The organism is Pseudomonas sp. BNK-15, from assembly GCF_047456105.1.
Classification (GTDB): domain Bacteria; phylum Pseudomonadota; class Gammaproteobacteria; order Pseudomonadales; family Pseudomonadaceae; genus Aquipseudomonas; species Aquipseudomonas putida_E.
The window spans coordinates 461,374-572,328 of sequence record NZ_CP179898.1; the positions used below are offsets into that span (position 1 = coordinate 461,374).

The following is a 110,955-nucleotide window of genomic DNA, read 5'->3' on the forward strand; positions in this document are numbered from 1 at the left end:
CCAGAAACGTGAAGAACTGGCCGGGCTGGTGAGCCAGCTGACCGAACAGAACCCGCAGAAAGCCAAGGAAATTAACGATGAGCTCCAGGGGATGGAGCTGGGGACGGCGAGCAAGGACTTGCCCGACAAGTGTCAGCTGATCGACAAGCGGATCAAGGAGCTGAAGGAGGCGGAGAAGAAGGCGGATTGATCTATTACATCAAGACCCAATCGCCGGCAAGCCAGCTCCCACAGTGATCGCATCGCCCTTGAGGCTGATGGAGTACCTGTGGGAGCCGGCTTGCCGGCGATAGGGCCAGCATTGACTGATTACTCAGCAGCAGGCTTGCGCTTTTTCAGCGGTGCCAGGCCATCGGAGCTGGTCAGCGGTGCATTGGCCTTCGGCTTGGCGGTAGGCTTGCGCTTCACGGCCTTCTTGTCGCCAGTTTTCTTCTCGGTCTTTTTCTTCTTGGTGCCGGCAGCCTTGCCCGACGCCTTGACCTTCTTCGGCCCGTTGTAGGTGCCTTTCACTTCCTTGATCACACGGCGCTCGAACTGCTGCTTGAGGTAGCGTTCGATGCTGGACATCAGGTTCCAGTCATTGTGGGTGATCAACGAGATCGCCAGGCCTTCGCCGCCGGCACGGCCGGTACGGCCAATGCGGTGCACATACTCGTCGCCGCTGCGCGGCATGTCGAAGTTGATCACCAGGTCCAGGCCGTCGATGTCCAGGCCACGGGCCGCCACGTCGGTGGCTACCAGCACCTTGGAGCTGCCCTGCTTGAAGCGCTCGATGGCCAGCTTGCGGTCCTTCTGGTCCTTTTCACCGTGCAACACGAACGCTTTTACGTCCTTGGCGACCAAGTGGCCGTAGATACGGTCGGCAAGCACGCGGGTGTTGGTGAAGATGATCGCCTTGTCGAATTTTTCGTTGGCCAGCAGCCACTGCACGATCGCCTCTTTGTGCTGGTCGTGGTCAGCGGTGATGACCTGCTGGCGGGTACCTTCGGCCAGCTGCGAAACACTGTTGAGCATCAGGTGCTCAGGGTCTTTCAGCACTTTGCCGATGATGTCGCGCAGGGCAGCGCCGCCGGTGGTGGCCGAGAACAGCAGGGTTTGCTCGCGGTTCTCACACTCCTTGCACAGGCGCTCCATGTCTTCGGCGAAGCCCATGTCGAGCATGCGGTCGGCTTCGTCGAGGATCATCACCTGCACGTGGGACAGGTCGAGGTTGCCGGCATTGAGCTGCTCGAGCAGGCGGCCCGGGGTGCCGATCAGTACGTCCGGCACCTTGCGCAGCATGGCGGCCTGTTCCTTGAAGTCCTCACCGCCGGTGACCAGGCCCGCCTTGATGTAGGTGAACTGCGAGAACAGCTGCACTTGCTTGAGGGTCTGCTGGGCCAGCTCGCGGGTCGGCAGCAGGATCAGCGCGCGGATCTCGACGCGCGCGCCTTTCAGGTCGACCAGGCGGTTGAGCAGCGGCAGGACGAAGGCCGCGGTCTTGCCGCTGCCGGTCTGCGCGGTCACACGCAGATCACGCCCTTGCAGGGCCAAGGGGATGGCCGCGGCCTGCACCGGGGTTGGCTCGACAAATTTAAGCTCGGCCACGGCTTTAAGCAGGCGTTCATGCAGGGCGAATTGGGAGAACACGGAGGTAACCTCAGGCAAGTGCGGGAAATTCAGTTGCATAGGGTAACGTTTTCTGCAGCCGGAGCCGAATTTCTTTTGGCAACTTTGTCGCCATCCGCGCTCTAATGGCGCTTCGTTTCGCAAGCAAAGACCGTACTCAAGCTCATGGATATGCAAAAACTCTGGCGCGACAGCCTCGACCTGTGGGGCACCCTCGACCAACACCCGATGCTCCACGCCGCCATCGGCCTGGCCGTGCTGCTGCTGGTTTCCCTGGTAATCGGCCGCCTGGCGCGCTTTCTGATCCTGCACGGCACGCGCCTGCTGGCCCGCCAGCCTGCGCTCAAATGGCTCGACGACCTGCGCCACAACAAGGTGTTTCACCGCCTGGCGCAGACCACACCGTCGCTGGTCATCCAGTTCGGGCTGAAACTGGTACCGGAGCTGTCCGATACCGCCCAGCACTTCCTTGGCAATATGGCGCTGGCCTTTACCCTGCTGTTCATGACCCTGGCGCTGTCGTGCCTGCTCGATGGCCTGCTCGACATCTATGCCCGCACCGAACATGCCCGCACCCGCTCGATCAAGGGCTATGTGCAACTGGCGAAGATGATGCTGTGGATTTTCGCCTCCATCGTCATCGTCGCCACCCTGATCGACCGTTCACCCCTGTTGCTGCTGTCAGGCCTGGGTGCGATGTCGGCAGTATTGCTGTTGGTGTACAAGGACACCCTGTTGTCGTTCGTCGCCAGCGTGCAGCTCACCAGTAACGACATGCTGCACGTCGGCGACTGGATCGAAATGCCCCAGGTCGGCGCCGATGGCGATGTGGTCGATATCACCCTGCACACGGTGAAGGTGCAGAACTTCGACAAGACCATTGTCTCGATCCCCACCTGGCGGCTGATGAGCGAGTCGTTCCGCAACTACCGCGGCATGCAGCAATCGGGCGGCCGGCGGATCAAACGCAGCCTGTTCATCGATGCGGCGGGCGTGCGTTTTCTGACCCGAGAAGAAGAACAGCGCCTGAGCGGAGTGCGCCTGCTCGCTGACTACCTGGCCGGCAAGCGCCAGGAGCTCCATGAATGGAACGAAGCTCTGGGGCCGGTGGCAGAGCTGTCGGCCAACCGCCGCCAACTGACCAACATCGGCACCTTCCGCGCCTTTGCCCTGGCCTACCTGAAGAACCACCCCAACGTGCACCAGGGCATGACCTGCATGGTCCGGCAGATGCAGACCGGCGCCGAGGGGGTGCCGCTGGAGATCTACTGCTTCACCACCACGACCGTGTGGGCCGAGTACGAACGGATCCAGGGAGATATCTTCGATTACCTGCTGGCGGTGTTGCCGGAGTTTGGGCTGAGCTTGTATCAGCAGCCGAGCGGCAATGACATGCGCGTGGGGCTGGCGGGGCGCGCTTCGGTAGAGCCAGTGCCGCGTCGCCTGGAAGAAATGAGCGAGGCTTGAGATTGTTGGGGCCGCTTTGCGGCCCTTTCGCGACACAAGGCCGCTCCTACCGGGGATTTGCGTTCTCCGTAGGAGCGGCCTTGTGTCGCGAAAGGGCTGCGCAGCAGCCCCAAATCACCCCGCATAACCCAGCAGGTACAACAACCCGGTCAAGGTGACTAAAGAAGCCACCGTCGACAACAGTATCGTCCGCGATATCAGCCCGGCTTCCCGGTTGTAATACTCCGCCAGCATGAATGGCCCGGTCCCCGTCGGCAGCGCCGCCAGCAGTACCGCTGAAACAGCCCACATGTTCGGCAGGCTGAATACCTTGAACGCCAACACCCAAGTCAGCGCTGGCTGCCCTACCAGCTTCATCGCAACCAGTGGCCATGGGCTGGCCTGAGCGCCGCTGCGTTTCTCTGCCAGAAACGCCCCCAGCGAAATCAATGCACAGGGCGTGGTGGCCAAGGCCAGCATGTCGAGAAAATGCATCACCGGCTCCGCCAACCCCAACCCGGACATTGCCCAAGCGGCCCCAGCCACGGGCGAAATCACCAGGGGGTTCTTCGCCAGCGCCTTGCCCACTACCCACATGGCGCGGCCGATCCGCTTCTCTTCCTGTAGGCCAATTTCGATCAGCGTCAGCGATATCGCGAACACCAGGCAGACCACGATCAACGAAGAAATCAACGCAGGCTGCAGCCCGGGCTGACCGAAAAGCAGCAAACACAGCGGGATGCCGATATAGCCGGTGTTGGCATACCCCGCGCTGAGCCCGTCGATGCTGGCCGCGACCAGCCCGTGGCCGCTGAACAGCCGCCAGGCCAGCGTGGCCACGAACATCGCCAGCGCCCCTGCGCCAAAGGCCACGATGAACCCTGGGTGCCATACCTCGCTCCAGGTTGCGGTGGCTGTGACCTTGAACAGCAGGGCCGGCAGGCACAGCCAGACCACCATCTTGTTGATCTCGGCCGCAGCCTTGTCGCCAAGCTTGTTGGTCCGGCGGCAAAGATAACCGACCAGGATCAACGCAAAGATCGGCGCGACGATGACCAGGATGGTGTGCATGTCAGGCCCTGCGCACCAGCGGTGCATCCGTGCGGCTGCCCAGGCGGCTCAGCCACACGGAGGCCAGGATGATCGCGCCACCGATGAGCAAGCGCCCCAATGGCTCGTGCTGGTTCCAGATCAGCAGGTTGAGCAGCAGCCCCACCGGCACGTGCAGGTTGTTCATCACCGCCAGCGTAGCGCCGGACACCATGCAGGCCCCCTTGTTCCACCAATACAAGCCCAGCGCCGTCGGGCACAGCCCGAGGAACAGCAGCACCAGCCATTGCACGTCGGTACTCGGCAAATGCTGGGTGTTGCCGAACAGCAGGAAAGCCGGCAGCACGACGATCAACGCCCCCAGGTAGAAGTAGCCGAAACGCTTGTAATGCGGCAGGTCGCTGGGGTGGCGGGCAACCAGATGGCGGTATAGCACCTGGCCGGCAGCGTAGGTGAAGTTGGCCAACTGCAGCAACAAAAAGCCGATGAAGAAGTCGCCACTGATGCTGTCGAAGCGGATCACCGCCGCCCCTGCGACCGCGACCAAGGCCGCGAGCAAGGCCCAAGGGTTGAAGCGGCGGTTCAGCGCATCCTCGATCAGGGTCACGTGCAGTGGCGTGAGGATCGTGAACAGCAACACCTCAGGTACGGTCAGCACGCGGAAACTCAGGTACAGGCAGACATAGGTGATGCCGTACTGCAGCGCACCGATCAGCAGCATCGAGCGCATGAAGCGCGGCTCGACCTGGCGCCAGCGGGTCAGCGGCAGGAAAACCAGGCCCGCCAGCACCACGCGTGCGAGCACGGCAAAGTAGCTGTCGACGTGCCCGGCCAGGTACTCGCCGATCAGGCTGAAGGAAAACGCCTGGATCAGCGCGACGATTATCAGGTAGCCCATGGTTGCCTCTCGTAAATCAAGGCCGCGACCTTAGCGGGTTGCGACCGATGTGTTCAACCATGCGCAATGTGGGGGCTGCGCATTTCATGGGCGTGAGTGATTCACACACAAAAAAAACCCGGCCATCGAGGCCGGGCAGGTACACCCAAAGGAGCAAACAAGGTGTCAGGGTTGGGAATTGGTTGACGCTCAGGCCACCGCAGCCAGCTTGGCCTTGGCCTGGTTGATGCCTTTCTCGTGGAAGTCACCGCTCATGTTCAGGCCTTCGGCATGGATGAAGTTCACATCGTGAATGCCGATGAATGCCATCACCTGGCGCAGGTACGGCTCCTGATGGTCGCTGGTGGCGCCGGCGTGGATGCCGCCACGGGCAGTCAGGACAATGGCGCGCTTGCCGGTCAGCAGGCCTTGCGGGCCGGTCGGGGTGTACTTGAAGGTGATGCCGGCACGCAATACGTGGTCAAGCCAGGCCTTGAGCGTGCTGGGGATGGTGAAGTTGTACATCGGTGCAGCCATCACCAGCACGTCGGCCGCCAGCAGCTCATCGGTCAGCTCGTTGGAACGGGCCAGGGCCTCCAGTTCAGCGGCATTGCGCTGCTCTTCAGGCTTCATCCAGCCACCGAGCAGGTTGGCGTCCAGGTGCGGCACCGGGGTCACCGCCAGATCGCGAACGGTGATCTCGTCGGCCGGGTGCGCTGCTTGCCAGTGTTCGATGAAGTCACGGGTCAGTTGACGGGAAACGGAATCCTGCTGGCGGGCGCTGCTTTCGACGATCAGTACGCGGGACATGGGTGCCTCCAACGGCAAAATGGGTTGCGATTCGATGGAGGTGAGATTAAGGCTTGACCTATCGATAAAAAAGCGTAAAAAGTGGGTGCAATCTATCGATTAATCAGTTTTATTCCGCTTTGCAGTTCACTGCGATGCGCAGCTTGATGATCTGCCGGTTGAACTTGGCCGTGACGTCCACACTTTTGCCCGCCGGTACATTCACCCGGCGTACCCGTGGCGCTTCCGGGCCGTTGCGGAACGTCACCTTGCAGGCCGCCGGCACTTGCCCATAGTTGTTCAGGGTGATGGCTCCGATGTCGTACGCGGTGTCGTAGGCGGTGTAGTCCAGCTTGACTCCGGCCAGTTCCTTCTCCACGTCGATGGGGTAAGCCATGGCCCCGAGGGGCAGGCACATCAGTATTGCCGCACAACATTTCTTCATGGGGCGCTCTCCTTGAAAGAGCGCAGCTTAGGTCAACAGGAGCCAAAGATGAAAGCGCCGCGCGTAACCCTGGATCAGTGGCGAACCTTGCAGGCAGTGGTCGATCACGGTGGGTTTGCCCAGGCAGCCGAAGCCCTGCACCGCTCGCAGTCATCGGTCAGTTACACGGTGGCGCGCATGCAAGAGCAGCTCGGCGTACCACTGCTGCGCATCGATGGCCGCAAAGCCGTGCTGACCGAGGCGGGCAACGTGCTGCTGCGCCGCTCACGGCACCTGGTCAAGCAGGCCAGCCAGCTTGAAGACCTGGCCCACCACATGGAGCAAGGCTGGGAAGCCGAGGTACGTGTGGTGGTCGATGCCGCCTACCCCAGTGCCCGCCTGGTACGTGCCCTGGCCGCGTTCATGCCGCAGAGCCGCGGTTGCCGGGTGCGCCTGCGCGAGGAAGTGCTGTCCGGCGTCGAGGAGGTGATGCATGAAGGTATCGCCGACCTTGCCATCAGCAGCTACAGCATTGGCGGCTATCTGGGCACCGAGCTCAGTGCCGTGGAGTTCGTGGCTGTCGCCCACCCCGAGCACAGCCTGCACCGCCTGGGCCGGGAGATCACGTTCCAGGACCTGGAAAGCCAGTTGCAAGTGGTGATCCGCGACTCCGGCCGCGCCCAACCCCGCGATGTCGGCTGGCTCGGCGCCGAACAGCGCTGGACCGTCGGCAGCCTGGGGACCGCCACGACCTTCGTCAGCAGCGGGCTGGGCTTTGCCTGGCTGCCGCGGCACATGATCGATCGCGAACTGCGCGAAGGCGTGCTCAAGCCGCTGCCACTGGACCAGGGTGGCAGCCGTCATCCACTGTTCTACCTTTATTCGAGCAAAGAGAAGACCTTGGGCCCGGCCACGCAGATTCTCATCGACCTGCTGCGCAATTTCGACACCGCGCCACTGGACGTGCCCTTCGCAGCCCCCCCGCAAGCCTGAGAGAACCGCGCCCATGGCCTATTTCGAACATGAAGGATGCTCGCTGCATTATCAGGAATACGGCCAGGGTGAACCCCTGGTACTGCTGCACGGCCTGGGCTCCAGCAGCCAGGACTGGGAGCTGCAGGTACCCGCGCTCAGCCGCCATTACCGGGTGATCCTCATGGACATCCGGGGCCACGGCCGCTCCGACAAGCCCAATGATGGCTACCAGATCGCCACATTCAGCGAAGACCTGCTGGCCCTGCTCGAACACCTGCAGACCGGCCCGGTGCACTTCGTGGGGCTGTCGATGGGCGCCATGGTGGGCTTTCAATTCGCCGTCGACCATCCGCAATGGCTGCGCAGTCTGTGCATCGTCAACAGCGCCCCCGAGGTCAAGCGCCGTACGCGCAACGACTGGGTCTGGTGGGCCAAGCGCTGGGGCCTTGCGCGCATCCTCAGTGTCGAGACGGTCGGCAAGGGCCTGGCCCAGCGCCTGTTCCCCAAACCGGAGCAAGCCGACTTGCGCCAGAAGATGGCGCAACGCTGGGCGCGCAACGACAAACGCGCCTACCTCAAGAGTTTTGACGCCATCGTGGACTGGGGCGTGCAGGAACGCATCGGCCAGATACACTGTCCCACGCTGGTGGTCGCTGCCGACCACGATTACACCCCGGTACAACTCAAAGAGCGCTACGTTGCCCTGATGCCGCAGGCAAGGCTGGTAGTCATCGATGATTCCCGGCACGCTACACCCCTCGATCAACCCGAAGTCTTCAACCAGACTTTGCTGCAGTTCCTCGCAGCCGCTTCCACCTCTCAAGGATCTTTGAGCCCATGCTGAAAAAACTTCTGCTCACCGCCTGCTCGGTCGCCTTTGCCACCACCGTCATGGCCTCCGACAAGACCCCTCACGTAGTGCTCGACACCAGCTTCGGCCAGGTCGAAATCGAGCTCGATGCCGAGAAGGCGCCGGTCAGTACCAAGAACTTCCTCGAGTACGTCGACAGCGGTTTCTACAACAACACCATTTTTCACCGTGTGATCCCGGGCTTCATGGTCCAGGGCGGTGGGTTCACCGAGCAGATGGTGCAAAAGCCGACGCGTGACCCGATCCGCAACGAAGCCGGCAACGGTCTGCAGAACACCCGCGGCACCCTGTCGATGGCACGCACCTCCGACCCGAACTCGGCCACCAGCCAGTTCTTCATCAACGTGGCCGACAACGACTTCCTGAACCCGGGCCGTGACCGTGGTTATGCGGTGTTCGGCAAAGTGACCAAGGGCATGGAGGTGGTCGACCAGATCGTCAACTCGCGCACTACCGTCAAGAAAGGCATGCGCGATGTGCCGGCCGATCCGGTGTTCATCAAGTCCGCCAAACGCATCGACTGACTGCAGGCTTCACAAGGACGTGAAACCGCCTGAGGGTCGGGTTGAACAGGAGTGTTGTCACCCATGCTGTACCGCCGTTTCGAGCAACTGATCGACATCTTCCGCGACGCGCCCAGCGAGTCGCCGCCCACCCAGGTGTGGCCCTTCTACCTCTATTACCTGCGCCAGGTGTGGCCGAGTTTTCTCGCCCTGCTGGTGGTCGGCCTGGTTGCCTCGCTGATCGAGGTGGCGATGTTCAGCTACCTGAGCCGCATCATCGACCTGGCCCAGAGCACGCCCAATGCCAACTTCTTCAGCGAGCACAGCGGCGAGCTGATCTGGATGCTGGTGGTGGTCCTGCTGCTGCGGCCGATCTTCTTTGGCCTGCATGACCTGCTGGTGCACCAGACCATCAACCCGGGCATGACCAGCCTGATCCGCTGGCAAAACCACACCTATGTGCTCAAGCAGAGCCTCAACTTCTTCCAGAGCGATTTTGCCGGGCGTATCGCCCAGCGCATCATGCAGACTGGCAACTCGCTGCGCGACTCGGCCGTGCAGGCGGTGGATGCGTTGTGGCACGTGCTGATCTATGCGATCACCTCGCTGGTGCTGTTCGCCGAGGCCGACTGGCGCCTGATGCTGCCGTTACTGGTCTGGATTGCCAGCTATGTCGCCGCGCTGTTCTACTTCGTGCCACGGGTCAAGGAGCGCTCGGTGATCTCCTCCGACGCCCGCTCCAGGCTGATGGGGCGCATCGTCGACGGCTACACCAACATCGCCACCCTCAAGCTGTTCGCCCACACCGACCACGAGCAGCAGTACGCCCGCGAAGCGATCCGAGAGCAGACCGAAAAGACCCAGCTGGCGTCGCGGGTGATCACCAGCATGGACGTGGTCATCACCAGCCTCAACGGCTTGCTGGTAGTCGCCACCACCGGCCTGGCCCTGTGGCTGTGGAGCCAGTCGCTGATCACCGTCGGCGCCATCGCCCTGGCCACCGGGCTGGTGATCCGTATCGTCAACATGTCGGGCTGGATCATGTGGGTGGTCAACGGCATCTTCGAGAACATCGGCATGGTGCAGGACGGCCTGCAGACCATCGCCCAGCCTGTCACCGTCACCGACAAGCCCAAGGCAGCGCCGCTGGACGTGAGCCGTGGCGCGGTGCGTTTCGATAACGTCGACTTCCACTACGGCAAGGCCCGCAACGTCATCGACGGGCTGAACCTGGACATCCGCCCGGGCGAAAAGATTGGCCTGATCGGCCCCTCCGGCGCTGGCAAGTCGACCCTGGTCAACCTGCTGCTGCGCCTTTACGACGTGCAGGGCGGGCGTATCCTGATCGACGGGCAGGACATCGCCGAGGTGAGCCAGGCCAGCCTGCGGGCGCAGATCGGCATGATCACCCAGGACACCTCACTGCTGCATCGTTCGATCCGCGACAACCTGTTGTACGGCCGCCCGGATGCCAGCGAGCAAGCGCTGCACGAGGCGGTGCGCCGGGCCCGTGCCGACGAATTCATTCCTCAGTTGTCGGATGCCCAGGGCCGCACGGGCTTCGACGCGCATGTGGGCGAGCGCGGGGTCAAGCTGTCCGGTGGCCAGCGCCAGCGCATCGCTATAGCCCGGGTGCTGCTCAAGAACGCGCCCATCCTGATCATGGACGAGGCCACGTCAGCACTGGACTCGGAGGTCGAAGCGGCGATCCAGGAAAGCCTGGAAACCCTCATGCAAGGCAAGACGGTGATCGCCATCGCCCACCGCCTCTCGACCATTGCGCGGATGGACCGCCTGGTGGTGCTGGACAAGGGGCATATCGTCGAAAGTGGCAGCCACAGTGAACTACTGGCGCAACAAGGCTTGTATGCCAGGCTGTGGCATCACCAGACGGGCGGGTTCGTCGGGGTGGATTGAGGCCTGTCGGGTTTCAATCCCGGCGGTAAGGCAACATCCCCCGCGCCTCTTCGGCATAGCCCATAACCCCTGCCCGCTCCTGCTGCAGGAAATCGTCCACCGCCCGGCGCAGGCCTGGGTGAAGCAGATAATGCCAGGAGCGGGTCAGCACCGGCTCGAAGCCACGAATCAGCTTGTGCTCGCCCTGCGCGCCGGCATCGAAGCGCTGCAAGCCTTCGGCAATCGCAAAGTCCATGCCCTGGTAGAAACAGGTCTCGAAGTGCAGCCGGTCGAACTCATCCAGGCAGCCCCAGTACCTCCCAAACAGGCTGTCGCCACCCACCAGGCTCAGGGCCATGGCGACATCGCGACCGCCCTGACGCGCCATCACGACCCTTAGGGCCTCGGGCATGCGCTGCGCCAGCAGGCTAAAGAATTCGCGGGTCAGATAGGGCGTACGCCTGCGCACTGCGTAGGTATTGGCGTAGCAGAGGTAGACGAAATCCCACTGAGCCTCCTCAAGTTCATCGCCACGGTACCAACGAAAGTCGATGCCCTGCCCTGCGACCTGCTCACGTTCCTTGCGCATCTGTTTGCGCTTGCGCGAACTCAAGCTGTCGAGAAAGTCCTGAAAGTCGCGGTAGCCATGGTTGCGCCAGTGGAACTGACATCCCAGGCGCTCCATCCAGCCCGGCAGGCCGGCCATCTGTGCATCCAGGCCAGGGTCGGTGAAGTTGATGTGAGCCCCGGATAGCCCGCCTTTGCCCAGATACTCAGGCAATGCCTGGAGCATGAGCAGGCCATCGGCCGGGTCAACGCTGAGCAGGCGCGGCCCGCTGACCGGGCTGAACGGCACGGCGCCGAGCAGTTTGGGGTAATAGGCAATACCAGCACGCTCGCAGGCGTCGGCCCAGCCATGATCGAACACGTACTCGCCGTACGAATGCCACTTGCGGTACGCCGGCAACAGCGCACGCACTTGCCCGTCACGCTCCAGCACCAGGTGTTCCGCCGCCCAGCCGGTGGCTGGCGCAACACTGCCGCTGTCCTCCAGAGCGCTCAGGAACGCATGGCGCAGGAAGGGTTGGCCGGCAGGTACCAGGGCGTCCCAGGTCGCGGCAGGCAGGTCACGCAGATGGGCAAGGCTGTAGAGGCTGGTCACGATGTCGACTCGCGGAGTGAGGGCATCAGTATCAGGGAATACCGGCCTCTCACTCAAATGCCGAATGCCGGCCCGATCCTTTCATTCTCAATTACTTAACGGCAGTGCCACCAAATAGACATTATTCTGTCATTCGCCCCCGCAATACTTGCGCCTGTTTTCCGGAACCCTAGAACCTGTCTATTCAGGCCCTTTCCGAAGACATGCCAACATGGGGGTGGACGCTGAGCCTCCCCAATATTTTTCAGTAGGGAGAACCTTATGCGTCTTGTTTCTACACTTACCGGAGTGAGCCTCACCGGCATGATGCTGGCTCTGAGTACTCCGGCCAGTGCGGCTGTCGACGCCAAGCTGCTCGAAATGCTCCGCGCCAACGGCTCGATCAACCAGGCGCAGTACAACGAACTGCAAGGTGACCTGGCAAAAGAAACCAAGGAAAAGGCCGACCAGAAAGCTCAGTCAGAACGCATGAGCTCCTTCGAACAGAAAGTGGCATGGGCCGCCAAGACCCAGGTCAAAGGCGATATCCGCCTGCGCTACGAGGACGTCAACGTCGACGACCCGAACAGCAGCAGCGGCAACCAGGACCGCCAGCGCGTTCGCGCCCGCGTCGGTTTCTACAGCGAGATCAACCCGCAAGTCGACGCAGGCATCCGCATCGCCACCGGCAGCAGCGCAGACCGCCGTTCGACCAACCAGAGTTTCGATAACTACTTCGACAAGAAATCGCTGTGGGTCGACCAGGCCTACCTCGACTGGCACCCGAGCGCAGTACCGAACCTGCACCTGATCGGCGGCAAGATGGCACAGCCTTGGGTGAGCATGGGTGACATCATCTGGGACGGCGACATCAACCCGGAAGGCGTTGCCGCCACCTACAAAGCCGACCTCGGCGGCGCCGAAGTCTTCGCCAGCGCGGGCCAGTACACGCTCAAGGACAACGTGGACGGCGACGGCGTGCAGTACAAGCACGACGCCCAGGTCTACCACGGCCAGTTGGGCGCCAAGTTCGCCCCGGCCGATGTGCTCAAGCTCACCGTCGGCGCGAGCATCTATGGCTACGACAACGACAAGGAAGCGACCATCCTGCAGTCGTTCGGCAACACCACCAACGAGTTCAACCTGGTGGAAGGCTTCGGCCAGCTGGACTTCACCGGCCTCGCCATCCCGTTGTCGGCGTATGGCCAGTACGTGAAGAACACCGAAAGCACCGATGGCGAAGACCAGGCCTGGCTGGCTGGCCTGAAGACCAAAGTCGGCGCCTGGAGCCTGGATTACAACTACCGCGATGTTCAGCGCAACGCCGTGGTCAGCCTGTTCACCGACTCCGACTTCGGCAACGGTTACACCGGCTCGCGCGGCCATAAGTTCAAGGTCGGTTATGAAATCGACAAGAACTTCTCGCTGGGCGCCGCTTACTTGATGGCCAAGACCGACCTGTCGCAGTTGCCGAACAGCGATGCCGATGTCGACACGCTGCAGGTGGACCTGGAAGCCAAGTTCTAAGCTGCAACGCCTGAGCTTCACTCAAGGCGGGAAATGCCGACCCCATCCGGCATTTCCTGCCTTTTTTTGCCTGCGAGAAACGCACTGGCCCTGCGGCCGGCAAGCCGGCGCAGGGCTGACTGTCAGCGTTTACGCAGAATCACACTACCAATCGAGTAGCCCGCACCAAACGAGCTCAGCACGCCCAGCGAACCCTTGGCCAGGTCATCCTGGTACAGGTGGAAGGCAATCACCGACCCCGCCGAGCTGGTGTTGGCATAACGGTCGAGAATGACTGGTGCATCTTCCTCAGCCACTTCACGCCCCAGCAGCTTCTTGACGATCAGGTGGTTCATGCTCAGGTTGGCCTGGTGCAGCCAGAAGCGCTTGACGTCGGAGGGCTGCAGATCGTTCTCACCCAGGTGCTTGCCGATCAGCTCGGCGACCATCGGGCAGACTTCCTTGAATACCTTGCGGCCTTCCTGCACGAACAACTTGTCCCGCGTATCGATGCCCTCTTCCGCAGCACGGTTGAGGAAGCCGAAATTGTTGCGGATATTGTTGGAGAACGAGGTCTGCAACTTGGTACCGAGGATATCGAACTGGTGTGCCGAGGTGGCCTGGTCGGCACGCTCGACCAGCACGGCAGTGGCGGCGTCACCAAAAATGAAATGGCTGTCGCGGTCACGGAAATTCAGGTGCCCGGTGCAAATCTCCGGGCTTACCACCAGCAACGCACGGGCCTGGCCCAGTTGCACGCTGTTGGCTGCGGTCTGGATACCGAAAGTGGCCGAGGAGCAAGCCACGTTCATGTCGAAGGCGAAGCCCTGGATGCCCAGCGCCTGTTGCACCTCGATAGCTATCGCCGGATACGGGCGCTGCAGATTGGAGCAGGCGACGATCACCCCGTCGACATCGGCAGGTGTGCGGCCCGCGCGCTCCAGCGCCTGACGGGCAGCGGCCACGCCCATCTCGCAAAGGATCGACTGCTCGTCATTGGAACGCTCCGGCAGGCGTGGCTTCATGCGCTGCGGGTCGAGAATGCCGGCCTTGTCCATGACGAAGCGGCTCTTGATGCCCGAGGCCTTCTCGATGAAGGCGGCGTCGGAGAGCGGCGCAGCTTCGACCTCGCCGCGCTCGATGGCGGCTGCGTTGTCGCGGTTGAACTGTTGCGACCAGGTGTTGAAGGATTCCACCAGTTCTTCGTTGGAAATGCTCTGGGCCGGGGTATACAGGCCGGTGCCGCTGATCACGACGTTATGCACGATCGTTCCTCTGGTCAAAGGCCATCGCCACAGGGCGCTGGCTGGAGTAATAGCACTTTAGTACCAAGTTCATAGCGCAGGTTGAACCCGCGAGGGGCCGCAATGCGGCCCCAAATTGCCTCAATATTGCCACAACTTGCGGGGTTTAGGCTTCCACCTGAGACCACTGTTTGCTGAGACGCTTGTCAGAAATCGGTACTTTCGTGCCCAATTGCTGGGCAAACAGCGACACCCGATATTCCTCCAGCAACCAGCGGTACAAGGTCAGTTGCTCGTCGCGCTTGCCTTCCTGGGCGTGCTTGTCGGCACGGGCCTTGTACTGGGCCCAGAGGTTGGTCAGCTCGCCACTCCACACCCGGTCCCTCTGCACCTGGCTGCCAAGCTTCTCCAGGCGCAACTCCACCGCCCTGAGGTAGCGCGGCAGCTCCTTGAACCAGGCCGAAGGCGTCTCGCGCACGAAGCCCGGATACACCAGGTTGGCCAACTGCTGCTTGATGTCGTTCAGCGCCACCGCCTGGCTCAGGTCGATCTTGCCTTTGAAACGCTTCTGCAGGCCGTGCCACAGCTTGAGCACTTCCAGCGTCTGGCGGGCCAGGCGCTCGGCATGCTCGGCCCAGCTGCCGCGCTTGCGCTCGGCAAGCCCGGCCAATGCTGCGCCATCGCGCGGTAGCGTGGCCTCCCCTTCGAGGATGCAACTGTCGAGGCTGGCCAGCAGGATATCCTCCACCAGCGCCTCGACACGGCCCAGTTCGCGGTACAGCAAGCCCAGTTCGGTCAGCCCCGGGAGCTTGCCGCGCAGGAACTTGGCAGGCTCTGCCAACTGCTGCAGCAACAGGCGCTGCAAGGCACGGCGATGCTGGAACTCGGCTTCGGCCTGGGTCGAGAAACGCCCCTCGCGCACGCTGCCGCTCTCTTCCACCAATGCCGGGTACACCGTCATCGACAGCCCGGCGATCTTCTGCTGGGCGGTCTGTTTCACTTCACTGAAGGCCTTGGCCTGCACCGGCTGCGCGCCCTTGTCGTCGCGCGGCACAGCCAGCGCTGCCTGGCTGGCGGCGGCAAAGCGTGCGGTCAACTCGGCCAGGTCGCGGCCCTCGCCGAGGAACTTGCCCTGGCCATCGACCACCTCGATGTTCATACGCAGATGCCCTTCGACCAGGCCTACCGACTCTGCCCAGGCCTCATCGGACACACGGGCACCGGTCATGCGCAACAGCTCCTGGCCCAAAGCCTGAGGCAAGGCACCCTGGCCGAACGTCATGCGTGCCAGCGACGCCTTGACGAAGTCCGGTACCGGCACGAAGTTCTTGCGCAGGGCCTTGGGCAGGTTGCGCACCAGCGCCACGCACTTGGCTTCGAGCAAGCCCGGCACCAGCCACTCCAGGCGCTCGCCCGGCAGGCTTGGCAACAGCGGCGCGGGCACCCTTACCGTCACGCCGTCACGTGGGTGGCCCGGTTCGAAGTGGTAGCTCAGCGGCAGGCGCAGCTCGCCGACCTGCAGGCTGTCCGGATATTGCGCCGCAGTGACTTCGCTGGCCTCACGGGCCAACACGTCTTCCTCACGCATGATCAGCAGGCTGGCATCCTTCTGGCTGCCCATGCGATACCAGCTGTCGAAGGTCGCGGTCTGGTGGATCTCCGCTGGCAGGCGCGCTTCGTAGAAGGCGTAAAGGGTTTCTTCATCGGCAAGAATGTCGCGCCGACGCGCCTTGGCTTCCAGCTCGTCGAGCTCTTCAAGCAGGCGCTTGTTGGCGGCCAGGCACTTGGCTCGCGACTGGATTTCGCCCCCCACCAGCCCTTCGCGTATGAACAGCTCACGCGAAGTAACCGGGTCGATCGGACCGTAATGCACTGGGCGGCGGCCGACCAGGATCAGCCCGTACAGGGTGATTTGCTCGTAGGCCACCACCTGCCCGCGCTTCTTCTCCCAGTGCGGTTCGAAGTGGTTCTTCTTGACCAGGTGAGTCGCCAGCGGCTCGATCCAGTCGGGCTCGATCTTGGCCACCATGCGCGCATACAACTTGGTGGTCTCCACCAACTCGGCGGCCATGACCCACTGCGGGCGCTTGCGGCCAATGCCCGAGGACGGGTGCACCCAGAAACGCCGCTGACGCGCGCCCTGGTAGTCGCCGTCTTCGGTCTTGTGGCCGATCTGGCTGAGCAGCCCGCTGAGGATGGCTTTGTGCATCTTCTGGTAGTCGGACGGGTCCTTGTTCACCGTCAGTTGCAGGTCACGGCAGATCAGCGCCAACTGACGATGGGCGTCGCGCCATTCGCGAAGGCGCAAATAGTTGAGAAAATTCTTGCGGCACCAGTTGCGTAGCGGGTTGGCCGTCAGCGCCTGGCGCTGCTCCTCAAAGCCTCGCCACAGGTTGACCAGCGCGGCAAAATCGGAATCCACATCCTTCCACTGCGCATGCGCCTGGTCAGCCGCCTGCTGACGCTCCGGCGGGCGCTCGCGCGGGTCTTGCACCGACAATGCACTGGTGACGATCAGCACTTCCTGCAGGCTGCCCTGACGGGCGCCTTCGAGCAGCATCCGGCCCAGCCGGGGGTCGATCGGCAAGCGCGCCAGCTGACGGCCCAGGGGCGTCAGCTGGTTCTCGCGGTTGACCGCCGACAGCTCCTGCAGCAGGTTGAAGCCGTCGCTGATGGCCTTGCCATCCGGCGGCTCGATGAACGGGAAGGCATCAATGGCGCCCAGCCGCAGATGCAGCATCTGCAGGATCACTGCCGCCAGGTTGGTGCGCAGGATCTCGGGGTCGGTGAAGGCTGGCCGGCCGTTGAAGTCTTCTTCGCTGTAAAGGCGTATGCAAATGCCCGGCTCGACACGGCCGCAACGGCCTTTACGCTGGTTGGCGCTGGCCTGGGATACCGCTTCGATCGGCAAGCGCTGGACCTTGGCCCGGTAGCTGTAGCGGCTGATGCGCGCGGTACCGGTGTCGATCACATAGCGGATGCCTGGCACGGTCAGCGAGGTTTCCGCCACGTTGGTGGCCAGCACCACTCGCCGGCCAGTGTGCGACTGGAAGATACGCTGCTGCTCGGCCGGAGACAGGCGCGCATACAGCGGCAGGATCTCGGTATGACGCAACTGGGCCTTGCGCAGGATCTCGGCGGCATCGCGAATCTCGCGCTCGCCCGGCAGGAACACCAGCACGTCGCCGGGGCCCTTGCCCTCGCTGCGCTCGTGGTGGGCGATCTCATCGAGGGTGGCGAGGATCGCCTGGTCGACGGTGAGGTCGTCCTCGACCTGGTTGCCTTCTTCGTCCTGTTCACTGGTCAGCGGGCGATACCAGGTGTCCACCGGGTAGGTACGGCCGGATACCTCGATGATCGGCGCACCATCGAAATGCTTGGAGAAGCGCTCCAGGTCGATGGTCGCCGAAGTGATGATCAGCTTCAGGTCCGGGCGGCGATGCAGCAGGGTCTTGAGGTAGCCGAGCAGGAAATCGATGTTCAGGCTGCGCTCGTGCGCCTCGTCGACGATGATCGTGTCGTAGCGCTCGAGGAAGCGGTCATGCTGGGTTTCGGCCAGCAAGATGCCGTCGGTCATCAGCTTGACCAAGGTGTTGGCGTCGCTCTGGTCCTCGAACCGCACCTGGTAACCGACCAGGGCGCCCAGCGGTGTACCCAACTCTTCAGCCACACGGGCAGCAACGCTGCGCGCGGCAATCCGCCGTGGCTGGGTGTGGGCGATCAGGCCGTGGCTGCCGCGGCCCAGCTCCAGGCAGATCTTGGGTAGCTGGGTGGTCTTGCCCGAACCGGTCTCACCGGCAATCACCAGGACCTGGTTTTCGGCCAATGCCTTTTTGATCTCGTCGCGCTTGGCGGCAATCGGCAAGCTGTCGTCGTAGCGGATGCGCGGCACACTGTGCTGACGCGCGGTCACCTGGGCGCAAGACGCCTGGACCTTCTCCACCCACTGCGCGAGCTTGGCCTCGTCGGGGCGCTTGCGCAGCTCATGCAGTTGCCGGCGCAGGCGATGGCGGTCGGCGATCATGGCGTGGTCGAGGTTTTGCAGCAGTTTGTCGATGGCGTGGTCAGTCATGGGGCTTTTTAGTGATGCAGGTGAGCCTGCTTTTGCATGATCGGCATTCGAAGGATGCGCGATTGTCGCAGATTTGCCGGCTTTTTGCTGTCTGTACCGGCCCCCGCCAATGTTTAGCCGTTACCAGAGTGAAGGTTGCCATTCACTGCTTTAATCAACGTGACGTCGCATGTGAGTATCCAATGCATGATCCCCGTCCAGCCCATCGCCCCGCCGCTTTCGCGCCCTTCGCTACCGAAGGCCCGCACCTGCGCCGGTGAAAATCCGCTGGTCCATGTGATCCTGGCCTTCTGGGCCCTCTGGCATTGCCGCCACGCCCGCCCACCGGACACTTCACTCGCGCATCTGACAAAGCCCGGCCACCTTTCGGCCGATTGACTCAGCCGGACCGCCGCCAAGCGGCGGTCCTGTATGCACACGAGCGAATCCCTCATGCACTTTGCCCCCGTTGAACACGCCCGACGTTTCCTTGCCGAAAACCCCGATATCGAGCTGTTCGAACTGTTCATCCTCGACGCCAACGGCGTGCCGCGCGGCAAGCTGCTGCACCGCGACGAGCTGCTGGCGGTTTACCAGAGCGGCCGCCCGCTGCCCAGTACCATCCTGGGCCTGACCCTCAATGGCGATGACGTGGAAAACTCCGGGCTGGTCTGGGACGTCGGCGACATCGACTGCCGCGCCTACCCCTTGGAGGGCAGCCTGGTACGCCTGCCATGGCGCCGCGTGCCGACCGCCGCCGTGCAAGTCAGCATGCACCCCAGCGAAGGCCTACCGGCCAGCGTCGCCGACCCGCGCCATGTGCTGTTGCGCACCATCGAAGCGCTCAAGGCCGACGGCTACCACCCGGTGATGGCGTGCGAACTGGAGTTTTTCCTGCTCGACCAGCAGCGTGACGCCCAAGGCCGGCCGCAACCGGCCCTGGACAATGATGGCGGCCGCCCGCGCAGCACCCAGGTCTATGGCCTGCGTGAACTGGAGCAGATAGAGCCGTTTCTCGCCGACCTTTACGCGGCCTGCAAAGCCCAGGGCATCCCGGCCCGCACGGCGATTTCGGAGTACGCCCCAGGCCAGGTGGAAATCACCCTGGAGCATGGCGATGCCCTGGAAGCGATGGACCAGGCCGTGCGCTACAAGCGCCTGGTCAAAGGCGTGGCGCACGCCCACGGCATGCAGGCGTGCTTCATGGCCAAACCCTTCGCGCAACTGGCCGGCACCGGCATGCACATGCACCTGAGCCTGGCCGACAGCGCCGGCAACAACCTGTTCGCCAGCGAAGACAAGGCCGGCACTCCCCTTCTGCGCCAAGCGGTTGCCGGCATGCTACGCCACCTGCGCGACTCGCTGCTGCTGTTCTGCCCCAACGCCAACTCGTTCCGTCGCTTCCAGGCCAACAGCTATGCACCGCTGGCGCCAACCTGGGGTGTCGACAACCGCACGGTCAGCTTGCGCGTGCCCGGCGGGCCGGCCAACAGCCGCCATGTCGAACACCGCATCTGTGGCGCCGACGCCAACCCGTACCTGGCCGCTGCGGCGATTCTCGCCGCCAGCCACCGCGGCATCCGCGAACAACTCGACCCGGGCGCACCGGTCGAAGGCAACGGCTACGCCCAGGCCACCGAACACCTGCCCACCGACTGGCTGACCGCCCTCGACGCACTGGAGCGTTCGGCGTGGGCACGCGAAGCACTCGGCGCGGACTTCCTCGGGGTGTACCTGAAGGTCAAGCGCGCCGAGTATCGCCAGTTCATGGCCGAAGTCAGCGAACAGGACTGGCGCTGGTACCTGCACCAGGCCTGAGCCTCACCCTATTCAGAATAAGGAACACCCATGAACGCAGCAGTGAACAACGGCCCGGCCCAGCGCGCGCCGTCCTACTACAGTGCCTCCCTCAACGACCACACGCAGTACCCGCAGCTCAAGGGCACCGTGCAGGTCGACGTAGCCATTATCGGCGGCGGTTTCACCGGCGTAGCCACCGCCGTGGAGCTGGCCGAGCGCGGCCTGAAAGTGGCGGTGGTGGAAACCAACCGCATCGGCTGGGGCGCCAGCGGCCGCAACGGCGGCCAGGTCACCGGCAGCCTCTCGGGCGACGAAGCCATGCGCACGCAGATGCGCGACCGCCTGGGCAGTGAAGTGGATGACTTCATCTGGCACCTGCGCTGGCGCGGGCACCAGATCATCGAGCAGCGGGTCGAGCGCTATGGCATCGACTGTGACCTCAAGCGCGGCCACCTGCATGCAGCGATGAAACCGTCACACCTCAACGAGCTGCGCGCCTTCGAGGCCGAAGCGCAGCGCCGCGGCATGGGTGATCAGGTGCACATGCTCGACCGCAACTCGGTTGCCGAACACCTGCAAAGCCCGTTGTACCTGGGCGCGCTGAAAAACCTGCGCAACCTGCACCTGCACCCGCTCAACCTGTGCCTGGGCGAGGCGCGTGCCGCCCATGCACTGGGCGCGCTGATCTTCGAGAACTCCGAGGTGCTGGACATCGTGCACGGCCCGCGCCCTGCAGTGGTCACTGCCCAAGGCCGAATCGAAGCACGCCAGGTGATGCTGGCCGGCGACGTTTACCACAAACTGGAAAAGCGCCAGCTAAAGGGCAAGATCTTCCCCGCCATGGGTGGCATCGTCACCACCGCGCCGCTGGGTGAACTGGCCGAACAGATCAACCCCCAGGACCTGGCGGTGTACGACTGCCGTTTCGTGCTCGACTACTACCGCCTCACTGCCGACAAACGGCTGCTGTTCGGCGGCGGCGCCAACTATTCGGGCAAGGATTCCCGTGATATCGCAGGTGAACTGCGCCCGTGCATCGAGCGTACCTTCCCGGCCCTCAAAGGGGTGCCGATCGAGTTCCAGTGGAGCTGCGCGATGGGTATCGTGGTCAATCGCATACCGCAGCTGGGCAAGCTTTCGGACAACGTCTGGTACTGCCAGGGCTATTCGGGGCACGGTATCGCCACCAGCCACATCATGGGTGAAATCATGGCCGAGGCGCTGACCGGAACGCTAGAGAAGTTCGATACCTTTGCCGGGTGCAAGCACATCAAGGTGCCGATGGGGGACCTGCTGGGCAATCCGCTGTTGGCGGCAGGGATGTGGTACTACCAGATGCTGGAAAAACTGCGCTGATTGCGCTCCCCTGTAGGAGCGGCCTCGTGTCGCGAAAGGGCCGCAAAGCGGCCCCAGATTTTCAGCGTGATGCGGATATTGCGGGGCAATGGTCAGCGATCAGGCGATCTTCTTCAAACCCTGCTTCTTCAGCTCTTCATCACGCAACTCGCGGCGCAGGATCTTGCCCACGTTGGTCGTTGGCAGCGCATCGCGGAACTCGATGTAACGCGGCACCTTGTAGCCGGTGACGTTGGCACGCATGTGCTCCATCACCTGCTCCTTGGTGACGGTCATGCCCGGCTTGACCACAATGAACACCTTGATCAATTCGCCCGACTTTTCGTCCGGCACGCCGATCGCAGCGCACTGCAGCACACCCGGCAGGGCTGCCAGTACGTCCTCCAGCTCGTTGGGATACACGTTGAAGCCCGAGACCAGGATCATGTCCTTCTTGCGGTCAACGATGCGCATGTAGCCATCCGGCTGGATCAGGGCAATGTCCCCGGTCTTCAGCCAACCGTCACTGTCGAGGATCTCGGCGGTGGCATCTTCACGCTGCCAGTAGCCCTTCATCACCTGCGGCCCCTTGACGCACAGCTCGCCCACCTCGCCCAGCGGCAGTTCGGTGCCACTGTCATCGATGACCTTGCACAGGGTCGAGGGCACCGGGATACCGATGGTGCCGACCTGGTTGGCTTCGGCCGGATTGACCGCCGCAACCGGGCTGGTCTCGGTCATGCCATAGCCTTCGCAAATGGCGCAACCGGTGACGGCTTTCCAGCGCTCGGCCACGCTCAGTTGCAGCGCCATGCCACCGGACAGGGTGATCTTCAACGCCGAGAAGTCCAACGCACGGAACGCCTCGTTGTTGCACAGGGCAACGAACAGGGTGTTGAGGCCGACGAAGCCGCTGAATTTCCACTTGCCCAGCTCCTTGACCATTGCCGGCAAGTCACGCGGGTTGCTGATCAGCACGTTATGGTTGCCGATCAGCATCATCGCCATGCAATGGAAGGTAAAGGCATAGATGTGGTACAGCGGCAGCGGCGTGATGAGGATCTCGCAACCTTCATGCAGGTTCGAACCCATCAGCGCCCGGCACTGCAGCATGTTGGCCACCAGGTTGCGGTGCGTCAGCATTGCGCCCTTGGCCACACCTGTGGTGCCGCCGGTGTACTGCAGCACGGCAACATCATTGGCTTGCGGGTTGGCCTCGGCCACCGGCTGGCCCTTGCCCAGCGCCAGGGTATCGTTGAAGCGCACTGCGTTCGGCAGGTTATAGGCCGGCACCATCTTCTTCACGTACTTGATCACGCTGTTGATCAGCAGGCGCTTGAGCGGTGGCAACAGGTCGGCCACTTCAGTGACGATGACGTGCCTGACCTGGGTCTTGGGCACCACTTTCTCGGCCAGGTGCGCCATGTTGGCCAGGCACACCAGCGCCTTGGCACCGGAGTCGTTGAACTGATGTTCCATCTCCCGTGCGGTATACAGCGGGTTGGTGTTGACCACGATCAGGCCGGCGCGCATGGCACCGAACACCGCTACCGGGTACTGCAGGACATTCGGCAGCTGTACGGCAATGCGATCACCCGGCTTGAGGTCGGTGTGCTGCTGCAGCCAGGCCGCAAAAGCGCCCGACAGGGCATACAACTCGCCGTAGGTGATGGTCTTGCCCAGGTTGCTAAAGGCCGGTTTGTCGGCAAAGCGTTGGCAGGATTGCTTGAGTACCGCCTGGATATTGGGGAATTCGTCAGGATTGATTTCCGCCGTAATCCCGGCTGGGTATTTATCCTTCCAAAAATGGTCGATCATGGAAGCCCACTCCTTCAGCAACAGCGAAGTTCGATTTACGCGTCGATGCGTTTATTATTGATATGAGATGGCGGTTCGTTGCAAACCGAATCATCTGAAAGCGGGCCGAGAGTAACAGCTTTGCAAAGGGTCGCCTAGAGGCCAAAACGGGCCTTACGGTCACAAAAATGACTCAATGAAGGATACAAGTCATTTTTAGAGTATTTGACTTAGAGCGCCAAGTTTCAAGCGGCAAGCTGCAAGCTAGAGCGGCGCACGCCCCCTCTTGCAGCTTGAAACTTGAAGTTTGAAGCTCGCCCCCCTTACGCGATGTCGCGCAGCTCGCGACGCAGGATCTTGCCCACCGGGGTCATCGGCAACGACTCGCGCAGCACGATGTGCTTGGGCACTTTATAACCTGTGAAGTTGGCCTTGCAGTAGGCCTTGAGTTCATCGACGCTGAGCCCGCCCTCACGGGCCACCACGAACAGTTTGACGGCCTCGCCCGAACGCTCGTCAGGCACGCCGATGGCGGCGCAGTTGGCCACCTTCGGGTGGCCCATGATCACGTCTTCGATTTCGTTGGGGTACACGTTGAAGCCCGAGACGATGATCATGTCCTTCTTGCGGTCGACGATACGCGTAAAGCCGTCCGGGTCGATCACTGCAATGTCGCCGGTTTTCAGCCAGCCATCAGCATCCAGGGTCTGCGCCGTAGCCTCGGGTTGCTGCCAGTACCCCTTCATCACCTGCGGGCCCTTGATGCACAACTCGCCCCGCTCACCGAGCGGCAGTTCATTGCCCTCATCATCGATGACCTTGAATGCTGTGTCTGCCACCGGTATGCCCACGGTACCCAGGCGTGCCAGCTCGCCATAAGGGTTGGTGCTGGCCACTGGCGAAGTCTCTGTCAGGCCGTAGCCCTCGACAATGCGGCAGCCGGTCAGGCTCTCCCAACGTTCGGCGGTGGCCTTGACCAGTGCCGTACCGCCAGAGTTGGTCACCTTGAGCGCCGAGAAATCCAGCTGCCGGAAGCCCGGGTGATCCATCAGCGCCACGAACAGGGTGTTCAACCCCAACAGTGCGGTGAACCGCCACTTGCCCAGTTCCTTGATGAAGCCAGGGATATCGCGCGGGTTGGTGATCAACACGTTATGGTTGCCGGTGACCATCATGCACATGCAGTTCGCGGTAAAGGCATAGATGTGGTACAGCGGCAGCGGCGCGATCATCACCTCCTGGCCTTCCTTGATCAGCTTCTGCCCGTCCGGGCCATGCTGCGAAAAGCACGCCAGCACCTGCAGCATGTTGGCCACCAGGTTGCCGTGGGTGAGCATGGCGCCCTTGGCCAGGCCCGTGGTGCCGCCGGTGTACTGCAGCACGGCGATGTCGTCCAGGCTCAGCGTTACCGGCTTGTGGCTCAGCGCCGCGCCCTCGCGCAGTGCCTGCTTGAACGAGATGGCCTGGGGCAGATGATAGGCCGGGACCATTTTCTTGACCTTGTCGACCACGGTGTTGATCAACCACCCCTTGGCCATGGGCAACAGGTCGCCCATCTTCGCCTCGATCAGGTATTCGATGCCGGTATCGGGCAGCACCTCCTGGACCCGCTTGCCGAACATGTTCAGGTACACCAGGGCGCGGGCACCGGCGTCTTTGAACTGGTGGCGCATTTCACGCTCGGTGTACAGCGGGTTGGTGTTGACCACGATCAGCCCGGCGCGCAGGGCGCCGAACACCGCAATGGGATACTGCAGCACGTTGGGCATCTGTACGGCGATGCGGTCACCCGGCACCAGGTCGGTATGCTGCTGCAGCCAGGCAGCAAAGGCCGCCGAAAGGCGGTCGAGTTCGCCATAGGTCAGGGTCTTGCCCAGGTTGCTGAACGCCGGGCGGTCGGCGAAGCGCTTGCAGGATCGCTCGAAAACTTCGACGACCGAGGTGTACGCATGGATATCGATGGTGGAAGGCACGCCCGCCGGGCGCTTGTCATTCCAGAAGTCGGCTTGCATTTATTATTGTTCCTCTGCCTGAACCCGCTCTTAGCCTGTAATCCCTTTGCCTGATGGCAAAAAGGCGTTCAACCGACGTTAGCAGGTAAGCCTGAGGTGGCATATATGCCAAGTGCCGCCATTAACATTGTGAATCTTATTTGTGCCCTTCCTGCAATCCGGCCGCTTGCGCATACACTGTGCTCGTACCCCAGCGCAAAGGATCCGCCATGCCTTACGACGCCTTCTGGCTGCCGGCCAGCGAGCATTGCAGCCTGTACGTGCACCAATGGCTGCCGGCCACGCCGGTCAAGGCCGTGGTGCTGCTGGCGCACGGCATGGCCGAACATGCCGGGCGCTACCAGCGCCTGGGCCAGGCGCTGAGCGCTGCCGGCTATGCGCTGCTGGCTGCGGACCTGCGCGGCCACGGCCGTACCGCCGAACGGGGTAGCCTCGGCCTGTTCGCCCGGCAACATGGCTGGAATGCCGTGGTCAACGACCTGGCCCTGCTCACACAGCACATCGGCCAGCAGTTCCCCTGCACACCGCTGTTCCTGTTCGGCCACAGCATGGGCAGCTACATCGCCCAGGCTTACCTGATGCACCACAGTGGCAGCGTGCACGGGGCGATCCTCAGCGGCTCCAATTTCCAGCCGCCGGCGCTGTACCGCATGGCGCGCCTGATCGCCCGGCTGGAGGCGTTGCGCCAAGGCCCGCAAGGCAAGAGTGCGCTGATCGAGTGGCTGTCGTTCGGCTCGTTCAACAAAGCCTTTAAACCCACCCGTACCGCCTTCGACTGGCTAAGCCGCGACCCTGAAGAGGTAAACAGGTACGTCAGCGACCCGCTGTGCGGTTTTCGCTGCAGCAACCAGTTGTGGCTAGACTTGCTGCACGGCCTGGCGCAGATCAGCCAGGCGAAGAACCTCGCGCAGATCGATCCGAACCTGCCGTTGCTGGTGATTGGCGGTGAATGTGATCCGGTGAGTGCCGGCAAGCGTCTCACCCATCTGGCCGACGCCCTGCGCGCGACCGGCAATCGACATGTACAACTGCGCGTCTACCCCAAGGCGCGGCACGAAGTGCTCAATGAACTCAATCGGGACGAGGTCACCGCCGATATCCTCGCGTGGCTGGAGCAGGCGCTGGCCCTTGGCCGCCCTGCCCGCAGCGAATGATAACGGCCTTGTCCGCCCATCAAGGAAGCGCCAATGACCCAGGTCACCAACACGCCTTACGAAGCTCTAGAAGTCGGCCAGAAGGCCAGTTACGAAAAGTCTGTGGAAGAACGCGACATCCAGCTGTTCGCCGCGATGTCCGGTGACCACAACCCGGTGCACCTGGATGCCGAATTCGCCGCCAAGAGCATGTTCCGTGAGCGCATTGCCCATGGCATGTTCAGCGGCGCGCTGATCAGCGCGGCAGTAGCCTGCACCCTGCCCGGCCCCGGCACCATCTACCTGGGCCAGAAGATGAGCTTCCAGAAGCCGGTGAAAATCGGCGACACCCTGACCGTGCGCCTGGAAATCCTCGAGAAGCTGCCAAAGTTCAAAGTGCGCATCGCCACCAACGTGTACAACCAGAACGATGAGCTGGTTGTAGAGGGCGAGGCAGAGATCCTGGCGCCGCGCAAGCAGCAGACGGTAGAGCTGGTATCGCCGCCCAATTTTGTCGCCAGCTGATGGCTTCAGGCAGTACCGGCGACAGGGCCGGTGCTGCCGGGTCATTCCAACGCCTGCAGCTTTCCCTCGATATGCCGCCGTTCCGGCGCCTGATGCGTCAACTCCAGCGCCTGCCGCCAGGCCGCACGGGCCTGTTCTGCCTCACCCAACTGGTAATGCAGCTCCGCCCTTGCCGCATGCGCCAGGTGATAGTCGCGCAACTCGCCAGTCGCCAGAATTGTTTCAATCTCCGCCAACCCCACCCGCGGCCCATCCCGCTTGGCCAATGCCACCGCTCGGTTGAGCGCCACCACTGCGGACGGCCAATGCCGCTGCAGCACATCGTAAAGGCCGACAATCTGCGCCCAGTCCGTTTCACTTGCGCTCGCAGCCTCCGCATGCACCGCTGCAATCGCCGCCTGCACCGTGTAGGCACCGAACGCCCGGCTGCGCAACGCCAGCTGCACCAATTCACAGCCTTCGCTGATTTGCGCACCGTCCCACAGGCTGCGATCCTGCTGCTCGAGCAGCACCAGATTGCCTTGGGCATCGCTACGCGCGTGCTGGCGTGACGCCTGCAGCAACATCAGCGCCAGCAAACCGACCGCCTCCGGGTCCGGTAACAACTGCACCAGCAAGCGACCGAGGCGAATCGCTTCATCACTCAACGCCTGTTGCACCAACGCCTCACCCGAAGACGCCGAATAGCCTTCGTTGAACACCAGGTAAATCACCCGCAACACGCTTTCCAGGCGCTCAGGCAATTCGTGCAGCTCCGGCACCTGGTAAGGAATGCGTGCGTCGCGGATCTTGGCCTTGGCGCGCACGATGCGTTGGGCAATGGTCGCCGGGCTCTGCAGGAAGGCACGGGCGATCTGCTCAGTGGTCAGGTCACAGACTTCGCGCAACGTCAAAGGCACCTGCGCATCGGCAGCCAGAGCCGGGTGGCAGCACGTGAAGATCAGCCGCAGGCGATCGTCGGCGAGCAACGCCTCATCACTGGGGTCTTGCCCCTGGCCCTCGATGAGCATGATCAGGTCAGCCTGCGAACGGTCGAAACGCGCACGCCGCCGCACCGCGTCAATGGCCTTGAAACGGCCGGTCGACACCAGCCATGCACGTGGGTTTTTGGGGATACCATCGCGCTGCCAGCGCTCGACGGCAATGAAGAAGGCATCATGCATGGCCTCCTCTGCCAGGTCGAAATCCCCCAGCAGGCGGATCAGCGTCGCCAGGATACGCCGCGAGTCCCGGCGGTAAACCCCCTCGATCTCGGCGCGTACCTGCACCAGCGTTGCCATCAGTCCGGCATCCGCTGGGTCACCACCTCCACCAGGCGGTCCAGGCTTTCTCCCCACCCCTGGTGAAAACCCATTTCTTCATGGGCCGTGCAGTCGGCAGCGCTCCAGTGCCAGGCGCGGGCGGTATAACGGGTCTTGCCGTGTTCCTCGTCAAAGGTCACCACTGCGGTCATGAAGGCCTTGGCAGACGGCACCCAGCCTGGCCCGAACGCATCGGTGAACACCAGCCGACGTGGCGCGGCGATCTCCAGGAACACACCCTGGGTGGGGTAGTCGGTACCGTCGGGGGCGCGCATCAAGGTACGAAACAGGCCACCGACCCAGAGCTGCATTTCACATTCCGGCGTGGTCATGCCATGCGGCCCCCACCACTGCATCAGCCACTGGGGTTCGGTCCAGGCACGGAACACCTTGGCGGGCGGGGCGTCGATCAGACGGCTGATGGCCAACTCGTGTTGCGCTTGCGCAGGTTGGGCAAGGCTCATTCTTGTTGTTCTCCGTTGCGGTCAGGGTTGCAGTTCGCGCACGGGCCTTACTTCAACGCTGCCGACCCGTGCGGCCGGGATGCCTTTGGCAATGTTCAATGCCTCGTTGAGATCGCGGGCATCGACCAGGTAAAAACCCGCAAGCTGCTCTTTGGTCTCGGCGAACGGGCCATCGGTCAGGCTCATGTGGCCACCGCGCATGCGTACCGTGGTGGCGGTCTGCACCGGTTTCAGCGCCTCGGCCGCGAGCATGCGCCCACAGCGCTGCAGCGACTCGGCGTAAGCCATGCATTCGGCATCTTCGGGGCTGTCGGGCAGGCTGTGCAGCAGCCCCTCGTCACAATAGACCAGGCACAGGTATTTCATGGTGATCTCCACGGCATTGGCAAAGTGCGTTTGGCGATAGCGGGTCAGGGTTTGAGATCAAACAGCGCTTTCTGGGTTTCCACATCGAAAGGCGCCGACCAGTGCTCGTGGATGACCCGCCACTGGCCGGCGGTCTTGCGATAGCCCACGGTGACGCGCATGAAACCGCACTGGCTTTCGTCATCCGACGGGCCGCAGCGGTTGAGCCAATGGGCCAGGCCCAGCTCGCCATCGGCGTACACCGTGAGTTCGGCCAACTCGAACGTCATCGGGCCGGTGCAAAAACCCATGCACATTTCCCAATGTGCCTGGTACACGGCCTTGCCCTTGAACTGCAGTTCCTTGATCGCATCGAAGGCGACGATGTCGTCGGCATAGGGGGCGGTGATACCTGGGATGTCACGATCGCGCACCGCTTGCATCCAGCGTTCGATCAGTTCACGGATTTCGCTTTCGGCCTGGGTATTCATGAGGGGCTCTCCGAAGTGCGGGTGGCGCCGGTACTCGGCGCCTTCAACACTGGTCGAACGAGAGAGCGGGAAATCGACAACAGGGAGGAAAAAGGCTGACAGGCGCGGCGGCCCCCTGTAACTGCCTACACGCCCGGGCTGGCCAGTATGAATTCGCGATAGCCCGAAACGATCACGTACACCGCGAAATAGCAGAAAATCGCTGCCGAGAGCAGGTATGACCACGTCAGCAGACGGTCACCGAGCAAACGCCCACCATGGCTGGCGATGCCGCACAGGCTCAGGCACCAGACCAGCCCTGCAGCGAAAAAGCCGCCGAGAAACAACCCGGCCTCCAGCAGGCTACCGCCACCGGAACGGGAAATCAGCACGCCACCGACAGCGGCGAACCACAAAATGGCGGTGGGCGACGACATGGCCAGGAAGATACCGCGCATGAATTCGCGCCAGGCCGATTCCGCCACCACCTCGCTGCGCGCTTCCATATGCCCGCCGCGCCAGGCCGCCAGCAGCATCTTCAGCGCGAACCACACCAGCAGCGCCGAACCACCCAGCCACAAGGCCCAGCGCACGCTCTCGAACTGCAGCAACACGGTCATGCCGGCCAGCGCTGCGATCGCATACACCAGGTCACCGACACACGTGCCCAGGCCGAGCCAGAACCCTTGCAGGAAACCGCGCTGCATGGCCAGGGTGATCATAGCGATATTGGCCACACCGATATCAAGACACAGGGACAGGCTGAGGAGAAAACCGTTGGAGAAAGGCATTGAATACTCGATGACGGGTAAATGAGCGCCGTAGAGCCTGCCATGAGTGATTGCGGGATTGGAAGAACAAGTGTTCGATCAGGCCAGCGCCGCCTGTTCAAACACCTCGTCGGCCCACTGGTTCAGGCTTTTGCCTGCCGCACGGGCAGCAACGCTGGCAGCGGCATGGATTTCGGGCCGAATACGCAGCATGACCTTCCCCGATGCCGGCTTTTCGGGAGTGATGCCCTGTTCCGCGCAATCGGCCAGGTAGTCCTCCAACGCATGACGGAAGGCCTCATGCAGTTCCGGGACAGAACTTGCGTGGAAACTGATGATGTCGCGAATCCCCAGCACGCGGCCGACGAAAATATCATCACGCTCATCATATTCAATACGGGCGGCATAGCCCTTGTAGCGCATGCAACTCATCATTTCACTCCTGCCCGCAGCAAGAATTCGCGGGCCTCTTCAATCTCATACCGCCTGGCCTCCTTGCCTGGATGGGGACGATGGCACCTCCAGCACTGGCCGCCAAGCACCAGTTTGACCCGGGAGCCTTGCCGCTCCAGCACCTGCCCCCCGAGGTGCAGCACCAGCGTTTCAATCTCGGAAAAGGCTAGTGACGACGTGGTTGGCGTCCTCAGGATAGCGTCGAGAATTTTTCGGTATCGAGTATTCATGGAAAAATGCTATCAAAATAAGATAGCACTTATTCCAAGATATTCATTCAGGATCTTTCATTGCCCCCGAGAATCCGCGCATACCGCGCCCGGTCCACGTTCGCTCCGCTCAACACCACAGCCACGCGCTTGCCGGCCTGCTGTTCGCGCTCTTGCATCAACGCCGCCAGCGCTGCGGCACCTGCACCTTCGGCAGTGTTGTGCGTGGCCTCGTGGTAAACCCGCATGGCTTCGGCGACTTCACTGTCGGTGACCCGCACGATCCGCGCAGCGTGCTCGCGCACCAGGGCAAAGGCTTGCGGATGGGGTACCCGGCAAGCCATGCCATCGGCGAAGGTTTCGGCAGTGGCAGTGGTGACGATATGGCCCTGCTCAAAGCTCTGGGCATAGGCATCAGCGGCGCTGGACACCACACCGACGATCTGGGTTTTCAAACCCAGCAGGTTACGCGCCTGGATCAGCCCGCAAATGCCTGACCCCATGCCGATCGGCACGTAAACGCAGTCCAGGTCACGCACAGCCTCGAACAACTCCAGGGCATAAGTGGCGACGCCCCGCACCAATTCCGGGTGGAACGAAGGCACCATGGCATACCCCAACACCTCGGCCAGCCGCGCGGCTTCTTCACGGGCCACATCGAAATCCACACCGTGCTCGATCAACTCGGCCCCCAGTGCGCGCATGGCGGCGTTCTTCTCTGTGGAATTGCCCTTAGGGACTACGATGACCAACGCAATGCCTGCCTGCCGTGCCGCCAGGGCCATGCTTTGGCCGTGGTTGCCACGGGTTGCGGTGACCAGCCCGCGGGGTGGATTGCCGCCCGCCAGCAGCGAGCGCACATAGACCAGACCGCCCCGGACTTTGAAAGCCCCGGTGGGTGCGTGATTTTCGTGCTTCACCCACACCTCGCAGCCCAGCCGCTCAGCCAGCAACGGCCAGGCGTGCTGGGGCGTGGCGGGTACATGTTGGTGAACGAAAGCGGCGGCTTCGCGCAGGGCGGCAAGGTCGAACATGGCGATCATCCCTTTTCGGTAGGTGGTTGATCCGATCCTAAGCGCCGGGCATTGTATGGGTACAACCTTATATTGCATGGGTAGCAATTTCGTGTGGATCCCGCAGCTCGTCGAGGATGACCAACCCCGGTATCTGGCACTGGTCGACGCTATAGGCAACGCCATCGAGAGCGGCGTGCTCAAGGTCGGTGACCGCCTGCCGCCGCAACGGCGCCTGGCCTGGAAACTGGGCCTGAACCCCAGCACCACCCAACAGGCCTACCGTGAAGCCGCCGCTCGCCACCTGGTGGCGGGTGAAGTGGGCCGCGGTACCTATGTGCTGGCGGGGAGCAAGGAAGCGACCTTGTTTCGCCTCAAACACTGCGAAGGGCAAACGCGGCTGATCGACCTGTCGACCAATGTACCGGTTGCCGATCCGCACAATCATGATCTGCACGACAGCTTGCGCAGGCTGCTGCAAGGTCACGACCACGGCTTGCTCGACCATTACCTGGGCCCCGAACAGTTGCTGCTGGGGCGCATCCGCGGCGCCCACTGGCTGGGCAATCGCGGCCTGGCCCTGTCGGCGGACCACCTGTTGCTGTGCGGCGGAGCCCAGCAGGCGCTGGCCCTGGTGCTGCAGTCATTCTGCCAGGCGGGTGAGCCCGTCATGCTTGAAGCCCTGACCGCTCCGGGCATCAAGGCCGCCTGCCGGCAACTGCGTCTGCCCGTGCATGGCGTCGCACTGGACAACCAAGGCCTGCGGCCTGATGACCTGGACCGGGTGGCGCGCGCCAGCGGTGCCCGCGTGCTGGTGACCACACCTACCCTGCACAACCCCACGGGCGCCTGCATGGATGATGCTCGCCGCGAGGCAATCGCTGGGGTAGTCAAACGCCTGGGGTTATTGGTGATCGAAGATGATGTGTATGGCGCACTCAGCGACCGGCCGCCGCTCTACCCGCTATTGGGCGATCAAGGGATCTACATCAGCAGCCTGTCCAAGACCGTAGCTGCAGGCTTGAGGTTGGGGTGGATCGTGGCCAGCGCGAAGTTGCTGTCACAGGTCGACCCGCATGCCCAGGCCAGCCACTGGCCGGTGTCGCCATTGGGCTTGCATGTCGCTTGCCAATGGATCGATGACGGTACCGCCGCCCGGCGGCTGGCCTGGCAGAGAGCAGAAATTTGCGAGCGCTGGCGCCTGGCACGCAGGCTGCTGGCTGGTGGGCTGCACAACACAGGCCAGCCTTCACCCCACGCGTGGCTGGGCACGCCGCAGGGGGCTGAGGCGGTTGTAAAGCAATGTCGGGAACAAGGTGTGGAAGTCGTCCCGGCGAGTGTCTTCGCCATTGGCGCAAGTGAGGTGCAGGCCGTGCGCATCAGCCTGTCCGCGGCAGGCAGCCGGGCTGAACTGAAACGCGGCCTGGAGGTAATACGGCAGGTACTGTCTGCTCAATGAACCCAGGGTGACGAAAGCAGCCTCTTCGCTACTGCCCGGTGCGAAAAGGCCGCTAACGCAGGAGCATCAACCCTGCTGGCAACCTTCGCCCATGGCGCGGTACTGAATGGTGTGCACCTGGCCCTGATGGTCTTCATAGGTCATGGTCGCAGGCACCACTTCGCAGACATTGGGGATGGTCGACAGGTTGATCACCCGTTTGATGTCAAGGTTCATGGAGTAGTCGTACTGCTGGGCCACAGGCTCGGTGGAGACGGCTTTGGCCTCATCGGCAAGGGCGAACGAGGACATACCGACCAATGCAAGAATCAGTAATGGTTTCATGGATGTTTGGCCTTTAAATCAATCAAGCTGATCGATTGACTTCATATGCCGTCAATGGCGCGGAGAAGTTGTCATCAACTGCGAAGATGACACGAAGTACCGATCCCGCTTTGTCGTACTGCCAGGGGGGATACGTGAAATTCTACTCCCGGCCTGGAATAGTTGAACCCCGAACTCGGACATTCACCCTTGCAGCTTTTGCAACAATCTGCGACAAAGCGAAACGGATTGATGGCCCGAAATCATTGGGCTAGAGCTGTTTGCCAGCGGAATACCATGACGCCACTTCTCTGCACCCCACTGACCGACCTTGAACGGCGGCTGCTAGACCACTTCTATCGCCAGCAGGGCTCGCGCATGCGTGCAGCCAGCGAGGGTGAGTTGTGGGTGGCGCGCAGCGGCGTAATCGTTGCTGGTTTGAGCTTGAGCGCTGTTGCCGGTGGCCGGTGGCTCACCGGCCTGCTGGTAGCCCCAGAGTGGCGAAACCAGGGTGTGGCCGCGCGCCTGGTCAACGCAGCACTGGGCGAAGGTCGTGGCCCAACGTGGCTGTTCTGCCACCCGGACCTCGAAGCCTTTTACCAACGTCTGGGGTTCTCCCCGGCGAACATGTTGCCTGAAACGCTGGGGTCACGCCTGGCACGCTACCAACGCAGCAAACGGCTGATGGCGATGGTGCATGGTCAGTCGTCGCTGGCGTCCAGCCCAGGGAACAGTACCTCGGTGTAACCGAACTTGGCGAAATCCTGAATCCGCGAAGGATACAGCCGCCCGATCAGGTGGTCGCATTCATGCTGTACCACGCGCGCATGAAACCCGTCGGCAACCCGGTTGACCGGGTTGCCCTGCGGGTCGATGCCCTCATAGCTGATGTGCTTGTAGCGAGGCACCACCCCGCGCAGGCCAGGCACAGACAAGCAGCCTTCCCACCCCTCCTCGATCTCGGCGGACAGCGGAGTGATCACCGGGTTGAGGAGAATGGTCTGTGGCACCGCCTCGGCATCGGGATAACGCTCACTGCGCTCGAAACCGAAAATGACCAGTTGCAGGTCGATGCCGACCTGCGGTGCGGCCAGCCCCACGCCGCCGACATGGCGCATGGTTTCGAACATGTCGTCGATCAACTGCTGCAGTTCGGCGCTGCCGATCAGGTGTTCTGGCACCGGGGCTGCGACGCGCAGCAAGCGCTCGTCGCCCATCTTCAGGATGTCACGGATCATCGCGGGTTCTGCTCGGTAGGCTGGGGCTCGACGGGATGTTCATGGCCGAGCACGGTCAGGGTTTCCTTGGCTTTATCGCCCTCGAAATCCTTTTCGCCAGGGTCTTTGCCCTCAGCGGACATATGTTCGATCACAGCGTTCATCTCCGCGCCCAGCAACAATACGGCGGCAGAAATGTAGAAATACAACAGCAATACAATGATCGCACCGATACTGCCATACATGGCGTTGTAGTCGGCGAAAGTCTTCACATAGTAAGCGAATGCCAGCGAAGCGATGATCCAGACCACCACCGCCAGCACTGAGCCTGGAGTGATGAAGCGAAACTTCTGTTTCACGTCGGGCATCACGTAGTAGATCACCGCCACCGCCACCATCATCAGGATGATGATCGCCGGCCACCGCAAGATCGTCCACACCGTGACGATCACTTCCTGCATGCCGATCTGAGCCGCGATCCACTCCATCACCTGAGGCCCCAGCACCATCAACGCTGCCGCCGCCAGCAGCATACCGGCAATGCCGACGGTATAGACAATCGACAATGGTATGCGCTTCCACACCGGGCGCCCTTCGGGCACGTCATAGGCGGCATTCATGGCACTCATCATCAGCCGTACGCCTGCAGAGGCGGTCCACAGCGCGATGACGATACCCACCGACAGCAGGCCACCTTTGGACTGCTGCAACTGATCGATGACGGGGTTGACCTGTTCCAACGCCTGGGGCGGCAGTACCAGCTCCGATTGCATTCGCAGCCACGAGAAGAAATCCGGCAGGTGCAGAAAACCGATCAGTGCGATCAGGAACAGCAGGAACGGGAACAACGAAAACAGCATCTGGTAAGCAAGCGCAGAGGCGTAGGTGGACATCTCGTCGTCAAGGAATTCCTTGACGGTGCGCACCAGGATGCGGTGAAGGGGCAAGCCACCCAGGTCGGGAAAAATCATAGCGTCTCCTTTCGCCGCTTGATCAGTACATCAGGGAAGTCTAATAGACCACGCGACTGGTGTGCTGCTCCCTGCTGGACTTGAAGAAAAATTCGCCGTCTTGATCAACAGCCCCATCCCCGTCTGCTGGCGACGGGGCTGTAGTCATACCGTGATCAAGGCTTTTTCACAGCATCCTTGACGTCGCCCTTGACCTGCTGCCCTTCGCCCTTGATTTCCTGGGCCTTGCCTTCTGCGCGCAGCTTGTCATTGTCGGTGACTTTGCCAACACCTTGCTTGATGTTGCCCACTGCTTCGTTGGCCATACCTTTGACTTTGTCTTTAGTGCCGCTCATGGCAAATCTCCTGCAAATGGAGACACGTGATCCGTGTCGACAAAAGGTGGACCCAGCGGCCAGTTCAGGAGTTTCAAACATTTTTGCAATCTCAAGCCGAGCGGTAAATCTGCGGGCGAATACCGCACTGAATCGGCTACCTACGTCTGCGCAATGCCGGCCTGCTGCCCTAGAATCGCGGGCAAACGGCAGCCCTATAGAGGTTGCATGCTTATAAAAACAACAGCTTACGGAACCTGCACCCATGCGTTTGATGCCCCTGCTGGCAGCCTTGCTGCCGCTGCTGCCCCTGCCCGCGATCGCTGGCGCACCGGCCACCGAAACCCTGCGGGTCGACCGCTACACCGACGACAGCCAGCCAGGCACCCTGCGCTGGGCGATCGAAACCAGCAACCAAAAGCCCGGCCACTACCGCATCGACATCGCCGCAGTCGGCCAAGCCCCGTTTGTCATCCGGCCGACCCGCGCCCTGCCTGAAATCAAAGGCCCGGTGCAGATCACCGGCCTGCCTTGGGCGCGCGACGGCCAATACGTCGCCATTGACGGCGCCGGCTATATCAAGGACCAGGGAGTACACACCTGCCCCGGCGCCCTGCCCGGCCAGTTCGGCACCAACGTGCGCACCACGACCAACCCCGGGCTGGTGCTGCGCGACACCCAGGGCGTACACCTCAGTGGCCTGGAAGTGCGCAACTTCTGCATCGGCATCCTGGTCAACCGCGCCAGCCACAACGTTATCGAAGACAACCGCATCGTCGCCAACAAGGGCGGTGCCGGTATCATGCTGACCGGCGATGACGGTGCCGGTAACCCCACGGCCACCACCACGGTCAACAACAAGGTGCTGCGCAACCAGCTGATCGACAATGGCGATGGCCTGGAGCTGACCCGCGGCGCGGCGTTCAACCTGGTGGCCGACAACCTGTTCCGTTCGACTGCAGCCAACCCGGAGCCGTCCCAAGGCATCGAGATTCTGCTGGGCAACGACAACAGCGTGGTACGCAACCGCTTCGAGAACTACTCCGACGGCCTGCAGATCAACTGGGGCAAGCGCAACTACCTGGGCGCCAATACCTTCAGCGGCAACTCGATCGGCGTCAGCGTCACCGGCCAAGGCAATATCCTCGACGGCAACCTGATCCACGGCAACCGCATCGGCGTGGCGCTGCGCCCGGAGCCGGAAGTCACCACCACGCGCCTGACCGGTAACCGGATCTGGGGCAACAGCCTGGATATCCGCCGCTGCGAAGCTGGCGGCTCTTGCGTACCGGATCAGCGCACGGGCGCCATCGTTTTTGGCGTGCCAGCCCAGGCCCATGCACTGTACGTAGGCTCTCGCGGGGTCGGTGCCGACCTGCCGAAAAAGGACCAGGCCGTGATCTGCGATGCCAAGGGCCAGCCCAAGCCCTGCCAGCCGCTGCCCAACCATAACCAGCAGGCACCACGGCTGTTGGCCCTGAACGACAATGTGCTGCGCGGCGAAGTGCAGGGGCCGGCATCGAGCCTGCTGCGGGTCGAGCTGTTCGGCAATGCCCAGGCACAAGGCACGGAGGCTGAGCAGTACCTAGGGGAAGTACTGGTGAACAGCGATGCCAAGGGGCAGGCGCAGTTTGCCCAGGTGCTGGAGAATGCAGATGGGGTGCGCAGCTTTACCGCCACAGTGACTACGGCCGACGGCGCGACCTCCGAGTTGAGCCAGCCGCTTCGCCGCTAGGGTAGCTGGCCTCATCGCCGGCACGCCGACGATGAGGCCATCAAACCTTGCTCCGCTACCCGCCACCCCTCACAATGCAGCCCTTTATAGCGTCACACCGCAGGAACCTGCATGAAACTCGACAAACCCGCCGCCATCGCCCGGCGCAACGAAGCATTGGCCAAGCCGGTGCTCACCAGTGCCAACACGCTGTTCGCCATCCTCGACCCCAAACGCAACCTGTGGTGGTTCGAAGTACCGGTGGCGCTGCTGCGCAAGGGCCAGCCCGACTGGGTCAACCTGCTGCTGCACACCCCTGAAAGCGACGAACTGCAGCACCTGAAGGTCCCAACCAACTTCCTCAAGGCGCATCAGGAACAGATGGAAGTGCGCAATGCCGGCAAGCGCCGCTCGACCATCAGCCTGGCGCTGAGCGCCGACCGTGATTCGCTGCTGCGCGACACCCGCCCGGGCGGCGAGCAGCTCGACTTCAGCACATTCGTGCAGGCCTGACCTCAGGCCCGCTCGATGCGATCGTCATGGATGACGATCCGGCCCTGTTTGAACAACGCGCCGATAGCCTTCTTGAAGTTGCCCTTGCTGACGTTGAACATGCGGCTGATCACCTCTGGGTCGCTCTTGTCGCACACCGGCAACACGCCCCCTTCGGCCTCCAGGCGCTGCATGATCTGCTCATGCAAGCCGTCCGCCAGCGCCTGGCCAACCGGTTGCAGGCTCAACGCGATCTTGCCGTCATGGCGCACTTCCTTGATGAAACCCTTCTCATGCATGCCCGAACGCATGAACTTGAAGATCTCATTCTTGTGGATCAGGCCCCAATGACGGTTGTTGATGATGGCCTTGAAGCCCATCGGCGTTTCGCCCGCCACCAGCAGCTCGACCGGCTGACCGACCTGGTAATCGGCCGGGGTGCGGTCCAGATAGCGGTCCAGCCGTGAAGTGGCGGTGATGCGCCGGGTGCGCTTGTCGAGATAGACATGCACCACGCAGTAGTCGCCGATCTTCAGCGGCCGCGCCTCTTCCGAGTACGGCATCAGCAGGTCCTTGGACAGGCCCCAGTCGAGGAAGATGCCCGCACCGTTGATGTCCTTGACCTTGAGGCTGGCGAATTCGCCAACCTGCACCTTGGGCTTCTCGGTGGTGGCGATCAGCTGGTCTTCGCTGTCCAGATAGAGGAACACGTTGAGCCAGTCATCGACCTCGGTTTCGGCGTTCTTCGGGATGTAGCGCCCGGGCAGCAGGATCTCGCCGTCGGGGCCGCCGTCCAGGTAGAGGCCGAAGTCCACGTGTTTCACGATTTGCAAACTGTTGTAACGCCCAAGCAGAGCCATTTCCGATGTTCCTCAAGACAAGGCGGCTATTCTACACCTGAAGCCAGCGCGCCGCCCGACCGCTGATTCGGCGGAACCGTCGTGGAGTACTCGCGTCTACCGTGTGGCCAGCCATCTGCAAGGGATCAGCACATGTTTCTACGCCTGTCCAAAGCCCTGATCATCGCCACGGCATTTGCGCTGGCACTGGTGGCCTGCAGCCGTATAGACCTGGCCTACCGCAACCTCGACCGGCTGGTCCCGTGGTCGCTGGACGACTACCTGGCCATGAACCGTGACCAGAGGTCGTTGCTCGACGAACGGCTCAAGCAGCACCTGGCATGGCATTGCACGACCGAACTGCCCGGGTACCTCGACTGGCTCGACCGCGTACGCAGCATGGTCGCCGATGGGCAAGTGACCGACCAGGCGCTGCAACAGCGCATGAACGAAGCCCGGCAGGCGATCGGTCGCGTTGCAGAAGCCATCACCCCGTCGGCCGCCGAGCTGCTGCGCGGCATGAGCGATGCCCAGGTCGCGCAGCTGGGCGAAGCTTTGCGTGAAGACATCAGTGAACGGCAAGAGAAATACGTCGATACACCCCTATCCAAACAGGTCGCCCGCCGCGCCGAGCGCATGGAAAAACGCCTGACACCCTGGTTCGGCGAACTCACCGCAGCACAACGCCAGCGCGTGCAAACCTGGGCACAGGCGCTGGGCGACCAGAACCGCCAGTGGATCGCCAACCGTGCGCACTGGCAACAACAGCTGATGATGGCCATGAACCAGCGCAGCGACGAAAGCTTCGAACCGCGCCTGGCGCAATTGCTGCAGCGCAAGGAAAGCCTGTGGACTGCGCAATACCGCGCTGCCTTCGAGAACAGCGAGCAACAGACACGCAGCCTGTTGATCGACCTGCTGCAACAGAGCAGCCCGGCCCAGCGGCAGTATCTTCAGGGGCGGCTGGCCAAGGTGCGTACCGACTTCAGTGAGCTCAAGTGCCTTAAGGGATAGGCAGGTCAATCGGTGTCCGCCCAATAACCCGCCTCAGCGCCCTTTGCGCCGATACGGGAACACATCGATCACCTTGCCTTCGCGGATAGATGCCTGCAGCCCCTTCCAGTAATCCGCGTCATACAGCTCCCCATGCAACCTGCTGAATAAACGCCGCTGGCCCATATCGGCAAACAGAAACGGCGGGAACTCCTCCGGGAATACATCGTGCGGCCCGATCGAATACCACGGCTCCCCCGACATCTCGTCCTCCGGGTAGCGCGGCGGTGGGATATGGCGGAAATTCACCTCGGTCAGGTAGCTGATCTCGTCATAGTCGTAGAACACCACACGACCATGGCGGGTAACCCCGAAGTTCTTCAGCAGCATGTCGCCTGGAAAGATGTTCGCTGCGGCCAACTGCTTGATGGCCAGGCCATAATCCTCCAGCGCTTCGAGCACCTGGCCTTCGCTGGCCTGCTCCAGGTACAGATTGAGCGGGATCATGCGCCGTTCGGTCCAGCAATGGCGGACCAGCACCGTATCGCCTTCCACAGCCACGGTGGACGGCGCCACCTCCAGCAGCTCGGCCAGGCACTCAGGCTCGAACTTGCTCCGGGGGAAACGAAAGTCGGCGAACTCCTGGGTATCGGCCATTCGCCCAACCCGGTCGACACTCTTCACCAGGCGATACTTGTCGATCACCGTGGCACGGTCGACCGTCTTGGACGGCGAAAAGCGGTCCTTGATGATCTTGAATACGGTATTGAAGCCCGGCAAGGTGAACACACTCATCACCATACCGCGCACACCGGGTGCCATGATGAAGCGGTCTTCGGTACTGGCCAAGTGGTTGATCAGCGCGCGATAGAACTCCGACTTGCCGTGCTTGTAGAAGCCGATCGAGGTGTACAACTCGGCAATGTGCTTGCCCGGCAGTATGCGCTTTAAGAAATTGACGAACTCCGCCGGTACTGGCACGTCGACCATGAAATACGAACGGGTGAAGGAGAAGATGATCGAGACCTCGGCCTCGTCGGTGATCAGCGCATCCGCCTCGATGCCATGGCCTTCGCGGTGCAGCAGCGGGATCACCAGGGGCCACTGTTCATCGCTGTTGTACAGCCGGCCCACCAGGTAGGCGCCCTTGTTGCGGTACAGCACCGGCACGAACAGTTCAACGGCCAGGGCCGGGTCCTTGCACACCCAGTCCGGCAGGCAGTCGCGCAGTCGCTCTTCAAGGCGCGACAGGTCGCTCTCAAGGTCACCGTAATCGAACGCATAGTCGCAGAAGATAGCCCGCAACAGGCCCTTGAGGCTGCCATCGGGCATATAGGTGCGGGTCTGTGCAGCACGCTCATGGTTGCGTATCGACGGCCGGGTGGTGTGGATGAACATGCAGCCATCGCTGATCTGATCATGGCTGAACAGGCTGCAGAACAAGGAGTTGTACCAAGTCTCCGACAGCTCATCGTCCAGCCGCGGGTCGATCAGGCGTATATAGGCACTTTTCACCAAGGGCCACTGTTCGACCTCCAGCAGCACTTCTTCATCAAACCCGTCACGCAGCCAGCCGTTGACCTCACCGACCTTCTGCTCATAGAGGTTGATCCGCGCCGCCGCTGCCCGCTGGATGTCCTGCCAGCGCGCCTGCTCGAAGCGCTCGCGGGCGCCCAGGGTGATGCGGCGAAAGTGTTCGCGGTAGTCGTCGAAGCCATCGAGGATCATCCGGGCGATTTCGCCGGCCGGCCAGTGCTGGGTCATGCAGGACACCTCGGTGCGGGGTGAGATAGACAGCTTAGTCGCCTGTGCAACTTTGCGGAGCCTCGACCGGCTTACACCGCAAGAAAGGACAAGAACCGCCCGTGCACCATCGCGTACACTCGCGCCCTGCCCTGTACCCGGAGACCACCGTGAGCCCCATCGCCCTGACCCGCCTGCTGACCCTTGCCGCCGTCTGGGGGGCGAGCTTTCTGTTCATGCGCATCATCGCCCCCGAACTGGGCACCGTGCCTACCGCCTTCTTTCGCGTGTCCATCGCCTGCCTCGGCCTGATCGCCATACTCGCCGCAGCCCGCGTACGCTGGAACTTCGAGGGCAAACTCGGCGCTTGCCTGGTCCTGGGCATGATCAACTCAGGCATCCCCGCCACCTTCTATTCGGTGGCAGCCCAGGTACTGCCGGCGGGGTATTCGGCGATCTTCAACGCCACCACGCCACTGATGGGGGTGCTGATCGGCGCACTGTTCTTCCGCGAGGCCATGACCCTGCCCAAATTGTGCGGCATCTTCCTTGGCCTGTTCGGTGTCGGCATTCTCAGTGGCGCGGGCCCGGTGGCACTGGACATGGCACTGCTGCAAGGCGCCCTGGCCTGCCTGGCGGCAACCACCTGCTATGGCTTCGCAGGCTTTCTGGCGCGGCGCTGGATCAGCGGCCTGGACAGCCGCCTCTCGGCGCTGGGCAGCATGCTCGGCGCCACGCTGATGATGACGCCACTGTTCGCCTGGAGTGCGCTGACCCAGCCGCCTGCCAGCTGGGGCGGCTGGCAGGTGTGGCTGTCGCTGCTGGGCCTGGGCCTTGTGTGCACGGCCTTCGCCTACATCCTGTACTTCCGCCTGCTGGCCGAGATTGGCCCGGTCAAGGCCAGTACCGTGACCTTCTTGATTCCGGTCTTCGGTGTGCTGTGGGGCGCGTGGCTGCTGGACGAATCGCTGTCGATGGGCCACCTGTATGGCGGCCTGCTGATCGCTGCCGCGCTGTGGCTCGTGCTCAAGCCCGCGCGCCGCGCTCAGGCCTGATACAGCAACCCTGTAGGCGCCGGCTTGTCGGCGATCAATCCAACACCGTTTCACCAGTAAAACCACACACTTTGACGTTACCCCAAATGCCCGGCAACTACGCACGAAGCCAAATTCATGCGCGGTTGCTGGGCATTTTTGTGCCACATAGAAAACTACGTTTCATATATAAAACAAAGCAAAACAGGTCATAACTTCGCAAACACTTAATAACTAAGCACTTTCATATTTAATTCTGGAAATTACCCACCTGGCATTGTTCATGCACTAAACGGCGTATCACCTATAAAACAGACCAGAGACCGCGCCCATGGCTGTGAAAGAGATGTACGCAATCGCCCCGCAATGGCATGTACCGCAGCGCAACGAAGACCCGGCCCCCACGGAAATCGAATTCCGTAATGTCGGCAAGGCCTTCCCCGCCAAGGGCAAGACGGATGCCCCATTCGCCATCCGAGGCGTGAACTTCCAGATCCGTCGCGGCGAAGTGGTGTCGATCATCGGTCCTTCCGGTTGTGGCAAAAGCACCATCCTCAACATGGGCTCAGGCCTGTACCGGCCCACGGAAGGCGAAGTGCTGGTCGGCGGTGAAGCCGTCAACGGCCCCGTCCCCAAAGTTGCCTTCATGCTGCAGAAAGACCTGCTGATGCCATGGCGCAGCATCCGCCGCAACGTCGAGCTGGGCCTGGAAATCCAGGGAATGCCTGCCAGCCAGCGCAAGGTCATCGCCGAGGATCTGCTCATGCGCTGCCACCTGCAAGGCTTCGCCGACCACTACCCGTTCCAGCTGTCCGGCGGCATGCGCCAGCGCGCTGCGCTCGCCCGCACCCTGGCGATCGACCCGCAGGTGCTGTTTCTCGACGAACCGTTCTCGGCCCTTGATGCGCAGACCAAGATGATCCTGCAACAGGACCTGGCGCAGATGCTGTTCGAGGAAAAGAAGACCGCCTTGTTCATCACCCACGACTTGGTCGAGGCCATTGCGCTGTCCGACCGCCTGCTGGTGATGAGCGCCCGCCCTGGCACGATCATCGAAGAAATCGAGATCGACCTGCCCTATCGCAACAACCCGCTGGAACGCCGAAAGCTGCCGGAAATCGGCCCGCTGGCCGGCCGCCTGATGGATCTGCTGAAGGTCGGCGAAGACCTCGACCTGCACTGACCGACGCCCCACTCACCACTCGGGAGTTAGCATGTTCACCACACACCTCAAGCGCATGGCTCATACCGCCCTGGCAACCCTGGCCCTGAGCCTGGCAGCCCATGCCCAGGCCGAGCCCACCAAGGTCACCTACCTGCTGCCTGCTCCACCCAGCCTGCCAGCGTTCGCGCCCTGGATCATCGCCAAGGAAAAAGGCTACTACCAGGCCCAGGACCTGGACCTGACCTTCATCGCCGCCAAAGGCGGAGTCGACGTGGCCAAGCAGATCGGCGCGGGCAACGCCCTGGTTGGCGGCGCCATCGGTGACACGCCGATCATCGTGCGCCCCAACGGCATCCCGGTACGTGCAGTGGCGGTGCTCGGTGGCGGCGGGGTCACCATGATCGCTACCAACGCCAGCGAAAACATCCACTCGGTCAGCCAGCTCAAGGGCAAGACCCTGACAGTGATGTCCTACTCCGACACCACCTACTACGCCCTGCTCGCTTCGCTGCGCAAGGCTGGCCTGAGCAAGGACGATGTGGATATCCAGGCAGCCGGCCCCTCGGGCGTGTGGCAACTGTTCTCGGCCAGCAAGGCCCAGGCCATGGCCGGGGTGCCGGACTGGGTGGTCAACGCCGAAGACGCCGGGCTCAAGTACGCGCTGATCCCGCGCGAGCAGGTATTTGAAAGCATGGCCCAGGCGATCCTCGCTTCAGACGACGCTATCGAACAACACCCGCAAATCGTCCGCGGTGTGGTTCAGGCCACCCTGCGCGGCCTGCAGGACATCATCGATGACCCCAAGGCGGCCGCCGCCACCTTCGCCCGTGCAGTCCCGGCTTACGCCGGCAAAGAGGCCTCGCTGGAAAAGACCCTGCGCCTGTACGTGGAATACGTCTACGCCGGCCAGCCGGTACTCGGCCGCATCGACCCTGAGCGCCTGGACACCGTGCGCAAGTTCTACGTCAGCGAGGGCATCGTCAACCGCGAACCCAAGCTCGACGAGCTCTACAGCAACCAGTTCATCGAAACCCGTACCGCGGCCCAGTGACGGCCCGGCAATGACAAGGTAAGCACCCGATGAGAAATATCAATCCTTCTGTGGCCGGCAGCATCGCCCTGCTGGTCTTGTTCCTGGCGCTCTGGCAATGGGGCCCGGGACTGGTCGGCATGCCCGAGTTCGTGATGCCGCAACTGAGCCGGGTGGCTCAGGAAAGCGTGCTGATGTGGCACTCCGGCGGCCTGCTGGAACACACCCTGATCACCGCCTTCGAAATCATCGTCGGCTTCGCCCTTGGTGCTCTGCTGGGGGTGGCCATCGGCGTCTCGCTGGGGCTGTCGCCCTCGGCCGAAGCGATGCTTTCGCCTTACATCCTGGCGCTGCAGATCGCGCCCAAGGTGGCCTTCGCCCCGCTGTTCGTGATGTGGCTGGGCTACACCATCTATCCGAAGATCCTCATCGCCATCCTGATCGTGTTCTTCCCGGTGATGATCAACGTGCTCTCGGCCATCCGCACCGTAGACCCGGACATGATCAACCTGGTGCGCACCATGAATGCCAGCCGCTGGCAGATCTTCCGCCTGGTGGAGTTCCCTTCGGCCATGGCCGCGCTGTTTTCCGGCCTGCGTATCGCCTCGACCCTGGCCGTCATCGGCGTCACCGTCGGCGAGCTGGTGGGCGGTAATCAGGGCCTGGGCTTTCTGCTGGTGGATGCCGAAGGCCAGGGCAACACCGCGGGCGTGTTCGTCGCCATCGTCATGCTCACGCTGATCGGCGTGCTCGCCTACGGCGCCGTGGTGTGGGCCGAAAAGCGCGTCCTGCACTACCTCCCCAAAGCCATGTTGAGTAGCCAATGATGAGCAGCTTCCACAACCTTCTCCAGGGCCGCCGCGTGCTAGTCACCGGTGGTGCCCGCGGGCTGGGCTATGCCTTTGCCCAGGCCATTGCCCAGGCCGGCGCCCGGGTGGTCATCGCCGATGTGCTCGCCGGGCGCGTGCAACAGGCTGCCTGTGAGCTGAGCGGTATGGGCCTGGATGTCAGCGGCGTCAGCCTGGACCTTGCCAGCCCCGAGTCCATCGAGGCCTGCATCGAGCGCACGGTCAAGCGCCTGGGCGGCCTGGACGGCCTGGTCAACAACGCCTCGATCACCAACTCCGGCGGCAAGAGCTGCGAGGAACTGGACATCGAGACCTGGGACCAGGTAATGCAGGTGAATGTGCGCGGCACCTGGCTGATGACCCGCGCCGCCCTGCCGGCGCTGCGCGAAAGCGGCCGTGGCGCGGTCATCAACCTGGCCTCCGACACCCCGCTGTGGGGGGCGCCGAACCTGCTGGCCTATGTCGCCAGCAAAGGCGCGGTGATCGCCATGACCCGCAGCCTGGCCCGCGAGCTGGGCAACGCCAACATCACCGTCAACGCCATCGCCCCCGGCCTGGTGCTGGTCGAAGCCACCGCCTATGTGCCCGAGGCCCGCCACCGGCTGTACACCGAACAACGGGCCATCCAGCGCCCGCAACTGCCCGACGACGTCAGTGGCGCGGTGCTGTTCGCCCTGTCCGACCTGTCGCGCTTCATCACTGGACAAACCCTGCCGGTCAACGGCGGGTTCGTCATGCCCTGAGCAAAGGAGACCTCCATGACTGACCTCTCTGTGCAACACGACGCCCCGAAATCCTGGGACCGCCCCGCCGACGCCGACCTGGCCAGCTGGATGCAGACGCGCATAGCGCGCTACCAGACGCGCCGCTACGACTGGGATGCGCTGAAGTTCCAGGCCGACTACGACCCCAAGTACCGCCGCGCGCAGATGCGCTACGTGGGCACCGGCGGCACGGGGGTTGGCAGTGACATGAACACCATCGCGTCCGAGCACTTCACCTTTTCCACCATGGTCATCCCGGCCGGCCACGAAGGGCCGCCCCACCTGCACACCGACGTCGAGGAAGTGTTCTTCGTGCTGCGCGGCAAGCTCAAGGTGGTCATCGAAAAAGACGGCGAGCGCTTCGAAACCATCCTCACCGACCGCGACCTGATCTCGGTGCCGCCAGGGGTGTACCGCGAAGAGATCAATGTGGGTGACGAGGACGCACTGATGTGCGTGATGCTCGGTGCCAAGAAGCCGGTGACCCCGACCTACCCACCAGCGCACCCGCTGGCATCGATCAAGCGCGGGTAAGTCGATGATGCCGATCACCCTCATCGCCCCCTTGCTAAGCCAGCTCGACCAGCGCTTTGCCGAACGCCTGCTGCGCCTTGACCAAGGGCTGCAGGCGGTACGTGAGGCCGGTAGCGGCGAGGCCATCGTGCTGCTGCATGGCATCGGCTCGGGCGCGGCGAGCTGGTTGCAAGTGGCCTTGGGCTTGAGCGAGCGGGCACGGGTGATCGCCTGGGATGCCCCCGGCTACGGCCAGTCCACGCCACTGCCGAGGGCTGTGCCAGGCGCCCGCGACTATGCCGGGCGCTTGCTGCAGACACTCGACGCATTAGGCATCGAGCGCTGTGTGCTGGTGGGCCATTCCCTGGGGGCGCTGACTGCCGCCGCGTTCGCCCAGGCCCACCCGCAGCGGGTCAACCGCCTGGTACTGCTCAGCCCGGCACGCGGTTACGGGGCGCAACCCAAGCAAGGTCTTGCCGTGCGCAGCAAACGCCTGCACAGCCTGGCCCACATGGGCATCGGGCAAATGGCCCGCGAGCGCAGTGCACATTTGCTGTCGCCAGGCGCCGGTGCCCAGGCGCTGGCCTGGGTGCAGTGGAACATGGCGCGGCTACAGCCGCACGGCTACCGCCAAGCCATCGAGCTGCTGTGCGGCGACCACCTGTTGCGCCACGCGCCGCAGGCAGTGCCCTGCGAAGTGCACTGCGGCAGCGCCGACGGCATCACCCGCGCGGACGACTGCCAGGCCTTGGCCGATGCTCTGGGCGCCCCTTTCAAACTGATACCCGGCGCTGGCCATGCCTGCGCCATCGAACAACCTGACACGGTGACGGGCCTGCTGGCCCGCGCCCTGGACGCCTCTCTCACAGGTAGCGCGCTATGAACGAAATGGATCCGTTGAAGGAAAACCAGGACAAGTACATTGTCCCGGGCCTGGAACGCGGCCTGCTGCTGCTGTGCGAATTCAGCCGGCAGAACCGTACCCTGACCGCCCCCGAACTGGCCCGGCGCCTGTCACTGCCCCGCTCGACCATCTTCCGCCTGCTGACCACCCTGGAAACCATGGGCTTCGTCACCCGCAGCGGCAACGAATACCGCCTGGGCATGTCGGTACTGCGCCTGGGCTTCGAATACCTGGCCTCGCTGGAGCTGACCGAACTGGGCCAGCCACTGCTGGCACGGCTGTGCGATCGCCTGAACTACCCGAGCAACCTGGTGGTACGCGACGGTCGCTCGATCGTCTACGTGGCCAAGGTTTCACCACCCTCGGTGTTCTCCAGCGCAGTTACCGTCGGCACGCGCCTGCCGGCCCACGCCACGGTGCTGGGGCGCATCCTGCTGGCCGACCTGAGCCTGAGCGAGTTGCGCGAGCTGTATCCCGAAGAGCATCTGGAGCAGTTTTCGCCGTGCACGCCCAAGACCGTGCTGGAGCTGTTCGACCTGGTCCAGGCCGATCGCCTGCGCGGCTATGTCAGCGGCGAAGGCTTCTTCGAGTCGACCATCTCCACGGTGGCTGCACCCGTGCGTGATGACAGCGGCCAAGTAGTCGCAGCGCTCGGCCTGACCATCCCGACCGTGCAGATCGGCCACGTCAATTTCGACAACCTGCTGGGCCAGGTGCGGGGCAGTGCCGATGAGTTGTCGCGCTTGCTCAACTACACGCCCAACACCGGTCACGGCCGCGTCACCGCGCTGATGAGGGACTGAGATGAACCCCTACCAACTTCAAGACAGCACGGTGATCGTCACCGGCGGCTCGTCCGGCATCGGCTACGCCTGTGTCGAACTGCTGCTCGAAGCCGGCGCCCGCGTAGCCTTCTGCGGGCGCGACGAAGACCGCCTGCGCAGTGCCGAAACCCGGCTGCGCGAACGCTTCCCAGAGGCGGGCCTGCTGGCCCAGGTGTGCGACGTGCTCGACGCCGAGTCCGTGCGGGCCTTTGCCGCCGCCAGCCTGGCCGCACTGGGCCCGGCCCAGGCGCTGGTCAACAATGCGGGCCAGGGCCGCGTGTCGACGTTTGCCGACACCACCGACCAGGCCTGGAACGAAGAACTGCAGCTCAAATTCTTCTCGGTCATCCACCCGGTACGCGCGTTCATGGCACAACTGCAGGGCCAGCCTAACGCCTCGATCGTGTGCGTCAACTCGCTGCTGGCCAGCCAGCCCGAACCGCATATGGTCGCCACCTCGGCCGCCCGTGCCGGGCTGAAGAACCTGGTGCGCTCAATGGCCTTCGAATTCGCCGAACACGGCATCCGGGTCAACGGCATCCTCATCGGCCTGGTCGAGTCGGGGCAATGGCGCCGCCGCTTCGAGGCCCGCGAAGAGCGCGAGCTGGACTGGTCGCAATGGACCGCACAGCTGGCGCAACGCAAACACATTCCCTTGGGCCGCCTTGGCCTGCCGAAGGAAGCGGCGCAGGCGATCCTGTTCCTGGCTTCGCCTCTGTCGGCCTACACCACTGGCAGTCATATCGATGTATCCGGAGGCCTGTCCCGCCATGCGTAACGAAAACACTGTCACCGTCGGTGCCGTCATCACCGCGTTCCTCGAGCAATGCGACGTCAGGGCGGCGTTCGGCGTGATCTCGATCCACAACATGCCGATCCTCGATGCCTTCGCTGTGCGCGGCAACATCCGCTTCGTCATGGCCCGCGGTGAAGCCGGGGCCACCAACATGGCCGATGCCTATGCCCGCAGCATCGGTGGCCTGGGCGTATGCCTGACCTCCACCGGTACTGCCGCCGGCAACGCCGCCGGGGCCATGGTCGAAGCGCTGACCGCCGGCACCCCCCTGCTGCACATCACCGGGCAGATCGAAACCCCGTACCTGGACCAGGAGCTGGCCTACATTCACGAGGCACGCGACCAGCTGACCATGCTCAAGGCCGTGTCCAAGGCAGCGTTTCGCGTGCGCAGCGTCGAAACCGCGCTGAGCACCTTGAAGCTGGCCGTGCAGACCGCCCTCACCGCCCCCACCGGCCCGGTCAGCGTGGAGATCCCGATCGATATCCAGTCGGCCTTCATCGCCATGCCGACCGACCTGTCGCCACTGCCTATCCCGGTCGCCGCACCGGCCGCCGAAGCCCTCGACCTGGTTGCCGAACGCCTGGCCAGCGCCACCCGCCCACTGCTATGGCTGGGCGGCGGCGCCCGGCATGCCGGCGCGCAGGTCAAGCGCCTGCTGGACATGGGCGTCGGGGTGATCACCTCGACCCAAGGCCGCGGCGTGGTCAACGAAGACGATGAGCGCTGCCTGGGGGCCTTCTCGCAGAACAAGCTGGTCGAAGGCTTCATGCAGACCTGCGATGCGCTGGTGGTGGCCGGTTCCCGCCTGCGCAGCAACGAGACCTTCAAGTACGCCCTGAAGCTGCCGCGCACTACCCTGCGCATCGACGTCAACCCGGCCATCGAAGGCCGCAGTTACCCCAGCGACCTGTTCATCTGTGGCGATGCGGCACTGGCCCTGGAGGGCCTGGCCGACCGCCTGCAGGGCCGCCTGAACATCGACCCGAACTTTCTGCCCGAACTCAAGAATGTGCGCGAGCAGGCACGCAAACAGCTGGTCGCCGACCTGGGCCCGTATGCGTCGCTGGTCGAGCAGTTGCAAACGCAGACCGGGCGCAACTTCACCTGGGTGCGCGACGTGACGCTGTCCAACAGCATCTGGGGCAACCGCCTGCTCAACCTCTATCACCCCCTGTCCGGCGTGCACGCACTCGGCGGTGGCATCGGCCAGGGCCTGGCGATGGGCATCGGCGCTGCCGTGGCAGCGGCGCAGACAGCGCCGGAGCGCAAAGTGTTCGCCCTGGCAGGCGATGGTGGCTTCATTCTCAACCTGGGTGAGCTGGCGACCCTGGTGCAGGAGAACGCCAACGTGGTCATCCTGCTGATGAACGACCAGCGCTATGGCGTTATCCGCAACATCCAGGACGCCATCTACGGCGCCCGCCACGCTTACGTCGAACTGCACACGCCGAACTACAGCAAGCTGGCCGAATCGCTCGGCCTGCGCCATGGCCTGGTCAGCGATCTGAAACACTTCGGCGAGGTGCTCGAAGGCGCCCTGGGCGCGCAAGGCCCGTTCCTGCTGGAAGTGGACATGCTCAGCGTTGGCGGCTTCGCTACCCAGTTCGCCGGCCCGCCCAACAGCGAAACCAAGGCGCAGAAGGCCACGGCCTGAGGACCACGCCATGTTGCATATCACCATGATCGGCTGCGGTGCCATTGGCGTCGGCGTGCTCGAGCTGCTGGAGAAAGACCCGCTGCTGTGCGTCGATGCGGTGATTGCCTCGGCCGGCTCTGAAGCGCTGGTACGTCAGCGCCTGGCGAGCTTGCGCCGGCCGCCGCAGGTACTCACCGCCCTGCCGGCCGACGCGCGCCCCGACCTGCTGGTCGAATGCGCCGGCCACAAGGCAATCGAAGAGCACGTGCTGCCAGCGCTGGAGCGCGGGGTTGCCTGCCTGATCGTCTCGGTTGGTGCGCTGTCCGAGCCTGGCCTGGTCGAGCGCCTGGAAGCGGCAGCGGCACACGGCAACACGCGTATCGAACTGCTGCCCGGCGCCATTGGCGGCATCGACGCACTGTCAGCAGCCAAGGTCGGCGGCCTCGACGCGGTCAGCTACACCGGCCGCAAACCGGCGCGCGCCTGGCAAAGCACCCCCGCCGAGCAGGTGTGTACGCTGGACGCCCTTACAGAAGCGACCGTGATCTTCGACGGCAGCGCCCGTGAGGCAGCGCGGCTGTACCCGAAAAACGCCAACGTCGCGGCCACGCTGTCACTGGCCGGGCTGGGCCTTGACCGCACCCGCGTGACCCTGATCGCTGACCCGCTCAGCGAAGAAAACGTGCACCAGGTCGAGGCCCGCGGCGCCTTCGGCCGCTTCGAAATGAGCCTGCGCGGCAAACCGCTGCCGGCCAACCCGAAGACCTCGGCACTGACCGTCTACAGCGTGGTTCGCGCCCTTGGCAACCACGCCCATGCCATTTCCATCTAGGGGACTGCCAATGACTCTGGAACAGACCTTACCGCTGTGCATCGCCGGCACTTGGCGCCTGGGCGGCGGCGAGCGTTACGCCTCGTGCTACCCGGCGACCGGTGAGCCGGTCGCCTGGCTCAATGCGGCCAGCCTTGAAGATGTCGAAGCCGCCGTGCAGGGGGCCCATCAGGCCTTCCTGCACAGCGGCTGGGCCCAGCGCAAACCGCACGAACGTGCCGCTGTGCTGTACCGCATCGCCGGGCTGATCCGCGAGCGCGCTGAAGAGCTGGCGCAACTGCAACGCCAGGACAACGGCAAGCCGATCAACGAAACCCGCGCCCTGGTCGCCAGCGCGGCAGGGACTTTCCAGTTTTTCGCCGCTGCCTGCGAAACGCTGGAGGAAACCATCACCCCGTCGCGCGGCGATTTCGTCAGCATGAGCGTGTACGAGCCGATGGGTGTGGTCGCGGCGATCACGCCATGGAACTCGCCCATCGCCAGCGAGGCGCAGAAGCTAGCCCCGGCCCTGGCCGGTGGCAATGCGGTGGTGATCAAACCGGCGGAAATCACCCCGCTGCTGGCCCTGCAACTGGCCCGCATCTGTGAGGACGCCGGGCTGCCCAAAGGCCTGGTCAGCGTGCTGCCAGGCAAGGGTTCACTGCTGGGTGACGCCTTGACCCGCCACCCGCTGGTCAAACGTGTGTCGTTCACCGGCGGCACCCGTACCGGCAAACACATCGCCCATATCGCCGCCGACAAGATGATGCCGGTGTCGCTGGAGCTGGGCGGCAAGTCGCCGACCATCGTCCTTGACGACGCCGACCTCGACCACGCCGTGGCCGGTGTGCTGTACGGCATCTTCAGCTCCTCGGGTGAGGCATGCATCGCCGGCTCCCGGCTGTTCGTCGCCCGTGCCCTGTACGAGCCGTTCATGGCCCGGCTGACCGCTGCCGCCGCGCAACTGCGCCTGGGTGACCCGGCCGACGAGCGCACGCAGATGGGCCCGCTGATCAGTGCTGGCCACCGCGCGTCGGTGGAGCGCTACGTGGCCCTGGGCCTGGCCGAAGGTGGCCGCCTGCGCCTGGGCGGTGAGCGCCCGAGCGGCGGCCTGTACGAGCAGGGTTACTTTTACCCGCCGACCATCCTCGAAGGGCTGGGCAACCACCAGCAGGTTTGTCAGGAAGAGATCTTTGGCCCGGTGCTGGTGGCCCTACCGTTCGACAACGAAGAAGACCTGCTGGCCCAGGCCAACGACAGCCTGTACGCCCTTGCCGCCGGTATCTGGAGCCGTGACTACAAGCGTGCCTGGGCGCTTGGCCGCAAGCTTCAGGCCGGTACGGTGTGGATCAACACCTACAAGCAGTTCTCCATCTCGACGCCGTTCGGCGGCTGGCGTGACAGCGGCCTGGGCCGTGAAAAAGGCCGCCTGGGGATCCTGCAGTACATGGAGCAGAAAAGCCTCTACTGGGGCATGAACCAACAGCCGCTGGCCTGGGCCGGCGTGGAGGCAGGGCAATGAGCGTACTGGGCATCGACGAAGTCACCTATGGCGTGGAAGACCTCGCCACCTGCGTCCGCTTCTTCACCGACTGGGGCTTGAGCAAAGTCAGCGAACAGCCTGACGAGGTGATCTTCGAAACCCTCAATGGCTGCCGCGTGGTGCTGGCCGCCCTCGACAAACCCGGCCTGCCGCCGGCCATCGAGCCCGGTTCGACCGTGCGTGAAGTGGTGTGGGGTGTCGCAAGCCAGGCGGACCTTGCCCTGTGCAGCCAGCGCATCGCCAACGACCCGGGCTTTGTCGAAGGCAATGGCCGCATCGGTTGCACCGACCCTAACGGCCTGGCGATCCGCTTGCAGGTCACCCGCAAACGCACGCTGGACATCGAGTGCAGCGGCCACAACACCTGGCAGACCAAGGGCCGGATCAACAAGCCGGCGCCGATCTACGACCGTGCCACGCCCATCGAAGTGGGCCACGTGGTGTTCTTCGTCAAGGACGTGAACGCCTGCGAGGCCTTCTACCACGAACGTTTCGGCTTCCAGGCATCGGACCGTTACCCCAACCGCGGCGCCTTCCTGCGCACCGCCGAGGAAGGCGGCCACCACGACCTGTTCATGCTCCAGCTGCCGGCCCCGCGCGCCGGCCTCAACCACGTGGCGTTCACCGTACGTGACCTGCACGAGGTGTTCGGCGGCGGCATGCATATCTCCCGCTGCGGCTGGGCCACCGAAATCGGCCCGGGCCGCCACCCGGTGTCATCGGCGTTCTTCTGGTACTTCAAGAACCCGGCCGGCGCGCTGGTCGAGTACTACGCCGACGAGGACCAACTGACCGCCGAATGGCAGCCACGCGCGTTCGAACCCGGCCCGACCGTATTCGCCGAATGGGCGATTGCCGGCGGCATCGATGGCAACACCCGGCGCCAGCAGCACGCAGAAGCACCCCAAGGCAAATTCCTCACCGACAAGCCCAAGCACAACTGAGGTCGATCCCATGAACACACCCGAGGTTTACCTGCAGCCGCACCAGGCACGCAAACGCCCCAACACACCGTTCGAGGACCTGCTCGGCGATTCCATCGAACGCGCCTACGGCAACGGCGTGAGCGAATTGGGGGAATTGCTCGCCCACCTCAACCTGGCCGGCCCGCCCTGCCCGCTGACCAGCGGAGCGTGGACTGAAGACGCCTTTGTAACCCTGATGGCACGGCTGGGCGAATGACCCTGCGGAGAAGAACAAGATGAACATGCATGTAACCGTCGACCCTGTTGAACAACACCTGGCCAATGGCCTGAAAGACCTCTGGTTCCCGGTTCTGCCGTCGGAACTGTTGAGCGACAAACCGGTTTCCATCCGTCGCCTGGGCTACAAGATCGCCCTGTGGCGCGACAACGATGGCAGCGTGCACGCGCTTGAGGACCACTGCCCGCACCGCGGCGCGCCGCTGTCCCAAGGGCCGGTGCTGGGTGACCGCCTGCAGTGCCCGTACCACGGCGTTGAAGTACGCTGCGACGGCACTGTCACCAAAGTGCCCGGCAGCCCTGGCTGCAAGCTCGAAGGCAGCCGCCCGACGCGGATGTTCCATACCCGCGAGGCTGCGGGGGCGATCTTTCTGTTCAACGCCACCGACCCGCACCTGGACACACCACCGGAGCTGGTACTGCCCGAGCAGCTGACCTCGCCCCAGTGGAGCAGCTTCCTTTGCTACACCGAATGGAAAGGCGACTACCGCTACGTGCTCGACAACGTCATGGACCCGATGCACGGCACCTACCTGCACAAGATGTCGCATTCCATGAGCGAGGGCGAAGCCACCGCCAGGTTCGTCACCCGCGATACCGAACAAGGCTTCTTCTTCGAGAAAGAAGGCCAGCGCGGGGTCAACTTCGACTGGACCGAATTCCTCGACAACGGCTGCCACTGGCTGCGCCTGGAGATTCCCTACCCCAAGACCGGTGGCCCGGGCGGCAACTTCACCATCATCGGCAGCTACACGCCCAGCAGCCGAGCGTTGTCGGCCGTGTTCCACTGGCGCGCCCGGCCGCTGACCGGCTGGCAACGCGACACCTGGCGCTTCCTCTACAAGAACCGCCTGGAGGCGCGCCACTGGGCGGTACTGGAGCAGGACCGGGTGCTGCTGGAATTCATGGAGTTCGACGCCAACCAACGTGAAAACCTCTACCAGCACGACCTGGGCGTGGTGCGCCTGCGCCGCTACCTCAAGGGCAAGGCCAAGGAACAGCTGGCCCTGATCGAAACCAAGCAACTGGCCTGAGGTGACCGATGTCCAACTCCTCCACCATCAGTGCACGGGTGCACACCCTGCGCCATGAAGCCGAAGGCATCATCAGCGTCGAGCTGCGCCCCTGGGGTGACACTGTGTTCGCGCCCTTCGACGCCGGTTCGCACATCGACCTGCACCTGCCCAATGGCCTGGTGCGCAGCTATTCGCTGCTGAACGCGCCAAGCGACCAGGGCCGTTATGTGGTCGGCATCCTGCGTGACCGAGCCAGCCGCGGGGGGTCGCGCTATGTGCACGAGCAACTGCGCGTGGGCACACAACTGCAGATCTCCCAGCCACGCAACAACTTTGCCCTCGACACCCGTGCCAGCCATAGCGTACTGGTAGCGGGCGGCATCGGCATTACGCCGATCTACTGCATGTTCCGCCAGTTGCTGGCGCTGGGGCGCTCGGCCGAGCTGATCTACTGTGCACGCTCGCGTGCCGAAGCCGCACTGCTGGAGGAGATCAGCGGGCTTGGGGCAAAGGTGGTCTACCACTTCAACGACGAGAAAGGCGGCCTGCCGGACCTGGCCGGCTATCTGGCCGGGCGGCCTGCGGACACGCACTTCTACTGCTGCGGGCCGACGCCGATGCTCGATGCCTTCGAGCAGACCTGCGAACGCCTGGGTTACCCCCATGCGCATATCGAGCGGTTTACCGCAGCCGAAGTGGCGGCATCGGACGATGCCCAAGCCAACTACAGCGTCGAGCTGAGCCGGTCAGGCAGGACGGTCAGCGTCGAACCCGGGTTGAACCTGCTGGATGTGCTGCTCGAAGCCGGCTGCGATATCGAGTACAGCTGCCGTGAGGGTGTGTGTGGCTCTTGCGAGACCCGAGTGCTGGAGGGGGATGTGGACCACCGCGACGGGGTACTGACCAAGGCTGAGCGGGCGGCGAACAAATCGATGATGGTCTGTGTGTCCGGGTGCAAGAGCCGGCGGTTGGTGCTTGATCTGTGAATTGAACATTCGCTCACGCGTAAATTTGACCGGCCCTCATGGGCCGGTTTTTTTGACCTGGTTTTGTGCTGTTCATTCCTGCCTTATCGCCCACTTGCCAGCGATAAGGCATGTACTGATACAACCCAAGACAAAGTAGTGCATCGACGCACAATGCCTGGGCATAACAGTAACCAAACTTTCAACCTGTTCCAGATACGGTACAAACCAAGCCGTTTCAAATATAAATAATTGTTTTAAATCAGTTTTTATTTAACAAAAGAACCTGGCACAAAACCTGCTCCATTTCCTTTGTAAAACAACATCTCACCCATAAAACAAAAAACCCGCAGTACGGGCGACGCTCCCCCTTTGCCTGCGGAAAACCTCCCAACCTTGCAGGGCATGGCATGAAAAGATATGTGATAAGCCTCGGTCTGATTCTCGGCAGTTGCGCAAGTTTCGCTTCCGAACCCGGCCCCGCCGCCCCCGACCAGCCACCCACCGCGAAAAAGCCCTTCCCGCATATTGCCTGGCGCAGCGACGACGGCCAGAGCAGCCTGGATATCGGCGGCGCCCTGCGCGTCAATTACCGCGACGAACACTGGGACACCACCGAAAACAACGGCCGCTTCCTCTTCGATACCTTCCGCCTCGACGTGCAGGCCAACCATCGCCAGCTGTTCAGCGATGTCGGCTACTGGTTCCAGGACGACGGCAAGCGCTCGATCGACCGTGGCTACATTGGCTACCGCTTCAGCCCCCAAGCCAACCTGCAAATCGGGGCGCCGTTCAAACCGTTCGGCCTGGAGCCGTATCCACAGTTTGGCTGGAGCTATCACATACCGTTCTTCATGGGCTACGGCGTCAGCGCAGGCAAAGGCCTCAAATACAGCTACAAGGATGCGCAGTGGGACCTGCAATTGGGTTACTTCCCGCGCATGCTGCCTTCAAGCCTGCGCTACTCACCGGAAGTCGGGCGTTATGCCGACCTCGACGACAACGCCGTGCCGTTTACCCAATCGCGCCAAGACAACGAGAAACACAACCAGGTCAACGCCCGTGTCGCCCGTACCTTCAGCGGCGATGGCTGGAAGACCGAGCTGGGTGCCTCGCTGGCGGCTGCCGAGCTGTACAACGCCACCACCCATGACGACGGCGATTACTGGGCAGGCGGAGTCCACGCGCTGCTCAACAGAGGCCCCTGGACGGTGACGGGCCAGGCGATCCGCTATGAGTACGATCCGAAGAACCCGGCGGGCGTCAGCAACGACGCAGTGCTGATGGGCGGCAACGGCCTGACCCCTGCATACCTGATCGCCTCCAAGGCCACCATCGCAGCGGTCAACGTCGGCTATGACGTGCTGACCCCGAAGCTTGGGCAACTGAAAAAGATCAAGCTCTATACCGACTACAGCCGGATGATGAAAGATGAACATGGCTGGGACGATTCGCAGATGTTCACCGTTGGCGCGCAGTTCCTGGCCATGCCGATCATGGCCTGGGTCGACCTGACCTGGGCGCGCAATGCCAACCCGTTTGGTGGGGCGGAAAATGGCACAGGCTGGACCAGCACCAGCTCGGTGGGCAGCAATGACTGGTATTACCGGACCAATATAAACATTGGGTATTACTTCTAGCAGCCTGGGTGGCCTGCACCGGCCCTATCGCCGGCAAGCCGGCTCCTACAGGAGCTGCGCAGCGCACTACCGATGGGAGCCGGCTTGCCGGCGATAGGGCCAGTACAGACAACAACGCCAAAGGGCATTACGATAAGCAGCCCTCACGACACGTAACGCCCCATGCCCCCCGAGCAAACCCCAGCCTACAAGATCGTGCTCTGGCGCCTGGAGCAGGATGCCCAAGGCTGCCCACCCGCATCGGTCGAAGGCCTCTGGGCAAAACGTACCGCGGCTGGCTACCAGGTCGACAGCATCCCCTTCTATGCCTACGGCATCGCACCTGGCGACACCATCAGCATCAGCGAAGAGGGCGAGCAATCCTGGTTCGAAGGCTTGCTGCACAGTGGCGGCGCTTCGGTATTTCGCGTTCTTGTGAAGGCAGGCGGTGATCTGGAGCAGGTTCGTGCGGCACTCGAAGATTTCGGCTGCCCCAGCGAAGTCGAAAAAGCGGTCAGGATGCTGGCCGTCGAAGTCCCGCCTTCGCGCTCACTCGACACCCTGCTCTACTACCTGCTGACGCAGCGCGAAGCCGGCACCCTGGACTTCGAGGAAGGCGTGCTGCGCCACGCCATCCCCGAAGAGTTTCGCTGACGGCCTATGCTTGGGCCATGCGACTGGCAGGCTTGCTGAACACGAACAGCAAACCGACCACAATCAGCCCCATTCCCAGCAGGCTGAGCGGTGCCAGGCGATTACCGAAGATCAGGAAGTCCATCACCGCAGTCACCGCCGGCACCAGGTAGAACAGGCTGGTGACGTTGACCAGATTACCTTTGGCGATCAGGCGGTACAGCAGCATGGTCGCCAGCAGCGAAACCACCAGCCCCATCCACAGCAGCGCACCAATGAAACTGCCGCTCCACGCGACGTGCAGTGGCTGCAGCGGCGCGAACACAGCGCACATGGCAAACCCCGCCAGATACTGCAGGCCCAGCGTGCCCATGGGGTTGTCGGTGATGCGTTTTTGCAGGATCGAGCCAAAGGTCATGCTGCCCAGCGCCAGCAAGGCAAACAGCATCCCGGCCAGCGACACTCCGCCGAGGTTGATACCCTGATAGACCACCATCACCAGCCCGCCGAGCCCCAGGCCCAGACCGAACAGCCGGCGCCAGGAGCGCTGGCGCTCCATCAGCACCACAGTGAGGATCGGTTGTACTCCCATCACCGTGGCCATCACGCCGGGGGTCACGTGGGTATTGAGCGCCAGCAGGTAGAAGATCTGGTAGGCACCGAGCAACACGCAGCCGGTGCCAAGGGCTCGCAACATCGCCCCACGTGTGCGCGGCCAGCGCAGGCCCAGCAACGGGCCGATCAGCAGCAACCCGGCGAGTGCCAGCGCTGAGCGCAGCAGCAGGAAAGCAAACGGGCTGGCATGGGCCAGGCCAAGTTTGGAGACGATGGCGCCACTGCTCCACAGCAGGACGAACAGGCTGGTAGTGGCCGCCGAGGCCACGGATGCTTTGGAAAAGACAGACATGCATGCACCTGTATTCGGGCAGATAAGCCGAACGGTGGGCGTGAACTTCAGTTAGGGAAGCCACCGACCGTGTTCAGTAGGTTGCGCGTGTGACGGGATGCGGCCAAAGGCCGGTCAGCCCGGCACAACCACGCAGCGAGGCGGAGCTACGCCGCCTACAACGCCACTGACAGGTGGTGGGTAATGACTGATCATGGCCGGCTGCTGACTGCCACGCACGGCCCCGCCCGCGACTGGCGCGATGGCAAAGCTTGCGGTGGACAGGATGGCAGGCATGAGCAGGTCTTCGGGGAGGTGAATGCGCTGGAATATAGCGGTGAATCAGGGCCAGGACAATAGCTGGCTTCTTTGATGCCTGCAGGGCCCTGCAGGCACCGAAACTTCAGAACAACCAGCGATACAGCAGGTACGCCACAACCACCGCCAGTACCGGCCGCAGGATGCGGTAGGCCTTGGGGTTGGCACGCTTGAACTGCTTCACGCGGGTGCTGATCCTGTTGCTGAAGCGCTTGCTCCACGCATAAGCCTGGTTGATCCCGCCCACGCGCTCGTCATCGGTGTTCTGCGGTGCAGTGGCGCGGCCCAGGAAGGCGCTGACCTTGCGGTTGATGCGGGCCATCAGCGGGTTGCTGAGCGGGCGCTCGATGTCACAGAACAGGATCACTCGGGTGACGTCGGTTTCGTTCTTGACCCAGTGCACGTAGGTCTCGTCGAACATCACGTCCTCGCCATCACGCCAGGCGTAGGCCTGGCCGTCGACGTAGATGCGGCAATGGTCGGAGTTCGGCGTGGACAAGCCCAAGTGATAGCGCAGCGAGCCGGCGAAGGGGTCGCGGTGCGGGTTGAGGTGGCTGCCGCCGGGCAGCAGGGCAAACATCGCGCCCTTGACGTTGGGGATGGCGCTGACCAGCTCGACGGTCTTCGGACACAACGCCTCGGCCGACGGCAGCGGTTTGTCGTACCACTTCAGGTAGAAACGCTTCCAGCCCTTCTTGAAGAACGACCCGAAGCCTGCGTCGTTGTCTTTCTCGGCGGCGCGGATGTAACCCTCGTCGAACAGGCGCATGGCCTCCTCACGGATCTGCTGCCAGTTGTCCTTGAGCACGTCCAGCTCAGGGAAACGCTGGCGGTCCAGGTACGGCTTGGACGGCACCCCGGAGAAAAAGTACATCAGGCTGTTATAGGGTGCGAACAGCGCAGAATGGTTGACGAACTGGCGCAGGACTGGCAATCGCGCCTTGCCGCGCAGGTGGACGAACAGCACGCTGCCAAAAAAAACCAGCAGGACACCTGCCTTGGCGACGAAGGAAAAGGTCATGCAACACTCCTTGGAAAGGGAGCAGGCCAGCGCTGCCTGCCCCCATCAAAAATCATCCTGCCATCATAAACCCATCACGCCCAGGTAAAAACAACCCGGGCGGGAACTCACTCATGAAGATTTTGCAATAAACCCGAGCGCAGGGGCAGCTTGGCGCTTACTGCTGGTTCTCCTGCTCGCTGAACATGTCGGCGAACAGCATGCTCGACAGGTAGCGCTCGCCGGAGTCGGGCAGGATTACGACGATGGTCTTGCCCTGCATCTCCGGCTTTTCCGCCAGCCGCACCGCAGCAGCCATCGCCGCGCCGCAGGAAATGCCGCAAAGGATGCCCTCCTCCTGCATCAGGCGGATGGCCATCGCCTTGGCCTCTTCATCGGTCACGGTCTCGACCTGGTCGACGATCGACAGGTCAAGGTTCTTCGGCACAAAGCCGGCGCCGATACCCTGGATCTTGTGCGGGCTGGGCTTGAGCTCCTCACCGGCCAGGGTCTGGCTGATCAGCGGCGAGGCCACAGGCTCGACCGCCACCGAGAGGATCGACTTGCCCTGGGTGTGCTTGATATAGCGCGACACGCCGGTAATGGTGCCACCGGTGCCGACACCGGCCACCAGCACGTCGACTGCACCGTCGGTGTCGTTCCAGATCTCCGGGCCGGTGGTCTTTTCATGAATGGCCGGGTTGGCCGGATTGTCGAACTGGCCTGGCAGGAAGTACTGCGCCGGGTCCGAGGCAACGATCTCGTTGGCCTTCTCGATCGCGCCTTTCATGCCCTTGGCCGGCTCGGTCAACACCAGCTCGGCGCCCAGGGCCTTCAGTACCTTGCGACGCTCCAGGCTCATCGAGGCCGGCATGGTCAGGATCAGTTTGTAGCCACGGGCGGCGGCGACGAAGGCCAGGCCAATGCCGGTGTTGCCCGAGGTCGGCTCGACGATGGTCATGCCGGGCTTGAGCTTGCCGCTGCCCTCGGCGTCCCAGACCATGCTCGCGCCGATACGGCACTTGACCGAGTACCCAGGGTTGCGCCCTTCGATCTTGGCCAGGATGGTCACACCGCGCGGGGCGATGCGGTTGATCTGCACCAGCGGCGTATTGCCGATGGAATGGGCGTTGTCTGCGTAGATACGGCTCATGGCAGGGTCCTTGGCATGAAGTGGCGGGGAAAGGCTTAAAGGGTAAGCCTGCCCCGTTGGCCCGTAAAGCCCGTTCGAACTCGCCCGGGCGGCCTGCGGTCAACCGCACAACCCGCCTTGGAGATCACTGCGATGAAAGCCCGTTATCGCTGGCCACTGGTCGGCCTGGCCAGCCTGGTCGTGCTGTTGGTGGCCCTGCACCTGGCGCTGCCTTACCTGGTGCGCGACTACCTCAACGACAAGCTGGCGGACATGGGGGAGTACCGTGGCCAGGTCACGGACGTGGAACTGGCCTGGTGGCGCGGGGCCTACCAGATCGATGGGCTGAAGATCGTCAAGACCAGCGGCAAGGTTCCGGTGCCGCTGCTCGATGCGCCACTGATCGACCTCTCGGTGAGCTGGCAAGCGCTGTGGTATGACCATGCTGTGGTGGCCGAAGTCACCTTTTTACGACCGGTGCTCAACTTCGTCGACGGCGGCAACAAACAGGCCTCGCAGACCGGTCAGGGTACAGACTGGCGCCAGCAGCTGGAAAAACTGCTGCCGATCACCCTCAACGATGTGCGCATCGATGACGGCACGCTGACCTTCCACAACTTCAACTCCAAGCCGCCGGTCGACCTCAAGGCCACCCGGCTCGACGCCAATATCCGCAACCTGACCAACGTACGGGACGACAAAGGCCGGCGCGACGCCAGCTTCGAGGCTAAAGCCCTGCTGTTGGGCGATGCCAGGGTGCAGAGCCGCGCGACCTTCGACCCGTTCAGCGACTTCGATGATTTCGAGTTCCGGCTGCGCGCAACCGGCATGGAGCTGCGCAGGCTGAACGACTTCGCCAGTGCCTATGGCAAGTTCGATTTCAATGCCGGGCACGGCGATGTGGTGATCGAGGCCCAGGCGGAAAACGGCCGGCTCAATGGCTACATCAAGCCGTTGCTGCGCGACGTGGACGTGTTCAACTGGCAGCAGGACATCGAGGACAAGAACAAGGGCTTTTTCCGCTCGGTGTGGGAAGCGCTGGTCGGGGCCAGCGAAACGGTGCTGAAGAACCAGCCGAAAAACCAGTTCGCCACCCGTGTGGAACTCAGCGGCAGTGTGCACCAACAGAACATCAGCGCCTTCGAGGCGTTTTTGCAGATTTTGCGCAACGGGTTTGTCCAGGCGTTCAATGCACGCTATGAGCAACCTGCGCCCGATTCCGACTGAACAGGCGTGACGAGCCATTCAGGGACTGAATACCCGGTCTGCGTTTGCAGCCGCCTGGGGCCGGGGTATAGTCGCTGACAACAAATGAAGACATGCCGTACCTGTACTGGCCCCCGCAGAGGACACTCCCGATGAAGTTCGAAGGCACCCGCGACTACGTCGCCACAGACGACCTGAAACTGGCGGTCAACGCGGCCATCACCCTCGAACGCCCACTGCTGGTCAAGGGCGAGCCAGGCACCGGCAAGACCATGCTTGCCGAACAGCTGGCCGCCTCCTTCGGCGCCCGACTGATCACCTGGCACATCAAATCCACCACCAAGGCCCACCAGGGCCTCTACGAGTACGACGCGGTCAGCCGCCTGCGCGACTCCCAGCTGGGCACTGAAAAAGTCCACGATGTGCGCAACTACCTGAAAAAGGGCAAGCTCTGGGAAGCCTTCGAGGCCGAGGAGCGGGTGATCCTGCTGATCGACGAAATCGACAAGGCCGACATCGAGTTCCCCAACGACCTGTTGCAGGAACTCGACAAGATGGAGTTCTACGTCTACGAAATCGACGAGACCATCAAGGCCAAGCAACGCCCGATCATCATCATTACCTCGAACAATGAAAAAGAACTGCCCGACGCGTTCCTGCGCCGTTGCTTCTTCCACTACATCGCCTTCCCGGACCGCGACACCCTGCAGCAGATCGTCGATGTGCACTACCCCAACATCAAGCAATCGCTGGTCAGCGAAGCGCTTGACGTGTTCTTCGACGTGCGCAAGGTGCCGGGTCTGAAGAAAAAGCCCTCCACCAGCGAGCTGGTCGACTGGCTCAAGCTGTTGATGGCCGACAACATCGGCGAAGCGGTATTGCGCGAACGCGACCCGACCAAGGCCATTCCGCCGCTGGCCGGCGCCCTGGTGAAGAATGAGCAGGACGTTCAACTGCTCGAACGCCTGGCCTTCATGAGCCGGCGCGGCAACCGCTGACAGGAGCCGGCCATGCTGCTCAACCTGTTCAACGAAATGCGTGCGGCCAAGGTGCCGGTATCGGTTCGCGAACTGCTCGACCTGCTCAACGCCTTGCAACAGCGCGTGGTGTTCGCCGACATGGACGAGTTCTACTACCTGGCACGGGCCATCCTGGTGAAGGACGAGCGCCATTTCGACAAGTTCGACCGGGCTTTCTCGGCCTACTTCAAAGGCCTGGAAAACCTCGACCGGCACCTCGAAGCACTGATCCCTGAAGACTGGCTGCGCAAGGAGTTCGAGCGCTCGCTGACGGATGAGGAACGTGCACAGATCCAGTCACTGGGCGGCCTGGACAAACTGATCGAGGAGTTCAAGAAACGCCTGGAAGAGCAGAAGGAACGCCACGCCGGTGGCAACAAGTGGATCGGCACCGGCGGCACCAGCCCGTTCGGCTCTGGCGGTTTCAACCCTGAAGGCATCCGCGTGGGCGACGCCGGCAAACGTCAGGGCAAGGCGGTGAAGGTCTGGGACCAGCGCGAGTACAAGAACCTCGACGACCAGGTCGAGCTGGGCACGCGCAACATCAAGCTGGCCCTGCGCCGGCTGCGCAAGTTCGCCCGCGAAGGCGCCGCCGAAGAGCTGGACATCGACGGCACCATCGACCATACCGCACGTGACGCCGGGCTGCTGAACATCCAGATGCGCCCCGAACGGCGCAACACGGTCAAGCTGCTGTTGCTGTTCGACATCGGCGGCTCGATGGATGCCCACGTCAAAGTCTGCGAAGAGCTGTTCTCGGCCTGCAAGACCGAGTTCAAGCACCTGGAGTACTACTACTTCCACAACTTCGTTTATGAATCGGTGTGGAAGAACAACCTGCGGCGTACTTCGGAGCGCTTCTCCACCTTCGATCTGCTGCACAAATACGGCGATGACTTCAAGGTGGTGTTCGTCGGCGACGCGGCCATGGCGCCCTACGAGATCACCCAGCCCGGTGGCAGTGTGGAGCACTGGAACGAAGAGGCCGGGTATGTGTGGATGCAGCGCTTCATGGAGAAATTCAAGAAGATCATCTGGATCAACCCGTATCCGAAACAGGCCTGGGATTACACCGCATCGACACACCTGGTGCGTGACCTGATCGAGGACAAGATGTATCCGCTGACCTTGCAAGGGTTGGAGGATGGCATGCGGTATCTGTCCAAGTAGTTTCGCCTGTACCGGCCCTATCGCCGGCGGGCCCCACAGATACACCTCAGCATTTGAGCCTTGTGGGGTACCCGCTGGAGCCGGCTTGCCGGCGGTAGCGCCGGTAGCGTCACCGCCAACCGTTCAGGCAAGCCTGCTGCTCCCGCCAGGCCTCTTCCTGCACCACCGCCCTGAACCGCACCGCCGCCCCCGGCATGCACTGGGCCAACTGCGCCAACGCCAACGGCGTCAACGCCCCCAGCCGCGGATAGCCACCGATGGTCTGCCGGTCATTGAGCAGCACGATCGGCTGCCCGTCCGGGGGCACCTGCACCGCCCCTAACGCAATACCCTCCGAAATCATCGGCGCGCCCTGATAAACAAGCTGCGGCCCGAGCAAACGAATGCCCATGCGGTCGCCACGGCTGTCCAGCGTCCAGTCACAGTTGAACGCCTCGAACAGGCTCATACCGCTGAAATCACCGATCTGCGCGCCCATGACCAGATCGAGCACGGGCTTTTGCCGATAATGGGGGCGCAGCACCTCTGGCACTTCGCGCAGGGCCGGCTGCGTGCCGGCAAACGCCAACAATTGCCCTTTGCCTAGCGCGGCCCCTCGCCCATCGGTGCCACCCAGTGCTTCACGCACAACAGTGGCGCAGCTACCCAGCACGGCTTCACCTTCAAACCCGCCCGGCGCCGCAAGATAAGCACGCACGCCCTGCTTCGGTTGCTTCAAGGTCAGCCGTTGGCCCTTGGCCAAGGCAAAGCTGCGCCAGGGGGCCAGCGGCTGGTCATCGACACGAGCATCCAGGTCGGCACCGGCCAGGGCGAGTATGCAATCCTGCTCGGCCACTACCGTGAAGCCGCCCAGCGCCACCTCGACCACCGGCGCGCCCAACGGGTTGCCCAGCAGCCAGTTGGCCCAATTCATCGCCACCCAATCCAGCGCACCGCCCTGGGTCACCCCCAGGTGCCGCACACCAAAGCGCCCGGCATCCTGCAACTGGCACAAGGCGGTGCTGGCTTCGATCTTCAATTGCGTCATGCCTGTGCCTCCAACGGGCTGTCGTCACCACCCAATGCCAGGAACTCGGCATGGGACACCGCCACGAAGCGCACCCGATCGCCCGGCTGCAGCAGGCTGTAGCCTTCACGCTCGCGGTCGAACAGGCGAACCGGGGTACGCCCTATGAGGTTCCAGCCGCCAGGTGACACGGCGGGATAGGCGGCTGTCTGGCGCTCGGCAATGCCGACACTGCCGGCCGCCACGCGCTTGCGCGGAGTGCTCAGCCGCGGGGATGCCAGGCGTTCGTCCACCAGCCCCATGAAACCGAACCCCGGAGCGAAGCCAAGGGCGAACACCGGGTACTCGCGCTCGCTGTGCAGGCGGATCACCTCTTGCTCGCTCAAGCCGCTGCGTGCGGCCAGCAGCGGCAGCTCAGGGCCGACACTGGCGTCGTACCACACAGCAATCTCGTGCCGGCGACCGCTGGTGCCCGCGTCTGGCTGCAGCCCCTCCAGCGCCTGGTCGATCAACGCACTCGCCTGCCTTGGCGGCATATCGAACTGCACCATCAGCGTGGTGTAGGACGGCACCAGGTCCACCAGGTGCTCACCGAAGGCGGCACTCAAACGGTGGCTCGCGGCGAGCAGCCACGGCATGTTGGCCTCGTCGATCCGGTCGAACAGGCGCACCATCAGGCTGTCGATCGCAACCACTTCGATTCGCAGCTTCATGCCGGCCCCAGCGCATCGAGGGCCTGGCGGATCTGCCGCACCGCCGCCACCGAGCTGTCATTGTCACCGTGCACGCACAGGGTACTGGCGTGCAGGCGCAAGGCGCTGCCATCGTCGGCCACCAGCGTTTCACCACGGGCCAGGCGCAAGGCCTGCTCGACCACCACGGCCGAATCGTGATGAACCGCACCCGGCAGGCGCCGCGACAGCAAATGGCCGCTGGCGGTATAGGCGCGGTCGGCGAACGCTTCGAACCACAGCGGCACGCCAACCTCGTCACCCAAGGCTTGTGCGCCGCTGTCGTCGGCAGTGGCCATGAGCATCAAGGGCAAGCCAGCGTCATACGCCGCCACGGCTTCGAGCACGGCTCGCAGCTTGAGCGGGTCGGCCATCATGTCGTTGTACAGCGCGCCGTGGGGCTTGATGTAGGCCACCCGGCCACCCTGGACCTTGCAGATACCGTCAAGAGCGCCGATCTGGTAGTGCAGCAGATCGCGAATTTCCTCGGCACTGCAGGCCATGGAGCGGCGGCCGAAGCCGACCAGGTCCGGGTAGGCCGGGTGGGCGCCGATGGTCACGCCATGCTGCAGGGCCAGGGCCACGGTACGGCGCATGGTGCCGGGGTCGCCGGCATGGTAGCCGCAGGCGATGTTGGCGCAGTCGATGTAGGGCATTACCTCGGCGTCCAGGCCCATGCGCCAGCTGCCAAAGCTTTCACCCATGTCGCAATTGAGTAGCAGGCGTTTCACCTGGCGTGCTCCCGTGTCGATGTTCATGTGCCTACCTTAACGCGCCTGGAGGTGTTTGCCGCGGGTTTCCGGCAGGCTCAAGGCCGCCAGAATCACCACACCGTACGACACCGCGGCGAACCCGCCAATGCCCAGCCCGAGCGGCACCTTCTGGCCAAGCAGGCCGATCAGCAAGGGGAACATCGCGGCGATGACCTTGCCGATGTTGTAGCAGAAGCCCTGCCCCGAGCCACGGATACGGGTGGGGAACAGCTCGGTGAGGAAGGCCCCCATGCCGCTGAAGATGCCCGAGGCAAAAAAGCCCAGCGGGAAACCCAGCCACAGCATCACGCCATCGCTGACCGGCATCTGGGTGTACAGCAGCACGATGATGAACGAGCCCACGGCGAACAGGATGAAGTTCTTCTTGCGCCCCAGAATGTCAGACAGGTAAGCGCTGACCACATAGCCGATGTAGGAGCCGACGATCACCATGGCCAGGTAGCCACCGGTACCCAGCACGCTCAAGCCGCGCTCGTTCTTGAGGAAGGTCGGCAGCCACGAGGTGATGGCGTAGTAGCCCCCCAGCGCACCGGTGGTCAGCAGCGACGCACGTATTGTGGTCCAGAGCATGCCGGGGGCGAAGATCTCGTAGAACTGCGAGGGCGCCTCGGCGCTCTCCACTGCCTTGGCCTGGCGATACACCTCAGGGTCTTTGACCAGGCGCCGGACGAAAATCACGAAAATGGCCGGTACCAGCCCCAGCAGGAACAGCGCGCGCCACGCCTGCTCCGCCGGTAGCCAGGAGAACAGCAGCGCATAAAGGATCGCCGTCAGGCCCCAGCCGATGGCCCAGCCGGACTGCACCATGCCCACCGCCTTGCCACGGTCCTGGGCGCGGATCACCTCACCGATCAGCACCGCGCCGGCGGTCCATTCGCCGCCAAAGCCAAAGCCCATAAGAGTCCGGGCGATCAGCAACTGTTCGTAGTTCTGGGCGAAGCCGCAGAGGAAGGTGAAAAAGGCGAACCACAGCACCGTCAGTTGCAGGGTGCGCACGCGGCCGATGCGGTCGGAGAGGATGCCGGCGACCCAGCCGCCGATAGCCGAGGCAATCAGGGTGCTGGTGTGGATCAGCCCGGCTTCGGTCGTGGTGATGCCCCACAGCATGATCAGCGTAGGGATGACGAAGCTGAGCATTTGGGTGTCCATGCCATCCAGGCCATAGCCGATCTTGCAGCTCCAGAACGTGCGCCGTTGCTGGGAGTCGATGTCGCGGTACCAGGCGAACGGCCCGGTCGAAGGTGGGGATTGCACCTGTTGCTGCACGCCGCTTGGGTTCATGCTTGCCTCGGCTTGTTGGTATTGTTTTATGGGCGACGTCTGGCGTCGCGGCCTGTGCGTCATGTTCAGAGCCCGCAGCGCCCGAGTCCAACGAGAAAAACCGCCGGTCTGGAACAAGAAAAACTGATCATGAACCTACGCTTCCTCGAAACTTTCGTCTGGGTCGCCCGGCTCAAGAGCTTCCGCCTCACCGCCGAGAAACTTTTCACCACCCAGGCGTCGGTCTCCAGCCGCATTGCGGCACTGGAAGCCGACCTGGGCGTCAAGCTGCTGCTGCGCGATTCACGCGGCGTCAGCCTGACCCCGGAGGGCAGCAAGGTGCTGGAGTATGCCGAGCGCATGCTCGACACCGCCAAGGCCATGAAACAGTCGCTGGACAGCGACCGGGCCAAGGTCGGGCGCATCCGGCTTGGCGTGATGGACACCGTGATCCACACCTGGATGAGCGCGCTGGTGGCCGAGTTGAGCGAACGCTACCCCCAGGTGGAAATCGAGCTGGTGGCCGATACTGCACTGAACTTGCGCGAACAGCTGCAAAAAGGCTTTCTCGACGTGATCCTGCAAACCGACCTGCTGCGCGAACAGTCGATCCGCAGCCTGGACCTGGCGCGCTACCCGATGGGCTGGGTGGTGGCGGCCGGCTCAGCCCAACACCGCGACTACGCCTCGCTGGCCGAGCTTGGGCGTGAGCGGATCGTCACGTTCTCGAAGAACTCACGGCCGCACCAGGAAGTGCTCAGCCTGTTGCAGGCCGCAGGGGCCGAAACCCCACGGCTCAACTGCGTGAACTCGGTGGCGGCGATCACACGGCTGTTGCGCGACGGCTTCGGCATTGGTGCGCTGCCGCCCGCGCTGGTGGACGCCGAACTGAGCCGGGGCGAACTGGTGCTGCTCGAAGGCTTGCAGCCGCCGCCGAGCCTGGAACTGGTGGTGGCCTGGCAGACCGGGGTGGCGCTGGTGGTTGAGGTGGTTGGGGTGTGCCGGCAGGTGCTGGAGCGCTATGCGCGGGATGTGGGAGGGCAGCGGATTGTGTTGGTTTGACAAACGCTAGTATCTGTACCGGCTCTCACAGCTCTCACGGACAGTGATTTATTTGTGGCAGCCGGCTTGCCGGCGGTAGAGCCGGGCCTGACCCAGCAGGGATCAACGCCAGCTCTCTTTCACCGCCTTGCGCCGCCCACCGAGAATGACCCAGGCAATTCCCAGCAACAGGCTTTCGACGACAAACGCCAGCACAAACCCTGCACCGACGCCCCAGCCAATCGCCTCCGGCACCAGCAGAATCTGATAGCTGTACCCCTTGAGCGTCTCTTCACGCATTTGCGGGTCGGGCTGCACCAGCACATGCCAGGTGCGGCTGACCCACGAGCCTTGCAGCGCCTGCCACTCGTTCTCGAGCAGCTGGTTGCGGATCAGCAGGCTTTCTATGCTGTTGGCATCGCTGTTGAACACCACATCGTCACTGCTGCGGTAATGCCGCACCAGCGCCTGCAAATCGCCCTTGAAGAAGCGTTCGGCGGTCTGTTTGAAGCCATCGAGTGCCTGGCGCGATTCGAACAGGTGCGCCTCGACCCGCTGGCTGTAATCCTTGACCAGCCCAGGCACCTGGATACCGGCCAGCAGGCCGAAGGTGAACAGCAGCAACCGCAGGTAACTTCTGAACATGCAGCGTCCTTAGCTCTGGCCTTGCGAAACGCACTCTCCGTGCCGCCACAGGCCCCATTGGCCGGGTTCGTAGCGCCGCCAGGTCTCGTTCTCGGTCAAGGCCTCGGTGGCAATCACCGTGACCACGTCATTGGGGGTGGTTTGGGTGTGAAAGTCGACGATCAGGTCGACATCCTTCAAACGCGCCGCGCCAAAGGGGGCGCGACGGGTAATGTGTACCAGCTTGGTCGAACAGAAGCAGAACAGCCAGTCACCATTGCTGAGCAGGCAGTTGAACACGCCCTTGCCGCGATACTCGGCACAGGCTTCGACCAGCACCGGCAGCAGCTGTTCCACTGCGACCGGCTCAGGGAAAGCCGCGCGGATGCGGTTGAGCAAGTCGCAAAAGGCTGCTTCGCTGTCGGTGTCGCCCACCGGCCGGTAAAAGGTCGCCTCGCCCTTGAACGCCCCCAGCTGGCCGTTGTGGGCGAAGCACCAGTTACGGCCCCACATTTCGCGCACGAACGGGTGCGTATTGGACAGGCACACCTGGCCGACATTGGCCTGGCGGATGTGGCCAATGACCACTTCGCTCTTGATCGGATAACGCTGCACCAGGTTGGCGACTTCCGACTCGCTGCTCGCTGCCGGGTCCTGGAACAGCCGCAGGCCGCGGCCCTCGTAGAAACCGATGCCCCAGCCGTCACGGTGCGGGCCGGTACGGCCGCCGCGCTGCATCAGGCCGGTGAAGCTGAAGACGATGTCGGTGGGGACGTTGGCGCTCATGCCCAGCAGTTCGCACATGGTGATGCCTCCGCTTACAGACGTGGCTCGACCCGGCCACCAGAAGGTGCGGCAGGCGGTGGGTCATTGCGGTAACGGTCACCGCGTTCGGCGGCCAGCGGCGCCCCGACGCCCACTTGGTCATCCTCGGCAGCCAGGCGTTTGGCGGCGGCCTCCTGCTGCTCGCGACGCTCGCGGGCACGCTTTTCCAGCGGCCAGCGCAGCAGCACGAAGGCCAGGTACAGGCCAAAGGCGATAAGGCCGTACATGGCAAAGTCCGATACCGCGCGCCAGGCGTTGTTGCCCACCTTGAAGGCAACGTCCAGGGCAGTGATGGCGATGGCCGGGGCCATGGCATCCTTGCCCGGGTCGACGACGGTCGGCGTCAACAACAGGACCGCGAGGATCACCCGCAGCGGCTCACGCAGCCAGCGCCACATCCAGCCAGTGAGTTTGAAACCCACCCAGAGACAACCCAGGGCAGCAACAGCGTAAAGGCCCCAGGCGAGGGTATAGTCGTTCTCGGTCATGGTGATCGTGCAAGCCAGGCAAAGAGTTGCCTATGATAAACACTTTTCCGGGCGCAGGCGCCCCCCAGCCAAGAGATCCCCGATGCCCAACGCGCTCCAGCCCCCCATCGCCCGCCAAGACCAGGCCACCGACCCTTACGCCTGGTTGCAACAGCGCGACACCCCTGAGGTGCTCGAGTACCTGCAGGCCGAAAACGCCTACCAGCAAGCCTGCCTGGCCGACCAGGCGCCCCTGCGCGAACAGCTGTTCGAAGAGATCAAGGGCCGTATCCTGGAAACCGACCTGTCGCTGCCCTCCCCCTGGGGCCCGTACCTCTATTACACCCGCACCACGGCAGGCGATGAATACCCGCGCCACTATCGCTGCCCACGGCCTGCGGATGACGCCAACACGGTGGACGAAAGCCAGGAACAGCTGCTGCTCGACCCCAACGCCTTGGCCAACGGCGGCTTTCTGGCCCTTGGCGGCTTCAGCGTCAGCCCCGATCACCGCCTGCTGGCCTACAGCCTCGACACCAGCGGCGACGAGGTCTACACCCTGTACGTCAAGGACCTGGCCAGCGGCAACCTGACCGCCCTGCCCTTCGACGACTGCGACGGCAGCCTGACCTGGGCCAACGACAGCCAGACGCTGTTCTTTGCCGAACTGGACGACACCCACCGCCCGTGGCGGCTGCGCCGTCACACGTTGGGCGAAACCGGCGCGCAGACCGTATTCGAAGAGCCGGACGGGCGTTTTTTCCTGCATTGCTACCGCGCCAGCTCCGAGCGCCAGCTGGTCCTGCTGCTCAACAGCAAGACCACCAGCGAAGCCTGGGTGCTGGACGCTGAAACGCCACGGGCGGCATTTACCTGCCTGGCACCGCGCGCCGAGGGCCACGAGTATTTCCCCGACCACGGCCAGCTCGATGGCCAGTGGCGCTGGTTCATCCGCAGCAACCAGGACGGCATCAATTTCGCCCTGTACCAGGCAGCGGCAGACCAGGTGCCCACCCGCGAGCAATGGCAGGTGCTGGTGCCGCACCGCGACGACATCATGCTCGAAGGCCTGAGCCTCAACGCCAGCGCCCTCACCTTGAGCCTGCGTGAAGGCGGCCTGCCGATCATCGAAGTGCGCCCACAAGGCACGCCGGCCTACCGCGTCGAGTTGCCTGACGCGGCCTATAGCCTGTACGTACAGGACAGCCTGGAGTTCGCCAGCCCGCGCATCCGCCTGCGCTACGAGGCACTCAACCGCCCGGCCCAGGTGCGTCAGCTGGACCTGGCCACGGGCGCGCAGACAGTGCTCAAGCAAACCCCGGTGCTGGGCGAGTTCGATGCCGACGACTACGTCAGCGAACGCCTGTGGGCCACCGCCGCCGACGGCACCCAGGTGCCGATCAGCCTGGTGCGCCGCAAACAAGACCAGGGCAAGACGGTCCCTCTCTACCTGTACGGTTACGGTGCCTACGGTGAGAGCCTCGACCCGTGGTTCTCGCACGCCCGCCTGAGCCTGCTGCAACGCGGTGTGGCCTTTGCCATCGCCCATGTGCGCGGTGGCGGCGAGCTGGGTGAAGCCTGGTACCGCGCCGGCAAGCAGGAGCACAAGCACAACAGCTTCAGCGACTTCATCGCCTGCGCCGAGCACCTGATCGCTAAAGGCGTGACAGCCTCCGACCGCTTGGCCATCAGTGGTGGCAGCGCCGGTGGCCTGCTGATGGGCGCGGTGCTCAACCTGCGCCCGGATCTGTTCCGCTGCGCCATCGCCGAAGTGCCGTTCGTCGATGTGCTCAACACCATGCTCGACCCCGAGCTGCCATTGACCGTCACCGAGTACGACGAATGGGGCAACCCGCAAGAGCCGCAGGTGTATGAGCGGATCAAGGCCTACGCCCCCTACGAGAACGTCAGCGCCCAGGCCTACCCGGCCATGCTGGTGGTCGCTGGCTACAACGACAGCCGCGTGCAGTACTGGGAGGCGGCCAAGTGGGTGGCGCGCCTGCGTACGCGCAAGACCGACAGCAACCTGCTGCTGCTCAAGACCGAAATGGGGGCCGGCCACGGCGGTATGAGTGGGCGCTACCAGGGGTTGCGAGACGTGGCACTTGAATATGCGTTCGTCTTCAATGAGCTGGGCGTGGTGTAAAACGCGCTTTTCGTTGTCATAGGTTCGCAGGGCCAATGGCCCTGATTGCCGGCAAGCCGACGATCGGGGCCGCCCAGAAACTTTCGGACAACACCCGCCAAGAAGAACGACACATGCCCGACCAGACCCATCTCAGCGCCGAAATCCGCGACATGCTCATGGACTGCGACCTGTTCGATACCTTGCAGCCCGGTGACTTCCATACCGCCGCAGGCTACTTCAGCCTCGCCACCCTGGTCGAAGGCGAAACCATCTTCAACGAAGGCGACGCCGGCACCTTCATGTGCATCCTGCACCACGGTGTGGTTTCAGTGCGCAAGACCGACGCCCACGGCGCCCAGGTAGAAATCGCCACGCTGCGCAGTGGCCGCGCCTTCGGCGAAATGGCCGTGCTCGACGGCGAGCGCCGCTCGGCCAGCTGCCTGGCCGCCAGCGACTGCCTACTGCTGACCTTGGGCAAGGATTCGCTGGAAAAGATGCTCAACGAAGCCCCACGCATCGCCGCGCGGATCATCCGCGCACTGGCCGTAGCCTTGTCGAAACGCCTGCGGATGCAGGACGGGCAGCGCCTGGCGCTTTAGTCATCATTCGCCGGCGGCTTGGGCGGTTCCGTACGCAAACCAGGCAATGGCTGATCCTTCGGCGGCCCGGGCACCGGCATGGGCGGCAGCAGCGGCGCGCCGGGCTGGCTGTCGTAGGCCTTGGGTGCAGTGCTCGGGGTAATCTGAGGGTACGGCGTGGGCGTTGCCGTGCCAGGTGCCCCGGGCACCGGTGTAGTGATACGCGGCGGCGTGCCGGCAGCATGCGCCAAGGGCAGGCCGGCTAACAGCAGCACGGCGAGGATCGCATGAAACATCAGCAACCTCCTGTCTGAACATTCCTACAGGCTACGCCTTAATACACGTTTTCGCCTGTCCGCTTGCCCTGCAAGCGCGCTAGACTCGTTGGCATAACCGTTACCTGCCTGATCAGAACAAAGGAAACACCATGAGTTCGGCATCCACGTCCGCCGCCACCGCCCGCCTCGACCGCATCCTCGCCGACGCCAAGCGCGACAAAGAGATGGGCTACCGCGACAAAGCCCTGAGAATGTACCCGCACGTGTGCGGCCGTTGCGCCCGTGAGTTCGCCGGCAAGCGCCTGAGCGAGCTGACCGTGCATCACCGTGACCACAACCACGACAACAACCCCCAGGACGGCTCCAACTGGGAGCTGCTGTGCCTGTACTGCCACGACAACGAGCACTCGCGCTATACCGACCAGCAGTACTTCAGCGAAGGCTCCACCAGCACCCCGAGCATCGCCAAGGCCACGCACAACCCGTTCGCCGGGCTGGCTGGCTTGCTGAAGAAAGACTGACTGTCGACACAGCCCCCCGCTGCTGCCGGCGAGCCCGTATAATCGCGCTTTTTTTGCGAAGGGCCCCGGCACGTGGCAAACAAACGGTACAGCTGCATCGGCCTGTTCAACCCAAAATCTGCAGAGAACGTAGGTTCGGTGATGCGCGCAGCGGGTTGCTACGGCGTCAACTCGGTGTTCTACACCGGCAAGCGCTACGAGCGCGCCCGCGACTTCGTCACTGACACCAAGCGCGTGCACTACGATATTCCGCTGATCGGCATCGACGACCTGCAGCGCATCATCCCGCTGGGTTGCACACCCGTTGCAGTGGAGTTGGTGGAAGGTGCACGGCCCCTGCCTGAATACACCCACCCTGATCGCGCCATCTATATCTTCGGGCCGGAAGACGGCAGTCTCGATGCCAGCGTGCGCGCATGGTGTGAAGAAACCATCTACATCCCTACCGAAGGCTGCATGAACCTCGCCGCGACGGTGAATGTGGTGCTATACGACCGTTTGGCCAAGGGGCTCAATACCCGCTCGGGCCCCAAGTTCAAGTAGCCGGGCAACGCGCAGCGCCCTCCCAACATTGGCAAATTGCGACCGCTTGGCAACCCGACTGAACGTGTGCAGCAAGCATCTGGTCAGCTGCTTACACTTCAGATGGAGGGCTTGCCATGCTCGATATTCATTCCACTACGGCGTCACAGGACCATAACGTACAGGGCCTGGAACGGGTCGGTTCACTGGCCGGGGGTGCGCTGATGTTCACCAAGGGTATGCGCCACGGCGGGCTGGTCGGGCTGCTGCAGATGGCGGTCGGTGGCCTTGCGGTGGCTCGCGGAATCAGCGGCCATTGCTCGACCAAGGCCTGGTGGCAGAAGCATCGACAGGAATATCACCGTTTGCGCTCGGACATTGAACGCAGTGCGACGGAGCTGGAGGCGCTCAAACGCAGTGCCGAGGCGGCGACGCGCGGGGTGACGGTAACGGGGAAAGACCCGCTCACGGGTAGTTGATCAGTTGTTTTTAATGGCCCTGTCGCCGGCAGGGCCAGCCTGCAAGCTAACGCAACGCCTTGCTCTGCAAGACCTCGGATCGCCGCCCCAGCACGTTCTCACTGATCTGCACGAACTCCTCGGTGCTCACCTTCGGCAAGCGCATCAGCGCCTGGGTCACATCATCCAGTGAGCGCTTGGCCTGGGTGTGGATGCGGATCTCCTTGTCCAGCGCCTGCAACAGCAAAACCCCGCGGGCAACCTGGGCCGGGCTTGCCCGCTCGCCGCGCAACTGGGTGACCTTGGCACCCTGCTTCTGCAAACGCGCCTGCCACACCTGGTAGCGGTCATCGCTCACACCCCCGGCCCGGCGCAGCAACTCGTTGGCGTAATAATCGGTGAGGCTCTGGCCAAGCCAGTCGCTGTCAGCACTCACATGAACCTGCGCAAACAGCTGCACCAGTTCACGCAGCAAAGGGCTGTTACCGCTCTCGCTGACCATGGGCCGGGCGCTGTGCAGGTACATCGAGCCCCGCGCTGCCATTGCTCCGCGCCACATGCCATCACGTGCCCCCACCAACAGCAGCTTTGCCGGATTGCGTGGGAATACCGCCTGCAGGTGCGGCCAGACGAAGGTCAGCAGGGTGAGATTGTCCATGCGGCGCATGCCCTGCCCCACCGGGGCCGCCACCGTCACGTCGGTCTCGCCCAGACGCGCACGTCGGCTGCCAAGGTCGCCGGCCAGCATCCAGCCCGTCGGGCGATCGAACAGGCGCGATACATTGTCGATACGGAACTTGTCCTTGCCGATGCGCGGCCAGGAGGTTTCGATGCTTTTCCAGCCCTCAGGCAGGTCGACCGACAAGCGCGCCACCAGTTCGGTGCCGTCTTGCTGGTCAAGGCGTGCCGGTGGCACCAGCTGGTCACCCAGGAACAACGCCCAGTGAGGGGTAATGCGCGAGGAATAGGCACCGCTGCGTACTTTCTCGTCCAGCTTGACCCGGTAGCTGAGGCTGGTCTTGCCCGCCGCCGGGTGCCACACACCGCGCTCCCCCTGCACCTGCCACTGGCCGTCAGCCTGGAAACCGCTATAAGCCCCCTGCTTGCCCAGGTCAAAGTCGAGGCTACGCACCGCATTGCCGTCTGCCAGGGTCAGGCGGACTTCGGCCTGGCCATTGGCAGGCAACAGCCGCACCTGGTAGTCGAGGTCGACCTTCTTCGCCCAGGCAGGCGAGCTGGCCACAAGGCCCAGCAGGAGCAACAGCTGGCAACGCATACAGAAACTCCTTGTTTCCCAGAGGCGACGGAGGATGCCGCTCAGCTGGCGCGAAAAATCAGGTGGTCTTCCCAGTCGTCTTCGTCCACATCCTGCTCCCTGAGCATACGCCCCGACTGGGAAATGCGCTGTTCATGCACCTGGCTGCGGTCGCCGCAGACCAGGTGGTGCCATGCCGGCAGGTCCTTGCCCTCGCTGACCAGACGATACCCGCAGGTGCTCGGCAGCCACTTGAACTGGTCCGCCTTGCCAGGGGTGAGCTGGATGCAATCGGGCACCTGGGCGAAACGGTTGGGGTAGTCGCTGCACTGGCAGGTGTTCATGTCCAGCAGCTTGCAGGCAATACGGGTGTAATAGACGCTGTTGTCGTCCTCGTCCTCGAGCTTTTGCAGGCAGCACAGGCCACAGCCGTCACACAGCGATTCCCACTCTTGCGGGTCGAGTTGTTCGAGGGTCTTGCGCCGCCAGAACGGCGCGCTTTCAGCGATCATCACACGGGTTTCCTGCATTGGGCCTGCGCCAGGCTTCATGCTGGAAGCTCCAGGCAATTGCGGCGCGTATGGCTTTTTTCTGGTGGCTTGCAGCTTGAGTGTTTGTAGCTGGGCGCCATGGCGGCGCCAGTCTAGAGCCTGGCCTTCGGCAATGCCAGACCGCTTGTCAGTAGCGACCGGCTGCAGCTCAATAGCCCCGCGCGAAATCCACTTCGCCACGCAACCCTTGCCCTGCCTGGTATTGCCGCACGTTCTCGACAAACAGCCGTACCATCGCCGCCGGCGAAGTCGGTGCCGAGCTGTGCCCGGTCAGCAACAACCCCCACGCCGTCCAGAACGGGTGACGCTGCGGCAACGGCTCCTGCCGGCACACATCGATCACCGCGCCCGCCAGATCCCCCTGCTTCAGCGCCTCGACCAGGTCAGCATCGACCACCGCCACCCCACGCCCGGCATTGATGAACAGCGCACTGGGCTGGAAGCACTTGAACAGCGCGGCATCATAAAGGTCATGGGTTGCCGGGGTATCCGGCAACAGGTTGAGCACGTAATCGGCCTGCCCGACCATCCGTGGCAAATCAGCCAACCCGGCGACCTCGACGAACGGCGCCTGCTCGCGGGGCGTGCTGGCGATGCCATAGAGGGTCACGCCAAACGGCAAGAGAAATTCGGCCACGCGTTGGCCGATATCGCCGGTACCCACGATCAGCACCTTGCGCCCTTCAAGCGTACGCCCCGGGCGGTCGTCCCAACGGCGCTCCACCTGGCTCACCAGCCGAGACAGCACTTCGCGCTCGTGCCCCAGCATATAGGTGAGCATGTACTCGGCCATCACCTGGCCAAAGATGCCGACCGCACGGGTCAGGCGGTAATCACGCGGCAAGCCATCGGCCAGCAAGGGCGTGATGCCGGCCCAGGTCGATTGCATCCAGGCCGGCTTGTGGCCCTGGCGCAGCAGACTGGCAAGCAGGTCTGGCTGGCCCAGCCAGACCGGGCACTGGGGTGCCTGCAAGGCCAGTTCGGCGGAATCGCCGCTGGTCAGGATTTCCAGGTCCGGGGCCGCTTCAGCCAGCAGGCGGGCGTAGTTGGCATGATCCTGCTCAGCGATCAGAACGCGCATCAAAGTGACAACCTTGGCAGACAACGAAGGCGGCCCGGCATGCGGGCCACCTTGGGGTGTGAAGGGAGAGTGGCCGGGTCAGACCGGGTCGTTTCGGCGCAGAAGTTCTTCCGGCAAATGCTCGATGTACTCGTCCTCGGCCGGCGGCATTTGCAGGTGGTAACCCTGGTTTTCGAGGTTGTCCAGCACCTTGACGATGTCCTCGCGGGCCAGCTTGCGCTCGGGGCTCAGCACCAGGTCGAAGGCATGCACGGGCGTGCCGAAGAACGGCAGCAGCGCCTCGGGCACGCGCTCCAGGCCCTCGGCCTTGAGTACGTAGAGGTACATTTCGTTCTTGCGGGGGCTCTTGTAGATCGAGCAGATACGTTTCATCGGGTTTCTCCGGCGCCCGCCAGGTCGTCCAGCAGGGCCTGGCCCATCCGCTCACGGCGCCAGCCGCGCAGCGAATCGGGCAGTTGATAGGGGCCATTGGGGTAGCCGCTCTTGAGCAGGGCTTCCAGGGCCTTTTTGCGCAGCATCAGCTCCGGGGCAATGCCCAAGCGCTCGCCTTCGGCCTGGCCGATGGCGCGCAGGCGCTTGAGGATGCCGGCCGCTTCGATCGGCAGCGGTTCGGGCAACGTGGCCGGCCATTGCTCAGGCGGCAGGCTGGCGGCGCGCTTGATCAGCTCGATCAGGAAGGCGCCATCCTGGCGGATGGTGCGTGGGTGCATTTCATCGATCTTGGCCAGGGCCGACAAGTTGTCCGGCTGGTTCTTGGCCATTGGCCACAGCGAGTGTTCCTTGAGGATACGGTTGCGCGGCACATCGCGGCTGCGTGCTTCACGCTCGCGCCAGGCGCACAGCTCGCGGAGCACCGCCAGTTGCTGGCGGCCCAGCTTCCAGGCCAGCTTGACATCGCGGTACAGGGTCTCGGGCTCGACCTCACGGCGCAACGCCGCCACCAGTTCGGCACCGTCTTCCAGCACCCACGCGTACTTGTCGTCGGACAGCCGGGGGCGCAGGGCCGCAAACAGTTCGGCCAGGTGCACGGCATCCTCGGCGGCGTAGCTGACCTGGGTGTCCGACAGCGGGCGCTGCAGCCAGTCCGAGCGGGTTTCACCCTTGGGCAGCTCAAGGCCCAGCACTTCTTGGACCAGGCGCGAATAGCCCATGGAGAAGCCCAGGTTCAGGTAGCCCGCGGCCAACTGCGTGTCGAACAGCGGCTGGGGCAGCTTGCCGGTCAGGCGCAGCAGCACTTCGAGGTCTTCGCTGCAGGCGTGCAGCACCTTGACCACGCCGGCATCCTCTAGCAGTTCGCCCAGCGGCTGCCAGTCGCCGATCAGCAACGGGTCGATGAGATAAGCCCGCTCGCCGTCACCGATCTGGATCAGGCCGGCTTTCGGGTAAAAGGTGTCGACCCGCATGAATTCGGTGTCGAGCGCCACAAAGGGCAATGTGCGCCACCTCTGGCAGAGTTCGGCCAGGGTCTGGTCGTCACGGATCCAGTGTATTTCGATGGCCACGAGGCTCTCCCACAAACATTGGCGCGCAGTATATACGGCGCGGGCCCTGCGGGTGAAACCTGACGAACATCTGCGCCGACGGCGGTCAGCCTGGCAAGCGAAGCTTGGCGTAAGGCTCGCGGTCGATATCCAGCACTTCCACGCACAATTGCAGGTCTACGCCCGCCTGCTCAGGTATGGCCTCACGCAGTACCTCCAGCAAGCTGGCGGACAATTGCTTCTTTACCTCCGCCGGGCGCCCGCTGAGGATGGCCAGGCGCACATGGGCAAATGCCCGCTCGGCCGGTGCTGTGCCCACCCGGTAATGGGCGAACGCCTGGGCGCGGCTTTTGATGTCCGCCTCATCGGCAAACTGGCCGCTGCCGACCAGGGCGTGATTCAGGCGCAACAGCAGTACCTCGACATTCAGCTCGCGCAAGTTGTCGCTGTATTCCAGGTTCAGGTGAGGCATGGCACAGGTTCCAGGCGTTGGGGGAAGCGACAGCCTACCCCAGTCCCCTACCCGCGCAAAGGCGGCTATCCTCAAAGGTCAGGACCTTACTGACAACCCTGACAGAGGTGAAGAAATGCCAGTTCCGCATGATCTGCTCGCTGACTTGCACGTTACCGCCGATGCATTCCAGGCACTGATAGACAAGGACCAGACGCTGCATGCCCTGCACAAGGAATACAACGCCAAAGACAAGGAGGTGGTGGCCGCCGAAGGCAATGGGACCAACGACGATACCGTCAACCGCCTGCGCAAGGAGCGCCTGCTGATCAAGGACAAGATCGAGCGAATCATTCATCCGCCGAAATCCTGATGGCTCTCTGCTGAATCAATCGGCCTGTCGCCGGCAAGCCCGCTTGCCGGCGACAGGCCCAACACCCGTTACACAGCAGCCGATGCGTTCAAAGCCCCGTCCAGGTCTTCGATCAGGTCCCGGTAATCCTCGATCCCGATCGACAGCCGCAACAGGCTTTCACTGATGCCCATCACCCCCTTCTGCTCGGGGCTCAGTGAGTTGTGCGACATGCTCCAGGAGTGGTTGATCATGCTCTCCACGCCGCCCAGCGAATCGGCCAGAACAAAGATCTGCAATGCCTCCACCAGGCGGTTGAGCGCCGCCCGGTCACCGTTCTTGACCTTCATTGCCACCACCGCCCCGCCAGCGCGCATCTGGCGTTTGCACAGCGCGTGCTGCGGGTGGCTCTCCAGGCCCGGGTAATACACCTGCTCGATCTGCGGATGGCTTTCCAGAAAGCGTGCCACCTGCAGGGCATTGGCACACTGGCGCTCCATGCGCACGTCGAGGGTCTTCAGGCCACGCAGGGCCAGGTAACAGTCGAACGGGCCCTGGATTGCCCCCACGGCCATGCTGATCTTGCGCAGGCGCCCCAGCAAGGCGTCATTGGCAGCCACCACCACGCCGCCGGTCAGGTCGGAGTGGCCGCCAATGTATTTGCTGGCCGAATGCATCACCAGGTCCACACCGAGGGTGATCGGCCGCTGGTTCCACGGCGAGCAGAAGGTGTTGTCGATGCAGGTGAGGATGCCACGCGCCCGTGCCAGGTCGCAGACCGCCTTGATGTCGACCAGGTGCAGCAACGGGTTGGTCGGCGACTCGATCCAGATCAACTGGGTTTCGGGTTTGATCGCCGCCGCTACGGCCGCGACATCGTTGAGGTCGACATAGGTGGTGGTAAGGCCCGACGTGCGTGCGCGGTAGTCTTCAAGAATGCGGAAGGTGCCGCCGTAGACACCGTTCATCACCACCACATGAGCGTCCTTGGGGAGCAGCTCCAGCACCGTGGCGGTGGCGTTTACACCGGAGGCACAGGCCACCGCGCCAACACCCTCTTCAAGCGCCGCGACACAGCTTTCATAGGCATGCCGGGTCGGGTTGCCGACGCGGCTGTAGGCGTACTCGGGGTTGTCATCGAGGCTGCGCTTGATATACGAGCTGGCGGTGTAGATAGGCGGGAAGATCGCGTTGTCGGCGACACTGAACTGCTCACCGGCGTGGATGGTACGGGTGGCGAAATTGCGCGGCTTGTCGGACATGGTCGGGCCCATTGGCAGATGTAAGTGCGCAACTATCGCACAATCACCTGCCGCCACAACGCCGGCGGTTGCGGGAATTTTTTCTATCGTTGGGGTAATCTGGGGAATATTTTCCTGACCGCCAGCGGATCCTCATGGACAGTTTCGACCAGCACATCCTCACCCTGCTCCAGCGCGACGCCTCGCTCTCGCTCAAGGACCTGGCCGAAGCCGTCAACCTGTCCACCACCCCCTGCTGGAAGCGGGTCAAACGCCTGGAAGAGGATGGCTACATCCTCGGCCGCGTCGCCCTGCTCGACCCCGAACGCCTGGGCCTGGGCCTGACGGTATTCGTCCAGCTCAAGACCCAGCGCCACGACAGCGCCTGGCTTGAGCAGTTTGCCGAGACGGTGAAAGGCTTCGAGGAGGTGATGGAGTTCTATCGCATGTCAGGGGACTGGGATTACATGCTGCGGGTGGTGGTGGGGGATATCGCCGCCTACGACCGGTTCTACAAAAAGCTGATTACCAGCACCGATGGGCTCTCCAACATCACGTCCAGCTTTGCCATGGAGCAGATGAAATACACCACGGCTTTCCCGGTACACAGGCCCTGATCGGTGCCTGCCTTAGCGCCCCATCACTGCGCCGCCACCGCTTCGATCCGGTTCCCGGCCTTGGCCTTCTCAAGCCGAATCGCCACGAATTTCGACGTCGGCGTATAGGTGCCCTCGCCGTAACTTTCCAACGGCACCAGCGGGTTGGTTTCCGGGTAGTAGGCCGCTGCCTGCCCATCGGGAATGTCGTAGGGCACCAGGCGGAAGCCCGATACCCGGCGCTCCACACCGTCCTCCCACAGTGACACCAGGTCTACGTGCTCACCCGGCTCGAAGCCCAGGCGGCGGATGTCCGCCTCGCTGACGAACACCACTTCTCGCAGGCCAAACACGCCCCGATAACGATCATCTAGCCCATAAAGCGTGGTGTTGTACTGGTCATGCGAGCGCATCGTCTGCAGGATCAGGTCAGGCTTGTCGCCACGGGCGAGCACCTGGGCATTGACCAGATGCTCTGGCAACGGGCTGGCACTGAAACGCGCCTTGCCGGTCGCCGTGCGCCAGCTGCGCTGGGCGGCACTGTTGCCCAGGTGGAAACCGCCTGGCTGCTGCAGGCGCTGGTTGAAGTTGGCAAAGCCGGGGATGACATCGGCGATCATGCTGCGAATACGGCCATAGTCGGCAACGGCGTATTCCCAATCGATGGGCTTGTTGCCCAGCGTGGCCTTGGCCATGCCGGCAATGATCCAGGGTTCCGACCGCATGTGCGGGGAACGCGGGCGCAGTTGGCCATGGGAGATATGCACCATGCTGAAGGTGTCTTCCACGGTCACGCCCTGCGGCCCGCCGGCTTGCAGGTCGATCTCGGTGCGCCCCAGGCAGGGCAGGATCAGCGCATCGCGGCCAGTGACCAGGTGCGAACGGTTGAGCTTGGTGGAGATCTGCACCGTCAGCGCACAGTTGCGCAGGGCCGCGTGGGTGCGGGGGGTGTCCGGCGTCGCCTGGGCGAAGTTGCCACCCAGCGCGATGAACACCTTGGCACGCTGTTGCTCCATGGCCTGGATCGCCAGCACCGCGTTGTGCCCATGGGCGCGAGGTACGCGGAACTGGAAGCGTTTTTCCAAGGCATCGAGCAACGCCGCCCTGGGTTTCTCGTCGATGCCCATGGTGCGGTCGCCTTGCACGTTGCTGTGGCCACGCACCGGCGACAGGCCCGCCCCGGGCTTGCCGACGTTGCCGCGCAACAGTTGCAGGTTGACAATCTCCTGCACGGTCGGCACCGAGTGACGGTGCTGGGTGATGCCCATCGCCCAGCACATGATCACCCGCTCGGCCTTGCGGTACATGCGCGCGGCCAGCTCGATCTCGGCCAGGGTCAGGCCGGACTGCTCGACGATATGGTCCCACGAGGTGGCATCCACTGCCGCCAGGTAGGCGTCCACACCGCTGGTGTGCGCGGCGATGAAGTCATGGTCCAATACCGCTGGTTCACCCTTGGCCTGGGCTTCGCGCTCCCACTGCAGCAGGTACTTGGCAATGCCGCGCATGGCCGCCATGTCGCCGCCCAGGGCTGGGCGGAAGTAGGCGGTGTTGGTCGGCTCGGAGCCGTTGCTGAGCATTTCGAACGGGTGCTGCGGGTGCTGGAAGCGCTCCAGGCCACGCTCTTTGAGCGGGTTGAAGCACACCACCTGGGCGCCGCGCTTGACCGCTTCACGCAGCGGCTCGAGCATGCGCGGGTGATTGGTGCCGGGGTTCTGGCCGATGACGAAGATCGCGTCGGCCAGCTCCAGGTCGTGAAACACCACGGTGCCCTTGCCTACGCCGAGGGTTTCCGACATGCCCACGCCGCTGGCCTCGTGGCACATGTTCGAGCAGTCAGGGAAGTTGTTGGTGCCATAGGCGCGGACGAACAGCTGATACAGGAATGCCGCCTCGTTGCTGGCCCGGCCGGAGGTGTAGAACTCGGCCTCATCGGGCGAATCGAGCGCATGCAAGTGCCGGGCAATCAGAGCAAAGGCCTCTTCCCAGGAGGTTTCGACGTAATGGTCGGTAGCCGCATCGTAGCGCATCGGGTGGGTCAGACGGCCCTGGTATTCGAGCCAGTAGTCGGTCTGCTCGGCCAGCGCGCTGACGCTGTACCTGGCAAAAAACGCGGGGTCGACCGAACGGCCGGTGGCCTCCCAGTTGACCGCCTTGGCGCCGTTCTCGCAGAACTTGACCATGTCGCTTTCCGGCGACTCGCCCCAGGCGCAGCCGGGGCAGTCGAAACCGCCGTTCTGGTTGGTCTTGAGCATGGCCCGCAGGTTCTTGAAGGCGTTGTCACTGCCCAGCCAGCTCTTGGTCACGCTCTTGAGCGCGCCCCAGCCGGCGGCCGGCCCCTTGTAGTCCCTGATATGGTCGTCCTGGCTCATGCGGTCAATCCTCACGCGGGCATCGAAAAGTGCAGCGGATCGTGTCGTCCGGTGCTTGTTTCCCAGCCTATGGAGGCCGACAGGGGGCCGTCCAATCGAAATGTCTTACGGGGTGATAGGCCGTTTCGATGATGGGCTGGTGTTGGCAGCGTTCCCTTCGCGGGTAATCACGCAAACGCGACAATCCGATCAAGGCCTTGGAGTACTGGCCCTGCAGCCGTGATAGATGAGATTGATCAAGCAGTCGGGCAAAGCAATTTGACGGCGAACACCGCAGGTTATAGCGTGGAACCAGTACTCCTCCCCTGCCGAGCGCGAACGTGGAACAGAACAGCCGGGCCCTGATCGACGGCTTCAACCGGAAAATCGACTACCTGCGGATGTCGGTCACGGACCGCTGCGACTTCCGTTGCGTCTACTGCATGGCTGAAGACATGCAGTTCCTGCCGCGCCAGCAGATCCTCAGCCTTGAGGAATTGTTCCAGGTGGCTGAACGCTTCGTCGCCTTAGGCACTCGCAAGATTCGCCTCACCGGCGGCGAGCCTCTGGTCCGCCAGGGCATCGTCGACCTGTGCGGGCGCATTGCCGCCCTGCCCGGCCTGCGTGAACTGTGCATGACCAGCAACGGCTCGCAGCTCCCCCGCCTGTCTCAGCCGCTGTTCGACGCCGGCCTGTCACGCCTGAACATCAGCCTCGACAGCCTCGATGCAGAACGTTTCAAGCAACTGACCCGCACCGGCGACCTGGCCCAGGTGATCGCCGGCATCGACGCGGCCCGCCGCGCGGGTTTTCAGCGCATCAAACTCAACTGCGTGGTGCTCAAGGGGCGCAACGACCATGAGCTGGTCGACCTGGTGCGCTTTGCCATCGACCGCGAACTGGACATCACCTTCATCGAAGAAATGCCGCTGGGCGTGATCAACGAGCATGAACGCGGCGAGTCGTTCTGCTCCAGCGACGAAGTGCGCGCGCGCCTGGCCGAGCAATTCACCCTGATCGAGTCGACCGAGTCGTCCCAGGGCCCGGCGCGTTACTGGCGCCTGGCAGAAGCGGCGAGCACCCGTGTCGGGTTCATCTCGCCGCACAGCCACAACTTCTGCGCCACCTGCAACCGTGTGCGCCTGACCGTCGAAGGCCGGCTGCTGCTGTGCCTGGGCAATGAACATTCGATGGACCTCAAACAGGTGCTGCGTGCCCACCCGGGTGATGCCGAGCGGCTGGAAAAAGCCATCCGCGATTCGCTGCACCTCAAGCCCTACCGCCATCATTTCGAGGTCGGTGGCGATGTGCAGATCCTGCGCTTCATGAACATGACCGGCGGCTGACCGGCCGTCTCTGGACTTCCATGATCGTTCACTCTCGCCCCGATGTGTTGCGCGTGCTGTTCACCCTCAAGGGTTCGATCGTCAAACGCATTGCCTTGCGCTGCCTGATGGTCACCTTGCTCGCCGCCCTGATCGTGCTGGTCGAACGCCACTTCCCGGCGTTTTTCTACCCCGTCAGCGCTACCCCCTTCACGCTGCTTGGCCTGTCGCTGTCGATCTTCATGAGTTTTCGCAACAATGCCTGTTATGACCGTTGGTGGGAGGGGCGCAAGGCCTGGGGGAAGATGATCATCGAGACCCGCTCGTTCATACGTGAGAGCGTGGTGATCGCCGATGAAAAGCTGCGCGCCGAGGTGCTGCGCAGCCTGTGCGGCTTTGCCCATGCGCTCAATGCCCGGTTGCGCAATGAGGATGATGTGGCCGCCGCCCGGCCGTGGCTGGCCAACCCCGCTGCGATCCGCCCGCACAATGTCTGCGACGGTATCTTGCAGGAAGTTGGCGCCCGCTGCTCACGCCTGGCCGAGCAGCAGCAGATCAGCGACTGGCGCTATAGCCTATTGGAGCAACGCCTGGTCGGGTTGTCAGAGGTACAGGCCACCTGCGAGCGGATCAAGGGCACACCGCTGCCCTTCCCCTATACCCTGCTGCTGCACCGGACCATCTACATCTTCTGCCTGTTGCTGCCGTTCGCGCTGGCCGAGCCGCTGGGCTGGCTGGCACCGCTGTTTACCACCATTGTGGGGTACACCTTCTTTGGGCTGGATGCGATCGGCAATGAACTGGAAGACCCGTTCGGGCGAGACGAGAACGACCTGCCGACCGATGCCATGGTGCGCACGGTCGAGCGGGATGTGCTGGGGGCCTTGGGCGTGGAGCCGCTGCCACCGGCGCTGCAGCCGGTGGAGCATGTGTTGAGCTGACTGGCCCTATCGCCGGCAAGCTGGCGATAGGGCCGGAACTGATCAACCGCGTGTGTCGCAGGGCGCGATGGGCTTAAGGTGCTTCACAAAATTACAAGGCTGGTGCCGCGCATCCAGCTGCTCCACCAGGATGCCTTCCCACGCCGTGCGGCAGGCACCGGTAGAACCTGGCAGGCAGCACACCAGAGTGCCATTGGCCATGCCGGCCAACGCCCGGCTCTGCACGGTCGAGGTACCGACATCAAGAATGGACAACGCCCGGAACAGCTCGCCGAAACCGTCGATACGCCGATCGAACAGGCACTCCACCGCTTCCGGTGTGCTATCCCGCCCGGTGAAACCGGTGCCGCCGGTGATCAGCACCACCTGCACCTGCTCATCGGCAATCCAGGTGGCCACCTGGGCGCGGATCTTGTACAGGTCGTCCTTGAGCAGCGCACGCGAGACCAGGCGATGGCCGATCTGCACCGGGCGGCTGGCGAGCAGCTCACCCGAAGTGTCGTTGTCGTAGGTGCGGGTGTCGCTGACCGTCAGTACGGCGATATTGAGCGGTACGAAGACCGCGTCGGATTGAACGCGCACAGTGAAGCTCCTTGTATGGCATGGTCGTTACGCTAGAGACATGACCAGAGCGCGTCCAATCGATATGCCGTACCGCCCGATCAATGACATCTATCGCTGACTTGGTTAAGGTCAGCACAACCAGACCCCAGGCACTCCCATGGACATCAAGCAGCTCAAGTTCCTCATCGCCCTCGACCAGACCCGCCACTTCGGCCAGGCTGCGGCGCTGTGCCATATCACCCAGCCGACCCTGTCCATGCGCCTGCGCAACCTGGAAGACGAACTGGAACTGGTGCTGGTCAAACGCGGCCAGCGCTTCGAGGGCTTCACCGAAGCCGGCGAGCGCATCCTGGCCTGGGCCCGCACCCTGCTCGCCGCCCATGATGGCCTGCAGGCCGAGGCAGCCAGCTGCCGCGGCCAAGTGGTTGGTAGCTTGCGCCTGGGCACCGTGCCGCTGGCCAGCTTCAACCCCATGCAGCTGCTGCTGCCGCTGCGCGAAAAATACCCCGAGCTGCAGTTTCAGCTCAGCTCGCTGAGCTCGGAGCAAGTCATCGACGGGCTCAGCCGCAACCAACTCGACCTGGGTATCTGCTACATGGACCAGGTCAACACCAGCTTTTTCGAAGTGATCGAACTGGGCACGACCACCATGGGCCTGCTGCACGACACCCGGCACTTCCAGTTTGCCGGCGACCCGCTGCGCTGGGATTCACTCAGCGATATACCGCTGGGCTTGCTAAGCAAAGGCATGCACTACCGCCAATCGTTGGACCTGAGCTTCCGCAGCCGTGGCCTGGAGCAGCATGCGGTGCTGGAAAGCGACTCAACCTTCCAGCTGATCCAGGCCATCAACACCGGCATGTGCTGCGCGATCATGCCGCTGGACTGTGGCTTGGAAGACCTCAGCGAGCACCTGCGCATCGTACCGGTGGCCGACGCCGCCATCCACAGCCCGGTCGGCCTGCTGCTGCGCCGCAGCGAGCCGCGCTCGTCAATAGCCGAACAGTGCTTCGCAGAGGCCCGAATAGTTATGCATAATCCATAGCTAAAACCGATTTGTTTATCATTAAGTTAGCCGAGACTCGCCAATACTCTGATCCTTTCTACCTCAACCCCCATGCCAGTCAGCTTGAACTCCACAGGGAAGAGTGTAGAGAAGTTGGGATGGTAATGCCCTGAATCATTCCAAAGCATAACGTGACCACTCTTTGGGGCTGCAATCATACCTGCTGCAATCACGCCGCCCCCTTTGGAACCGTACGTTGCCAGTATGGCATGATTCATACCATGTCGGTTCAAATCAGCCGATCCATCGACCAGAAGCTCCCCTCGATCTGTTAATACAAATCGCCTTGAGTGATAGCCCGACACATATTTAAGATCGCTTTTACTGTTAATAACAATCGGCTTAAAACCTTGATCTGCAGAGGCTTCTTGAAATTGCTCGAACTCCGTTCCAAACTTGGATAATTTCCGATTACTCAATTTGGGATACTGACTAAAAACACTGACCTTCGTTTTTTGCTGACTCTTGAAATTAAGACGTTCACTAGCTGCTATTCGCGGGATGGCCTTGACTCCATGCTGGAGACGCTTCAGGGGTTTTATCATGGACAGGGCGAAGCGCCCACTCGGGTCTGTATTATTTATAGGATCTCCGGAACAAAAACTATAAGCATTGATGCCTCCTCGTCCGAAAGGGCTTAGCAAGTCTGGGCTGCCAAACCTCATTATCTGCGTATTCAGCAATCGATGACCATTACCGAGCAAGTATCCGCCCGCAACAAGACCACACCATTCACCATTAAACGCCACAAACCCAGTGCTAGGCTGCGCAACTCTGAGATAACCGTACGGACAATAAGATCGCGCGAAACTCACAAACAGCGCGTCTCGTTTGGTATTGTGCACCCGACTGCTAGACACTCTATTATTGACCATCAGTTATCCTCCGCACCGTCGCTTCCAACAATAAAATACTTGAGAATAATACCTACCTTCCTACCCAACGTAGTTTAGCGCCGGCATCTCTTCCCTGTGTTTCATTACACCGAACCAACCGATATTGGCGCGGCGTAAAGCCGGTCAGTTGCTTGAACTGGCGGCTGAAGGCGCTGTGGTCAGTGTAGCCGCAGCACATCGCCACGTCGGTGATGGGCAGCTCCGAATGCAACAGACGACGGGCGTGCTCCAGGCGTGCCTTGTGGATCATCTGCCGGGGCGTGAGGTGGAACACCCGCTTGCAGTAGCGCTCCAGCTGGGCCACGGAAATACCGGCGATGCGGGTGAGCTCGCCCATGCTGATCGGCTGGTGAAAGTGCTTGCGAATGTGCTCATCCACCGCGGCCAGGCGTTGATAGGCGGGGTGGCTGTCGGCGGCTGATTGCAGGTCGACCGAAATGCCGACCAAGCCGAGGATCTCGCCCGCCTGGTTGTACAGCGGGCGCTTGTGCGTCAGGCACCAGCCCGGTTCACGGCTGCCGTACAGGTGCAGCTCGAGCTGGTCTTCCAGCACCAGGCCATCCTTGAGCACACGACGGTCCTGCTCGGTATAACCGGGGCCCAGTTGCGCCGGGAAGACTTCGGCGCTGGTCTTGCCCAACAGTGGTTGCAGGCGCTTGAGGCCGCAGCGCTGAACCAGGGTGTTGTTGGCCAGCACATAGCGGGCATCCGGATCCTTGATGAAGATCGCGGCGTTGGGGATGGCATCGAGGATCGGCAACAGCAGGGATACCCCGGCGAGCAGTGCCTGAAGGCTGGCGGGGCGGTGCTGGTCCAAGTTCTGGTACAGGGCTGCCAGGGTGGCGTCGGCCATCAGTCAATTCTCTAGTGTCTGCACCGGCGCCATCGCCGGCAAAACTCTCAAACCCTTGTACAGCAGGGCCTCCAGCCTATCCAGCCTGGCGACCGGCGCGCCAGTCTTTTCTGCAATTGTGCCGATTTCGTCATCTGCCCTGCAGAAAACCATCAAGAACCGTGGCCCCGTTCGGTCCACTCTAGTTCCCACGCAAGCCGCCCAAGACCTACAAGAGCGCGGCCCCAAAAGCCGCACCTGGTGACATCAGACCTGCCTATCCAAAACCTACAAAAAGGCGACCCCATGTCAGGCAAATTCAAGAAACAGCTGTCATTGCTGGACCTCACCTTCATCGGCCTCGGCGCCATCTTCGGCTCCGGCTGGCTGTTCGCCGCCAGCCACGTCTCGGCCATTGCCGGGCCGGCCGGCATCCTCTCCTGGTTTCTCGGCGGCTTCGCCGTACTGCTACTGGGCATCGTTTACTGCGAGCTCGGCGCCGCGCTGCCACGCGCCGGGGGTGTGGTGCGCTACCCGGTGTACTCGCACGGCCCACTGCTCGGCTACCTGATGGGCTTCATCACCCTGATCGCCTTCTCCAGCCTGATCGCCATCGAAGTGGTCGCATCACGCCAGTACGCCGCGGCCTGGTTCCCTGGCCTGACCAAGGCCGGCTCCAGCGACCCCACCGTGCTCGGCTGGTTAGTGCAGTTTGCGCTGCTGGGGCTGTTCTTCCTGCTCAACTACCGCAGCGTCAAGACCTTCGCCAAGGCCAACAACCTGGTCAGCGTGTTCAAGTTCATCGTGCCGCTGCTGGTGATCGGTGTGCTGTTCACCTTCTTCAAGCCAGAGAACTTCGAGGTCCAGGGCTTCGCCCCCTTCGGCATGTCCGGTGTGGAAATGGCCGTCTCGGCTGGCGGCATCATCTTCGCTTACCTGGGCCTGACACCAATCATCTCGGTGGCAAGCGAAGTCAAGAACCCACAGCGCACCATACCCATCGCGCTGATCCTCTCCGTACTGCTGTCCACCGCGATCTATGCCCTGCTGCAACTGGCCTTCCTTGGCAGCGTGCCGACCGAAATGCTGACCAACGGCTGGGCTTCGGTGACAAAGGAACTGGCCCTGCCCTACCGTGACATCGCCTTGGCCCTGGGCGTAGGCTGGCTGGCCTACCTGGTGGTGGCCGATGCGGTGATCTCGCCCAGCGGCTGCGGCAACATCTACATGAACGCCACCCCGCGGGTGATCTATGGCTGGGCCCAGACCGGCACCTTCTTCAAGTATTTCACCCGCATCGACGAGCAATCGGGCATCCCACGCCCGGCGCTGTGGCTGACCTTCGGCCTGTCAGTGTTCTGGACCCTGCCCTTTCCGTCCTGGGAAGCGCTGATCAACGTGGTGTCTGCAGCCCTGGTGCTGAGCTATGCGGTAGCGCCGGTCACCGTCGCTGCCCTGCGCCGCAATGCGCCAGATATGCCACGCCCGTTCCGGGTCAAGGGCATGGGCGTGCTGGGCCCGCTGTCGTTCATCATCGCCGCGCTGATCGTCTACTGGTCCGGCTGGAACACCGTGTCGTGGCTACTGGCCCTGCAGATCGTGATGTTCGTGCTGTACCTGCTGTGCGGCCGCTTCGTGCCGACCCAGCACCTGTCGCTGGCCCAGCAGGTGCGCTCCAGCGCCTGGCTGATCGGCTTTTACGCGGTGACCATCCTGCTTTCCTGGCTGGGCAGTTTCGGCGGCCTAGGCGTGATCGGCCACCCGTTCGATACCGTGGTCGTCGCGGCCTGCGCGCTGGGCATCTACTACTGGGGTGCTGCCACCGGCGTGCCGGCCCACCTGATGCGCCTGGAAGGCGAAGACGAAAGCGAAACAAGCCACGAGGCCCAGGCCGCCACTCGCCCGGCTGCACTGGCCTCCTGAAGGCTACTGGCCCTGTCGCCGGCACAACCAGCACAAAAGCAGGCTCACTAGAGAATGGACATGCCCATGAAACACGTTCACGTCATCGACTCGCACACCGGCGGCGAACCGACCCGCCTGGTAATGAATGGCTTCCCGCAACTCAATGGCCGCAGCATGGCCGAGCAGCGCGATGAGTTGCGCGAGCTGCACGACCACTGGCGCCGCGCCTGCCTGCTGGAGCCACGCGGCAACGATGTGCTGGTCGGTGCGCTGTACTGCGCCCCGGTGTCGGAAGACGCCACTTGTGGGGTGATCTTTTTCAACAATGCCGGGTACCTGAACATGTGTGGCCACGGCACCATCGGGCTGGTCGCCTCGCTACGGCACCTGGGGCTGATCCAGCCGGGCGTGCACAAAATCGACACGCCGGTCGGCCAGGTCAGCGCCACCCTGCACGAGGACGGCGCGGTCACCGTCGGCAACGTGCCGTCCTATCGCTACCGCCGGCAGGTGTCGGTGGACGTGCCAGGCCATGGCGTGGTGCACGGCGACATCGCCTGGGGCGGCAACTGGTTCTTCCTGGTTTCAGAGCACGGCCAGCGCATCGAGCTGGACAACCGCGAAGCTCTCACCGCGTTCACCTGGGCGATGCTCAAGGCCTTGGAGGCCCAAGGCATCACCGGCGAGCACAGCGCCCCCATCGACCATATCGAGCTGTTTGCCGCCGACCCTGATGCCGACAGCCGCAACTTCGTCATGTGCCCCGGCAAGGCCTATGACCGCTCGCCCTGCGGCACCGGCACCAGCGCCAAGCTGGCCTGCCTGGCCGCCGACGGCAAGCTCGCCGAAGGCCAGACCTGGGTCCAGGCCAGCATTACCGGCAGCCAGTTCCACGGCCGCTACGAGCGCGAAGGTGAGCATATTCGCCCGTTCATCACCGGCCGCGCCTACATGACCGCCGACAGTACCCTGCTGATCGACGAACAAGACCCTTTCGCCTGGGGCATCTGACTGCCCAGGCCATTTTCTTCGCAACCCAGACTGAATACTGCAAGGAGTGATACCCATGAGCGACAATATTTTCACCGGCTGCATGCCTGCCCTGATGACACCCTGCACCGCCGAGCGCAAACCAGACTTCGACGCCCTTGTGCGCAAAGGGCGCGAGCTGATCGAGGCCGGCATGAGCGCCGTGGTCTACTGCGGCTCGATGGGCGACTGGCCGCTGCTGACCGAAGCCGAGCGCCAGGAGGGCGTGGCGCGCCTGGTTGCCGCCGGCATCCCGACCATCGTCGGCACCGGCGCGGTGAACACCCGTGAAGCCGTGGCCCATGCAGCCCATGCCGCCAAGGTCGGCGCCGCCGGCCTGATGGTCATCCCCCGCGTGCTGTCGCGTGGCGCCTCCCTGATCGCCCAAAAGCACCACTTCGCCGCGATCCTGCAAGCGGCGCCGAAGCTGCCTGCAGTCATCTACAACAGCCCCTACTACGGCTTTGCCACCCGTGCCGACCTGTTCTTCGAACTGCGCCGCGACTACCCGAACCTGATCGGTTTCAAGGAGTTCGGTGGTGGTGCCGACCTGCGCTACGCCGCCGAGCACATCACCTCCAAAGACGACGATGTGACCCTGATGGTCGGCGTGGATACCCAGGTAGTCCATGGTTTCGTCAACTGCAACGCCACCGGCGCCATTACCGGCATCGGCAATGCCCTGCCGCGTGAAGTGCTGCAACTGGTGAGCCTGAGCAAGCAAGCGGCCAAGGGTGACGCCAGGGCCCGCCGCCTGGCACGCGAGCTGGAGTCGGCATTGGCGGTGCTGTCGTCGTTCGATGAGGGCTGCGACCTGGTGCTGTATTACAAACACCTGATGGTGCTCAACGGCGACCGCGAATACAGCCTGCACTTCAACGAAACCGATGCGCTCACCGACGCCCAGCGCAACTACGCCGAACAGCAGTACGCGCTGTTCCGCACGTGGTACTCCAGCTGGTCGGCCGAGCAGAACCTGGCCTGAACCCTGGGGCTGCTTGGCAGCCCCGACCCAGAACCCGACTATGAAGGAGGCTCCATGCCCCTGACAGGCAAACTGCTGATCGGCCAACGCCCCGTACCCGGCAGCCGCGAAGCGATCCGCGCCATCGACCCGGCTACCAACCAGCCCCTGGAACCCGCCTATGCCGGCGGTACCGGGGAACACGTGGCCCACGCCTGCGAACTGGCCTGGGCTGCGTTCGACGCCTACCGCGAAACCTCACTGGAGCAACGCGCAATCTTTCTCGAAACCATCGCCCAGCAGATAGAAGCGCTGGGCGATGCCTTGATCGGCCGTGCCGTGGCCGAAAGTGGCCTGCCCAAGGCACGTATCCTGGGCGAACGGGGCCGTACCTGTGGCCAACTGCGCACCTTCGCCCGCGTGGTGCGCAGTGGTGAATGGCTGGATGTGCGCGTCGATGCCGCCCAACCACAGCGCCAGCCCCTGCCGCGCGCCGACCTGCGCCAGCGCCAGGTGGCCTTGGGGCCGGTAGCGGTGTTTGGCGCCAGCAACTTCCCCCTGGCCTTCTCGGTGGCCGGTGGCGACACCGCCTCGGCCCTGGCCGCCGGCTGCCCGGTGGTGGTCAAGGCACACGGCGCGCACCCGGGCACCAGTGAGCTGGTCGGCCAGGCCGTCGCTCGCGCCGTCCAACTGTGTGGCCTGCCAGAGGGCGTCTTCTCGCTGTTGTATGGTGCTGGGCGTGAAGTGGGCATCGCCCTAGTCAGCGACCCGCGGATCAAGGCCGTTGGCTTCACCGGTTCGCGCAGCGGCGGTTTGGCCCTGTGCCACGCGGCTCAGGCGCGCCCGGAACCGATCCCGGTGTATGCCGAGATGAGCTCGATCAACCCGGTGTTCCTGTTCGACGCAGCCTTGCAGGCGCGTGGTGAGGTACTGGCCCAAGGTTTCGTTGCCTCGTTGACCCAGGGCGCCGGGCAGTTCTGCACCAACCCCGGCCTGATAGTCGCCCGCCAAGGCCCGGCACTGCAGCGTTTTATCGCCGCCGCCAGCGAGCAAGTACGCCATGCAGCGGCGCAGACCATGCTGACCCCGGGCATTTTCAATGCCTACGCAGCGGGTGTGGGCGCCATGACCGAAAACAGCAATGCCAAGGTCGCGGCCTGCGGCCAACCCCCGCAAGGCCCGAACCAGTGCCAGGCTCAGCTGTTCGTCACCCAGGCCAGCGCGTTTCTCGCCGACCCGGGCTTGCAGGCCGAGGTGTTTGGCGCCGCTTCGTTGGTGGTGGCCTGCGACAGCGATGAACAAGTGCGCCAGGTGGCCGAGCACCTGGAGGGCCAACTGACCGCGACCCTGCACCTGGACGATGCCGACCTCGACAGCGCCCGCAGCCTGCTGCCGACCCTCGAACGCAAGGCCGGGCGCCTGCTGGTCAATGGCTGGCCGACCGGGGTTGAGGTATGCGATGCGATGGTCCACGGCGGGCCGTTCCCGGCAACGTCCGATGCGCGCAGCACCTCGGTGGGCACTGCTGCGATCCTGCGTTTTCTGCGGCCGGTGTGCTATCAGGACTTCCCCGATGCCTTGCTGCCGCAGGCGCTGAAGCACGCAAACCCGCTGCAGGTGCGGCGCTTGCTCGACGGCAAGCGGGAACACTGAATCATGGCCCACGCCCCCTCCCAGACCGATATCGCTGTGGTCGGCGCCGGCATTGTCGGTGTCGCCTGCGCCCTGCAACTGGCCCGCCAGGGCCGTCGCGTGCTGCTGATCGACCGCCAACCGCCGGGCCACGGCGCCTCCTACGGCAATGCCGGACACCTGGCTACCGAGCAGGTGTTCCCGATTGCCGACCTGTCGATCCTCAAGCGCCTGCCGCGCATGCTGCTGGACCCGATGGGGCCCCTGCGGCTGGACTGGAAGTACCTGCCCAAGGCGTTGCCCTGGTTCACCCGGCTGCTGCTCAACCTGCGCCCGGAGCCGTTCCAGCGCAGCGTGGCCGGCATCCGTGCACTGAACGAAGGCAGCCTGGGCGCCTGGCAGCGTTTGCTCGGCTCCATCGGGCGCAGCGAGCTGTTCAAGGAGGACGGCTCGTTGCTGGTGTTCGAGCGCGCCGAGTCGCGCCCGGCACTGGAGGCGTTGCAGGCACGCATGCAACAGCAGGCGGTGCCGGCTGAATTCTGGTCGGCCGACACGGTGCGCGCCGCTGCGCCAGAGTTGACCTCGTCGATCTTGGGCGGCTTGTTTTTCCCCCGTACCGGGCATTTCATCGACCCTTACCGCGTGGTCATCGAGTTGTTCGAAGCAGCCAAGGCCTGTGGCGTGCGCTTCGTCCAGGCGCAGGTCGATGGCGGACAACTGAATGGCAATGGCGTGCAGCTCAACACCGGCCAAGGTACGTTCCATGCGCGCCAGGTGCTAATCAGTTGCGGCGCGCACTCAGCGCAACTGACCACGGCTCTGACCGGCAAACGAGTCCCTCTGGACACCGAGCGTGGCTATCACCTGATGCTGCCTGGCGAGCAGCAGCGCTTGCCATTCGCCGTCACATCGCTGGAGCGCAAGTTCATCATGACGCCAATGGCCGAGGGCTTGCGCCTGGCTGGCACGGTGGAGTTCGCCGGTCTCGATGCACCGCCAAGCATGCAGCGGGCGTGGCAGTTGCACCGGTTGAGCAAGGGTTTGTTCCAGCGTGAACTGAATGCCGAAGGGGCGACGCCGTGGATGGGCTTGCGGCCTTCGCTGCCGGACTCGCTGCCGGTGATCGACCGGGTGTGTGATGGGCGCGTGCTGCTAGCGTTTGGGCATCAGCACCTGGGGTTGACCCAGGCGGCGGTGACAGCGGAATGGGTGGCGGGGTTGGCTGAACGGGAGCTTCGTGCCGAGTTGAAGGGTTACCGGTTGGATCGGTTTTGAGCCGGGGCCGCTGTGCGGCCCCTCCAGGAATCAGCGATAACGCTCAAGCCAGTGCGCGTAAGGCGCAGGCAAAGTCCACGAGGCTTTATCGACGCCCAGTTCCTTGGCCGCAAAATACGCCCAGTGCGGGTCGGCCAGGTGCGCACGCCCCACCGACACCAGGTCGAGCTGATTGGCCTTCAACGCCCCTTCCGCCAACTGCGGGGTACCGAAGCCCCACGCTGAAGTCACTGGCAAACCTGCCTCACGACGCACACGCTCAGCGATCGGCCCCATGAAGGCAGGGCCCCATGGAATGTTGGTGTCCGGGATGGTGAAGCCGACGCTGACACTGAGCAGGTCCAGGCCACCCGCCTTGAACAGGCGGGCCAACTCGATGGACTCTTCCAGCGTCTGCTCATCACGGCCATCGTATTCCAGCACGCCAAAGCGGGCGGTCAGCGGCAGGTTTTCCGGCCACACCTCGCGCACGGCTGCCAGGGTTTCCAGCAGGAAGCGGCTGCGGTTCTCGAAGCTGCCACCGTAGGCATCGGTGCGCTGGTTGGAGTGCTCGGAGAAGAAGCTCTGCCCCAGGTAGCCGTGAGCGAAGTGCAGTTCGATCCATTCAAAGCCCGCATCACGCGCTCGACGTGCGGCATCGACGAAGTCCTGCTTGACCCGGGCAATGTCGTCCAGGGTCATTTCACGCGGCACTTTCGGCAAGTGGGCGCCGAAGGCGATGGCCGACGGGGCGATGGTGTCCCAGCCTCGCGCGTCATCCGCGGCGATATGGTCGTCACCTTCCCACGGGCGGTTGGCACTGGCCTTGCGCCCCGCGTGGGCGATCTGGATGCCCGGCACCGAGCCTGCAGCCTTGATCGCCTGCACCACCGGCACAAAGGCCTGGGCATGGGCGTCGCTCCAGATACCGGCGCAACCGGGGGTGATACGCCCTTGCGGCGCCACCGCAGTGGCTTCGACCACCAGCAGGCCGGCGCCACCACGGGCCAGGCCGGCGTAATGCACCTGGTGCCAATCGTTGATCATGCCGTCCTCGGCCATGTACTGGCACATCGGCGGAATGGCGATGCGGTTGCGCAAGGTGACGTCTTTGAGGGTATAGGGTTCGAACAGTGCGGACATGGAGAACTCCGGGTTCATCTGAATACGATAGTTCGATCATAATCGAACTATGGCAATTAATGAAACCCCCGTTATCATGACGCCCATGCGAGCCTACAAACATCCCACCCCTGAAGACCTGATCCTCGAGCGCCTGCTGTATGCGCTGAGCGACCCTGTACGCATGGAAATCGTGCGCCACCTGGCAGGCGTGGCGGAAGCCAGCTGCGGCGAGCTGGACGGCGGCCGGCCGAAGTCCAGCATGTCCCATCATTTTCGCGTGTTGCGCGATGCGGGGCTGGTGCAAACGCGCAATGTGGGCACTACCCATATGAACTCACTGCGCAGCGAAATGCTCGATGCACGCTTCCCCGGTTTGCTGGAGTGCATTTTGCGTCAGCGGTGAGCCAGAGTTGGCTGTGGGTGCCGGGACAAGCAAAAAAAAACCACGAGGTCACCCCCGTGGCTTTCGATCACAACGCTGACGCTTACAGCGCCATGTCGTTCTCTGGCTTGCTCTCAACCGGCTGGCTAGCACCCGTGCTGGTACCGACGCTCTGGTCGATGACCGGCGGCTTCTCCAGCTGCAGGACTTCAGCGGTGTAGTTCCACTCTTTCTGCGTGGCCGCTGCCGAATCGTTGAGCTTGGTGCCGTAGCTAGGCACGATCTCTTTGATCTTGGCTTGCCATTGCGGGGTGGCGACCTTGTCCTTGAACACGGTTTCCAGCACGTTCAGCATGATCGGCGCGGCGGTCGAGGCGCCTGGCGATGCGCCCAGCAGGCCGGCGATGGTGCGGTCTTGCGAGGCCACCACTTCGGTACCCAGCTTCAGCACGCCGCCCTTGTCTGCGTCACGCTTGATGATCTGCACGCGCTGACCGGCCTGCCACAGCTTCCAGTCTTCCTTCTTGGCGTTCGGGAAGTAGGTGCGCAGCGCTTCGAAGCGGTCGTCGTCCGACAGCATCAGCTGGCCAGCGAGGTACTCGACCAGCGGGTACTGCTCGATGCCGACCTTGGTCATTGGCCACACGTTGTGCATGGTGGTGCTGCTGAGCAGGTCCAGGTACGAACCGTTCTTCAGGAACTTGGTCGAGAAGGTGGCGAATGGCCCGAACAGGATCACGCGCTTGCCGTCCAGCACACGGGTGTCCAGGTGCGGTACCGACATGGGTGGCGCGCCGGTCGAGGCGATGCCATAGGCCTTGGCCATGTGCTGCATGGCGATGGTCGGGTTCTCTGTCACCAGGAACGAACCGCCGACCGGGAAGCCTGCGTATTCCTTGGCTTCAGGAATGCCCGACTTCTGCAGCAGCTTCAGCGCGCCGCCGCCGGCACCGATGAACAGGAACTTGGCGTCGGTGGCCGACTCGGTACCGTCCTTCAGGTTCTTGTACTCGACGTGCCAGGAGCCGTCCTCGTTGCGGGTGATGTCCTGGACTTCGCTGGACAGCTTCAGGGTGAAGTTGTCCTGGGTCTTCAGGTGGCCGACGAACTGGCGGGTGATTTCACCGAAGTTCACGTCGGTGCCCAGTGGCGTCCAGGTCACCGCCAGCTTCTGGTTCGGGTCGCGGCCTTCCATCATCAGCGGGACCCACTTGGCGATCTGCGCGTGGTCCTCGGAGTACTGCATCGAGCGGAACAGCGGGCTTGCCTGCAGCGCGTCATAACGCTTCTTGAGGAACTTGATGTTGTCATCGCCCCACACGAAGCTCATGTGCGGGGTGGTGTTGATGAACGAATGCGGGTTCTTCAGCACGCCCTGACGGACCTGCCACGACCAGAACTGGCGGGAGATCTGGAAGGCTTCGTTGATTTCGATGGCCTTGGTGATGTTGACGTTGCCGTCTTTATCTTCCGGGGTGTAGTTCAGCTCAGCCAGCGCGGAGTGGCCGGTGCCGGCGTTGTTCCAGCCGTTGGAGCTTTCTTCGGCGACGCCATCCAGGCGCTCGACCATCTCCATCGACCAGCTTGGCTCCAGCTCGTGCAGCCACACGGCCAGGGTGGAGCTCATGATGCCGCCGCCGACCAGCAGCACATCGACTTTCTTGGTTTCTGCGGCGTGCGCTTGCATGAAGCTCGCAGCGACAGCCAGACCCAGCAAGGTCTTGCCAGCTTTCTTGAACATTGATCAATTCCAGTCTGTAGAACGGAGGACGGGCCTGTGGCTGGCCCAGGTGCTTCGTGTTCTTGTGCGCAGGCTTTTTGTGATCATTGTTCAGCGGCTTAAAGAACCAGAAAACGACCCAGGCTTTTGTCGTATTGACCGACAGGGCTGAATCGTTTCGCTGATTGTATCTGAAATGCCAGCACAAACAAATTGCGGGCGTACAAGCAAGGCGGCAGGTTGTCCCAGCGGCAGGTTGTCACGCCAGACAAACAAAAGCCCCCAGCCATATGCATGACTGGGGGCTTTGGATCAGGTCACAGGTGACGCGATCAGGGTATCGCCAAGCTTACTGCGGCTGAGGCAGTTTATCGATCGGGCCGCAGCCACCGATGACCTTGGAGATGGAAACCGATGGGTGGAACAGGTAGTCGTACGAGCAGTTTTTCTGCTGGTTGTAAACTTGGCCAGTGCAACCGGACAGCAGGGCAACGCCCGAAACGACAGCAACGGCTACGGTGGCCTTGAACAGCTTTTTCATTACTTCAGTCCTTTAAATAATCATCGGCCATCATTCTGATGGCGGCCGGATGATACAGAACCGGAGTATTGGATCCAAGTCGCATTCGAAGATAGGCCGCCATCCAATCCAGCAGCGGGTTTCGGTAGTGCTTTGAAATAAGACACACCGCAGACCAACTTACGCTGCAGGCTGCCTCGACAAGATCACGCCTGCAGCGGTTGATGTTGAGTGCAACCGTTACATATCAAATGCCGAAGGCAGCACGATCATGTCCCGAATCGTCACGTTACGCGGGCGCGTGAGCATGTACATGACCGCATCGGCTATGTCGGATGGTTCGATCAGGCTACCGCTAGCCTTGGCCTTTTTCAGGTTTTCTTCCGGCCAATCGGCCAGCAGTGCACTGCTGACCGGGCCAGGCGACACGGCGCCGACACGGATACCGTGAGCCTTGACCTGGCGGCGCACCGTCTGCACGAAGCAGTTGACCGCCCACTTGGAGGCCGAGTACACCGGCTCCCAGGGAACCGGAAAATGCCCGGCCACCGAGCCTGTGACCAGAATGTCGCCCGTCCCCCTCTCGATCATGTGCGGCAACACATCATGCACATTCTTGATCACGGCATTGACGTTGAGGTTCAGCATGCGGTCGATGGCCGCCACATCCGCATCAACCAGATCACCGCCCACGTAGCAACCGGCGTTGGCATACAGAATGTCGAGCTGGCCGGCCTTCGCCAGCACACCCGGCAGCAGCGTTGCACAGCGCTCAGGCACCAGCAGGTCGATCACCAACGGCATGGCCGCCTCCCCCAGGCGTTCACACGCGCTGGCCAAGGCGGCTTCATCCCGGTCGATCATGACCACCCTGGCACCCGCTGCCACCATCGCCTCGGCCGATGCCAGGCCTATTCCCGACGCAGCGCCTGTGACCGCTGCCACTTTACCTTCGAGTTGCGTTGCCATTCGCCACCTCCCTGGCCCCCTGACGAACAAAGGGCACTTTGATTATTTTTATGTAGACGTTTACATACCACTCGAATCGCTTGCGGGCTCAATCTGACGCCAGCTCAGCGCCAAATGTCAACGTCTACATTTTTAACCAGATATGTACCCGCCAGTGGTTGGCAGGTCAGAGCAGTAGCTGCCCTTCAATGACTTGGTCGCGCAGCGGTTGCGAAGGATCGTCGATCTGGCCAAGCAACAGGTTGATCGCGCCTACACCCAACTCGACGCTGCTATGGCTGATGCAAGGGATGGGCTGGCCATAGATCTCGGCATAGTGCACCTGGTCGATGCTGAACAGCGCTATGTCATTGCGGCTCAAGCCAACCTCGCGCATGGCCTGCAGCGCGCCCAAGGTCATGAGCGCATTGAGGCCAAAGATGACATCGGGCCACTTGCCACTTTGCAGGTAACTACGCACCACATCACGTGCCGGCGCCTGGGTGTAGTCCCCATGCACGACCTCCAGCACGGTAGGCTCTGGCCACTGCTCCAATGCGCGTCGAATGCCTGCCAGCCGCGCCAGGGAAATCTTCGAGCGTTGCGGCCCGGCGACGACCAGCAGCCGGCGCCGCCCCTGTGCCAACAACGCGCGCGCGCCCTGATAGCCGCTCTGCTCGTTGTCCAGGTAGACGCCGGCAAACGGCGCACCTGTGAGCTGGCGGTCGATCTGGACGACCGGGATGGCGGCCATCTCCAGCTTGGCCAGATAGCTCGGCTGGTATTGGTCGTCGTCGCTGATCACCGAGAGGATCACCCCTGCGACCTGATAGCTGAGCAGCGTATCGATCGCCCGCGCCTCCAGCTCTGGCGAGCCATCGGTATCGAACAGCATCAAGGTGTAGTCGCGCTTCTTCGCCTCGCGCGTTATCGCCTTGATGATCTCGCCGTAGAACGGGTTTTCCAGGCTTGCCGTGACCAGGCCCAGCAGCCGGCTCTCGCGATTCTTGAGGTTGCGGGCAAAGGCATTGGGCACGTAGTTGAGCTCTTTGGCCACCTTGAGGATGAGCTCCAGCGTCTGCTTCTTGACCTTCTCTGGCTGGTTGAGCGCCCGCGACACCGTGACGGTAGTCATGTTCACGCGTTTGGCGATGTCGGTGATGGTGGCTTTGCCTGGTCTGGTCATGAACGCTCGATGGTGGCTGGCTGCGGGCGCCGTGATTTTCAGCGATTGTACGCCAGGCCACAACCGTGCATGCGTATTGTGGTGACAATCGTGTTGTGCTAGCGTCCCGAAATGTTGACGTTAACATTTGCAACCATGGATTGATCAGCCGCGACTTGAAACTGCCGTCGGATAAAATCGCCAAAAAAATGTTCACGTCTACATAAACCACCACGCCAATAATAAAAGGGACAACAATGGACTACGTGATTGGTGTCGACATCGGCACGCAAAGTACCAAGGCTCTCTTGATGTCAACCGAGGGTGGAATGCTGGCCCAGGCCTGCGTCAGCTACCAGGTCGAGCAACCTCGACCGTTGTGGGCGCAGCAATGGCCGCAGGTGTGGCTGGACGCTGTCTACGAAACTGTCGCGACCAGCATCCGCCGCAGCCAAGTACCAGCCGCCCAGATCAAAGCCATCTGCATCAGCAGCCTCTACGGGGGCTCGGGCATCCCGGTGGACGCCGACATCAACCCCCTTCACCCCTGCCTCATCTGGATGGACCGCCGGGCCATCGCCGAGGCCGAATGGGTGCGCGAAAATGTGGATGTGGAACAGTTGCAGCGCATAACGGGCAACGGTGTCGACAGCTACTACGGCTATACCAAGATGCTGTGGATCAAGCGCAACCAGCCAGAGGTCTGGGCCAAGGCGCGCTACCTGCTGCCGCCCAACAGCTTTGTGCAGTACCACCTGACCGGCGAGCTGGCCGTGGACCACAGTTCAGCGGGCAATATCGGCGGCATCTACGACCTCGCAACGCGTGGCTGGTCGCCTCTGATGCTCGATGCCCTGGGCATCGACGCCCACCTGATGCCGCAACGCCTGGTTGCGCCCGGGCAGGTCATTGGCAGCCTGCTACCGGCTGCGGCGCAGCGGCTAGGGCTACAGCCAGGCACCAAGGTAGTTGCCGGCGGAGTCGATGCAGCGATGGCCACACTGGCCGCAGGGGTCATTGCGCCAGGCAACCATGTCGCGATGCTGGGCACCAGCATGTGCTGGGGCTTCATCAAGCAGCGCAGCGCTGCCTGCAAAGGGCTGATCAACATGCCTTACGTCTACGATGCTGGCGCCAACACCTACAGTTTCGGCGGCGCCATTACCGCCGGTGCCGCAATCAGCTGGTTCCGTGAGCAGTTCTGTGCACAGGAAAAGCAGGCCGCTGCCCTGTCGCCTGGCGCCGAGGTGCACCAACTGATGGAGCAGGACGCTGCCAAGACGCCCGCCGGTGCAGAAGGCCTGTTGTTCCTGCCCTACCTGATGGGCGAGCGCAGCCCCATCTGGGATGCCAAGGCATCGGGGGCCTATATAGGGCTGTCGCTGTTCCACCACAAGGCTCATCTGTACCGCGCAGTACTGGAGGGGCTGGCGTTTGCCTTGCGTCACAACATGCAAATGGGCAACCAGGCAGGGCTGCAGCTTGATCCGCACTTGATCGTGGTAGGGGGTGGCACGGCGTCGAACCTGTGGATGCAGATCATCGCCGATATCACCGGCCATGCCGTGTTCACCATCGAGCAGCAGGTCGAAGCGCCGCTGGGTGGCGCCATGCTCGCGGCACTGGCAATCGGCGCCATCGAGGACGTCGAAGCTATCCGCAACTGGCGCACCCTGCGCCGACGGGCCGACCCCAACCCCGCGAACAAAGCCCTGTATGACCAGATGTTCGTTCATTACTGCGCGGCCTACCACGCCCTGAAACCCATCATGCATGGGCTGGCAGACCAGGCCACGCCCCTGCCCGAGCCATCGCACCCCGCACAGCCCATGGCCGTCTGACATCAACCACCAAAGGGTTCCAGCATGCCAACTTTGCTCAGCCAGTTGGAGCAGTACAGCACAGTGGTCGCCGACACCGGCGACCTTCAGGCCGTTCGCCGCTTCACCCCTCATGATGCAACCACCAACCCCTCACTGGTGCTCAAGGCCGTGGTGTCGGGCCACTACGACACATTGCTCGATGACCTCTGCGCCCTGACGAAAGCTGCCGGCCTGCCGCATGCGCAGGCAATCGATCAACTGTCCGACCAACTGATCGTTGCTTTGGGCTGCGACCTGTTGCAGCACGTGCCCGGCAGGGTATCGAGCGAGGTCGATGCGCGGCTGTCCTTCGATAAGCAGGCAAGCCTGGCCAAGGCCAGGCGCCTGGTCGCACTGTACGAGGCGGCGGGCGTTCCACGTGAGCGCTTCCTCATCAAGCTCGCCGCCACCTGGGAGGGCATTCGCGCGGCCAGCGAACTGGAGCGTGAGGGCATCCAGTGCAACTTGACGTTGATCTTCAACCTCGCCCAGGCACGCGCCTGCGCCGAAGCCGGCGCATTCCTGATCTCGCCTTTTGTTGGCCGGGTGCTGGACTGGCATCGCCGCGCTTATCCGGACAAGGAGTACGCGCCGGCGTCGGAGCCTGGGGTTCAATTGGTGGCGGCCAGTTACCGCTTCATGCGACGCCACGGTTACGCGACTTCGGTGATGGGGGCTAGCTTTCGCAACGTCGGTGAAATCGTTGCTTTGGCAGGTTGCGATCGGCTGACGATCAGCCCCGCACTGCTGGAAGAGCTGGCAGTGACCGAGGGCAGCCTGCAGGCCGCGCTCGCCGCCCCCGCCGACCATCAGGCGCCGCCACCACCACTGAGCGAGGCCGATTTTCGCTGGCAGATGAACGAGGACGCAATGGCAACCGCGCAGCTGGCCGAAGGGATTCGAGGGTTTGCCGCGGACCAGAGCAAACTGGAGGCGCTTATTGCACAACGCTTGTGCGCTTGAGTACGCCCCATCGGGAGGGGAAACGCATAAAGATAAGGCCTCTGACAGCTCATCGCTTTCAGGGGCTTTATTGCATGCCACGGAAGAATATTCACGCCTGGCACGCCTCCGGTCCTACACATTTAACTCCGATTTTTCCCATTCCCTGTAGTCCATTTCCGAATTATATTGCCGGCGCTGCCAACCCATTGCGAGCGCTCGGATTGCGGCCTAGTCTCGGTTCGTCGTTGACACCTCAGCGACCGGCTTTGACAGGCTGATAACTTATCCCGCGCGCATTTACAGCCTATGGCGGCTGTACATGGGGCACATTCGTGTGCGCCGAGTTGCTCCGGGATCCTCGGTCTGTCAACCCATGTACAGCTGCCACCCTCTTGTTTGACAGCAAGCTTGCGGCAGCCCCACTGATCCTGGAGATGTGTATGCGCAAGATAGTCCCCGATCCACCCTCCCCCCTCGATCCCTCGTACATGCTGCAGGACACCCTGGTTCAGACCTCGGAATACGTGATCTGCGCCTTGTCCGTAGCCCGCCAGTCCGTGCGACTGACACCGACCTCGCACAACTCGATCGTGATGCGGGCGGTCATCCATGAAATGGAAGTTGCGCATGCGCTGCTGGAATCGGCGCTGATGCAACTGCACAGGCAAGCGGATTCGCCCACGGAGCCACAGACATTGCACTAGGGCCGAGCTACGAAAAATCCGGGAGTGCCGCAAAGGTCGGCCTGGCGCTCTGATCCGATCCGGCAGGCCCCGTCGCTAGCGGCGACAGGGCCCGGCCATGCGCCCGGCGATGCTTTGAGATTTAACTCGGGCACAACGAAAAAGCCCCTGAAAACTTATCGTTTTCAGGGGCTTTATCTACCACATGCATGGCGGAGAGATAGGGAAGCTCAACCCCAGGTCAAAAACCCCATAAACCCCTGCATTTGCTGGCTTTGATAAAGATTTTACGTACAATAAATACGTACAATCGGAAACAGGAATGCAATAATGGCAAACAACCTAGGATCGTGTCCCAGGAAGTGGTGTAACTCATCATGGCTCTGGCCATTGAGTTCGCCGTTTAGTTGATCACAGCTGACAGCTTGGCTTGTGGATTATCGCTGACCGCTTCGAAGGCCTCCAACTGCATGTAACGTCTTTGCAGGCACCACTCGTCGTTCTGCTCCAGCAGCATCGCGCCTACCAGCCGTGTGATGGCCGGATCGTTGGGGAAAATCCCCACGACATCGGTGCGGCGTTTGATTTCAGCGTTGAGCCGTTCAAGCGGGTTGGTGCTGTGTAACTGCTGCCGGTGTGCCTTGGGAAACGCCATGTGAGCCAGCACTTCATCCTCACAGCCGTCCATGAGCGTCGCGATCTTCGGGTACTTTTCGCGCAGTTGATCGGCGACCAACCGCCATTGCTGATGGCATTCGGCACGGCTGTCCTGGGCGAAGACCGTGCGCAGCAGCGCCGCTACCATGGTGCGCTGACCTTTGCCGACGTGGGCCATGGCATTGCGCATGAAATGCACACGGCAGCACTGCCAGGTCGCGTTGAATACCTTGGAAACAGCCGCCTTGAGCCCTTCGTGGGCGTCGGAGATGACAAGCTTCACGCCCCGCAAGCCACGTCGCATGAGGCTGCGCAGGAAGTCTGTCCAGAACGGCTCAGCCTCTGACGGCCCAACCCGCATGCCCAGGACTTCGCGGCCACCGTCGGTGTTCACGGCCACGGCGATTATTACGGCGACCGAGACGATGCGCCCGGCCTCCCGCACCTTGACGTAGGTGGCATCGATCCAGAGATAGGGCCAGTCGCCTTCAAGCGGGCGATCAAGGAAAGCGTGAACGCGCTCATCGATCTCACCAGCTAGCCGTGAAACCTGGCTTTTGGAGATACCGGTCATGCCCATGGCCTTGACCAGCTCGTCCACCGAACGCGTTGAAACGCCTTGGATGTAGGCTTCCTGGATCACCGCCGCCATGGCCTTCTCGGCGGTACGTCGGGGTTCGAGGAAGCCAGGAAAGTAGCTGCCTTGGCGCAGCTTCGGGATCTTCAGGTCAACGTCGCCGGCGCGGGTTTGCCAAAGGCGATCACGGTAGCCATTACGGCTATTTGTCCGGTCTGGGCTTTTGACATCGAAGCCCGCGCCGCACAGGCCTTCGACATCGAACTCCATCATGCGCTGGGCAACGAACTGGATCATTTGCTTGAGCAGATCAGCGTCTGCCCCTTTCTCAACCAACTCGGTCAATGCGATAGTGGGCTTGGTCATCGTGGTTTCTCTGGTGAGTGTTTGGTCTTCGCAAACTCAACGTTAGCCAAGAACCACGATGACCATCCTCTTTCGCCCGCAGGGCGCCTTCGGCTGGTTCAGTTACACCACTTCCCGGGACACGATCAGGATCTGTTCAAGGAGGCCCTAATCCCTGTAGCGGAGAGCGTTGGCTACAAGTGCGAAGGCTGGCAAGGATTGCCTCCGACTCGGGTAGTAAAAGTGATACCCCGGAAACGTCGGCGCCCAATCCTCAAGAACACGGACCAATCGGCCACTCTTGACGTACGGCTGGACAACATCCTCCGGCGCATAAGCCAAACCGTACCCTTCCAATGCGGCGGCCATTGTCTGGGAGGAGGTATTGAAGATCATCTGCCCTGGCACCTGAACATTCAGCGCTTTACCAGCCTTTGAAAACTCCCAGGCATACAGGCCACCGTGGGTGGGTAAACGCAGGTTCGCGCAGTTATGGGTGGTCAGATCCTGGGGGACTTGTGGCTTTTTGCGTTGGTCGAAGTACCCGGGCGCGCCCACCACAGCCATGCGAAAGTCAGGGGAAATCCTCACAGCGATCATATCCTTTGCCACCTGATCGCCTATCCGTACCCCCGCGTCATAACGTTCAGCGACGATATCGATCAACCCGTAGCCGATGTTGATCTCCAAGGTGAGGTCGGGATAATCCGGCAGCAACCTAGATAGTTTCGGCCAGAGAATGGTGGATGCGGCATGGTCGTGGGACGTTATCCGAATAGTCCCTGATGGCTTGTCGCGCAGCTCTCCCAACGCGGCGACTTCGGCTTCTATTCCCTCGTAGTAAGGCACGAGGCTGCCGAGCAAACGCTCGCCAGCTTCGGTCGGCGACGCACCGCGTGTTGTGCGGGTAAGCAAGCGAATCCCGAGACGCTCTTCAAGACTGCGGATGCTATGACT

Annotated in this window: 109 protein-coding genes (2 of these 109 cut by a window edge); 57 read left to right on the top strand and 52 right to left on the bottom strand. The window is 62.9% G+C overall.

The window, feature by feature from the left end:
- Nucleotides 1-190, top strand: the 3' portion of a protein-coding gene (locus ACMGF5_RS01985) for a hypothetical protein (protein ID WP_046788065.1). The gene continues 83 nt to the left of window position 1, outside the view; 190 of the gene's 273 nt are visible here — the last part of the coding sequence; the start codon falls outside the window, past its left edge; the stop codon is at nt 188-190.
- A 119-nt stretch (nt 191-309) separates the two neighbouring features.
- On the opposite strand, the gene ACMGF5_RS01990 is transcribed toward ACMGF5_RS01985, so the two are convergent.
- Nucleotides 310-1,668 (bottom strand): DEAD/DEAH box helicase, encoded by a 1,359-nt coding sequence (locus tag ACMGF5_RS01990; protein ID WP_012315652.1) that lies wholly within the window; start codon nt 1,666-1,668, stop codon nt 310-312.
- A gap of 105 nt (nt 1,669-1,773) precedes the next feature.
- Between ACMGF5_RS01990 and ACMGF5_RS01995 the strand changes: the two genes are divergently transcribed.
- The gene (locus ACMGF5_RS01995; protein ID WP_046788064.1) at nt 1,774-3,075 is read left to right on the top strand and encodes a mechanosensitive ion channel family protein; all 1,302 of its coding nucleotides are present in this window, start codon (nt 1,774-1,776) and stop codon (nt 3,073-3,075) included.
- A 114-nt stretch (nt 3,076-3,189) separates the two neighbouring features.
- Here ACMGF5_RS01995 and ACMGF5_RS02000 read toward each other — a convergent pair whose 3' ends face one another.
- From ACMGF5_RS02000 to ACMGF5_RS02015, 4 genes are all read right to left on the bottom strand, one after another.
- A complete protein-coding gene (locus ACMGF5_RS02000) occupies nt 3,190-4,125 on the bottom strand; it encodes an AEC family transporter (RefSeq protein WP_174142430.1) in 936 nt (311 codons plus the stop codon).
- Nucleotide 4,126: 1 nt separating this feature from the next.
- Complete coding sequence (locus ACMGF5_RS02005; RefSeq protein WP_039603958.1) at nt 4,127-5,002, bottom strand: carboxylate/amino acid/amine transporter; 876 nt, start codon at nt 5,000-5,002, stop codon at nt 4,127-4,129.
- Nucleotides 5,003-5,191: 189 nt separating this feature from the next.
- Entirely contained in the window at nt 5,192-5,791 is a 600-nt protein-coding gene (locus tag ACMGF5_RS02010) for an FMN-dependent NADH-azoreductase (RefSeq protein ID WP_046788059.1), read from the bottom strand.
- Nucleotides 5,792-5,900: 109 nt separating this feature from the next.
- Entirely contained in the window at nt 5,901-6,215 is a 315-nt protein-coding gene (locus tag ACMGF5_RS02015; protein ID WP_012315657.1) for a hypothetical protein, read from the bottom strand.
- A gap of 48 nt (nt 6,216-6,263) precedes the next feature.
- Here ACMGF5_RS02015 and ACMGF5_RS02020 point away from each other — a divergent pair, with 48 nt between their 5' ends.
- The 4 genes from ACMGF5_RS02020 (at nt 6,264) to ACMGF5_RS02035 (ending at nt 10,460) form a co-directional block, all read left to right on the top strand.
- Nucleotides 6,264-7,187: a LysR family transcriptional regulator gene (locus ACMGF5_RS02020; protein ID WP_012315658.1), complete on the top strand. Its 924-nt coding sequence runs from the start codon at nt 6,264-6,266 to the stop codon at nt 7,185-7,187.
- Nucleotides 7,188-7,200: 13 nt separating this feature from the next.
- A complete protein-coding gene (locus tag ACMGF5_RS02025) occupies nt 7,201-8,013 on the top strand; it encodes an alpha/beta fold hydrolase (RefSeq protein WP_367903960.1) in 813 nt (270 codons plus the stop codon).
- Nucleotides 8,007-8,564 carry a peptidylprolyl isomerase gene (locus ACMGF5_RS02030; protein ID WP_046788057.1) on the top strand — a complete coding sequence of 186 codons (558 nt, stop codon included), beginning with the start codon at nt 8,007-8,009 and terminating at the stop codon, nt 8,562-8,564. The genes ACMGF5_RS02025 and ACMGF5_RS02030 overlap by 7 nt, the downstream gene beginning before the upstream one ends.
- A 63-nt stretch (nt 8,565-8,627) precedes the next feature.
- On the top strand, nt 8,628-10,460 hold the full coding sequence (locus ACMGF5_RS02035) for an ABC transporter ATP-binding protein (protein ID WP_414157535.1): 1,833 nt from the start codon (nt 8,628-8,630) through the stop codon (nt 10,458-10,460).
- Between the two features lie 13 nt (nt 10,461-10,473).
- Here the strand turns inward: ACMGF5_RS02035 and ACMGF5_RS02040 are convergent, their stop codons facing one another.
- Nucleotides 10,474-11,601 (bottom strand): GNAT family N-acetyltransferase, encoded by a 1,128-nt coding sequence (locus ACMGF5_RS02040; protein ID WP_046788090.1) that lies wholly within the window; start codon nt 11,599-11,601, stop codon nt 10,474-10,476.
- A gap of 261 nt (nt 11,602-11,862) precedes the next feature.
- On the opposite strand from ACMGF5_RS02040, the gene ACMGF5_RS02045 reads away from it, so the two are divergent.
- On the top strand, nt 11,863-13,107 hold the full coding sequence (locus ACMGF5_RS02045) for a putative porin (protein ID WP_119687597.1): 1,245 nt from the start codon (nt 11,863-11,865) through the stop codon (nt 13,105-13,107).
- A 122-nt stretch (nt 13,108-13,229) separates the two neighbouring features.
- Here the strand turns inward: ACMGF5_RS02045 and ACMGF5_RS02050 are convergent, their stop codons facing one another.
- Together ACMGF5_RS02050 and hrpA are read right to left on the bottom strand one after the other, a co-directional pair.
- Nucleotides 13,230-14,351, bottom strand: coding sequence for a beta-ketoacyl-ACP synthase III (locus tag ACMGF5_RS02050; RefSeq protein WP_119687598.1), 1,122 nt, complete (start codon nt 14,349-14,351; stop codon nt 13,230-13,232).
- Between the two features lie 145 nt (nt 14,352-14,496).
- A complete protein-coding gene (gene hrpA / locus ACMGF5_RS02055) occupies nt 14,497-18,402 on the bottom strand; it encodes an ATP-dependent RNA helicase HrpA (RefSeq protein WP_414157536.1) in 3,906 nt (1,301 codons plus the stop codon).
- A gap of 432 nt (nt 18,403-18,834) precedes the next feature.
- Here hrpA and ACMGF5_RS02060 point away from each other — a divergent pair, with 432 nt between their 5' ends.
- Both ACMGF5_RS02060 and ACMGF5_RS02065 read left to right on the top strand, forming a co-directional pair.
- Entirely contained in the window at nt 18,835-20,199 is a 1,365-nt protein-coding gene (locus tag ACMGF5_RS02060; RefSeq protein WP_046788051.1) for a glutamine synthetase family protein, read from the top strand.
- A 30-nt stretch (nt 20,200-20,229) separates the two neighbouring features.
- Nucleotides 20,230-21,537: an NAD(P)/FAD-dependent oxidoreductase gene (locus ACMGF5_RS02065; protein WP_046788050.1), complete on the top strand. Its 1,308-nt coding sequence runs from the start codon at nt 20,230-20,232 to the stop codon at nt 21,535-21,537.
- A 99-nt stretch (nt 21,538-21,636) separates the two neighbouring features.
- Here ACMGF5_RS02065 and fadD1 read toward each other — a convergent pair whose 3' ends face one another.
- The gene (gene fadD1 / locus ACMGF5_RS02070) at nt 21,637-23,334 is read right to left on the bottom strand and encodes a long-chain-fatty-acid--CoA ligase FadD1 (protein ID WP_046788049.1); all 1,698 of its coding nucleotides are present in this window, start codon (nt 23,332-23,334) and stop codon (nt 21,637-21,639) included.
- Between the two features lie 302 nt (nt 23,335-23,636).
- A complete protein-coding gene (gene fadD2 / locus ACMGF5_RS02075) occupies nt 23,637-25,325 on the bottom strand; it encodes a long-chain-fatty-acid--CoA ligase FadD2 (RefSeq protein ID WP_046788048.1) in 1,689 nt (562 codons plus the stop codon).
- Nucleotides 25,326-25,534: 209 nt separating this feature from the next.
- Here fadD2 and ACMGF5_RS02080 point away from each other — a divergent pair, with 209 nt between their 5' ends.
- Together ACMGF5_RS02080 and ACMGF5_RS02085 are read left to right on the top strand one after the other, a co-directional pair.
- Nucleotides 25,535-26,479 (top strand): alpha/beta hydrolase, encoded by a 945-nt coding sequence (locus ACMGF5_RS02080; RefSeq protein WP_115274125.1) that lies wholly within the window; start codon nt 25,535-25,537, stop codon nt 26,477-26,479.
- A gap of 33 nt (nt 26,480-26,512) precedes the next feature.
- Entirely contained in the window at nt 26,513-26,983 is a 471-nt protein-coding gene (locus ACMGF5_RS02085; protein WP_012315672.1) for a MaoC family dehydratase, read from the top strand.
- Between the two features lie 41 nt (nt 26,984-27,024).
- On the opposite strand, the gene ACMGF5_RS02090 is transcribed toward ACMGF5_RS02085, so the two are convergent.
- From ACMGF5_RS02090 to ACMGF5_RS02120, 7 genes are all read right to left on the bottom strand, one after another.
- The gene (locus ACMGF5_RS02090) at nt 27,025-28,263 is read right to left on the bottom strand and encodes an RNA polymerase sigma factor (protein ID WP_115274124.1); all 1,239 of its coding nucleotides are present in this window, start codon (nt 28,261-28,263) and stop codon (nt 27,025-27,027) included.
- Nucleotides 28,263-28,748, bottom strand: coding sequence for an SRPBCC family protein (locus ACMGF5_RS02095; RefSeq protein ID WP_115274123.1), 486 nt, complete (start codon nt 28,746-28,748; stop codon nt 28,263-28,265). Before ACMGF5_RS02095 ends, ACMGF5_RS02090 begins: the two co-directional genes overlap by 1 nt.
- 21 nt (nt 28,749-28,769) lie before the next feature.
- Nucleotides 28,770-29,114 carry a YciI family protein gene (locus tag ACMGF5_RS02100; RefSeq protein ID WP_039603659.1) on the bottom strand — a complete coding sequence of 115 codons (345 nt, stop codon included), beginning with the start codon at nt 29,112-29,114 and terminating at the stop codon, nt 28,770-28,772.
- Between the two features lie 44 nt (nt 29,115-29,158).
- Nucleotides 29,159-29,584, bottom strand: coding sequence for a YybH family protein (locus ACMGF5_RS02105; protein ID WP_039603658.1), 426 nt, complete (start codon nt 29,582-29,584; stop codon nt 29,159-29,161).
- Between the two features lie 125 nt (nt 29,585-29,709).
- A complete protein-coding gene (locus ACMGF5_RS02110) occupies nt 29,710-30,354 on the bottom strand; it encodes a LysE family translocator (RefSeq protein ID WP_046788043.1) in 645 nt (214 codons plus the stop codon).
- Between the two features lie 78 nt (nt 30,355-30,432).
- Nucleotides 30,433-30,765: a type II toxin-antitoxin system HicB family antitoxin gene (locus ACMGF5_RS02115; protein ID WP_039603657.1), complete on the bottom strand. Its 333-nt coding sequence runs from the start codon at nt 30,763-30,765 to the stop codon at nt 30,433-30,435.
- Between the two features lie 298 nt (nt 30,766-31,063).
- Nucleotides 31,064-32,029 carry a threonine dehydratase gene (locus ACMGF5_RS02120; protein ID WP_346640951.1) on the bottom strand — a complete coding sequence of 322 codons (966 nt, stop codon included), beginning with the start codon at nt 32,027-32,029 and terminating at the stop codon, nt 31,064-31,066.
- Nucleotides 32,030-32,105: 76 nt separating this feature from the next.
- On the opposite strand from ACMGF5_RS02120, the gene ACMGF5_RS02125 reads away from it, so the two are divergent.
- Nucleotides 32,106-33,467, top strand: a complete 1,362-nt coding sequence (locus ACMGF5_RS02125) for a PLP-dependent aminotransferase family protein (protein WP_323614611.1) — start codon at nt 32,106-32,108, stop codon at nt 33,465-33,467.
- A gap of 66 nt (nt 33,468-33,533) precedes the next feature.
- Here the strand turns inward: ACMGF5_RS02125 and ACMGF5_RS02130 are convergent, their stop codons facing one another.
- Nucleotides 33,534-33,791 (bottom strand): DUF2790 domain-containing protein, encoded by a 258-nt coding sequence (locus ACMGF5_RS02130; protein ID WP_046788041.1) that lies wholly within the window; start codon nt 33,789-33,791, stop codon nt 33,534-33,536.
- Nucleotides 33,792-34,067: 276 nt separating this feature from the next.
- On the opposite strand from ACMGF5_RS02130, the gene ACMGF5_RS02135 reads away from it, so the two are divergent.
- The gene (locus ACMGF5_RS02135) at nt 34,068-34,517 is read left to right on the top strand and encodes a GNAT family N-acetyltransferase (RefSeq protein ID WP_414157537.1); all 450 of its coding nucleotides are present in this window, start codon (nt 34,068-34,070) and stop codon (nt 34,515-34,517) included.
- On the opposite strand, the gene def is transcribed toward ACMGF5_RS02135, so the two are convergent.
- The 3 genes from def to ACMGF5_RS02150 all read right to left on the bottom strand — a co-directional run bounded on the left by def (nt 34,472) and on the right by ACMGF5_RS02150 (nt 36,293).
- Complete coding sequence (gene def, locus ACMGF5_RS02140; RefSeq protein ID WP_414157538.1) at nt 34,472-35,008, bottom strand: peptide deformylase; 537 nt, start codon at nt 35,006-35,008, stop codon at nt 34,472-34,474. The genes ACMGF5_RS02135 and def overlap by 46 nt on opposite strands.
- A complete protein-coding gene (locus tag ACMGF5_RS02145; protein WP_046788040.1) occupies nt 35,005-35,958 on the bottom strand; it encodes a YihY/virulence factor BrkB family protein in 954 nt (317 codons plus the stop codon). The genes def and ACMGF5_RS02145 overlap by 4 nt, the downstream gene beginning before the upstream one ends.
- Nucleotides 35,959-36,113: 155 nt before the next feature.
- Nucleotides 36,114-36,293, bottom strand: a complete 180-nt coding sequence (locus tag ACMGF5_RS02150) for a CsbD family protein (protein ID WP_046788039.1) — start codon at nt 36,291-36,293, stop codon at nt 36,114-36,116.
- A 244-nt stretch (nt 36,294-36,537) separates the two neighbouring features.
- Between ACMGF5_RS02150 and ACMGF5_RS02155 the strand changes: the two genes are divergently transcribed.
- Both ACMGF5_RS02155 and ACMGF5_RS02160 read left to right on the top strand, forming a co-directional pair.
- Nucleotides 36,538-38,007, top strand: a complete 1,470-nt coding sequence (locus tag ACMGF5_RS02155) for a nitrous oxide reductase family maturation protein NosD (RefSeq protein WP_414157539.1) — start codon at nt 36,538-36,540, stop codon at nt 38,005-38,007.
- A 111-nt stretch (nt 38,008-38,118) separates the two neighbouring features.
- Nucleotides 38,119-38,499: a hypothetical protein gene (locus ACMGF5_RS02160; RefSeq protein WP_012315687.1), complete on the top strand. Its 381-nt coding sequence runs from the start codon at nt 38,119-38,121 to the stop codon at nt 38,497-38,499.
- Between the two features lie 2 nt (nt 38,500-38,501).
- On the opposite strand, the gene ACMGF5_RS02165 is transcribed toward ACMGF5_RS02160, so the two are convergent.
- Nucleotides 38,502-39,338, bottom strand: a complete 837-nt coding sequence (locus ACMGF5_RS02165) for a S1 RNA-binding domain-containing protein (RefSeq protein ID WP_012315688.1) — start codon at nt 39,336-39,338, stop codon at nt 38,502-38,504.
- Nucleotides 39,339-39,470: 132 nt separating this feature from the next.
- Here ACMGF5_RS02165 and ACMGF5_RS02170 point away from each other — a divergent pair, with 132 nt between their 5' ends.
- Nucleotides 39,471-40,331 (top strand): DUF6279 family lipoprotein, encoded by an 861-nt coding sequence (locus tag ACMGF5_RS02170; RefSeq protein ID WP_115274118.1) that lies wholly within the window; start codon nt 39,471-39,473, stop codon nt 40,329-40,331.
- A 33-nt stretch (nt 40,332-40,364) separates the two neighbouring features.
- Here the strand turns inward: ACMGF5_RS02170 and aceK are convergent, their stop codons facing one another.
- Nucleotides 40,365-42,074, bottom strand: coding sequence for a bifunctional isocitrate dehydrogenase kinase/phosphatase (gene aceK / locus ACMGF5_RS02175; RefSeq protein ID WP_414157540.1), 1,710 nt, complete (start codon nt 42,072-42,074; stop codon nt 40,365-40,367).
- 149 nt (nt 42,075-42,223) lie between these two features.
- On the opposite strand from aceK, the gene ACMGF5_RS02180 reads away from it, so the two are divergent.
- The 18 genes from ACMGF5_RS02180 (at nt 42,224) to ACMGF5_RS02265 (ending at nt 59,380) form a co-directional block, all read left to right on the top strand.
- The gene (locus tag ACMGF5_RS02180; protein WP_046788086.1) at nt 42,224-43,108 is read left to right on the top strand and encodes a DMT family transporter; all 885 of its coding nucleotides are present in this window, start codon (nt 42,224-42,226) and stop codon (nt 43,106-43,108) included.
- 325 nt (nt 43,109-43,433) lie between these two features.
- On the top strand, nt 43,434-44,270 hold the full coding sequence (locus ACMGF5_RS02185; RefSeq protein WP_187306342.1) for an ABC transporter ATP-binding protein: 837 nt from the start codon (nt 43,434-43,436) through the stop codon (nt 44,268-44,270).
- A 55-nt stretch (nt 44,271-44,325) separates the two neighbouring features.
- Complete coding sequence (locus ACMGF5_RS02190) at nt 44,326-45,303, top strand: ABC transporter substrate-binding protein (RefSeq protein WP_414157841.1); 978 nt, start codon at nt 44,326-44,328, stop codon at nt 45,301-45,303.
- Between the two features lie 29 nt (nt 45,304-45,332).
- On the top strand, nt 45,333-46,109 hold the full coding sequence (locus ACMGF5_RS02195) for an ABC transporter permease (protein ID WP_115274114.1): 777 nt from the start codon (nt 45,333-45,335) through the stop codon (nt 46,107-46,109).
- Entirely contained in the window at nt 46,109-46,873 is a 765-nt protein-coding gene (locus tag ACMGF5_RS02200) for an SDR family oxidoreductase (RefSeq protein ID WP_371316844.1), read from the top strand. Before ACMGF5_RS02195 ends, ACMGF5_RS02200 begins: the two co-directional genes overlap by 1 nt.
- Nucleotides 46,874-46,888: 15 nt before the next feature.
- The gene (locus tag ACMGF5_RS02205; RefSeq protein WP_115274112.1) at nt 46,889-47,428 is read left to right on the top strand and encodes a cupin domain-containing protein; all 540 of its coding nucleotides are present in this window, start codon (nt 46,889-46,891) and stop codon (nt 47,426-47,428) included.
- 4 nt (nt 47,429-47,432) lie between these two features.
- Nucleotides 47,433-48,290 (top strand): alpha/beta fold hydrolase, encoded by an 858-nt coding sequence (locus ACMGF5_RS02210; RefSeq protein ID WP_414157541.1) that lies wholly within the window; start codon nt 47,433-47,435, stop codon nt 48,288-48,290.
- 5 nt (nt 48,291-48,295) lie between these two features.
- Complete coding sequence (locus ACMGF5_RS02215) at nt 48,296-49,114, top strand: IclR family transcriptional regulator (protein WP_115275499.1); 819 nt, start codon at nt 48,296-48,298, stop codon at nt 49,112-49,114.
- Nucleotide 49,115: 1 nt separating this feature from the next.
- The gene (locus ACMGF5_RS02220; RefSeq protein WP_115274110.1) at nt 49,116-49,913 is read left to right on the top strand and encodes an SDR family oxidoreductase; all 798 of its coding nucleotides are present in this window, start codon (nt 49,116-49,118) and stop codon (nt 49,911-49,913) included.
- Nucleotides 49,906-51,588: a thiamine pyrophosphate-binding protein gene (locus ACMGF5_RS02225; protein ID WP_115274109.1), complete on the top strand. Its 1,683-nt coding sequence runs from the start codon at nt 49,906-49,908 to the stop codon at nt 51,586-51,588. Before ACMGF5_RS02220 ends, ACMGF5_RS02225 begins: the two co-directional genes overlap by 8 nt.
- A gap of 10 nt (nt 51,589-51,598) precedes the next feature.
- Entirely contained in the window at nt 51,599-52,402 is an 804-nt protein-coding gene (locus tag ACMGF5_RS02230; protein WP_115274108.1) for an aspartate dehydrogenase, read from the top strand.
- A 10-nt stretch (nt 52,403-52,412) separates the two neighbouring features.
- Nucleotides 52,413-53,903 (top strand): aldehyde dehydrogenase, encoded by a 1,491-nt coding sequence (locus ACMGF5_RS02235; protein WP_115274107.1) that lies wholly within the window; start codon nt 52,413-52,415, stop codon nt 53,901-53,903.
- Nucleotides 53,900-54,868 carry a VOC family protein gene (locus ACMGF5_RS02240; protein ID WP_414157542.1) on the top strand — a complete coding sequence of 323 codons (969 nt, stop codon included), beginning with the start codon at nt 53,900-53,902 and terminating at the stop codon, nt 54,866-54,868. Before ACMGF5_RS02235 ends, ACMGF5_RS02240 begins: the two co-directional genes overlap by 4 nt.
- Nucleotides 54,869-54,878: 10 nt before the next feature.
- On the top strand, nt 54,879-55,106 hold the full coding sequence (locus ACMGF5_RS02245) for a recombinase-like helix-turn-helix domain-containing protein (RefSeq protein ID WP_161872257.1): 228 nt from the start codon (nt 54,879-54,881) through the stop codon (nt 55,104-55,106).
- A gap of 19 nt (nt 55,107-55,125) precedes the next feature.
- A complete protein-coding gene (locus ACMGF5_RS02250; RefSeq protein WP_115274104.1) occupies nt 55,126-56,160 on the top strand; it encodes an aromatic ring-hydroxylating oxygenase subunit alpha in 1,035 nt (344 codons plus the stop codon).
- An 8-nt stretch (nt 56,161-56,168) separates the two neighbouring features.
- The gene (locus ACMGF5_RS02255) at nt 56,169-57,128 is read left to right on the top strand and encodes a PDR/VanB family oxidoreductase (protein WP_414157543.1); all 960 of its coding nucleotides are present in this window, start codon (nt 56,169-56,171) and stop codon (nt 57,126-57,128) included.
- Between the two features lie 389 nt (nt 57,129-57,517).
- The gene (locus ACMGF5_RS02260; RefSeq protein WP_281869084.1) at nt 57,518-58,747 is read left to right on the top strand and encodes a hypothetical protein; all 1,230 of its coding nucleotides are present in this window, start codon (nt 57,518-57,520) and stop codon (nt 58,745-58,747) included.
- 162 nt (nt 58,748-58,909) lie between these two features.
- Nucleotides 58,910-59,380, top strand: a complete 471-nt coding sequence (locus ACMGF5_RS02265) for a DUF4265 domain-containing protein (protein WP_115274101.1) — start codon at nt 58,910-58,912, stop codon at nt 59,378-59,380.
- 4 nt (nt 59,381-59,384) lie between these two features.
- Here ACMGF5_RS02265 and ACMGF5_RS02270 read toward each other — a convergent pair whose 3' ends face one another.
- The 3 genes from ACMGF5_RS02270 to cysK all read right to left on the bottom strand — a co-directional run bounded on the left by ACMGF5_RS02270 (nt 59,385) and on the right by cysK (nt 62,716).
- A complete protein-coding gene (locus tag ACMGF5_RS02270) occupies nt 59,385-60,266 on the bottom strand; it encodes a DMT family transporter (RefSeq protein ID WP_115274100.1) in 882 nt (293 codons plus the stop codon).
- Nucleotides 60,267-60,648: 382 nt separating this feature from the next.
- A complete protein-coding gene (locus ACMGF5_RS02275; protein WP_414157544.1) occupies nt 60,649-61,584 on the bottom strand; it encodes an aspartyl/asparaginyl beta-hydroxylase domain-containing protein in 936 nt (311 codons plus the stop codon).
- A gap of 157 nt (nt 61,585-61,741) precedes the next feature.
- Complete coding sequence (gene cysK / locus ACMGF5_RS02280) at nt 61,742-62,716, bottom strand: cysteine synthase A (protein WP_115274099.1); 975 nt, start codon at nt 62,714-62,716, stop codon at nt 61,742-61,744.
- Nucleotides 62,717-62,848: 132 nt separating this feature from the next.
- Here cysK and ACMGF5_RS02285 point away from each other — a divergent pair, with 132 nt between their 5' ends.
- The 3 genes from ACMGF5_RS02285 to ACMGF5_RS02295 all read left to right on the top strand — a co-directional run bounded on the left by ACMGF5_RS02285 (nt 62,849) and on the right by ACMGF5_RS02295 (nt 66,090).
- The gene (locus ACMGF5_RS02285; RefSeq protein ID WP_115274098.1) at nt 62,849-63,922 is read left to right on the top strand and encodes a DUF748 domain-containing protein; all 1,074 of its coding nucleotides are present in this window, start codon (nt 62,849-62,851) and stop codon (nt 63,920-63,922) included.
- Nucleotides 63,923-64,053: 131 nt separating this feature from the next.
- Nucleotides 64,054-64,899, top strand: coding sequence for an AAA family ATPase (locus ACMGF5_RS02290; RefSeq protein WP_012315697.1), 846 nt, complete (start codon nt 64,054-64,056; stop codon nt 64,897-64,899).
- 12 nt (nt 64,900-64,911) lie between these two features.
- Nucleotides 64,912-66,090: a vWA domain-containing protein gene (locus ACMGF5_RS02295; RefSeq protein WP_115274097.1), complete on the top strand. Its 1,179-nt coding sequence runs from the start codon at nt 64,912-64,914 to the stop codon at nt 66,088-66,090.
- A gap of 109 nt (nt 66,091-66,199) precedes the next feature.
- Here the strand turns inward: ACMGF5_RS02295 and ACMGF5_RS02300 are convergent, their stop codons facing one another.
- Genes ACMGF5_RS02300 through ACMGF5_RS02315 form a run of 4 tightly spaced genes read right to left on the bottom strand, consistent with a single transcriptional unit; the run spans nt 66,200 to nt 69,881 of the window.
- Nucleotides 66,200-67,117 carry a biotin-dependent carboxyltransferase family protein gene (locus ACMGF5_RS02300; protein ID WP_414157545.1) on the bottom strand — a complete coding sequence of 306 codons (918 nt, stop codon included), beginning with the start codon at nt 67,115-67,117 and terminating at the stop codon, nt 66,200-66,202.
- The gene (pxpB, locus tag ACMGF5_RS02305) at nt 67,114-67,809 is read right to left on the bottom strand and encodes a 5-oxoprolinase subunit PxpB (protein WP_115274095.1); all 696 of its coding nucleotides are present in this window, start codon (nt 67,807-67,809) and stop codon (nt 67,114-67,116) included. Before pxpB ends, ACMGF5_RS02300 begins: the two co-directional genes overlap by 4 nt.
- The gene (locus tag ACMGF5_RS02310; RefSeq protein ID WP_115274094.1) at nt 67,806-68,585 is read right to left on the bottom strand and encodes a 5-oxoprolinase subunit PxpA; all 780 of its coding nucleotides are present in this window, start codon (nt 68,583-68,585) and stop codon (nt 67,806-67,808) included. The genes pxpB and ACMGF5_RS02310 overlap by 4 nt, the downstream gene beginning before the upstream one ends.
- A 9-nt stretch (nt 68,586-68,594) precedes the next feature.
- Nucleotides 68,595-69,881: an MFS transporter gene (locus ACMGF5_RS02315; RefSeq protein ID WP_039603254.1), complete on the bottom strand. Its 1,287-nt coding sequence runs from the start codon at nt 69,879-69,881 to the stop codon at nt 68,595-68,597.
- Nucleotides 69,882-70,010: 129 nt separating this feature from the next.
- Here ACMGF5_RS02315 and ACMGF5_RS02320 point away from each other — a divergent pair, with 129 nt between their 5' ends.
- On the top strand, nt 70,011-70,922 hold the full coding sequence (locus tag ACMGF5_RS02320; protein ID WP_119687618.1) for a LysR family transcriptional regulator: 912 nt from the start codon (nt 70,011-70,013) through the stop codon (nt 70,920-70,922).
- Between the two features lie 102 nt (nt 70,923-71,024).
- On the opposite strand, the gene ACMGF5_RS02325 is transcribed toward ACMGF5_RS02320, so the two are convergent.
- The 3 genes from ACMGF5_RS02325 to ACMGF5_RS02335 are packed head-to-tail and all read right to left on the bottom strand — an operon-like array spanning nt 71,025 to nt 72,838.
- A complete protein-coding gene (locus ACMGF5_RS02325; protein ID WP_012315710.1) occupies nt 71,025-71,546 on the bottom strand; it encodes a DUF2937 family protein in 522 nt (173 codons plus the stop codon).
- Nucleotides 71,547-71,555: 9 nt separating this feature from the next.
- The gene (locus ACMGF5_RS02330; protein ID WP_012315711.1) at nt 71,556-72,329 is read right to left on the bottom strand and encodes a class II glutamine amidotransferase; all 774 of its coding nucleotides are present in this window, start codon (nt 72,327-72,329) and stop codon (nt 71,556-71,558) included.
- A 14-nt stretch (nt 72,330-72,343) separates the two neighbouring features.
- The gene (locus tag ACMGF5_RS02335; RefSeq protein ID WP_012315712.1) at nt 72,344-72,838 is read right to left on the bottom strand and encodes a hypothetical protein; all 495 of its coding nucleotides are present in this window, start codon (nt 72,836-72,838) and stop codon (nt 72,344-72,346) included.
- 82 nt (nt 72,839-72,920) lie between these two features.
- Between ACMGF5_RS02335 and ACMGF5_RS02340 the strand changes: the two genes are divergently transcribed.
- Complete coding sequence (locus tag ACMGF5_RS02340; RefSeq protein ID WP_414157546.1) at nt 72,921-74,963, top strand: S9 family peptidase; 2,043 nt, start codon at nt 72,921-72,923, stop codon at nt 74,961-74,963.
- A gap of 113 nt (nt 74,964-75,076) precedes the next feature.
- Nucleotides 75,077-75,544, top strand: coding sequence for a Crp/Fnr family transcriptional regulator (locus tag ACMGF5_RS02345; protein WP_119689081.1), 468 nt, complete (start codon nt 75,077-75,079; stop codon nt 75,542-75,544).
- On the opposite strand, the gene ACMGF5_RS02350 is transcribed toward ACMGF5_RS02345, so the two are convergent.
- Nucleotides 75,541-75,819 carry a hypothetical protein gene (locus ACMGF5_RS02350; protein ID WP_119687621.1) on the bottom strand — a complete coding sequence of 93 codons (279 nt, stop codon included), beginning with the start codon at nt 75,817-75,819 and terminating at the stop codon, nt 75,541-75,543. The two genes, ACMGF5_RS02345 and ACMGF5_RS02350, sit on opposite strands and share 4 nt — an antisense overlap.
- A gap of 131 nt (nt 75,820-75,950) precedes the next feature.
- Between ACMGF5_RS02350 and ACMGF5_RS02355 the strand changes: the two genes are divergently transcribed.
- The 3 genes from ACMGF5_RS02355 to ACMGF5_RS02365 all read left to right on the top strand — a co-directional run bounded on the left by ACMGF5_RS02355 (nt 75,951) and on the right by ACMGF5_RS02365 (nt 77,323).
- On the top strand, nt 75,951-76,322 hold the full coding sequence (locus tag ACMGF5_RS02355; protein ID WP_012315716.1) for a YajD family HNH nuclease: 372 nt from the start codon (nt 75,951-75,953) through the stop codon (nt 76,320-76,322).
- A 72-nt stretch (nt 76,323-76,394) separates the two neighbouring features.
- Nucleotides 76,395-76,865: an RNA methyltransferase gene (locus tag ACMGF5_RS02360; RefSeq protein WP_033699757.1), complete on the top strand. Its 471-nt coding sequence runs from the start codon at nt 76,395-76,397 to the stop codon at nt 76,863-76,865.
- Between the two features lie 116 nt (nt 76,866-76,981).
- Complete coding sequence (locus tag ACMGF5_RS02365; RefSeq protein WP_046788018.1) at nt 76,982-77,323, top strand: DUF2892 domain-containing protein; 342 nt, start codon at nt 76,982-76,984, stop codon at nt 77,321-77,323.
- 46 nt (nt 77,324-77,369) lie between these two features.
- Here ACMGF5_RS02365 and ACMGF5_RS02370 read toward each other — a convergent pair whose 3' ends face one another.
- From ACMGF5_RS02370 to ACMGF5_RS02395, 6 genes are all read right to left on the bottom strand, one after another.
- Entirely contained in the window at nt 77,370-78,578 is a 1,209-nt protein-coding gene (locus ACMGF5_RS02370) for a hypothetical protein (RefSeq protein WP_414157547.1), read from the bottom strand.
- A 41-nt stretch (nt 78,579-78,619) separates the two neighbouring features.
- Nucleotides 78,620-79,069 carry a YcgN family cysteine cluster protein gene (locus ACMGF5_RS02375; RefSeq protein WP_042112095.1) on the bottom strand — a complete coding sequence of 150 codons (450 nt, stop codon included), beginning with the start codon at nt 79,067-79,069 and terminating at the stop codon, nt 78,620-78,622.
- Between the two features lie 187 nt (nt 79,070-79,256).
- Nucleotides 79,257-80,189 carry a D-2-hydroxyacid dehydrogenase gene (locus ACMGF5_RS02380; protein WP_237860618.1) on the bottom strand — a complete coding sequence of 311 codons (933 nt, stop codon included), beginning with the start codon at nt 80,187-80,189 and terminating at the stop codon, nt 79,257-79,259.
- 78 nt (nt 80,190-80,267) lie between these two features.
- Nucleotides 80,268-80,561 carry a YcgL domain-containing protein gene (locus tag ACMGF5_RS02385; protein ID WP_012315722.1) on the bottom strand — a complete coding sequence of 98 codons (294 nt, stop codon included), beginning with the start codon at nt 80,559-80,561 and terminating at the stop codon, nt 80,268-80,270.
- A complete protein-coding gene (gene rnd / locus ACMGF5_RS02390) occupies nt 80,558-81,691 on the bottom strand; it encodes a ribonuclease D (protein ID WP_115274087.1) in 1,134 nt (377 codons plus the stop codon). The genes ACMGF5_RS02385 and rnd overlap by 4 nt, the downstream gene beginning before the upstream one ends.
- A gap of 85 nt (nt 81,692-81,776) precedes the next feature.
- Nucleotides 81,777-82,142: a 5-carboxymethyl-2-hydroxymuconate Delta-isomerase gene (locus tag ACMGF5_RS02395; RefSeq protein WP_046788014.1), complete on the bottom strand. Its 366-nt coding sequence runs from the start codon at nt 82,140-82,142 to the stop codon at nt 81,777-81,779.
- 115 nt (nt 82,143-82,257) lie between these two features.
- Between ACMGF5_RS02395 and ACMGF5_RS02400 the strand changes: the two genes are divergently transcribed.
- Nucleotides 82,258-82,494 (top strand): YdcH family protein, encoded by a 237-nt coding sequence (locus ACMGF5_RS02400; RefSeq protein ID WP_012315725.1) that lies wholly within the window; start codon nt 82,258-82,260, stop codon nt 82,492-82,494.
- Nucleotides 82,495-82,562: 68 nt separating this feature from the next.
- Here ACMGF5_RS02400 and ACMGF5_RS02405 read toward each other — a convergent pair whose 3' ends face one another.
- Nucleotides 82,563-83,747 carry a trans-sulfuration enzyme family protein gene (locus ACMGF5_RS02405; protein ID WP_115274086.1) on the bottom strand — a complete coding sequence of 395 codons (1,185 nt, stop codon included), beginning with the start codon at nt 83,745-83,747 and terminating at the stop codon, nt 82,563-82,565.
- A gap of 122 nt (nt 83,748-83,869) precedes the next feature.
- On the opposite strand from ACMGF5_RS02405, the gene ACMGF5_RS02410 reads away from it, so the two are divergent.
- Nucleotides 83,870-84,331, top strand: a complete 462-nt coding sequence (locus ACMGF5_RS02410) for an Lrp/AsnC family transcriptional regulator (RefSeq protein WP_012315727.1) — start codon at nt 83,870-83,872, stop codon at nt 84,329-84,331.
- A 23-nt stretch (nt 84,332-84,354) separates the two neighbouring features.
- Here ACMGF5_RS02410 and ACMGF5_RS02415 read toward each other — a convergent pair whose 3' ends face one another.
- Nucleotides 84,355-86,682, bottom strand: a complete 2,328-nt coding sequence (locus tag ACMGF5_RS02415; RefSeq protein WP_196996883.1) for an FdhF/YdeP family oxidoreductase — start codon at nt 86,680-86,682, stop codon at nt 84,355-84,357.
- A 320-nt stretch (nt 86,683-87,002) separates the two neighbouring features.
- Here ACMGF5_RS02415 and moaA point away from each other — a divergent pair, with 320 nt between their 5' ends.
- Together moaA and ACMGF5_RS02425 are read left to right on the top strand one after the other, a co-directional pair.
- Nucleotides 87,003-88,007: a GTP 3',8-cyclase MoaA gene (gene moaA, locus ACMGF5_RS02420; RefSeq protein WP_115274084.1), complete on the top strand. Its 1,005-nt coding sequence runs from the start codon at nt 87,003-87,005 to the stop codon at nt 88,005-88,007.
- A gap of 20 nt (nt 88,008-88,027) precedes the next feature.
- Nucleotides 88,028-88,927, top strand: coding sequence for a bestrophin family protein (locus tag ACMGF5_RS02425; protein ID WP_414157548.1), 900 nt, complete (start codon nt 88,028-88,030; stop codon nt 88,925-88,927).
- Between the two features lie 42 nt (nt 88,928-88,969).
- On the opposite strand, the gene moaB is transcribed toward ACMGF5_RS02425, so the two are convergent.
- Nucleotides 88,970-89,509, bottom strand: a complete 540-nt coding sequence (gene moaB, locus ACMGF5_RS02430; RefSeq protein WP_115274082.1) for a molybdenum cofactor biosynthesis protein B — start codon at nt 89,507-89,509, stop codon at nt 88,970-88,972.
- Nucleotides 89,510-89,648: 139 nt separating this feature from the next.
- Here moaB and ACMGF5_RS02435 point away from each other — a divergent pair, with 139 nt between their 5' ends.
- Nucleotides 89,649-90,536 (top strand): LysR family transcriptional regulator, encoded by an 888-nt coding sequence (locus tag ACMGF5_RS02435; RefSeq protein WP_125925093.1) that lies wholly within the window; start codon nt 89,649-89,651, stop codon nt 90,534-90,536.
- A gap of 26 nt (nt 90,537-90,562) precedes the next feature.
- Here the strand turns inward: ACMGF5_RS02435 and ACMGF5_RS02440 are convergent, their stop codons facing one another.
- On the bottom strand, nt 90,563-91,432 hold the full coding sequence (locus ACMGF5_RS02440; protein ID WP_281869089.1) for an RHS repeat-associated core domain-containing protein: 870 nt from the start codon (nt 91,430-91,432) through the stop codon (nt 90,563-90,565).
- 52 nt (nt 91,433-91,484) lie between these two features.
- Nucleotides 91,485-92,306, bottom strand: a complete 822-nt coding sequence (locus ACMGF5_RS02445; protein WP_414157549.1) for a helix-turn-helix domain-containing protein — start codon at nt 92,304-92,306, stop codon at nt 91,485-91,487.
- A 285-nt stretch (nt 92,307-92,591) separates the two neighbouring features.
- Here ACMGF5_RS02445 and ACMGF5_RS02450 point away from each other — a divergent pair, with 285 nt between their 5' ends.
- From ACMGF5_RS02450 to ACMGF5_RS02470, 5 genes are all read left to right on the top strand, one after another.
- Nucleotides 92,592-94,208, top strand: a complete 1,617-nt coding sequence (locus tag ACMGF5_RS02450) for an APC family permease (RefSeq protein WP_414157550.1) — start codon at nt 92,592-92,594, stop codon at nt 94,206-94,208.
- Nucleotides 94,209-94,274: 66 nt separating this feature from the next.
- On the top strand, nt 94,275-95,201 hold the full coding sequence (locus tag ACMGF5_RS02455; protein ID WP_414157551.1) for a 4-hydroxyproline epimerase: 927 nt from the start codon (nt 94,275-94,277) through the stop codon (nt 95,199-95,201).
- Between the two features lie 55 nt (nt 95,202-95,256).
- Nucleotides 95,257-96,204 (top strand): dihydrodipicolinate synthase family protein, encoded by a 948-nt coding sequence (locus tag ACMGF5_RS02460; RefSeq protein ID WP_174142322.1) that lies wholly within the window; start codon nt 95,257-95,259, stop codon nt 96,202-96,204.
- 54 nt (nt 96,205-96,258) lie between these two features.
- On the top strand, nt 96,259-97,836 hold the full coding sequence (locus ACMGF5_RS02465; protein WP_174142323.1) for an aldehyde dehydrogenase (NADP(+)): 1,578 nt from the start codon (nt 96,259-96,261) through the stop codon (nt 97,834-97,836).
- A gap of 3 nt (nt 97,837-97,839) precedes the next feature.
- Complete coding sequence (locus tag ACMGF5_RS02470) at nt 97,840-99,090, top strand: NAD(P)/FAD-dependent oxidoreductase (protein WP_115274076.1); 1,251 nt, start codon at nt 97,840-97,842, stop codon at nt 99,088-99,090.
- 30 nt (nt 99,091-99,120) lie between these two features.
- On the opposite strand, the gene xenA is transcribed toward ACMGF5_RS02470, so the two are convergent.
- Complete coding sequence (gene xenA / locus ACMGF5_RS02475; RefSeq protein WP_046788002.1) at nt 99,121-100,212, bottom strand: xenobiotic reductase XenA; 1,092 nt, start codon at nt 100,210-100,212, stop codon at nt 99,121-99,123.
- A gap of 49 nt (nt 100,213-100,261) precedes the next feature.
- Here xenA and ACMGF5_RS02480 point away from each other — a divergent pair, with 49 nt between their 5' ends.
- Nucleotides 100,262-100,597 (top strand): ArsR/SmtB family transcription factor, encoded by a 336-nt coding sequence (locus ACMGF5_RS02480; RefSeq protein WP_012315737.1) that lies wholly within the window; start codon nt 100,262-100,264, stop codon nt 100,595-100,597.
- A gap of 82 nt (nt 100,598-100,679) precedes the next feature.
- Here ACMGF5_RS02480 and mqo read toward each other — a convergent pair whose 3' ends face one another.
- The 4 genes from mqo to ACMGF5_RS02500 form a co-directional block, all read right to left on the bottom strand.
- The gene (mqo, locus tag ACMGF5_RS02485; RefSeq protein ID WP_046788001.1) at nt 100,680-102,317 is read right to left on the bottom strand and encodes a malate dehydrogenase (quinone); all 1,638 of its coding nucleotides are present in this window, start codon (nt 102,315-102,317) and stop codon (nt 100,680-100,682) included.
- Nucleotides 102,318-102,645: 328 nt separating this feature from the next.
- Nucleotides 102,646-102,837: a DUF4223 family protein gene (locus tag ACMGF5_RS02490; RefSeq protein ID WP_008097338.1), complete on the bottom strand. Its 192-nt coding sequence runs from the start codon at nt 102,835-102,837 to the stop codon at nt 102,646-102,648.
- 219 nt (nt 102,838-103,056) lie between these two features.
- On the bottom strand, nt 103,057-103,785 hold the full coding sequence (locus tag ACMGF5_RS02495; RefSeq protein ID WP_046788000.1) for an SDR family oxidoreductase: 729 nt from the start codon (nt 103,783-103,785) through the stop codon (nt 103,057-103,059).
- Nucleotides 103,786-103,951: 166 nt separating this feature from the next.
- Nucleotides 103,952-104,950, bottom strand: a complete 999-nt coding sequence (locus ACMGF5_RS02500) for a LacI family DNA-binding transcriptional regulator (protein WP_046787999.1) — start codon at nt 104,948-104,950, stop codon at nt 103,952-103,954.
- A 236-nt stretch (nt 104,951-105,186) separates the two neighbouring features.
- Between ACMGF5_RS02500 and ACMGF5_RS02505 the strand changes: the two genes are divergently transcribed.
- The 3 genes from ACMGF5_RS02505 (at nt 105,187) to ACMGF5_RS02515 (ending at nt 108,440) form a co-directional block, all read left to right on the top strand.
- Nucleotides 105,187-106,770: an FGGY-family carbohydrate kinase gene (locus ACMGF5_RS02505; protein ID WP_204918672.1), complete on the top strand. Its 1,584-nt coding sequence runs from the start codon at nt 105,187-105,189 to the stop codon at nt 106,768-106,770.
- A 24-nt stretch (nt 106,771-106,794) separates the two neighbouring features.
- On the top strand, nt 106,795-107,754 hold the full coding sequence (tal, locus tag ACMGF5_RS02510; RefSeq protein ID WP_414157552.1) for a transaldolase: 960 nt from the start codon (nt 106,795-106,797) through the stop codon (nt 107,752-107,754).
- Nucleotides 107,755-108,176: 422 nt separating this feature from the next.
- Nucleotides 108,177-108,440 carry a hypothetical protein gene (locus tag ACMGF5_RS02515; protein ID WP_012315739.1) on the top strand — a complete coding sequence of 88 codons (264 nt, stop codon included), beginning with the start codon at nt 108,177-108,179 and terminating at the stop codon, nt 108,438-108,440.
- Nucleotides 108,441-108,822: 382 nt separating this feature from the next.
- Here the strand turns inward: ACMGF5_RS02515 and ACMGF5_RS02520 are convergent, their stop codons facing one another.
- Nucleotides 108,823-110,019: an IS256 family transposase gene (locus ACMGF5_RS02520; RefSeq protein WP_414157553.1), complete on the bottom strand. Its 1,197-nt coding sequence runs from the start codon at nt 110,017-110,019 to the stop codon at nt 108,823-108,825.
- A 147-nt stretch (nt 110,020-110,166) separates the two neighbouring features.
- A protein-coding gene (locus ACMGF5_RS02525; protein WP_115274237.1) for a LysR family transcriptional regulator crosses the window boundary here: on the bottom strand, nt 110,167-110,955 show its 3' portion. Its footprint extends 105 nt past the window's final position; 789 of the gene's 894 nt are visible here — the last part of the coding sequence; its start codon lies beyond the right edge, outside the window; it ends in the stop codon at nt 110,167-110,169.

Coding starts and splice junctions, on each gene's coding strand:
- ACMGF5_RS02205 (WP_115274112.1), top strand. CDS start 46,889: ATGACTGACCTCTCTGTGCAACACGACGCCCCGAAATCCTGGGACCGC.
- ACMGF5_RS02165 (WP_012315688.1), bottom strand. CDS start 39,338: ATGGCTCTGCTTGGGCGTTACAACAGTTTGCAAATCGTGAAACACGTG.
- ACMGF5_RS02495 (WP_046788000.1), bottom strand. CDS start 103,785: ATGGCAACGCAACTCGAAGGTAAAGTGGCAGCGGTCACAGGCGCTGCG.
- ACMGF5_RS02405 (WP_115274086.1), bottom strand. CDS start 83,747: ATGGGCCCGACCATGTCCGACAAGCCGCGCAATTTCGCCACCCGTACC.
- ACMGF5_RS02020 (WP_012315658.1), top strand. CDS start 6,264: ATGAAAGCGCCGCGCGTAACCCTGGATCAGTGGCGAACCTTGCAGGCA.
- ACMGF5_RS02285 (WP_115274098.1), top strand. CDS start 62,849: ATGAAAGCCCGTTATCGCTGGCCACTGGTCGGCCTGGCCAGCCTGGTC.
- ACMGF5_RS01990 (WP_012315652.1), bottom strand. CDS start 1,668: ATGCAACTGAATTTCCCGCACTTGCCTGAGGTTACCTCCGTGTTCTCC.
- ACMGF5_RS02035 (WP_414157535.1), top strand. CDS start 8,628: ATGCTGTACCGCCGTTTCGAGCAACTGATCGACATCTTCCGCGACGCG.
- ACMGF5_RS02185 (WP_187306342.1), top strand. CDS start 43,434: ATGTACGCAATCGCCCCGCAATGGCATGTACCGCAGCGCAACGAAGAC.
- ACMGF5_RS02025 (WP_367903960.1), top strand. CDS start 7,201: ATGGCCTATTTCGAACATGAAGGATGCTCGCTGCATTATCAGGAATAC.
- ACMGF5_RS02150 (WP_046788039.1), bottom strand. CDS start 36,293: ATGAGCGGCACTAAAGACAAAGTCAAAGGTATGGCCAACGAAGCAGTG.
- ACMGF5_RS02315 (WP_039603254.1), bottom strand. CDS start 69,881: ATGAACCCAAGCGGCGTGCAGCAACAGGTGCAATCCCCACCTTCGACC.
- ACMGF5_RS02380 (WP_237860618.1), bottom strand. CDS start 80,189: ATGCGCGTTCTGATCGCTGAGCAGGATCATGCCAACTACGCCCGCCTG.
- ACMGF5_RS02290 (WP_012315697.1), top strand. CDS start 64,054: ATGAAGTTCGAAGGCACCCGCGACTACGTCGCCACAGACGACCTGAAA.
- ACMGF5_RS02265 (WP_115274101.1), top strand. CDS start 58,910: ATGCCCCCCGAGCAAACCCCAGCCTACAAGATCGTGCTCTGGCGCCTG.
- ACMGF5_RS02345 (WP_119689081.1), top strand. CDS start 75,077: ATGCCCGACCAGACCCATCTCAGCGCCGAAATCCGCGACATGCTCATG.
- ACMGF5_RS02310 (WP_115274094.1), bottom strand. CDS start 68,585: ATGAACATCGACACGGGAGCACGCCAGGTGAAACGCCTGCTACTCAAT.
- ACMGF5_RS02220 (WP_115274110.1), top strand. CDS start 49,116: ATGAACCCCTACCAACTTCAAGACAGCACGGTGATCGTCACCGGCGGC.
- ACMGF5_RS02080 (WP_115274125.1), top strand. CDS start 25,535: ATGCCTTACGACGCCTTCTGGCTGCCGGCCAGCGAGCATTGCAGCCTG.
- ACMGF5_RS02425 (WP_414157548.1), top strand. CDS start 88,028: ATGATCGTTCACTCTCGCCCCGATGTGTTGCGCGTGCTGTTCACCCTC.
- aceK (WP_414157540.1), bottom strand. CDS start 42,074: ATGACCCAGCACTGGCCGGCCGGCGAAATCGCCCGGATGATCCTCGAT.
- ACMGF5_RS02125 (WP_323614611.1), top strand. CDS start 32,106: ATGGGTAGCAATTTCGTGTGGATCCCGCAGCTCGTCGAGGATGACCAA.
- ACMGF5_RS02255 (WP_414157543.1), top strand. CDS start 56,169: ATGTCCAACTCCTCCACCATCAGTGCACGGGTGCACACCCTGCGCCAT.
- ACMGF5_RS02130 (WP_046788041.1), bottom strand. CDS start 33,791: ATGAAACCATTACTGATTCTTGCATTGGTCGGTATGTCCTCGTTCGCC.
- ACMGF5_RS02385 (WP_012315722.1), bottom strand. CDS start 80,561: ATGAAACGTATCTGCTCGATCTACAAGAGCCCCCGCAAGAACGAAATG.
- ACMGF5_RS02230 (WP_115274108.1), top strand. CDS start 51,599: ATGTTGCATATCACCATGATCGGCTGCGGTGCCATTGGCGTCGGCGTG.
- ACMGF5_RS02330 (WP_012315711.1), bottom strand. CDS start 72,329: ATGTGCGAACTGCTGGGCATGAGCGCCAACGTCCCCACCGACATCGTC.
- ACMGF5_RS02060 (WP_046788051.1), top strand. CDS start 18,835: ATGCACTTTGCCCCCGTTGAACACGCCCGACGTTTCCTTGCCGAAAAC.
- pxpB (WP_115274095.1), bottom strand. CDS start 67,809: ATGAAGCTGCGAATCGAAGTGGTTGCGATCGACAGCCTGATGGTGCGC.
- ACMGF5_RS02515 (WP_012315739.1), top strand. CDS start 108,177: ATGCGCAAGATAGTCCCCGATCCACCCTCCCCCCTCGATCCCTCGTAC.
- ACMGF5_RS02155 (WP_414157539.1), top strand. CDS start 36,538: ATGCGTTTGATGCCCCTGCTGGCAGCCTTGCTGCCGCTGCTGCCCCTG.
- ACMGF5_RS02260 (WP_281869084.1), top strand. CDS start 57,518: ATGAAAAGATATGTGATAAGCCTCGGTCTGATTCTCGGCAGTTGCGCA.
- ACMGF5_RS02275 (WP_414157544.1), bottom strand. CDS start 61,584: ATGACCTTTTCCTTCGTCGCCAAGGCAGGTGTCCTGCTGGTTTTTTTT.
- ACMGF5_RS02065 (WP_046788050.1), top strand. CDS start 20,230: ATGAACGCAGCAGTGAACAACGGCCCGGCCCAGCGCGCGCCGTCCTAC.
- ACMGF5_RS02410 (WP_012315727.1), top strand. CDS start 83,870: ATGGACAGTTTCGACCAGCACATCCTCACCCTGCTCCAGCGCGACGCC.
- def (WP_414157538.1), bottom strand. CDS start 35,008: ATGATCCGTGACATCCTGAAGATGGGCGACGAGCGCTTGCTGCGCGTC.
- ACMGF5_RS02160 (WP_012315687.1), top strand. CDS start 38,119: ATGAAACTCGACAAACCCGCCGCCATCGCCCGGCGCAACGAAGCATTG.
- ACMGF5_RS02325 (WP_012315710.1), bottom strand. CDS start 71,546: ATGTTCAGAAGTTACCTGCGGTTGCTGCTGTTCACCTTCGGCCTGCTG.
- ACMGF5_RS02240 (WP_414157542.1), top strand. CDS start 53,900: ATGAGCGTACTGGGCATCGACGAAGTCACCTATGGCGTGGAAGACCTC.
- hrpA (WP_414157536.1), bottom strand. CDS start 18,402: ATGACTGACCACGCCATCGACAAACTGCTGCAAAACCTCGACCACGCC.
- ACMGF5_RS02170 (WP_115274118.1), top strand. CDS start 39,471: ATGTTTCTACGCCTGTCCAAAGCCCTGATCATCGCCACGGCATTTGCG.
- ACMGF5_RS02225 (WP_115274109.1), top strand. CDS start 49,906: ATGCGTAACGAAAACACTGTCACCGTCGGTGCCGTCATCACCGCGTTC.
- ACMGF5_RS02460 (WP_174142322.1), top strand. CDS start 95,257: ATGAGCGACAATATTTTCACCGGCTGCATGCCTGCCCTGATGACACCC.
- ACMGF5_RS02030 (WP_046788057.1), top strand. CDS start 8,007: ATGCTGAAAAAACTTCTGCTCACCGCCTGCTCGGTCGCCTTTGCCACC.
- ACMGF5_RS02010 (WP_046788059.1), bottom strand. CDS start 5,791: ATGTCCCGCGTACTGATCGTCGAAAGCAGCGCCCGCCAGCAGGATTCC.
- ACMGF5_RS02105 (WP_039603658.1), bottom strand. CDS start 29,584: ATGAATACCCAGGCCGAAAGCGAAATCCGTGAACTGATCGAACGCTGG.
- ACMGF5_RS02045 (WP_119687597.1), top strand. CDS start 11,863: ATGCGTCTTGTTTCTACACTTACCGGAGTGAGCCTCACCGGCATGATG.
- ACMGF5_RS02295 (WP_115274097.1), top strand. CDS start 64,912: ATGCTGCTCAACCTGTTCAACGAAATGCGTGCGGCCAAGGTGCCGGTA.
- ACMGF5_RS02355 (WP_012315716.1), top strand. CDS start 75,951: ATGAGTTCGGCATCCACGTCCGCCGCCACCGCCCGCCTCGACCGCATC.
- fadD2 (WP_046788048.1), bottom strand. CDS start 25,325: ATGCAAGCCGACTTCTGGAATGACAAGCGCCCGGCGGGCGTGCCTTCC.
- ACMGF5_RS02015 (WP_012315657.1), bottom strand. CDS start 6,215: ATGAAGAAATGTTGTGCGGCAATACTGATGTGCCTGCCCCTCGGGGCC.
- ACMGF5_RS02340 (WP_414157546.1), top strand. CDS start 72,921: ATGCCCAACGCGCTCCAGCCCCCCATCGCCCGCCAAGACCAGGCCACC.
- ACMGF5_RS02335 (WP_012315712.1), bottom strand. CDS start 72,838: ATGACCGAGAACGACTATACCCTCGCCTGGGGCCTTTACGCTGTTGCT.
- ACMGF5_RS02120 (WP_346640951.1), bottom strand. CDS start 32,029: ATGTTCGACCTTGCCGCCCTGCGCGAAGCCGCCGCTTTCGTTCACCAA.
- ACMGF5_RS02195 (WP_115274114.1), top strand. CDS start 45,333: ATGAGAAATATCAATCCTTCTGTGGCCGGCAGCATCGCCCTGCTGGTC.
- tal (WP_414157552.1), top strand. CDS start 106,795: ATGCCAACTTTGCTCAGCCAGTTGGAGCAGTACAGCACAGTGGTCGCC.
- ACMGF5_RS02135 (WP_414157537.1), top strand. CDS start 34,068: ATGACGCCACTTCTCTGCACCCCACTGACCGACCTTGAACGGCGGCTG.
- ACMGF5_RS02245 (WP_161872257.1), top strand. CDS start 54,879: ATGAACACACCCGAGGTTTACCTGCAGCCGCACCAGGCACGCAAACGC.
- ACMGF5_RS02435 (WP_125925093.1), top strand. CDS start 89,649: ATGGACATCAAGCAGCTCAAGTTCCTCATCGCCCTCGACCAGACCCGC.
- fadD1 (WP_046788049.1), bottom strand. CDS start 23,334: ATGATCGACCATTTTTGGAAGGATAAATACCCAGCCGGGATTACGGCG.
- mqo (WP_046788001.1), bottom strand. CDS start 102,317: ATGTTCAAGAAAGCTGGCAAGACCTTGCTGGGTCTGGCTGTCGCTGCG.
- ACMGF5_RS02100 (WP_039603659.1), bottom strand. CDS start 29,114: ATGAAATACCTGTGCCTGGTCTATTGTGACGAGGGGCTGCTGCACAGC.
- ACMGF5_RS02115 (WP_039603657.1), bottom strand. CDS start 30,765: ATGAGTTGCATGCGCTACAAGGGCTATGCCGCCCGTATTGAATATGAT.
- ACMGF5_RS02095 (WP_115274123.1), bottom strand. CDS start 28,748: ATGAGCCTTGCCCAACCTGCGCAAGCGCAACACGAGTTGGCCATCAGC.
- ACMGF5_RS02465 (WP_174142323.1), top strand. CDS start 96,259: ATGCCCCTGACAGGCAAACTGCTGATCGGCCAACGCCCCGTACCCGGC.
- ACMGF5_RS02480 (WP_012315737.1), top strand. CDS start 100,262: ATGGCAATTAATGAAACCCCCGTTATCATGACGCCCATGCGAGCCTAC.
- ACMGF5_RS02270 (WP_115274100.1), bottom strand. CDS start 60,266: ATGTCTGTCTTTTCCAAAGCATCCGTGGCCTCGGCGGCCACTACCAGC.
- ACMGF5_RS02450 (WP_414157550.1), top strand. CDS start 92,592: ATGTCAGGCAAATTCAAGAAACAGCTGTCATTGCTGGACCTCACCTTC.
- ACMGF5_RS02200 (WP_371316844.1), top strand. CDS start 46,109: ATGAGCAGCTTCCACAACCTTCTCCAGGGCCGCCGCGTGCTAGTCACC.
- cysK (WP_115274099.1), bottom strand. CDS start 62,716: ATGAGCCGTATCTACGCAGACAACGCCCATTCCATCGGCAATACGCCG.
- ACMGF5_RS02350 (WP_119687621.1), bottom strand. CDS start 75,819: ATGTTTCATGCGATCCTCGCCGTGCTGCTGTTAGCCGGCCTGCCCTTG.
- ACMGF5_RS02415 (WP_196996883.1), bottom strand. CDS start 86,682: ATGAGCCAGGACGACCATATCAGGGACTACAAGGGGCCGGCCGCCGGC.
- ACMGF5_RS02300 (WP_414157545.1), bottom strand. CDS start 67,117: ATGACGCAATTGAAGATCGAAGCCAGCACCGCCTTGTGCCAGTTGCAG.
- ACMGF5_RS02210 (WP_414157541.1), top strand. CDS start 47,433: ATGATGCCGATCACCCTCATCGCCCCCTTGCTAAGCCAGCTCGACCAG.
- ACMGF5_RS02500 (WP_046787999.1), bottom strand. CDS start 104,950: ATGACCAGACCAGGCAAAGCCACCATCACCGACATCGCCAAACGCGTG.
- ACMGF5_RS02365 (WP_046788018.1), top strand. CDS start 76,982: ATGCTCGATATTCATTCCACTACGGCGTCACAGGACCATAACGTACAG.
- ACMGF5_RS02455 (WP_414157551.1), top strand. CDS start 94,275: ATGAAACACGTTCACGTCATCGACTCGCACACCGGCGGCGAACCGACC.
- ACMGF5_RS02370 (WP_414157547.1), bottom strand. CDS start 78,578: ATGCGTTGCCAGCTGTTGCTCCTGCTGGGCCTTGTGGCCAGCTCGCCT.
- ACMGF5_RS02445 (WP_414157549.1), bottom strand. CDS start 92,306: ATGGCCGACGCCACCCTGGCAGCCCTGTACCAGAACTTGGACCAGCAC.
- ACMGF5_RS02470 (WP_115274076.1), top strand. CDS start 97,840: ATGGCCCACGCCCCCTCCCAGACCGATATCGCTGTGGTCGGCGCCGGC.
- ACMGF5_RS02215 (WP_115275499.1), top strand. CDS start 48,296: ATGGATCCGTTGAAGGAAAACCAGGACAAGTACATTGTCCCGGGCCTG.
- ACMGF5_RS02490 (WP_008097338.1), bottom strand. CDS start 102,837: ATGAAAAAGCTGTTCAAGGCCACCGTAGCCGTTGCTGTCGTTTCGGGC.
- ACMGF5_RS02145 (WP_046788040.1), bottom strand. CDS start 35,958: ATGATTTTTCCCGACCTGGGTGGCTTGCCCCTTCACCGCATCCTGGTG.
- ACMGF5_RS02085 (WP_012315672.1), top strand. CDS start 26,513: ATGACCCAGGTCACCAACACGCCTTACGAAGCTCTAGAAGTCGGCCAG.
- ACMGF5_RS02235 (WP_115274107.1), top strand. CDS start 52,413: ATGACTCTGGAACAGACCTTACCGCTGTGCATCGCCGGCACTTGGCGC.
- ACMGF5_RS02005 (WP_039603958.1), bottom strand. CDS start 5,002: ATGGGCTACCTGATAATCGTCGCGCTGATCCAGGCGTTTTCCTTCAGC.
- ACMGF5_RS02000 (WP_174142430.1), bottom strand. CDS start 4,125: ATGCACACCATCCTGGTCATCGTCGCGCCGATCTTTGCGTTGATCCTG.
- ACMGF5_RS02440 (WP_281869089.1), bottom strand. CDS start 91,432: ATGGTCAATAATAGAGTGTCTAGCAGTCGGGTGCACAATACCAAACGA.
- ACMGF5_RS02190 (WP_414157841.1), top strand. CDS start 44,326: ATGGCTCATACCGCCCTGGCAACCCTGGCCCTGAGCCTGGCAGCCCAT.
- ACMGF5_RS02395 (WP_046788014.1), bottom strand. CDS start 82,142: ATGCCTCACCTGAACCTGGAATACAGCGACAACTTGCGCGAGCTGAAT.
- ACMGF5_RS02505 (WP_204918672.1), top strand. CDS start 105,187: ATGGACTACGTGATTGGTGTCGACATCGGCACGCAAAGTACCAAGGCT.
- ACMGF5_RS02520 (WP_414157553.1), bottom strand. CDS start 110,019: ATGACCAAGCCCACTATCGCATTGACCGAGTTGGTTGAGAAAGGGGCA.
- ACMGF5_RS01995 (WP_046788064.1), top strand. CDS start 1,774: ATGGATATGCAAAAACTCTGGCGCGACAGCCTCGACCTGTGGGGCACC.
- ACMGF5_RS02110 (WP_046788043.1), bottom strand. CDS start 30,354: ATGCCTTTCTCCAACGGTTTTCTCCTCAGCCTGTCCCTGTGTCTTGAT.
- xenA (WP_046788002.1), bottom strand. CDS start 100,212: ATGTCCGCACTGTTCGAACCCTATACCCTCAAAGACGTCACCTTGCGC.
- ACMGF5_RS02375 (WP_042112095.1), bottom strand. CDS start 79,069: ATGATCGCTGAAAGCGCGCCGTTCTGGCGGCGCAAGACCCTCGAACAA.
- ACMGF5_RS02400 (WP_012315725.1), top strand. CDS start 82,258: ATGCCAGTTCCGCATGATCTGCTCGCTGACTTGCACGTTACCGCCGAT.
- ACMGF5_RS02090 (WP_115274124.1), bottom strand. CDS start 28,263: ATGGCAACGCTGGTGCAGGTACGCGCCGAGATCGAGGGGGTTTACCGC.
- ACMGF5_RS02250 (WP_115274104.1), top strand. CDS start 55,126: ATGAACATGCATGTAACCGTCGACCCTGTTGAACAACACCTGGCCAAT.
- ACMGF5_RS02320 (WP_119687618.1), top strand. CDS start 70,011: ATGAACCTACGCTTCCTCGAAACTTTCGTCTGGGTCGCCCGGCTCAAG.